The following is a 112393-nucleotide window of genomic DNA, read 5'->3' as shown; positions in this document are numbered from 1 at the left end:
GAAGGTACTCCGTATAACCACAATGCCAGCGTGCATTGGAGCAGTGAAGGCATCATCGGTGGTACCGACCTCGATGTGAACGTATATGCACAGCGCTTCCGCACCATCTACAGCTTCGTGGATTCGTGGCGCGGCGGCGGACAATCGCAGATCAACAGCAAAAAGAGCGGTTTGCGTATTAACCTGAGCAGCCCCATCAGAGCCGGTAAAAACGTAGACCTGCAGGCAGTGTACGGTCTTGATTTCATGAACGATATCACCAACCAGGACCTGGTAGACGGCCGCACCTGGGTTCCTGAAATGGACATGCGTAACTACGCACCTTATGCACAGCTGAAAACCACCTTATACCGCCACTGGGTATTGAAAGCCGGTGCACGTTTCGAGAACATCAACATCGATGTGCCTGACTTCACTACCATCATCAGCAAAAACAATTCAACCGGCGAATACAATGTAGGCGGAGTAGCAGTAAAAGGCGGCTCTCTTAACTACAACGCATTGGTATATAACGCTGGCCTCCGTTACAACGAATGGTCTTATTTCAAACCGTTTGTAAGCTATTCCCAGAGCTTCTCCATTGCCGACCTGGGCCGTACCCTGCGCTCTGCAAAAGAGAACACTCTTTCCCTGCTGAAAACCAAAGCAGTGATTGCCCATAACTACGAAGCAGGTGCTACCAGCACCCTTGGCCCTGTAAATCTCGAAGCCAGCTACTACATCAGCAAATCGGCTCTCGGCTCCGCATATACGGAGATAGATGGGAGGTTTGAAATTGAAAGAAATCCTGAGAAAGTGTACGGCTTCGAATTCGCTGCTGATGCACGCATCCTGAAGAACCTCAGCGCCGGCGGCTCTTATTCTTTCGTGGAAGGTAAGATCGACAAAGACGGTAATGGTAATTATAAAGACGAGAAAGACACCTACATTGGCGGCGACCGTATCTCTCCTACCAAAGTGACTGCCTACGTTAAATACAATCCCATTGAACGCTGGAGCCTGCGCCTGCAAATGCTGCAGGCCCTTTCCCGCGACCGCTTTAAACCCGGCGCCAACGGTAAATACTCTTACGGCCAGGGGCCTGTAAACAGCTTCGCCATCTTCAGCCTGTTCTCCAGCCTGGAGCTTGACAAGCACAGCGGTATTTCCCTCGGGGTAGATAACCTTTTCAATAAAGACTACTATACCGTAACTTCGCAGTGGAACGCCCGTAACGAAAACTATGTGAAGGGGAACGGCGTCCGCCTCAACCTACAGTATACTTATCAGTTTTAATGGCATTAACACAACAGATATTCCGGTGGCACCGGATCACAGGTTTAATAGCAGGGGGCTTCCTCCTGCTATTAAGCTTTACGGGCAGTTTGCTCGTATTCAGCGACGAGATCGATCATGCACTGAACAGCCATCATTTCACCGTGAAACCTGCAGGTGAGCGGCTCCCCCTCAACACCCTTTACAGCGCAGGTACCAAAGCCCTGCCCGGCAACCCTTATTTGACTTTTCAGCGTATGCCCCAATCGCCCGAAGAAAGCATGGTGATGCGGGCGGAGTATAGTGCCGAAAACAAAGTCTACGTTTATTTAAATCCCTACACCGCTGAAGTACTTCATACGCGTGGCAATAAGAACTATTTCACCGGCATGCTCCTTTATCTGCACTTCACCCTGCTGAGCGGGCGCAACGGGTCCATCATCATCCTGTTCATGGCTACGCTCATGCTGGTAGCCATTGCAACCGGGCTTTACGTATACCGTAAACACCTGTTGAAAGTGCTCACCTTCCGTGATAAAATTGAATGGAAAGTACGCCGCCGCAGGTGGAGGAACCTGCACCGCATTGTTGGCGTATGGTCGCTGGTTTTTAATCTCCTCATCGTGATCACCGGCATTCTTATTCAATGGAAAGTAGTGGGTGCACGCGTGGGTAAGAAAGCCCCTTCCGTTGCAGTGGCGCAGGTGATTGACTACGATAACCTCGCGCAGAAAGCGCATTCGGAAATACCCGGTTTCACCCTTATGGGCATCAGGCCTCCGCGGGCGGAAAACGGGCCTGTACTGTTTCTCGGTAACGCAGGCGAGTCATTGATCTTCGGGGAATACGGCACTTCCGTTTCCCTTTCTCCCGACAGTGGCAAAGTGGTGAAGAAAGTTATTTTCAGCCAGGCATCCGCCTCCGAAAAATGGAACGCCGCCGTAAAGCCCCTGCATTTCGGGAACTTCGGCGGCATTCCGCTTAAAGTGCTCTATAGTTTGCTCGGTTTAACACCAGGTGCGCTTGCCCTCTCGGGCATTCTGATCTGGTACCGCCGTAAATGGCTGTCCAGGCAAAAGAAGTTAAAGACCGCCTAACACTCGGTTCACCGCCTGCTCATCTTTCAGATTTACACCAGACTCTTTCAGCTTTTCACTCATAATACCGGAAGCGATTACGTACCGGAAATTATAGAAAGGCATCAGCGTGGTTTCCAGTCCGTCGGGTACCAGCTTACCGGTGGTATTGGCCGTCCAGTAGTAATGGATAGTCAGTGTACCCTGGCGGTATTCGTAAGCGAAGTTATGTACCACATCGGAAGGAGAAGCGGCCTGGAAAGAGAGGGGCAGCGGCATCCAGTTGTGAACGCCTTTCGGGATCATATACACCAGTACCAATCCGTTATCCACCACATCTTTCGTGATTTCCGGTATTTCTTTGGTAATGTATTTGCTGAAATGCAGCTTCACCTGGTTGTTGCCATAATCGAGCGCGTAGTGGCCGGGGTACTTCCAGGTAGATGCCATCGTTGTAAACTTCGCTGCCATTACATTGGCGTTCCCGTCTTTTCCATCTTTACCGGCCGGGCCTGCAGGGCCTTCTTTCCTACAGGCACCTAAAGTGATAATGGCAGATGTCAAAAGCAATACAAACGTATTTTTCATAACTGTACAAGGGTTTATGGGGTGATTTTCTGAACGCAAGCTAGGGAGGAGAAATGGCTGTGGCAGGAGGGAATTAACGGATGGGGGGATTGGGTTTATGGAATTTGGATAAGGATCTACTGCGCATAAAAAAAGGCCGACCTTAACGATCAGCCCGTTTTTCCGTGCAAATTTCGGTAATCAGCGCCGCTTACTTGTACAGGGTGGCTGCGGTGTGCTTATAAGAGTATTCTCCCTGCGCGCCATTTATCTGCCAACCAAAACCGAGCGGAGCGGTATGTTGCCCAGGTTGTAACCAGACTTGCTGATAGGACGTATAATAAGACCCGTCCCAGTTACTTTCATGGACCCAGACGCTAATCTCCAGCGGATGTGGCCAGTTAACCGGAGTAGTAGCAGAAGAGTTGGAATACACTCTCAGCTCAGCCTCCCATTCCCATCCACGCCCTTCAGGAGTAGTTACACGCCTTTTATTCACTTCCACGATATCTACATATGGCGGATTGTAAAGGAGGTTGTACAAATCTATGTCGCCGGCAGAAAGGGAGCTGCTACGGGTATACTCATTCCCGTTTTTATCTGTCCATACCGGTATACTGGTATTTAGTGCGCTGCTGTTTCTGGAACCATACATCATGACAGAGTTAAAATCCATTGTACTGCCAGTTTCGAAACCCTGCAGGCCTCTTTCCAGATATGTCTGGTACTGGGAATGCCAGTCCGGATGAATATTAGCCCAGTTTATATTTACATTGTAATCACGGTCCCTTCTCGATAATTCATGATAAAAACCGATAGCATGGCCGATTTCATGAATTGCGCTGCTAACAGAGCAAGACTGGCCTATGTTCACCACCTGCAACCCTCCTATCATTCCTATATACGACCAGCAGGCATCTTCATCATTTTTAAACTCTATGAAATTGGGCTGATTCGTTCTTTGAACAAATTGCAGATTTGTATTTGCCTGCCAATGCGCAATGGCATTAAGCACAACCTGCGGGTTGGCAAGGTTTGAGTGAAGAGTATAGTATACGGTTCTGCCAGTCCATAGCTGAATGAAACCAGGTATCCCAGCGGTACGGGCATTACTATCAGTTTTAATTTCGCCTTTTAGGATAGCTACTTGTTTATCGCTCAGATAAACATCCGGGTCCAGTTTATACCGGTTGCCGCTCTGGATCAATGTAACTGTATTTCCATCTTTTTTCTTGAAAGTGACGAGCTTCTCGCCAGGTCTGAGGCCTGCCATTTCTCCACAGGATGCGCAATTTGGGGAAGGGGTTGCGCCGGAATCTGATACTTTGTCTTTTTTACTGCAGGCAACGGCCAACAACAGGGTTAATACAGCGAATAATGCTGCCAGTGGGTTTTGCATGGTTACTTGTTTAAAAGGATGAATAGGTTTTTGCACGGAATGAACAAGTTAGAACGAATTGCTGCAATGATGCCGCAGTTATTCTATTCAGTGTCAGGACAAAAAAAGGGCCGGCCAAATGGCCAGCCCTTTCGTTCGCTGATGCGATAATATTACAGATGGCTTTCGAGAGCCGTATCGTATTTCACTTTCCAGCTGGCGGTAGCACCCCAGTTTTCTCCATCTACGATCATGCTGTCGCCCTTTACGGTACCGAGCAGTTCGAAACGTACGGAAGTGGCGCTGGCATCCAGGAGGCCGTGGAGAATAGACTCGAATTTCTCCTTGTCTGCCGGGTTGATGGAAACCACCACGCGGGACTGTGCTTCACCGAAGAGGTAAGCATCCTTACGGAAGTCTTTGTTGGTATGTACATCGAAACCTGCTTTACCTGCCATGGCGCTTTCCAGGAGGGTGATGAACAGGCCGCCCTCGCTCACGTCGTGTGCAGACTGAAGAAGTCCTGCAGCATTGAGTTTGGTGATAGCAGCCTGGAGGCGGTGCTCTTCTTCCAGCTGGAAGTGGGGAGCAGGGCTGAGTTCAACACCTACCAGCTTGTGGAGGTATTCAGAGCTGCTGATATCGTTATAGCTGCGGCCTACGAGGTAAATGAGGTCGCCATTGTTCTTGAAATCAAGGGTAATGCGCTGATCCATGCTGTCGAGCACACCGAGCATACCAATGGTAGGCGTGGGGTACACGGGGCCGTCGGGCGACTGGTTGTAGAAGCTCACGTTACCACCTGTAACAGGGGTATTGAACTTGCGGCAGGCTTCGCCCATACCCTGGATGGCGTGTACAAACTGGTAGTACACTTCCGGATCGTAGGGGTTACCGAAGTTGAGGCAGTTTGTGATAGCAACGGGTTCGCCGCCGGAGCAAACGATGTTACGGGCTGCTTCTGCTACCGCGATCTGGCCACCTTTGTGAGGATCAGCATACACGTAGCGGGAGTTACAATCTGTAGTAACCGCCAGTGCCTTTTTAGAGCCTTTTACCACTACGATGGATGCATCTGAAGGAGCGTTGGTGGATGCGTTGGCAGTGCCCACCATGCTGTCGTATTGCGTGTATACCCAGCGTTTGGAAGCGATGTTGGGCAGTTGCGCAAGTTTCTCGGCTACTTTCTTCGCATCGGCTACGTCAGGAACGTTCTGGATATCGAACTGTTTTACTTTCTCGAAGTACTTAGGTTCTACATAAGCACGGTGATACTGGGGGGCGCCGCCACCGAGTACGAGGCTTTCAGCAGGTACTTCTGCTTCCAGTTCTCCATTCATATAGAAGCGGAGAATGGGTTCTTTGGTTACTTCACCGATCTGAACACAGTGGAGGTCCCATTTCTCGAAAATGTCGAGTACTTCTTTCTCGCGGCCTTTATGTACCACGATGAGCATGCGTTCCTGGCTTTCGGAAAGGAGCATTTCCCAGCCTTTCATGTTCTGCTGGCGGGTAGGCACCTTATCGAGGTGGATGATCATGCCATGTTCGCCTTTGGCAGACATTTCTGCGGTAGAGCAGGTGATGCCCGCCGCGCCCATGTCCTGCATACCAACAAGCGCATTGGTTTTAACTACTTCGAGGCAGGCTTCGAGGAGTTTCTTTTCCTGGAAGGGGTCGCCTACCTGTACAGCCGGGAGATCCTTGGCGGATTCTTCCGTGATGTCTGCCGAAGCGAAGGAAGCACCGCCGATACCGTCTTTCCCGGTAGCGGAGCCTACGATGAATACGGGGTTACCGGCACCGTGGGAGGTGGCGGAAACCATGGTACCAACTTTCAGTACGCCAACGCTCATGGCGTTAACGAGGGGGTTGGTACCGTAGCAGTCTTCAAAATATACTTCACCGCCAACAGTGGGTACGCCGAAGCAGTTGCCGTAATGGCCGATACCGTGTACCACACCTTTCAGGAGGTGCTGGTTCTTTTTATCATTAATATTACCGAACCGGAGGGAGTTGAGTGCCGCGATGGGGCGTGCGCCCATGGTAAAGATATCGCGGTGGATGCCGCCTACGCCAGTGGCTGCGCCCTGGAAAGGCTCAAGGGCGGAGGGGTGGTTATGCGATTCTATCTTGAACACGCAGGCCCAGCCGTCACCAATATCCACGAGGCCGGCGTTTTCCTCACCAGCTTTCACCAGCAGCCTGCTTCCTTCCCTTGGCAGGCTTTTCAGCCATACGATGGAATTCTTATAGCTGCAGTGCTCGCTCCACATTACAGAGTACATGCTCAGTTCGGTGAAGTTGGGGGTGCGGCCCAGGATGGATTTTATGCGTTCAAATTCGTCTGCTGTCAGTCCTAACTGTTCTGCGGTTTCAACTGTGGTCGTTTGCATGAATTGAGAAGGTTTATAAAAGAAGATGCAAAACTACATAGTTTTCTATCAATAGACAAGAAAGGCCTGTAAACGTCTACATACAAATTATGTATTTTTTAATATATCAGTTTTAAGGGTTCGGGTCTTCGAATATTTGGCCAAAAATTAAAAATAAGGTGTTTTTTCAGGCCAAATGCAATTTTTTGGTAACAATTTGACCTTTTGCTTGCATTTTAAACCAAACTGGCGTTTTTTTGTATAAAATTTTTCACATCATGCAATCGTTACGCTTTCAAGCGCTGGAAAATCTGACCGGCGTTGACTTCAAAGTAAAGCCAGAACTGAATGGCAAGATCACCGACGTGTTCGGCAGCAACGTGTTTACCGGCAAAGCAATGCGGGAACACCTCAGCGACGAGGCTTATAAGAGCCTGATGAATTCCATCAAGGGCGGCAATAAGATCGAGCGTAAAATGGCCGAACAGATCGCTTCAGGCCTGAAATCCTGGGCAATGAAGAAAGGCGTAACCCACTATACGCACTGGTTCCAGCCTCTTACCGGTACTACCGCTGAAAAGCACGACTCCTTCTTTACTATTAAAAGCGACGGCTCCTCCATCGAAACTTTCGACGGCGATGCCCTCGTTCAACAGGAGCCTGATGCATCCAGCTTCCCTAACGGTGGTATCCGCGCTACTTTCGAAGCCCGTGGTTACACCGCCTGGGATCCTTCCTCTCCCGCTTTCATTATCGAGCAGGGCACCGGCAAAACCCTTTGCATCCCCACCATCTTCGTAGCTTACACCGGCGAGTCACTGGATTACAAAGCGCCCCTCCTGAAGGCTCTTTCCTCCCTCGACAAAGCTGCAGTTGACGTGTGCAACTACTTCGATAAAAACGTTACCAAAGTTACCGCCACCCTCGGCTGGGAACAGGAATATTTTATGATCGACGAAGGTCTGGCTAACGCCCGTCCCGACCTGCTGCTTACCGGCCGCACTGTAGTAGGCCACGCGCCCGCTAAAGGCCAGCAGCTGGAAGATCACTACTTCGGCGCTATCCCTGAGCGTGTATACGCTTACATGCGTGATTTCGAAGAAGAATCCTACAAACTGGGTATCCCCCTGAGAACCCGTCACAATGAAGTGGCTCCCGCTCAGTTCGAGTGCGCTCCCATCTTCGAAGAAGTAAACATCGCAGTTGACCACAACTCCCTGCTGATGGACGTGATGAGCAAAGTGGCCAAACGCCATAAACTGAAAGTGCTCCTCCACGAGAAACCTTTCGCAGGCATCAACGGTTCAGGTAAACACAACAACTGGTCACTCGCTACCGATACCGGTGTGAACCTGCTGGCTCCCGGCAAAACGCCGAAAACCAACCTGATGTTCCTCACCTTCTTCGTGAACACCATCAAAGCCGTTCATGATTACGCTGACCTGCTGCGTGCTGCCATCGCTACTCCGAGCAACGACTTCCGTCTCGGTGCCAACGAAGCTCCTCCCGCAATCATCTCCGTATTCACCGGTAAATACCTCTACGAAGTTCTGCAGGAAGTTAAATCCCGCGTGAACAATAAATTCGATGAGCAGGACGAGGCTATCCTGAAACTGGACCTCCACCGTCATATTCCTGAGCTGATGCTCGACAATACCGACCGTAACCGTACTTCTCCGTTCGCGTTCACCGGTAACAAGTTCGAGTTCCGCGCTGTAGGCTCTTCCGCCAACTGCGCCTCTGCCATGACTGTTCTGAACACCATTATGGCTAAAACCCTGGTGGATTTCAAGAAAGACGTGGACAGCCTGATCGAAAAAGGCGAGAAAAAAGAAATCGCCATCATGCAAACTCTCCGCAAAAACATCGTAGATTCCGAGAAGATTCTCTTCGAAGGTGACGGTTACAGCGAAGAATGGGCGAAAGAAGCGGAAAAACGTGGTCTTGCCAACGTAAAAACCACCCCGAAAGCACTCGACGCTTTCGTTACGCCTAAAGCGACCAAACTGTTTACTGAAATGGGCGTTTACAACGAGAAAGAACTGCACGCACGTCACGAAATCCTTCTCGAAGATTACGTGAAGAAAGTTCAGATCGAAGCCCGCGTGATCGGCGACCTGGCTACCAACCACATCCTGCCCGCAGCTGTGAAGTACCAGAACGAACTGCTCACAAACATTAAAGGACTGAAAGATGCAGGTTTCGGCGACGACGCTTCCAAAGCTCAACGCCAGATCGCAACAAAGATATCTGAACACATCAATGTCATCAGCGAAAACGTTCAGGCAATGATCGAATCCCGTAAAGTAGCCAACAAACTGGAAGACAGCCGTCAGAAAGCTATCGACTACTGCGAGAAGATCAAAGAACCGTTCTTCGACACCATCCGTTACCACTCCGATAAACTGGAGTTCCTGGTGGATGACAAGATTTGGGGTCTTCCCAAATACAGAGAGCTGCTTTTCTTGCGATAAAAACCGTAAGATTGTTTTGGTGTATGATCACCCCCGGTATTCACCGGGGGTTCTTTTTTTTATAGATAATCCTTTCCGATCTACGAAATATTCGTAGATTATTGTATATTGGATAAAACTTGTACTCCAATGTTCAGAATCCTGCCACTCTTATTGTTATTAAGCAGCCCCCTGTCCGTGTTTTCCCAGCAGTCTGAAAAACCCTTGCATGTTGAAAACCGTAAAGACCCCGCCCCTTTCGGGCCGCTGCATTTCCGGAACGATTCCATCACTATCAAAGGGATTTACAAAAACTACCGGCACGCCCCCGGCAACCTGTTTAAGGTAACATTCATGGACTGGATCTCCAGCAAGATCGTCCACCACACGGCCCCCATTGATCCGGCCGGCCGATTTACCCTCACCTTACCTTTACTGGCCGAAACTGATATGGCGATTGATGATTCCCGCTTCAAAGAAAGAACCATTGCCATCCCCGGTGAAACCATTTACTTCGAAGCAGACCTGAAAGATGCTTCCTTCCGCTATTCCGGCGCCAACGCCCGCCTGCATAACGAACTCCATCAGTTTTCACGGGAGTATGGAAAGCGGAATGCCCCTCCTTATACCTACTCGGAATGGTTCAAACAGTTTAACACACTTCCCGTATTACGCGATACCATGCGGAATGCACTCCGCGATAACCTCCGCTACCTCAGCACCTGGCAGCAGCAGCACCGGCCTGAGCCCCGTACCATGCAATACCTGCGTGCCACTATGATCTACGAGACGGCCATGCCCCTAACGCAATACCTGTATTTCAAAGAAAAAGCAGCCCTCTCCCCAGAGGAAGAAGCAATACATTTTCGTTTCCTGGATTCCATCATTGCATTAAATGGCAACAGCGGCCACCTCTCAGAAAACTTCATCATCGTTCACCGCGATTTTCGCAACTATAGCAATGGTAAGGCACGTACCCTGAACCTCGACAAAGATTCCATATACCAGACGAGGATCCACCACCCGAGAGAGAAAGAGATCACAGAAATATGGTTTGCAGCCCGTTATTTAAAGGAGGGCAGCACCTTAAAGGATAACCAGCTGGCCGAACTCCGTACCAAAGTACAGGACACCGTTCTGCTCAACAACCTCATCCGCCGCAACAATGCACTCAATGCCCTGCTTTCCGACGATCAGATGCTGGCCAGCACCCGCTTCTATGGACAATTTCCTGATCTGAAAACGCCCGAAGATATATTCGCCCACATCACCACGCCCTACCGCGGCAAAGTGATTTACCTCGACCTATGGGGCACCTGGTGCAGTCCCTGCCTCGAAATGATGCAGTATATGCCCGGCATTAAAAAGGAATACGCGGATAAAGACGTTGTCTTCCTTTACCTCGCCATTAAATCCCCTGAAGCAGCGTGGCAGAAAACAATCCGGGAATATAAGATGACCGGCCCCGCCGTAGTGCATTACCGCCTGCCCGACGATATGCAGGATGCTTTTGAAAAAAAATACCGTACTACAGGATATCCCAGTTACTTCCTAATAGACAGGAACGGGAAACTGATATCTGCCAGCGCACCCTGGCCCCGCGACCCTGCCGCACTCCATGCCGCCATTAACAAACTTTTATGACCCCTCCGTTAAACTTCGGATTCCCATGGCCGTCTATTTAAAAAACACAATCGCCATGATGAAACAATTTGTATGGATGGTACTGCTGACCGGAAGCGTTTCCCTGGCTTATGCCCAGGATAAACCGGCCGCTAAACCCGACCTGAAACTGACCGAACAACAGACCACGAAAATCCGTGAGATCAATAAAACGTATATCGACGGACTGAAAGAACTCCGCAAAGATGAAAATCTCACTAAAGAAACGCGTAAGGCCCAAACAGATGCTCTCCAGTCTGCCCGCAAAGAGCAGATGCAAAGCGTACTTGATAAGGATCAATTCTCTAAATGGGAGGATAACCAAAAGCAGCTGGCCGATCGTAAAGGCCGTCACCACGGCAAATATGGTAAAGACGGGAAACTGGCCCGGGACGGTAAACACGAAGGCTTTAAAAGGCACGACCGTAGCGAAGCTGCAGTAAAAGCACTGGGCCTTTCTGAACAGCAGGGCGCTGATCTGAAAGCCATCAACAAGGAATATATGACCAAAGCGATGGCATTGAAAGACGCAGACAAATCCGAACGCAGGGACAAAATGAAATCCCTCCACAATGAACGCCTCGAGAAAGTAAAACTGGCACTGGGCGAAGAGAAGTTCTCCAAATACAACGAATGGCGCCAGCAGGAAAGATTACAACACAGATCCGGCGAGCGTAAGAAAAGAATGATGAAGGAAAAAGCCGCTGCACCAGCAGTTCAACGCTAAGGCGCTTCAAGATACAAACCGTATTAATTTTTCATCGACATACAATCCAACTAAGGTTTTTTTAAGGTTTAATGCAATGGGCCGTCCGCAGGGATGGCCCGTTGCCATTTAAGGCCGCTGCCGTTTAAACCGTACATTTGAGTTACACCCAACCCTCATTTCCATGCAAACTAAAGTTATACCCGTGCTCCGCATTTTCGATGTAACCAAAGCCATAGAGTTCTACATTGACTGGCTGGGGTTCCAGATCGACTGGGAGCACCGCTTCGATGAAAATGCGCCGCTTTATATGCAGGTTTCCCGCGAAGACGTAACGCTGCATCTGTCTGAACATCATGGAGACAGTACACCCGGTGCAAAAGTATTCATAGAAACGGAAGGCGTGCGCGAGTTGCACAGCGCACTCACGGAAAAGCAATACAAATACAATCGTCCGGGACTGGAGGAGGCATTTTATGGTGCCTGGGAGTTAACGCTTCACGATCCTTTTGGCAACCGCCTGCTTTATGTGGAAAGGTTTCCCTGAACAACGGATAATGCAATAATCAACTGACTATCAATGAGTTGAAACGCTACATTAAATGATCGTTTCTCACAATTTACCAGCACTATAAGTTATTCATAATCAATTACATCTACACATCAAGTCCACCTCATCTCCACCTCATCTCCACCTTACGTCCATAGTTCCGGTAGTGTTCCCGTATAGTTGCTGTACAGTTACAGTGAAGTTACAGTATCGTAGCAGCATCGTTACTGTACCCTTACGGTATCTTAATACCTTCTGATAACCTTGTAATAAGGTAGTAATCTCCTTCTAATACTAAACGGAGTCAATAAGTCCTGCTGCTCAAATGGGAGAAGCAGGAGGGAGTAAACTTCGGGGTACTTTAGCGCGGCATGTACTTGTTACTTACGGCTATAGAAGGGCTATACTTCCTTACGGCGTACCCAGCGTACATAGATGAAGAGAAAGATCAGCCAGGGCCAGATCAGGCCCACGTTTACGAATAGGGTACCAACGCTGAAAAAGACAGAGAATTCCAATGGTATAGGTGTTGAATGGGTAAAATAAAGGCCGCTCTTTTCGGAGCGGCCTTTTTGCTATAGTTAGATAATAGCTTATTGCAGTTTGAAGCCTTCAGTGAACTTAGTGGTAAAGTTACCTTTACGGAAGTTCTCGTCCTGCATGAGCTGCTGATGGAAAGGAATGGTGGTTTTCACCCCTTCGATCACGAACTCAGACAGGGCACGCTCCATGGTATTGATAGCTTCTTCGCGTGTTTGCGCGATGGCGATCACTTTAGCAACCATGGAATCGTAGTAAGGAGGGATCACATAACCGGCGTAGATATGGGAGTCTACACGCACACCGTGGCCTCCGGGCGTGTGGAGGACGGTGATTTTACCCGGTGAAGGGCGGAAATCATTATAGGGATCTTCTGCGTTGATGCGGCACTCAATTGCGTGCATCTGTGGTAAGTAGTTCTTTCCGGAAATGGGGATACCGGCAGCGATCTTGATTTGTTCCTTGATGAGGTCGAAATTGATTACTTCTTCGGTAACACCGTGTTCCACCTGAATACGGGTGTTCATTTCCATGAAATAGAAATTGCGGTGCTTGTCTACCAGGAACTCGATGGTACCCACGCTTTCGTAGTTGATAGCAGAAGCAGCCTTGATAGCGGCTTCACCCATCTTTTCACGGAGCTCGGGTGTCATGAAGGGCGAGGGAGATTCTTCCACCAGCTTTTGGTGGCGGCGCTGGATGGAGCAATCGCGTTCGCTGAGGTGGCATACTTTACCGTATTGGTCACCGGCGATCTGAATTTCTATATGGCGGGGCTCTTCCACGAATTTCTCCATGTAGATGCCATCATTACTGAATGCAGCACGGGCTTCGTTTTTAGCCATGTCATAGGCATTTTCCAGCTCGCTTTCTTCCCAAACCACGCGCATACCTTTACCACCACCACCGGCAGTAGCTTTGAGGATGATGGGGAGACCCATTTCCTTTGCCAGTTTCTGGGCTTCTTCCACGCTTTCGAGCAGGCCTTCAGAACCCGGGATAACGGGTACACCGGCTGCGATCATAGTTTCCTTGGCGGTCATTTTATCCCCCATCCTGCGGATCATATCCGGAGTGGGGCCGATAAATTTGATGCCATGTTCACCACAGATCTCTGCGAAGCGGGCATTTTCAGCCAGGAATCCGTAACCGGGGTGGATAGCGTCCGCATTGGTGATCTCAGCGGCAGCCATCAGGTGAGGGATATTCAGGTAAGAATCGCTGCTCTGCGGCTTCCCGATGCACACGGCTTCGTCAGCGAAACGGACATGCAGGCTGTCTTTATCCGCTGTTGAATAAACTGCCACTGTCCTGATCCCCATTTCCTTGCAGGTGCGGATGATGCGCAGGGCAATCTCGCCACGGTTGGCGATCAATATCTTTTTGAACATGTTTAGCAAATAGTGTTATAAAAAACAGCAAAAGGAAAAGGTTGCAAGCAACCTTACAACCTTCAACCGTTATAGAATGTCTTACGGTTCTACAAGGAACAGCGGCTGGTCGTATTCTACGGGTGAAGCATCGTCCACCAGTACTTTCACGATTTTTCCGCTTACTTCGCTTTCGATTTCATTGAACAGTTTCATGGCCTCGATAATGCAAACTACTTTACCCGGAGTCACGTCATCACCAACATTTATGAAGTTCGGTTTGCCGGGGCCTGCGCTGCGGTAGAATGTACCGATCATGGGAGATTTGATGGTGATCAGGTTGCTGGCGGCTGCGGGAGCACCAGCAGCAGGGGCAGCAGGAGCGGCCGCGGCAGGCGCAGTTTGTGCTACGGGCTGAGGGGCTGCTATTGCCGGCTGAACGGTGGTTACCGCCGGAACTGTTACGATCTGCTGTACTTCGTTGTCTTTCTGCTTTATAGTAATCTTAAACTGATCCTGCTCAATGCTCAGTTCGCTGATATTTGATTTGTTGATCATTTTAATCAGCTCCTGAATCTGTTTAAAGTCCATGTAGACAGTTTTTGGTTTAAATAATGTGCTGGTTCGCGAATTGATGGATATGAGAATAGTATATGGCTCTTATTTAACGCGCTCGATGTATTCGCCGGTTTTGGTGTTAACCCGGATCATCTCGCCTTCATTCACGAACAGGGGTACCATGATGGTGGCACCGCCTTCCACGGTGGCAGGTTTAAGCGTGCGGGTAGCAGTGTCTCCCTTCATGCCGGGCTCGGAATAGGTTACTTTCAGCACGATTTTATCGGGAAGTTCCACTCCCATGGGAAGTTCGGTTTCGGTATTGATAGCGATAGAAACCTCGTCGCCGTCTTTCAGGAACTGGGGGGCGTCAATCAATTGCTCGCCTACCACAATCTGTTCGAAGGTTTCTTTATCCATAAAATTGTACCCGCTTTCGTCCTTATACAGGAACTGGTACGCTTTTTTCTCTACACGGACAGGGTAAATGGTATCACCGGAGTTCCAGGTATGCTCGATGGAACGGCTGTTGTCTACTCCCTTCAATTTGGCCCATACCTTGGCTGCTGCACGGGCGGTTTTGTTCTGACCAAACTCTACAACAGAATATAAGCTGTTATCCAGCTTAATGATTAATCCTGTTCTGATATCTGCGGTGGTAGCCATAAAAGGTCTATGATTTAAAGTTAAAAATTTACATTAAGGATTGCAAAAGTAAAAATTTTAGAATATGAACAAACAAATCTTGCCGGATTTCCCACAAAAGCGGTATAGATTTGATGTCGAACCGCTTGCGCGGCTATTTACTTTAACAATAAAACAAATATAATGATGCGTACATGGTTATTAGTGATTTTATGCCTCCCGACGTTGTTAAAAGCCCAATCCGGGCATAATCATGCTCATGAAAAACAATCTTCCGGCTATTTACCACCATTTAAACAGTACACTTTCATCTCTCCTCTTCCCCTGACGGCCTATACCGGTCAGGTCTTTACGAAAAACGACCTGCCCAAGGGCAAGCCTACCATGGTATTCCTCTTCAGTGTGGAATGTGACCATTGCGCTCATATGACGGAAGACATCCTCAAAAATATCGACAAATTTAAAAAAGCCAACATCCTTATGATTACGCCTTTCAAGCTGGACAGGATGAAGGCCTGGTACGATCAGTATAAGATCGCCAATTACCCGAACATCATCATGGCCGCTGAGCCTACCCGGCAGATCGTATCTTATTACGACCTGTCAAATTTCCCCGGTATTTACCTCTATAACAGGAAAGGCCAGCTGGAAGCGAATTACGAAGGTACGGTTAAACTGGACACCGTGTTAAAGCATTTGTAAATTTTCCCCCGGGGCCTCCCAAAGGGGAAATTTTAGCAGTTAACGCCGAAATTACGGTTCCGATATCCTATTTTTGTTACCCAAATAATTCTTCACCTTTTTAAAATATTCAGATACGATGAAAGTAACTGTTGTAGGAGCTGGAAATGTGGGCGCAACTTGCGCTAACGTGCTGGCCCACAGAGATTTCCTGCAGGAAGTAGTTTTGCTTGATATCAAGGAAGGCACTGCGGAAGGAAAGGCACTCGACACCTGGCAGCAAGCCCCGATTGATTACTACAGCACGAAAGTGACCGGCGTTACAAACGACTATGCTAAAACCGCCAACAGCGACGTGGTGGTGATCACCTCCGGCCTCCCCCGTAAACCCGGTATGAGCCGCGACGATTTGATCTCTACCAATGCCAATATCGTTAAATCTGTTACCGAGAATATCACCAAACATTCTCCCAACGCCATCATCATTGTGGTATCCAACCCGCTGGATGTTATGACCTACTGCGCTTTCCTCACCGCGAAGAAAGACAGCTCCAAGGTGTTCGGCATGGCAGGTATCCTCGATACCGCCCGCTACCGCGCTTTCCTGGCAGACGAGATCGGCTGCTCTCCGAAAGACATTCAGGCCATCCTCATGGGCGGCCACGGCGATACCATGGTTCCCCTCCCCCGCTACACAACCGTTGCCGGTATCCCCGTTACGGAACTGGTAGCTGCTGACAAGCTCGACGCAATCATCCAGCGCACTAAAGTTGGTGGCGGCGAAATCGTGAACCTCCTCGGCACCTCCGCCTGGTATGCTCCCGGCGCTGCTGCAGCTCAGATGGTAGAAGCGATCGTGAAAAACGAAAAACGCATCTTCCCTGTTTGCGCATGGCTCACCGGCGAATACGGTCTGAAAGACATTTACCTCGGCGTTCCCGTTGTACTCGGTACAAACGGTATCGAGAAAATCATCGAACTCGACCTGAACGAGAGCGAACAAGCCCTCCTCAATACTTCCGCCAAACACGTGAAAGAAGTAATGGACGTGCTCGACAACATGAAAGCTCCCGCCTGATAAAGGCTCATCATTTTACGGAAAGCACCTGGCAGCAGGTGCTTTCCTTTTTCAATACCCCCGCCGCCCGTTTCATATCATTGATTATCGTACCTTTGGCACGGGCTATATCAACTAAAATCACCACCGGTCCCAAAAACCATATCATGAGCAAGCTACTGTTTGCCATACTGTTATGCTCTTCGTTGGCCTCGATTGCACAAACTCCGGTCTGGAAAGCAGACCGCGAACGGTCGTCCGTGTCATTTTCCGTTACACACCTGGTTATTTCCAAAGTGGAAGGCAGTTTCCGGGAATTCGATGGCGAAATTTCCGCCCCTAAACCTGATTTCACCGATGCCAGTATCCGCTTCCAGGTAGACGCTTTCAGTATCCATACCGGAGATGATAAGCGGGACAGCCACCTTAAATCCGGCGATTTCCTCGCCGCCGAACAATATCCTAAAATAACTTTCCAAAGCACCTCCTTCCGCCGTATCACCGAAGGCAGGTACCAGCTCGAAGGCGACCTCACCATCCGCGATGTGACCCGCCGCCTCAAATTTAATGTCACCTACGGGGGCATTGCCACAGAAGGCAAAAAACAAACCGCGACCTTTAAAGCCACTACCTACATCAACCGGTTCGATTACAACCTGCAATGGGACAAACTCACCGAAGCCGGCGGAATGGTGGTCGATAAAATGGTCAGTATCATGTTAAAACTCGAATTTGTTAAACAGTAACCGGCCGCCCAGGAACCCGTGAACTTTTCCTGATTGCTGCCAATCCGTTAAATTGCAAGATATTATCGCCGCATATGTCCAATATTGAAAAATTGATCTCCATCCGAAATTTCACCAGTGAGCACCATAAAGGTCTTGTAAGCCTCATTTTCGTTGGCAACTGGATAATTGGCAAACACCAGAATTTTTTCAGGGAATACGATATCACCATGCAGCAGTTCAATATCCTGCGCATACTTCGTGGCCAGCATCCCAAATCCGCCAGCATAAACACACTGAAGGAAAGAATGCTCGATAAAATGAGCGATGTATCGCGGCTCGTGGAAAGGCTCCGCAAAGCCGATCTGGTTGAAAGGAAAAGCTGCGAAGCCGACCGCCGCGCAGTAGATGTGAAAATAACCGCCAAAGGCCTCCAGCTGCTGAAGGAAATCGACGAGAAAATATCAGTGCTGGAAGATACCCTGAAGAACTCGCTGAACGAAAAGGAAGTAGCCCAGCTGAATAAACTGCTGGATAAGATCCTTAGCTCATACGACTGATCAATACCAGCCGTTACTCCTCCACATAATCCAGATCTTTCCCAAACGTTTCCTCCATGGAATAGGCAAACCCAAATGCCAGAACGATGCAGATAACCCCGGTAGCCAGCCCGCTTTGCAGGTAGCTTAAACCGGCAGACTGTAAACCGCCAAAAACGAGAGAAATAACCGGCAGCATGCCCCGGGCGTAATTGGGAACTGTAGTTGCCGCTGTAGCCCGCAGGTTGGTCCCGAACTGCTCCGCCGCCACAGTAACGAATATTGCCCAGAAACCTACACTGAAGCCCATAATCCCGCAAATGGTATAGAACAGCCCCACACTGGCACCGTACATGTTGAAATACAGCACCACACTAATGAGGACAAGGGTATAAAAGATATACAACACTTTCTTCCGGCTACGCATCAGTTGGCTCAGATAGCCACTCGCGAGGTCTCCAAAAGTAAGTGCCGCGTAGCATATCATAATGGCCTTCCCTGGGTTAATTGGACCCTGCACTCCCATCTTTTCCGCAAATGCATTTGAAAAAGTCATGAGTATGCCCACCACATACCAGGTTGGCAATCCGATCATTATACATTTCAGGTAACGGAAAAAGCGTTCTTTATTTGTAAAAAACTTGAAGTAGTTCCCCCGGCTCACGCCAGTGTCCCGGATCTGGTTGAACATCCCCGATTCTACTACGCTAATACGAAGGATCAGGAGTGCAAGCCCCAGGCCGCCGCCGATGTAGTAGCAAATTCGCCAGTTGTCTCCGAAGTATTCCGATACAAAATAGGCCGCTACGGCACCGGAGATCCCCACACTTGCCACGATCATGGTTCCCAGGCCACGTTTTTCCTTCGGGAGTACTTCCGCTACCAGCGTTATACCTGCCCCCAGCTCTCCCGCCAGTCCCAGGCCTGCCACAAAGCGCCAAACCATATACCAGAAAATGGCATTCTCCCCTCCTATCATTCCATTTGCCACATTGGCGACGGAGTATAATAGTATAGACCCGAATAAAACAGACAGTCTGCCCTTTTTATCTCCCAAAACGCCCCAGATAATTCCCCCGATCAGCATCCCGATCATCTGGATATTGATGAGCCACATACCCACGGAATCTATTTCCGCTGCAGAAACACCCAGCGAGGTAAGGCTTTTGATCCGGATAATACCGAACAGCAACAGATCATAAATATCGACGAAGTAACCGAGAGAGGCCACAATCACTGCGGCATTAAGCAGCCTTACGGGCTTGTTGGCGGCGGAATTCATAGAGGACTGATTTTTGGTTGATACGGGCTTTCTGTAAAAAGAAAGAGACGCAAATTTATTGCGTCTCTTCAAATATCAAAATTTATTAAGGTTTTATCTGCTCTTTCTCTTTTTCATCTTCCTTTGGCGCCTCGATCGGATTACCAAATTCATCGAAGTGTGAGTGGATAACCGATTTGCCGAAGACCAGCTTATAGAGTACCGGCGCGGTAGTCAGTACTACGATGATGATGATGATCCATTCCAGGTGATCCGTAAGCGTGGGGATGGCTTTTCCGAGGAAGTGGCCGGCCAGCATCAGGGAAAACACCCAGGTGAAGGAACCAATGATATTATAGAACATGAATTTCTTGCGTTCCATTCCCACAATCCCTGCGATGATAGGTGCAAAGGTGCGCACAACAGGGAGGAAACGGGCCACGAAGATGGCGCCTCCGCCATATTTGTCATATACTTCTTTTGCCTGCCAGAGGTGCTTCTTCTTAAACAGCCAGGTATCTTTTCTTTTGAAAAGGATCGGACCCGATTTTCTTCCAAACCAGTATCCTACGATATTACCCAGTACACCCATAATGGCAATAAGGGTCATTGCCACTACGAGGGGCATATTGAAAAAGCTTTCTGCTAAACGTTCTCCGTAAATACCTGCCACAAAAAGCAGTGAATCTCCGGGCAGGAAAAAACCCACGAACAAGCCCGTTTCAGCGAAAATGATCGCCAAAATCAGGTAATAACCTCCGTTCTCAATGATCCACTCGGGGTTGATTAAATGCTTGAAAAATTCAATGATCTGGTCCATGCTGATGTTTATACTCAATAATTTGAGCGGCTAAAAATAAACTTTTATATGTCAAGAGGAAGTTAATATTTCCTGAAATGTCCTTTAGGCCTTGCTTTCAGGAGGAAGATTCTTGAAGTCGACCTCTCCTTCCCATTTCCCGATCACGGCTGTCGCCAAACAGTTGCCTATCACGTTTACCGAAGTGCGGGCCATGTCCATCAGCTCATCAATACCGAGGATGAGGAACACGGGCCATACCGGCAGATGGAAAGAGGCCACCGTACCAAGAATGATAACTAAAGTGGCACGCGGAACGCCGGCCACACCTTTACTTGTAAGCATCAGGGTAAACACCATGAGGATCTGCTGCCCGAAAGTAAGCGGGGTACCAGCTGCCTGGGCAACAAATACGGAGGCCAGGGCAAGATATAGGGTAGACCCGTCAAGATTAAAGCTGTACCCTGTTGGCATCACGAAAGCAATGATCTTACGCGGCACGCCCATCCGTTCCATAGCTTCCATGGCTTTGGGCAGCGCAGATTCGGAACTGGTTGTGGCAAATGCGATAGATACCGGCTCGGAGATCTCCCGGATGAACCTTTTGATGGGAAGACCAATAATTAGGGCTACCGGCACAAACACAACCAGTACAAACACAAGCAGTGCTACGTATAGTGTAATAAGGAGTTTTAACAGGTTCCCCAGCACATCAAGGCCACCGTGCCCCACCGTATAAGCAATGGCAGCCCCTACGCCCACCGGTGCAAAATACATGACGATGTTGGTGAATTTGAACATGGTTTCTGAAAGGCTTCCGCAGAAATCAAGCATAGGCTGACGCTGTTTTTCCTTCACCATCAGCAGGGCGATCCCGAATATCACGCTAAACACTACAATCGGGAGGATCTCTCCGTGATAGATGGACTTCGCTATATTCTCTGGGAATACATGCAGTATGATATCCTGCCAGTTCTGCGGCTTCGTGGCCGGCAGTACTTCATGCCCGGCCGGGGGTTGCGGAACACCTACCCCTGCCTGTGAGATATTTATGGCTGCAAGGCCTATAAACAATGCAATAGTTGTAACAATTTCGAAATAAACCAGTGATTTCCAACCCATCCGGCCCACCTGCTTAATATCGGAGTGCCCTGCAATACCCACCACCAGCGTTGCAAAAAGCAATGGCGCAATGATCGTTTTGATCATTTGCAGGAAAACTTTACTCAGTACCTGGAAGTTCATACCGATAGCAGGCCAGTCGTACCCCAGCTCACCGCCGATCACCATACTTACAAGGATCCAGGTGGTGAGGGACTTTTTGGTGATGGCAAACCAAACAACCGCTGCCACAGCGATCCAGCGGCTAATCAGGAGGAAGTACGGGGGAAATACACCATTGCGGAGAGGCTCGGGATCCGTCGAAAACGGAGCCACACTCCCAAAATTGAAATCAATTACATGCAAAACTGCGACGATCGACAGCACGATAAGGGCGGTGATGCTTGCCTTCCTTTTATTCATCATGAAATAGAGGTGATTTAGGTTTAGACCTGACAAAAATTGCCCAAAAATAAGGTTCTCAGGCGAAATTCCCGCAGATAGGGCATACCGCTCGTATATAAAATAAAATGTGGGTTTTTCCCTGAACGCATTATATTTGGCGATCTGAAAACAAATCTAACCGCTAGTTTCCTAGTATCAACCATCAACTTCTATTCAATTTTATGAGTAACCTTTTTGCCAAGAAACCGATGTCAGTTCTGCTCGGAGAAGCAGCAGACTCAGAGAAGGGTCTGAAACGGACGCTCGGTTCAGGGGCGCTAGTTGCGCTGGGTATCGGCGCCATTATCGGTGCCGGACTTTTTTCGCTTACAGGCATCGCTGCAGCTGAAAACGCTGGTCCAGCAGTAACCATTTCCTTCGTTCTGGCCGCAGTAGGGTGCGGATTTGCCGGTCTTTGCTACGCAGAGTTCGCCTCCATGATCCCTGTTGCCGGTAGCGCCTACACCTACTCCTATGCCACAATGGGCGAATTCATCGCCTGGATTATCGGTTGGGACCTGGTACTGGAATACGCCCTTGGTGCAGCCACCGTGGCCGTAAGCTGGTCAAAATACCTGCTGGAGCTACTGCATAAATTTGGCATTCATATCCCTCACCAGCTGGCCGCCTCCCCCTGGGAAACGGTAAATCTGAGTGATGGAACTGTTATCAGTGGTGGCATTTTCAATCTCCCTGCTGTAATCATCGTTTGCCTGCTGTCTCTGCTGCTGATAAAAGGCACGCGCGAATCTGCAGGTATGAACAACTTCCTGGTAATCCTCAAAGTAACCGTAGTAATTGTGTTCATCGTACTCGGCTGGAGCCATATCGACCCTGCCAATTACGATCCCTATATCCCCGCTAACACCGGTAAATACGAGAACTTCGGCTGGACGGGCATAGCTACCGGGGCCGCAGTGGTATTCTTTGCATTCATCGGTTTCGATGCTGTATCCACCGCTGCCCAGGAAGCCAAAAATCCCCAGAAAGGCATGCCCATCGGCATCCTGGGATCTCTGGTGATATGTACTATTCTTTATGTGCTCTTCGCCCACGTAATGACGGGCCTGCTGAACTATAAACAATTCGCCGGTGATGCCAAACCCGCTGCTACAGCATTTGCTCAAACCGGGTACGATTTCCTCCAAACAGGTCTTATTATTGCCATCCTTGCGGGTTATACTTCCGTAATCCTGGTAATGATGCTGGGTCAGTCCCGCGTGTTCTACTCCATGAGCCGCGACGGCTTGCTGCCTAAATTCTTCAGCGAAGTACATCCCAAATTCCGCACTCCCTGGAAAACGAACATTTTCTTCATGGTGTTCGTAAGCCTTTTCTCCGGACTGGTTCCTGTGAGCGATCTGGGACACATGGTAAGTATCGGCACCCTGTTCGCCTTCTCGCTGGTTTGTATCGGCGTGCTTATCATGCGGAAAAAAATGCCGGAACTTCCCCGTGCATTTAAAACTCCGCTGGTACCATTCGTTCCCATCATGGGCGTAATCGTATGTACTTACCTCATGTATTCCCTGCCCCCTGAAAGCTGGGGCCGCCTCGCTATCTGGCTGGGTCTCGGTCTACTGATCTATTTCACATACAGCCGCCACAATAGCAAATTGGGCAACAACAAACCGTAAAAACATCTGTTTCTATATTAAATCCCGCCGCCTCCGGCGGGATTTTTATTTCCGGCAGAACCCGGATATGCCGGGAATTTAATATTTTTGCACCCACCTTATTGCCCGGCCTGCCGGACCGTAATGTCAAATTCTTTCAAACACTATGGGACGTATATTTGAAGTAAGAAAACATACCATGTTCGCCCGTTGGGACCGCATGGCCAAACAATTTACCCGAATCGGTAAGGAAATAGCCATGGCGGTAAAACAGGGCGGTATGGACCCTGATAACAACCCCGCTCTCCGTCGCTGCATTCAGAACGCCAAAGGCGTTAACATGCCTAAAGACAGGGTAGATGCAGCTATCAAGCGTGCGTTGGGTAAGGACAAGACAGATTATGAGGAAGTTGTATACGAAGGTTATGCACCACATGGCGTAGCTGTAATGGTGGATACTGCTACAGACAACACTACCCGCACCGTGGCCAACGTACGCATGCACTTCAACAAGTGCGGCGGCAGCCTTGGAAACAGCGGCTCTGTAGCATTTATGTTTAACAGGCTGGGCGAGTTCAAAATAAAGAACGGCGGCCAGAATCTGGAAGAGCTGGAACTGGAGCTGATTGATTTCGGCCTGGAAGAAATCGGAGAAGACAGCGAAGGCAATATCATTGTTCGCGCCACATTCACCGAATTCGGCAACATGGCTAAGGCACTGGAGGAAAAAGGCCTCGAAGTAATCGCTTCCGAGTTAAAACGCATCCCCGCTAACACCGTAGAGCTGACCGAAGAACAAGCGAAAGAAGTACTGGAACTGGTAGACCGCCTGGAACAGGATGATGATGTTCAGCAGGTATTCCACAACCTGAAATAACCGCTTAACCGATATAAGCAGAAAGGCCCGCTAATTGCGGGCCTTTCTGCTTATATGATACTCAGCTATTGATCTACCTGCCAATCACATTCTGCGGCGCTCCATTGAGGTAAGCTTGTACATTGTCTACCACCTTATTCAGCAATCTGCCACGTGCTTCACGGGACGCCCAGGCAATATGAGGTGTAATGTAACAATTGCGGGCAGTCAGGAGTGGATTACCTGCCTGTGGAGGCTCCATTGATAACACATCCAGTCCTGCACCGGCAATCACACCTTTATTCAGGGCATCCGCCAGGTCAGTTTCCTGAATAAGCGGTCCGCGGCTGGTGTTGATGAGAAAAGCACTCGGGCGCATCGTAGCCAAAAGTGCCTCATTTACGAAGCCCTTATTTGCCTCGTTTAGCGGGCAATGTAATGACACGACATCTGCTTCACGAAAACAAGCGTCCTGATCAGTAAATGTTACCCCTTCCATCCGATCGCGTTCAGGGTGTTTATGACTCACAATAACGCGCATGCCAAATGCTAATGCTATACGGGCCACTGCCTGCCCGATTTGACCAAAGCCGATAATGGCGAGCGTTTTCCCTTCAAGTTCTGTAAGTTGGATTTTCCAATAGCTAAAATCCGGGCTGTTTACCCAATCTCCCTTCCGCACGCTATCCGCATGAAGCCCCACTGCCTGACAGAGTTCCAGGATAAGTGCAAAAGTTAGTTGGGCTACGGATGCTGTACTGTAGGCCGGAACATTTGTGACAACAATCCCTCTCTCCCGCGCAGCAGCTACATCCACCACATTGTAACCTGTTGCCATGACTCCTATGTATTGAAGATCCGGCAGTTGTTGGATGACAGCAGCAGGGATCAGGGCTTTATTGGTAAGCAGGATGTTAGCCCCGCGTGCACGTTCCAGCACGTCCTCCGGCAACGTTCTATCGTGAACGGTTAAGTCTCCGAGAGCTTCCAGTCTGTTCCAGGATAAATCCCCGGGCTGAAGTGCATATCCGTCCAAAACAACCATCTTCATAAAATAAGAATTAGTGTAGGAATAAAAATAAACATTTCCTCCATCAAGGTGGTATGAATTAAACCGCACAATCCTTATTCTTTCATCGATTTTACCGTGTAAAAACTAAGGGACCGGACAATCCGCCTGTCCGGCGAATCATCCGATCCCTTTAAGCATAAACATCAACATGGAATGAATACTTTATTCATTCTTGAAAGGCCTGTTGACTGCAGGCTGGAAAAACAAAACCCAAACAACGGATATGTTTCATAGCAGATACTTACAAATCTGCCTTCAAGCGAAATCAATGGATAAAACAAAAGAGACTAACTTCCTTATGCGTATTGGAACGCACAGGTAATAAGCTGGTTAACAAAAATGGTGTTACCTGAATACACTTAGGTATATATGTGATTTACTCCAAAAACTGCATCTGATATTCACTGTTTTTCTAACGCTTCATGATAGCGGAGCGGCATGATTCAACGTTGTACTTCGGTAAGCAAGAGCTTTCCTGCTTCCTTTTCAGGATGAAAGTTTGGCTGCTTTCGGGATTGAATCAAAGGATATGTTATGCGTTTGCGGGATGTTGGCAAGCGCCTTAAAAACTCACCGCAATAGTGTCACTTTATGAAACACATTATTGAGCTTATCGATCACGAAATTGCCGTAGATCGACCGGTAAGTACCGTAACAAAGCTTACCTCCCAGTTCCATGTTGTGCTCTTTACCCAAAGGGTGCAAACCCTCGATGAGCCCTATAAAACGCATTCTTTGCAATTGACCGCCGCAACGGCATTTGATCTCAGTAAGCCGCTTGTGTGAATGAACAATGGTGCTGCATCTGATACATCTAGCTTCCATAAGTCAGTTACATTTAAAATTAATTTTGGTTGTTCCCCCTCAAGTTCTAATAGAACGCATATCAAGAAATGGTCAACAAACACATATATGTGCTTTTGTCTAAAGAGGAGAAAAACGATGCAGAGGGTTAAAAAAAAGAAGAAAACCTGGTCTTGTTTTTTCCGGTAGGTTGCCCCGGCAATCAATGGATTATGGTTAAAAGACTTTTTTAAAAACCAAGCCAGGTTCGCAGAGAAATCTTTCAGAGGATATGGACACTATCTTTAAATCCGGTATCGGGAAATTCGTTTAAAAACCGGGTAAACTGAAGAAGGCCGCTCTTTTCAGAACGGCCCCCCATTTTCAGCCTATTTGAACCGTCTAAGCAATTTCATTTTGTTTATGCATGCAATTTATCTATTTCCATTAACCAATAAATAGCAAATGGAAAATGAATAAACATTGAACATTGCCGACGGGTAATGAACAAATAAAAGACTGATAATAAAATAGTTATGAATTAGAATGAATAGCTTTTCCTGAAGAGGAACCACTGTGCCTGTGCTATGGCGGGGTTACGTGGGTCGCTGTTAACAATTAATAAATACCCGGCTAATCTACTCAGCTGCCAGTCTTCCAACATCTCACCACTCTGCCAGCAGTAAATTCTGCGGAAATTCAATGATAACGGCATTTTCAAAGCTGCGCAGGCCTGCATTGCCCGCACCAGCGCATTGTGCATTGCCTCCTCAGTATATCCCAACATTTCCTGCAGCTCACTTGCATAAAATCCAGGCGAAGACTCCTCTTCTGCCTGATGTTGCTGACGCAATATATCTTCCAGATAATCAATTGTTTGTAACATAATTATCCATTTTATGCAGGTTTATTTTTCCCTGTTGGCCAACTTCCTGAAAAGTGCTTTCTCATCTTCAGTCAGTTGCTGCGGCACGGTAATGCGTATCCGAACATAAAAATCGCCCGGTTCACCCGCAGCACCTTCTGGCACAGGTAAGCCTTTACCTTTTAATCTGAATAACCGCCCGCTATCAGAACCTTCCGGGATCGTCAGCTGCACTGCACTCCCCGGTACGGGTACCTGAACCTTTCCACCCAATACAGCAGTATATACGTCTACCGGCACTTCCAGATACACGTCCTTACCTTTTAATTCATATCCTGCACCCGGTAACAAGTTCATTTCTATCAGCAAATCACCTGCTTCTCCGCCATTCAGGCCCGGATTCCCCTTGCCTTTTAAACGAAGCACCTGTCCGTCAGTAGTACCTTTTTTAATCTTCAGATTCAGTTTCTGACCATTCACATTGATTTGCCGCGTTGCCCCACTGTAAACATCCTCAATCCCTATATCCATGGTAGCATGAAGGTCGCCGCCACGTCGGGTACGGGAGCGCCCCTGCTGAGCTCGGCTTCTGAAATTTCCACCAAACAAATGCTCGAAGAAGTCAGAAAACTGCCCACCATCTCCAAACATCTCATCTCCTCCACCATATGACTGTCCGCCAGCCTGCTGTGCCCGCCAACGTCCCCAGTCGAAATCTCCTGACTGCTGCCCTGCCTGCTGCTCGTAATATTTCCAATTTTCACCGAACTCATCATACTTCTTACGTTTCTCCGCATCACCCAGCACTTCATAAGCTTCATTCAGTTCCTTGAACTTTTCCTCGGCAAGCTTATCATCAGGATTTTTATCCGGATGATACTTGACGGCCAGTTTGCGATATGCTTTTTTGATATCGTCTGCACCAGCCTTTCGGTCTACGCCCAGTATTTTATAATAGTCCTTATATTCCATATTTGTTTTTATAACAATTCTTGCGCCGGGCTTGTTGCCTGGGCTTTAGAGAAAAATGTTCCCCGGGGGAATCTGGTATAACAGATGCTAACTGCTGCCGCATTGGCATTTATCCTGTCAAAAAATTACCTGCTATACGCAAAAAAGGCATATACAATGTACATGCCTTTATTTGATTATCAATAAGTTGATTTGCTATTCGCGAATCATTTCCATCACCACTTTCACCACATCTTCCGCATTAGGCTTGGAGAAGTAGTCTCCATCAGATCCATAAGCCGGACGATGCGCCTGGGCAGCCAGGGTACGGGGTGCCACATCAAGCCATCGATAACCGCCCTGCTGTTCCATAACTTGCTGGAACATATAAGCAGTACCACCACCAGGAACGTCTTCATCTACAAACAGAATGCGGTTGGTCTTCTTAAGTGAAGCCAGGATGGAGTGGCCGGTATCGAAAGGCAACAGCGTTTGTACATCGATCAGTTCGCAGGAAACACCCAACCCTGAAAGGGTCTGCATGGCGTCTTCAATGATACGCAGCGTGCTGCCATAGGATACGATAGTAATATCTGATCCTTCGTGCAGTATCTCAGGAACTCCCATCGGAACCGTAAATTCCCCGATATTTTCAGGCATACGTTCTTTCAAACGGTAGCCGTTCAGGGATTCAATAACAATAGCAGGTTCGTGTGCCCGGAGAAGCGTATTGTACATACCGGCAGCCTGAACCATGTTGCGGGGTACGCAAACATGGAAACCACGCAGCGAATTGATGATCATACCCATCGGGCTTCCTGAATGCCAGATGCCCTCGAGCCGGTGACCTCTGGTTCTAACGATGATGGGACAGAACTGGGTTCCACGGGTGCGGTATTGCAAGGAAGCAACATCGTCGCTAAGGGGCTGGAGGCCGTACAACAGGTAATCCAGGTATTGGATTTCAGCGATAGGACGAAGGCCCCGCAGTGCCATACCGATTCCCTGGCCCATGATGGTGAGTTCACGGATACCGGTATCGGAAATCCGGGTTTTGCCATGCCTGGCCTGAAGACCGGCAAATCCCTGGTTTACGTCTCCAATCTTACCCACATCTTCACCAAAAGCAAATACAAGGGGATTATCGGAAAACAGCTGATCGAAGTACTTATTCAGTACTTCATAACCGTTGATTACAGGAGCTTCATCAGCATACTGTGCCGGTACTTCCGGAACATTTAAGGCGGAGTTGGCGCCGGTAGCGTATAAAAGTGAGTTATAATTCTCTTTCTCAGTCACGAGCTGGTTGTCGTAGAACAACTGGAGCTCATTTATTGCAGGAGAGAAGTCGCGCGGGTGACGGAATAGTATGTGCGCAGCAGATTTGAGGACATCCCGGCGAAGTGGTTCGCGGTTAGCGGTAAGTTCCTGGATGGTATGCTGTACAAATTCAACATCGGCCCGGCCCTCTTCAATGATCTGGCGGCAAATGCCTGACAGTTCCTGCACCTGGCTGCGGATGGGAGCAATGTATTTCTCCCAGGCTTTCTTACGGCCTTCGTGGGCAAGCACTTTTGCTTCTGCCTCTATTTCCTGGAGCGTTCCTTCATCGACCAGCGCATTTTCAACGAGCCACTGGCGCATTTTAATGTTGCAGTCGAATTCTTTTTCCCATGCCAGGCGCTCCTTGCTTTTGTAGCGCTCATGGGAGCCTGAAGTGGAGTGCCCCTGCGGCTGGGTGATCTCTTCCACATGAAAGAGAACAGGTACATGGGTTTCACGCGCCTTGCGAATGCCCTCTTCGAACACCTCACATAAACCGGCGTAATCCCAGCCCTTTACATTATATATTTCCAGCCCGTTAGTCTGCTCCCCTTTCCGGAAACCTTCCAGTGCGGCGCTGATAGAGCCTTTAGTAGTTTGATATTTGCGAGGAACGGAAATACCATAACCATCGTCCCAGACGAATATGCAAAGCGGTACCTGCAAAACACCGGCGGCATTCACTGTTTCCCAGAAATGACCTTCGCTGGTGGAAGCGTCGCCAATAGTAGCGAAACATACTTCATTACCGTTGTGCGACAGGTGAGTCAGCCCTTCCAGTTCCGGTACTTCACGGAACAGTTTGGAAGCGAAGGCAAGGCCCAGTGCCCGAGGCATCTGTGCGGCTGTTGGCGCCATGTCTGCAGCAGTGTTCTTTTGCGCAGTAAGTGGCAGCCAGTTACCGTCTGCATCGATATTAGGAGTAGAAAAATGCGAGTTCATCTGACGGCCGGCGGAAAACGGATCGTTTTCCAGGTCCGGATCCGCGTAAAGCTGAGAGAAAAACTGCTCAACATTGGAAACGCCGGTAGCGAAAGCCCACGTTTGATCACGGTAGTAGCCCGACCGAAAATCGCCCGGTTTAAAATACTTGGCCATCGCGATCTGTGCCACTTCCTTACCATCGCCAAATATCCCGAATTTGGCCTTACCGGTCAAAACTTCCCGGCGGCCCAGCAGGCTCACTTCCCTGCTGATACAGGCCAGCCTGAAATCATTTAAAACTTCCCTGCGGAATTCCTCAAATGACAACTGGCTTTGCATATTCATAGCTAATTCGTTGTTTTCGATCATGCCATCCTGGTTAAAGCACAAATGTAGGGGAAATTGATGAATGGGTAAATGACTGGGCGCAACGTGCAAAAATTAAATTTTTAAGAAATTTTTAATATCTTGATATGCACGGTTCAGTTTTTGGCCGTAAATTTGAACTGGAAACTGGTAGAAACGTAAATGTTTAACCAATCGTTTAAAAACCAATGTTATCATGAAAAAATTCGTTGTATCCCTATTTGCAACTTTACTGGTAACCACTTCACTGTGGGCACAGGCACAGAATGGAGGCGGAACGGCCCATGCAGTTGATGCCAAACTGAAATTCAAAAAAGAAACCGTTGATTTCGGTAAAACCAAGCTGAATAAACCCGTTACCGTAACTTTCGAGTTCACTAACATCTCCAAAGAGCCCGTGCTGATCGAAGCGGCTAAACCCAGCTGCGGTTGCACCACGCCTAAATGGACAGTAGAACCTATCCTCCCCGGCAAAACAGGTAATATCACTGCTACCTACAGCGCAAATGCGGTAGGCAAGCCGATGAAAACGATCTACCTGAAGTTAAAGGGAGTTGACCAGGAGAAAGAACTGTTCCTGACCGGTACAGTCGAAAACTAAGAGAAAATCATCACGATAGTATGCCTCCCGATCAAATCGGGAGGCATTTTTGTTTTATAACCAATTATAACAAGCGAGTTGCCTTACCTTTGCCTCGCTAAAACCAACACCAAATGCCGAAAATCAGTCAGCGCGGCCAGATCATGCCGCCCTCTCCGATCCGTAAACTGGTTCCCTATGCAGAAGCAGCTAAAAAGAAAGGAGTTACGGTTTACCATCTCAACATCGGACAACCCGACATCGAAACGCCCAAGCCCGTCCTCGACGCTGTGCGTAATTCCCATTTCCCGATTCTCGAATACAGCCATAGCGCAGGAAACGAATCTTACCGCCGTAAGCTCACCACTTATTACGACAGGTTTGGCATCTCTCTGGATCATAACCAGATCATCGTTACCACCGGTGGCTCCGAAGCGATCATTTTCGGTTTCATGGCATGCCTCGATCCGGGTGATGAAGTAATTATTCCGGAGCCTTTCTACGCTAACTACAATGGTTTTGCCGTGGAAGCAGAAGTAAAGGTTGTTCCGGTTACTTCAGGTATAGAATCCGGCTTCGCCCTGCCTCCTATTGCTGATTTCGAGCAGAAGATCACGCCTAAAACCAAGGCGATCCTCATCTGTAATCCTAACAACCCTACAGGCTACCTCTATAGTACGGAAGAGCTGAACATCCTCCGCGATATCTGTAAAAAACATAACCTCTTCCTCTTTTCGGACGAAGCTTACCGTGAGTTCGCTTACGATGGCACTACATTGTCTGCCCTGCAGGTCGAAGGACTGGAAGACAATGTTGTTGTGTTCGATACTATATCCAAACGTTACAGTGCCTGTGGCGGCCGTATTGGCGCCCTGGTAACACGCAATAAAACGCTGCTTGATTCAGTGATGAAATTCGCGCAGGCACGCCTCAGCCCGCCCAGTTTCGCTCAGATTGCTGCAGAAGCTGCAGTGGACCTCCCCGTGGATTATTTCGACGGAATTAAAGCAGAATATAAAAGCCGCCGGGATCTCCTCGTAAAACGCCTGAATGAAATACCGGGGGTATTTTGCCCTAATCCGGGTGGAGCATTTTACGCTATGGCCAAACTGCCGATCGATGATGCAGATAAATTCTGCCAATGGCTGCTGGAGGATTTCAGCTATGAACAACAAACCGTCATGCTGTCTCCCGGCACCGGATTTTACGCCACAGCTGGATTGGGTAAGCAGGAAGTACGCTTTGCGTATGTTCTCAACCTGGAATCCATCGATAAGGCGATGACTACCCTGTCAAAAGCGCTGGAAGTATATCCCGGGCGAAGCTAAACTGTCAGCAATTCATGTCAGTTTGTGTTAAAAAAACATCAAATTTCAAAAACTGATAAAAATCATGTTTTTGCAAAAGGAGAGCTGGAAGGCCTAGCAGAAGGCATATTTCACATTATATTTAATTCTATATAATGTTTTTCCAGTTATCGTTTTATAATTTTCAAGTTTTATGCTTTGTAATTTGAATTTTATGTCTATTTTTACTGTGTAATCGGGACGCAAAGGTGAAATGATAACAAATTGTAAAATTAATCATACATGTTAGACAAATTTCTAAACCTGCTTAGCAAAAAATTAACTTGTATAATTTTGACAAATGGGAAAATGGCGCGACCTTTGCATTATCAACATTATGTAAAAAATCGGCGACTAACTAAAACGTTTTAGCCAAACAACATATTTTTGTATCAGTTTTTCATAACGTGGAATTTATAAAGGCAAACGGCTCTGATCACAGAGCCGTATTTTTTTTCTCCTATAGTTTCATCCACATCCAACCGATTGCATTTTAAAATCCTCTATTTCAAGAAAACTTAAGCCCCTTTTAAAAGCTGATCTCGCTGAATTTTTCCTATTATTGTCATGTAATGAAAAGACAAGGTGGGTATTGTGCTTAACCGCATAGTACCTTTCGCTAGTTTTCATAACGTGGAATTTTAAAATGCAACGGTCCTGACTCCTCAGGACCGTCTTTATTTAACAACTCCCCTCTCCCCCACATGTAAGTGCACAAAAAAAGGCCCCCTATTCGGAGGCCTCTTCCTATATCTTTCTCAGAAGATGTATACTTATTTAGCGCTATGCTCGCGGATCATCGTAAAGAAATCGTCGAACAGGTAGCGTGAATCATGCGGACCAGGCGTGCTTTCCGGATGGTACTGTACCGAAAATGCAGGCTTATTCTTAATCCGGATACCTTCCACTGAATTATCGTTCAGGTTGATGTGTGTCACTTCCACGTGTTCAGATGCTTCTACCGCTTTTCCATCGATAGCGAAACCGTGATTCTGTGTAGTGATTTCACATTTACCAGTCAGCAGGTTCTTTACCGGATGGTTCAGGCCACGGTGACCGTGGTGCATTTTGTAGGTTGGAATTCCATTTGCCATCGCCAGCAGCTGGTGCCCCAGGCAAATACCAAAGAGGGGACGCTCAGCGGCCAGTACTTTCTTAATCGTATCTACAGCATATGTCAGCGGAGCCGGATCACCAGGACCGTTGGAAATGAAGTAAGCATGCGGCTTAAATTCCTCACACTCTTCAAAAGTGGATTTAGTGGGATGTACTTTCAGATAAGCTCCTTTTTCAGAGAGGCATTTAAGCATGTTGCGCTTAACCCCGTTATCGAGTACCGCAATCCGGATCTCGGCATTCGGGTCTCCTACGAAATAAGGCTCTTTAGTGGATACTTCGGCGCAAAGGGCAAGTCCTTCCATTGAAGGCACTTCCTTCAGGCGATTAGCCAGTTCCTGCTCGTCGAGTATCTCTGAAGATATAATGCAGTTCATGGCGCCCTTATTGCGGATATGGGCTACCAGCGCACGGGTATCTACCTCATGAATAGCTACCAGGTTGTTCTCTTCCAGGAATTGGGCGAGCGACTGGTCAGCCATTTTGCGGGAGTAGTTGGACGCAATGTTTTTGCAGATCAGGCCACTGATTTTCACAGCGCTGGATTCAACGTCCTCCTTTTTAGTGCCGTAGTTGCCTACGTAGCAGTTGTTCATGATCAGCACCTGTCCTTTGTAGGAAGGGTCTGTAAACACCTCCTGATAACCAGTCATCCCGGTATTAAAACAAAGCTCCCCGGAAGCCGTTCCTACTTTACCGAACGCTTTACCGTGAAAAATGGTGCCATCTTCGAGCAACAGCATGGCAGGCTGTGTAGATCTGATAGTCTGCGGCATTTCTTCTTACCCTTTCTTTTTTATGTCCTGTTAGGGACGATTAAAACTTTGCAAAGTTAGGGCATGATTCTGAATTTCACGCAGTTTTTTCAGATCAATTCAAATGAACGGAAGTCATGATTTTGTCAGCCGCCAATTTCCCTGCAGAATCATCGGCAGAATGGGTTACAATCAGCTGTACAGAACTGCCCCCACGAACGAGTACAAGTCTATTGAATGCCATTGGTCCTGCTTCCCTTAGGGCATAGGTCCCCTTCTGCAGGAGTGCTTCTTCTCCGCCAATATTTACAGTATGTGATGTATAGCTGAATCGTGAAATGCCCGGCCTTGTCTCCATCCCCCGTGCAATGTAATGGGCTGCCTCTTCCAGGCTTATACTGGCCTTGGACAGGTAAATAACTTCTTCCATCCGGATAACGATGCCATCCGTCTTTCCCCCTGCCTCAAAGGCTTTCTTACGCATATTGGGAAGATCTTCCTGTGTTTCCGGCTTCAGGGAAAGCGGGCTCTGCATCCGGATGATGTTTCCCCGGAAAGTGCGCCAGCGATCCGCTTCCAGTAATGTTGGTGAAACTTTAGGCTCCCGGAAAAAAGCCATCAGGTAAGGGCCGTACAGCATACTTAGACCCGTGCAGACTAAAAAGCACACAATACCGACTGCCAGCGTCACTTTCCGCCGTCCGCTAAAACCAGATCTACGCTCTTTCCTGCGTTCCCGGGATGCAAATTCTTCTCCGGAGATCCCAAATTCCAATCCATAGCTGTCCAGGTTGCCCTCCGGGTGTTGAATCAGCCAATCTTTATAAATAATGGGATATTTCTTGCCGCAATGGTCGCAGAAGGTGAGGTATTCTGACTTCAGGGCACTGTATTCTCCACAGTGCTGGCAGTTGATGTAGTTCATAGGAATGGGGCGTTAGGTGCCGGCGCCACTAAATTAAGTATTTTTACTATATATACAAAACCAACATATCTCCGTCTGTCACTGCAGACCGAAGCATGCTTACTCCACTATTGCAAAGGCTAACTGCACGGATTGATCAGCAACTATTGTAATGCAGTACGTTTCTTGTCGGAATTCCTATAAATAAAAAAAGGGATAAGGCGGTAGCCTTATCCCTTCGGTATAGTTTGTTGAGAAAACTATTCAGCAGCTTTTTCTTCTGCAGCAGGAGCTTCTGCTTCAGCGCCTTCCGCTTTCTTTTTACCGCCGGCACGACGGGTCTTTTTAGCGGGTGCTTTGTCAGCTTCAGCAGTTTTGCCATAGATTTCGTTGAAATCAACGAGCTCGATCAGTGCAGTTTCGGCGTTGTCACCGATACGTTTGCCAAGCTTGATGATACGTGTGTAACCACCGGGACGGCTGGCGATTTTCTCGCTGATGGTGCCGAACAGTTCCTGGATAGCTTCTTTGTCCTGCAGGTAGGAGAAAACGATACGACGGTTGTGGGTGTCGTCAGTTTTACCGCGGGTCAGCAGGGGCTCAACGTAAACGCGGAGCGCTTTGGCTTTAGCCAGGGTGGTGGTGATACGTTTGTGGCTGATCAGTTCGCAGGCCAGGTTGCTCATCAGGCTTTTGCGGTGAGCGGACGTGCGGCTCAGCTTATTCAATTTCTTTCCGTGACGCATGACTTTTTTTTGTTTGGTTTCCCCCGCACCGTGTCAGGAATTGCGAGGTACTTGTTATAAAATGCAAATCACGCCCTCCTGACGGGGAGCGTGATGTACTAAAAAATTACTATTCTTCGTCGAGTTTCAGTTTGGACAGATCCATACCGAAATGCAGGCCTCTTTCGCCCAGCACTTGTTCGATTTCGCTGAGGGATTTCTGACCGAAGTTGCGGAATTTCATCAGTTCTTCCTGTTCGTACTGAACCAGTTCGCTCAGGGAGTTGATTTTAGCAGCTTTCAGGCAGTTGAATGCACGTACGCTGAGATCCAGATCTTCCAGAGGAGTTTTCAGGATCTTGCGGAGCTGCAGGGTTTGTTCGTCAACCACGTCTTCTTTTTCAGTGTCTTTGGTATCAAAGCTGATGTTTTCATCGGTGATGATCATCAGGTGCTGAATAAGGATACGGGAAGCTTGTTTCACCGCTTCTTCCGGATGGATAGTACCGTCTGTAACCACTTCCATGATCAGTTTCTCGTAGTCGGTCTTTTGTTCCACACGGGTGTTCTCGATGCTGTATTTCACGTTCTTGATGGGCGTGAATACGGAATCGATCGCGATGTAACCAAACACTGCATCTTTGGGTCTGTTTTCCTCAGCCGGAACGTAACCGCGGCCTTTGCCGATGGTCAGTTCGATATCCAGCTTAGCGGAAGGATCCAGGGTGCAGATCAGCAGTTCGGGGTTCATGATCTGGAAAGAGTTGGTTGCTTTCTCGATCATATCTGCCCTGAACTCGGTTTTGCCTTTGATTGAGATCTGGATTTTCTCGCTGCTTACTTCATTCTCAACGATTTTCTTGAAACGAACCTGTTTCAGGTTGAGGATGATTTCAGTAACGTCTTCCGTAATTCCTTTCAGTGTGGCAAACTCGTGATCAGCGCCTTCGATCTTGATACCCACAATGGCATAGCCCTCCAAAGACGACAACAGCACGCGGCGGAGCGCGTTACCAATTGTCACACCATAACCCGGTTCTAACGGACGGAATTCGAATTGAGCTTCAAAGTCGGTAGACTTCTGCAAAACGATCTTGTCAGGCTTTTGGAAATTAAGAATTGCCATTGATATGCTTGATTTATGAGTTTTAAGGTATATTCTACGGCCAACGCCACCCCGGATACCGGGATGGCTGGCACGTTATTACTTGCTGTACAATTCCACGATCAGCTGCTCCTTGATATTCTCAGGAACAGACTCCCTTTCAGGATAAGCGATGAAAGTACCTCTCAGTTCTTTCTCGTTGAAATCGATCCAGTTGAATTTGGGGTTTTTACCACGTACCTGGCTGGTAACTGCGGTGTTACCGGAAGATTTGGCTTCGAGGCCAATGATATCACCGGGTTGCAGCTGGTAAGAAGGTACGTTAACCACTACACCGTTTACAGTGATGTGTTTGTGGGAAACGAGCTGACGGGCAGCGGGGCGGGAAGGAGCGATACCCATGCGGAACACGGTGTTATCCAGACGTGCTTCCAGCAGTTTGATCAATACTTCACCAGTAACGCCTTTACGACGGTTAGCTTCTTCGAAGAGGTTACGGAACTGGCGCTCGAGTACACCGTAAGTGTATTTCGCCTTTTGTTTCTCTCTGAGCTGTTGTGCATACTCACCCAGTTGTTTGCGCTTGCGCTGTGCGCCGTGCTGACCGGGAGGGTTGCTGTTTTTGCCTAAATACTTGCCATTTCCTAAAATGGGCTCTCCAAAAATCCTGGAGATCTTGGTCTTTGGTCCTGTGTACCTTGCCATGTTCTGTAGTGCAGATTTTTAGTTACGGTGCACGCTCATTTAAAAATCTTAAAATCCGATCGTGCACCCACTGGTTAATAATAAATGTAATAAAATATCAATTACGAATACGAATTAACCGGTACAAAAGTTGAATTGTACCGGATAATTCGTATCGGAATATCTCGATGACTATACCCTTCTCTTTTTCGGAGGACGGCAACCGTTGTGCGGCAGCGGCGTAACATCCTTGATCAGGGTAACCTCGATACCGCTGTTCGCGATAGCGCGGATAGCGCTTTCACGGCCGGCGCCGGGACCTTTCACAAACACGTCAGCTCTTTTCAGGCCTGCGTCGATGGCGGTTTTCGCGGCATCGGAAGCAGCCAGCTGAGCAGCATAAGGAGTGTTCTTTTTAGAACCCTTGAAGCCCATCTTACCAGCAGAAGACCAGGAAATAACCTGACCCTGTTTGTTGGTGATGCTTACGATGATGTTGTTGAAACTCGCAGAGATGTGTACATCTCCGAAGTTGTCCACTTTTACTACCCTCTTTTTAGCGGCAGCTTTTGAATTCGTTGCTTTTGCCATAATTCGTTATAATTCCAACTATGAAGTTCCAAACCCGGATGTCTATAAAAACCCTTTATGCCGCCGCCTCCCGGATTTGGACGGAGGACAAGCAGACCAGGGATTCTATCACTATTTCTTTGTCGCCTTCTTTTTACCAGCAACCGTCTTACGCTTACCTTTACGGGTACGGCTGTTAGTACGAGTACGCTGACCTCTAACCGGCAGACCTTTCCTGTGACGGAGACCACGGTAGCAGGCGATATCCAGCAGACGCTTGATGTTCATCTGAACTTCAGAACGAAGCTGACCTTCTACTTTGAATTCCGCATTGATAATGTTACGAATCGCACCCTGCTCATCGTCATTCCAATCCTTTACTTTCTTGTTCAGATCAATTTCCGCTTTGTTAAGGATATATACGGAAGTAGAGTGACCGATTCCGAAGATGTAGGTCAGTCCAATTTCACCCCTTTTGTTTTTAGGAAGATCAATACCGGCTATACGTGCCATATTAATTGTTTAATTTATTAGTCTTTATAATGAGTAACAGATGCGATTATCCCTGACGTTGCTTAAAACGAGGATTCTTTTTGTTGATCACCAGCAATTTACCCTTGCGGCGAACAATCTTGCAGTCTGCACTTCTTTTCTTGATGGAAGCTCTTACTTTCATGAGTCAATAGTTATAAATCTACTAGTGTATTTTTCTTACTTATACCTGAAAATTATACGACCCCTGCTCAAATCATAAGGGCTCATTTCCACCCCAACTTTATCTCCCGGCAGGATGCGAATATAGTGCATCCGCATTTTCCCAGAAATGGTAGCCAAAATCTCATGCCCGTTTTCCAGTTTCACCCGGAACATTGCATTAGATAAGGCTTCGAGAATAATACCATCCTGTTTAATCAGTGCCTGTTTCGCCATAAAAATTTTTAGGAATGCAAAGATACCATAAAAGTTTCTGAATCAGAAAAATTTAGGGCAATTTATATTAATAAATATCCGGTTTGTGGATAAACTCCCCTCCTCCGTTGTGCATAATGAAACAACTGTCTGCTAAACAGGATCTTATATGTATCGTAAATATCGTACCCTTAGTGACTATTATTGCGCCACAGCACCCGCTAACATCGGATTTTGCTGCTCTGCGGCCTCAATTTCCGCGAAAGTAGACAGCACATCAGCCTTCCCCTTCTTCACAGATACGGTATGTTCGTAATGTACCGACACCTTCCGGTCGCGCGTAACAACTGTCCATCCGTCCTCCAGATACTCCACTTCACGTGTGCCCAGATTCACCATCGGCTCAATTGCAATCACAAGTCCATCTTTAAGCACTGCTCCGCTGCCTCTGCGGCCGTAATTAGGCACCTGCGGGTCTTCATGAAGGTTGCGCCCCAAACCATGCCCTACAAGCTCGCGAACGACCCCGTAGCCCCTTTCCTTCTCCAGGTAGTCCTGAATAGCGTAAGCGATATCACCCACACGGTTGCCAACAACCGCTTTCTCGATCCCCTTATTCAGGGCCACCTTTGTAGCGGTCATCAGTTTTTGTATATGTGCAGGCACTTCGCCAATGGCAAAAGTATAGGCACTGTCTCCATGGAAGCCGTTTTTGAAAACGCCCACATCCACAGAAACCAGGTCACCCTCCCGGATCACGTAAGTATTGGGTATACCGTGTACCACCGCTTCATTTACGGAAATACAGCAGGTATTGGGGAAACCCTTATAATTCTTGAAGGAAGGCACCGCGCCATGATCGCGGATGAACTTTTCCGCAATGGCATCGATATCCAGTGTGCTCATGCCGGGCTTCAGCTGCCGGGCTACTTCCGCGAGTGTAGCGCTCACCAGTTGAGCGCTTTCGCGCATCAGCTCAATTTCTTCGGCTGTCTTATAATGAATCATAACATGCAAAATTAACAAAAATTGCCGATACGGCCTTGCCGTAAACTAAACAGCCATCCTGCCGCTTGGTTCAGGATGGCTGCTAAATATGTGTTGCCTGCGATTAAGCGTTGGCGGGAGAAGTTCTGCCTTTGATGCGGCCGGAGCTCATGAGACCGTCGTAGTGACGCATGAGCAGCTGGCTTTCGATCTGCTGCAGGGTATCGAGGATTACACCTACCATGATCAGCAGTGAGGTACCGCCGAAGAAGGTGGAGAAGCCTGTGTTAACACCCAATGCCGCAGCTATGCCGGGCATGATGCCCACAACCGCCAGGAATACAGAGCCCGGGAGGGTGATCCGGTCCATTACTGCACCGATGTAATCGGCGGTAGATTTACCGGGTTTTACGCCAGGGATGAACCCGTTATTGCGTTTCATTTCATCGGCCATCTGGCTGGGATTGAAAATGAGCGCGGTGTAGAAGAACGTGAACACGACAACGAGCACTGCGTAGATCACATTGTACCAGGGGTTGGTGTGATCACTGAAGATGCGGATGAAGCCGGAAGCGTTCTCGCTTTGGGTAGCAAAACCAATCGCCGTGGCCGGGATGAACATAATGGCCTGGGCGAAGATGATGGGCATAACACCTGCAGCATTCACTTTAAGGGGAATGAACTGGCGAACACCACCGTATTGTTTATTACCAACGATTCTTTTGGCGTAGTTCACGGGGATCTTGCGTGTTCCCTGTACCAGGAGGATAAGTCCGATGGTGATGAGGATAAACATGGCAAGTTCCACGAGGAAGATCAGCAGACCGCCGCCACCGCCGGTGCGCAGTGCGAATTCCTGCAGGAGGGATTCGGGAAGGCGGGCGAGGATGCCGGTCATGATGATGATAGAGGTACCGTTACCGATTCCCTTATCCGTGATTTTTTCACCCAGCCACATAACGAACAGCGTACCGGCAGTCAGCACCACGGTGGTAGACAGCCAGAACATGAAGCCGCCGTAAGCGGGGATGAGGGCGCCGCCGGATTGCGTTCTCAGGTACGCAACATATGCGCTGGCCTGGAATGCAGTCACGATTACCGTGAGCAGACGGGTGTATTGGTTGATCTTTTTCCGACCACTGTCTCCTTCTTTCTGTAATTTCTGGAAATAGGGAACAGCGATCGTGAGGAGCTGAATGGCGATAGACGCCGAGATATAGGGCATGATGCCGAGGGCGAAAATGGATGCACGCGAGAAAGACCCGCCGGCAAACATGTTAAACAGCCCAAGGATACCTTGCTGGGAAGACTCGGAGAATTTAGCCAGCTCGTTGGGATCGAGACCGGGAAGGGTGATATAGGAACCAACACGGTATACCAGTACCAGGAGCAGCGTAGTGAGAATGCGGTTACGCAGGTCCTCAATACTCCAGATGTTCTTTATGGTTTCGATAAATTTCTTCACAGGAAGATAAGAGTTTATAACGCGTGTAAAATTCGAAAAGACGCACTACTCCGTAGGCGCCTTCTCTATCGTAATTTCTTAAACCAGTTCCACAGAACCCCCAGCTGCTTCGATCGCTGCCTTGGCTTTCTCGCTGATTGCGTTAACTTTCAGCGTTACTTTGCTCTTCAGTTCACCGTGGCCCAGAACTTTCACCTGGTCGGTTTTGCTGATGAGGCCATTCATGTACAGGTTCTCGAGGCTGAATTCCTGAATGCCGTATTTCTCAATAATGGTATCCAGCTGGCCGAGGTTGAACACTTTATATTCAACACGGCTGATCGGATGGAAACCGCGTTTGGGCAGACGACGTTGGATAGGCATCTGGCCACCTTCGTGACCACGTTTGCTGGAATAGCCGGTGTTGGATTGAGCACCTTTGTTACCTTTCGTAGAAGTACCACCTTTACCGGACGCTTCGCCACGGCCAAGGCGTTTTTCTTTATGTACTGCGCCTTTTGCAGGACGGATTTGATGTAAACTCATTGCTGTAATTGTTTTACTTGCGCGGAAATCAACCGCTCGCTTTTACAATAATAATTCAAAAAAGTAGAAAGCCCAATGTAAAAATAAAAATTTTACATTATGCGTTCACTTGCTCCACTTTTACCAGGTGGTGCACGGCGCGAACCATGCCCAGAATCTGGGGAGTGGCTTCAACCTCAACGGTATTGTTCATTTTCTTCAGTCCGAGAGCCTTCAGGGTCAGTTTCTGACGTTCAGGACGATCGATACCGCTTTTTACCTGGGTGATCTTGATCTTTGCCATTTTACTTTGATATATTTCCTTTAGAGAATTCCGGATTCCGGCGGGCCTGCCCTCCGGTACCGGGATTATATCCGCCCGGGATTATCCGTTGAAAACTTTCTTCATGGACACGTTACGGGTTCTTGCTACCTGAATAGGTTCACGCAGCATGCCGAGTGCCTTGAAGGTGGCTTTCACCACGTTGTGGGGGTTAGCGGAGCCGAGGGACTTCGCCAGTACGTCGGTGATACCCGCGCTTTCCAAAACGGCGCGCATGGAACCTCCGGCGATTACGCCCGTACCATGAGCAGCAGGTTTGATAAGCACTTTAGCAGCACCTTCTTTAGCCAGCTGATCGTGGGGAATAGTACCGTGGTGAATGGGGATTTTGATCAGGTTCTTCTTTGCATCGTCGATACCTTTAGTGATCGCTTCCTGCACTTCCTTGGCTTTACCAAGACCGTGACCTACCACGCCATTTTCATTACCCACTACCACCAGCGCGGAAAAGCTGAAAGTACGACCACCTTTGGTAGTCTTAGTAACCCTGTTGATAGTTACAACTTTCTCTTTCAGTTCCAGATCGCCGGCTTTTACTTTATTGAATAAATTCTTTGCCATTATTATTTAATAAGAATTACGATATCAGTTTTATTAGAATTGCAGACCGCCTTCGCGCGCGCCGTCAGCAGTTGCCTTAACGCGGCCATGGTAGAGATAACCGGAACGGTCAAACACACACTGGGTCAAACCCAGGGCAGTTGCCTTAGCCGCCAGGGCTGCGCCCACCTGCTTGGCTTTCTCGGTTTTAGTACCGGTCACACCTGCCAGCGCTTTATCGCGGGAAGATGCAGATGCCAGGGTAGTACCCGTGGTATCGTCGATCAGCTGGAGATAAATCTCCGAGTTGCTGCGAAATACGGACAGTCTGGGCTTCTGTGCAGTTCCGCTGATCTTCTTACGGATGCGGTAGCGGATATTCTGTCTTCTGTTTGCTTTTGTAATCATTACTTTAAGTATTTGATCTCCCGATGCTGCCGGGACTTTATTTGTAAAGTAAACATCGGAACAGGATTCCCATGTTTACTTCTCAGTTTTGAAAATGACCGGGTTCCCTCCTGCTGTCGGATTACGCCGCGCAGTGCAGGAACCGGAGATTATTTACCGGCTGATTTACCAGCTTTCTTACGTACAACTTCATTGCTGTAACGAACACCTTTACCTTTGTAAGGCTCGGGTTTGCGGAGGCTGCGGATCTTAGCGGCAACCTGGCCAAGGAGCTGGTTGTCGATACCTTCCAGCTGAATCAGCGGGTTCTTACCTTTTTCGGTTACAGTGTTCACCTTCAGTTCCTTAGGAATTTCGAAGATGATGTTGTGAGAATAGCCCAAAGCTAAGTCGATCAGCTGACCGTTGTGCGCAGCCTTGTAACCCACACCTACCAGTTCCAGTTGTTTCTTGAAACCTTCGGTTACGCCGGTCACCATGTTGGCGATCAGAGCGCGGTACAGACCATGCAGGGCGCGGTGACGGATCTGGTCGGTAGGACGGGTAACGATCAGTTCACCTTCTTTCACTTCCACCTTAATATCGCGGTCGATCGCCTTTTTAAGTTCGCCTTTAGGACCTTTTACGGTAATCTCGTTGGTAGCGCTAACGGTAACCGTTACACCACTTGCCAGTTTAATCGGGCTTCTGCCTATACGTGACATGTTTGTCAGTTTATGTTGTTGTGAGCGGCAGATCCGGGTTCAGCCCGTATAGTAGGCTTAATAATCAGATATGCCGTAATCCCGCCCTGGTAAGGGCGGGATTAGAATATGTTTAGTATACGTAGCAAACTACTTCGCCACCTACGTTTTGTGCTTTTGCGTCTTTATCGGTCATCACACCTTTTGAAGTGGAGATGATTGCAATGCCAAGACCATTCTTGATACGTTTGAAGTCTTCAGGTTTGGAATATTGGCGCAGACCGGGACGGGAGATCCTTTGCAGGTCCTGGATAGCAGGAACCTTGGTTGTGGGATCATATTTCAGAGCGATCTTGATGAGGCCCTGCTTGTTGTCTTCCTCGAACTTGTACTTCAGGATGTAACCTTTGTCGTACAGGATCTCGGTAATGCGTTTCTTCAGTTTGGAAGCTGGAATTTCAACGATCCGGTGGTTTGCCATCTGGGCATTACGGATGCGAGTCAGAAAATCTGCTATTGGATCAGTAACCATTGTTAAATAGTTGTAAATGTGTACAATGCGATATCCAATCGATATAGATAGGAATCAAAAAACTTCGGGAGGCTTTCCGGGTATATCTTACCAGGAAGCTTTTCTTACGCCAGGGATTTTACCTGCCAGTGCCATGTCGCGGAACATGTTACGGCAAAGGCCGAATTGACGCATGTAACCTTTAGGGCGACCGGTCAGCTGGCAACGGTTGTGCAGGCGAACGGGAGAAGCGTTTCTGGGCAGTTTGTCGAGTGCTGCATAATCGCCTTCAGCTTTCAGCTGTTCGCGTTTTTCAGCAAAGCGGGCCACCAGGGCTTCTCTCTTTCTTTGTCTGGCTTTTACGGATTCTTTTGCCATGTGTTATTATTGATTATCTTTTTTGATGTTCTTAAACGGCATACCCAGTTCTTTCAGGAGCTCGTAAGCTTCTTCGTTGGTTTGGGCAGTAGTTACGAAAGTGATGTCCATACCAGTGATTTTGGTCACTTTATCGATGTCGATCTCAGGGAAGATGATCTGTTCGGTCACACCCAGGGTATAGTTACCACGGCCATCGAAAGCTTTCTCATTGATACCCTTGAAGTCGCGTACGCGGGGCAGGGATACAGCGATCAGACGATCGAGGAATTCGTACATAGTGATACCACGCAGGGTCACACGCGCACCAATGGGCATGTGCTTACGCAGTTTAAAGTTAGAGATGTCCTTTTTGGACAGTGTAGCGATGGCTTTCTGACCAGCGATGCGGGTCATCTCGTCTACCGCGATGTCTACCAGTTTCTTGTCGCCTACTGCACCGTTGATCCCCTGGTTCAGGCAGATCTTAGTCAGGCGGGGAACCTGCATCACGCTCTTATAGTTGAATTTCTTCTGCAGGGTTGCTACCACTTCGTTGCGGTATTTGGTTTGCAGCCTGGGCTTATATGATGTGTTTGCCATTATTTGATTACCTCCCCTGATTTTTTAGCGATACGAACTACTTTACCATTTTCCCGCTGACGGCTAACACGGGTAGCCTTACCAGCTTTAGCATCCCACAACATTACGTTGGAGAGGGAGATGGGAGCCTCCTGCTTAACGATACCACCTTTGGTATTCTGGGCAGTCGGTTTCGTGTGCTTGGTGATGATGTTCACGCCCTCTACCAGCACTTTCGGGTTGGTTGCGTCAACGATGACTTCCAACACCTTGCGCGCTTTGGTACGGTCCTTATCCTCACCGGATATTACCACAACCAGGTCGCCTTTCTTAATGTTGAACTTAGGCTTAAATCTAGTTTTCATCTGTTTGTTTGTTTATACGCCAAGCAAAACTTGGGTCTCGCTTGATTAAAATATATGTCGTTTTATGAAACGGGCTGCAAAGATATGCAAAGATTTCGGATACTGAATTTAGTTATTCACATAAAGCCTGTCACTATATATAACAACCTTATGCCTAACAACTTAATCCTGTATCCGAAATCCTATGTCGACTCCTTAAAGCACCTCAGGCGCCAGGGAGATGATCTTCATGTATCCTTTATCACGGAGCTCACGGGCCACCGGACCGAAAATACGGGTACCGCGCGGTTCATCCGAGTTATTCAGCAATACTACGGCGTTGTCGTCGAAGCGGATATAAGAACCGTCACGGCGACGGAGCTTTTTCTTCGTTCTTACAATAACAGCTTTGGTTACGGTACCTTTTTTCATACCGCCACCGGGGATAGCGTCTTTCACGGTCACCACAATCTTATCGCCTACACCTGCATAGTCCTGGCCGGAGTTGCCGAGCACGCGGATGCAGAGCACTTCTTTCGCGCCACTGTTATCTGCTACGTTCAGCCTTGATTCTTGTTGTATCATCGTAATGCGTTTGTAATTGTTTTAGCAGAGGCTGCAGGGCCTTACGGTTGCCGGCAGCTTGAAACAAATAAATAATTATTTTACTTTTTCGATCACTTCCACCATGCGCCAGCATTTGTTCTTGCTCATCGGGCGGGTTTCCATGATACGTACAGTGTCACCAATGCTGCACTCGTTCTTATCGTCGTGCGCCATGAATTTGGTGGTTTTCTTTACGAACTTACCGTAGATCGGGTGTTTTACCTTACGTTCAACGTTCACGGTAATGGTCTTATCCATTTTGTTGCTGGATACTACCCCGATCCTGGTTTTCCTTAATTTTCTTTCGGTCGTCATTGTTGAAAGTTTATTTACTTCCTTACCGCCTTCTGGCGGAAATGGTGAATGCTAATAGTTTAGAATCCCTGTTCTCTTCTGCGCAGTTCAGTCTGGATGCGGGCGATCTCTCTTCTCATGAAGCGGATCTGCATGGGATTTTCGATCGGCGTTACCGCGTGGCTGAACGTGATCTTTTTCATGCGCAGGGCTTCTTCAGACAGTTTGTCTTTCAGATCCTGATCGCTCAGGCTTTTAAGATCCAGTTTTGCTTTTGGCATCGTTTATTATTTTGTTTCTGGTTATCAGGTTTGTTTAAGCTCGGCTAAATTCAGCGTCCGGTTATGCAACAAAGTCGCGGCGAACTACGAACTTAACTTTGATCGGAAGCTTCTGTGCGGCCAGTTCCATCGCTTCTTTGGCTACCTGTAAAGGCACGCCGTCTGCTTCGAACAGGATACGACCGGGCTTCACTACTGCCGCCCAATGGTCGGGAGCACCTTTACCTTTACCCATCCTCACTTCCAGCGGTTTTGCCGTAATCGGCTTGTCGGGGAAAATACGGATCCACACGTTACCTTCACGTTTCATGTGCCTGGTCAGCGCCACACGTGCAGCTTCAATCTGACGGTCAGTGATCCACTTAGGTTCCAATGCTTTAAGGCCGAATGAACCGAAAGAAAGCAGCGCACCGCGTTTCGCATTCCCTTTGATGCGGCCTTTTTGCATCTTCCTGTGTTTCGTTCTCTTGGGCTGTAACATCGTTTATGTTGTTAAAAAGTTGTTGTTAATGAAATATCGATCAGCTCAGGTTATTTGCGCGGGCCACGGTCTCCACCGCCTCTTCTCTCGCCGCCGCCGCCACGATTATCCCTTCTGTCGCCGCCACGGCCACCACGATCACCACCACGGTGTTCGCCGCCCGGACGTCCGCCTTCTGCCTTATCGGAGACTGCGTTAGGATTCAAATCACGCTTACCCAGCACTTCACCTTTACAAATCCATACTTTAATACCGATCTTACCGTAAACGGTCAGTGCAAAGAGAGATGCATAATCAATGTCCATGCGGTATGTGTGCAGGGGAACACGACCTTGCTTCATTTCTTCGGAACGGGCAATTTCAGCACCACCGAGGCGGCCGCCTACTTTCACCTTGATACCTTCTGCACCCATGCGCAGTGCGGTAGCAATCGCCATTTTAATAGCGCGTTTATAGTTGATACGGCTTTCGATCTGTTTAGCGATAGTTTCAGCTACGATAGTGGCGTCGATTTCAGGACGACGGATCTCCAGAATGTTGATCTGTACGTCTTCTTTACCGGTAAGCTTTTTCAGCTCTTCCTTGATACGATCCACCTCGTTACCGCCTTTACCTATGATGATACCAGGTTTGGAGGTATGAATGGTAATGATAAGCTTACCCAGGGTACGCTCGATCACTACACGGGAGATACCACCCTTGTTGATACGCGCGTTGAGGTAAGTTCTGATCTTGTTATCTTCGATCAGTTTAGCAGCATAGTCTTTTTTGCTGCCATACCAATTAGAGTCCCATCCTCTGATGATACCTAACCTGTTACCAATAGGATTTGTTTTCTGACCCATGTTCTGGTTTTATTTGTCTATGAGTTTAAATATATTTTTCCTACAGTTTGCTTAACCTTGTTGAACCGGACGGCCATCTACAGCAAGCGTTACGTGGTTGCTGCGTTTGCGGATACGGTACCCTCTTCCCTGGGGAGCAGGACGCATTCTTTTCAGCATACGGCCGCCGTCAACGAAGATCGTTTTAACGTACAGGTTAGCATCTTCTACCCTCGCCCCTTCATTCTTCACTTTCCAGTTAGCTACTGCGGAGAGCAACAGTTTCTCCAGCGGAGTGCTAGGGTGTTTGGGATGGAATTTCAAAATATTCAAAGCTTTCTCTACATCCAGGCCGCGGATCAGGTCTGCAAGCAAACGCATTTTGCGGGTGGAGGTAGGATTATTGTTCAGCTTAGCTACTGCTTCCATTGTTATTTGTTTCTGAGTGATATTAAGTTTCTTGTTTCAGCGTCCGGTACTCTCTGTTTCCTTCGTCCTTTCGTTGTTATCCTTTAACCGGAACCGAAAACGGGAAACCTCAAAACCGGTGACTACATTTTCTTGTTTGCGTGCCCTTTGAAGTTACGGGTAGGAGCGAATTCGCCCAGTTTGTGACCTACCATGAACTCAGTTACGTAAACAGGGATGAACTTATTACCGTTGTGAACAGCAAAAGTGTGACCCACGAAGTCAGGCGTAATAGTAGAACGGCGGCTCCAGGTTTTGATAACCGCGCGCTTCGTGCCTTCGTTCTGCTTGAAAACCTTCTTTTCTAATTTAATGTCTACGTAAGGACCTTTTTTAATGGAACGACCCATGTTGTTAGTTTATTTACCATCCCCGTCCCGGTTTTACCCGGAACGGGAACGCGTTAGACGTTATTAAAGTTTTTTACCGTTTTTGCGGCTGATGATCAGCTTGTCAGAGCTCTTGTGAGACTTCCTCGTTTTCAGACCCTTAGCATATTTGCCGGTTCTGGAACGGGGGTGACCACCGGAGGACTTACCTTCACCACCACCCATCGGGTGATCCACAGGGTTCATCGCTACACCACGGTTGCGGGGCTTGATACCTCTCCAACGGTTCGCACCGGCTTTACCGATGGACTGCAGGGCGTGGTCGGAGTTAGAAACGGTACCTACGGTTGCCATGCAGGTGTTCAGTACCTTGCGCAGTTCACCGGAGGGCATTTTCAACACCGCGTATTTCTCTTCCTTGTTGCTCAGCTGTGCGTAGGCACCGGCGGAACGTGCAATCGCACCACCTTTACCCGGCTGCAGTTCAATGTTGTGAACTACAGTACCCAGCGGCATGTTTTTCAGCGGTAATGCATTACCCACTTCAGGTGCAGCTGCTGCACCGCTTACTACGGTAGCACCCACCTGCAGGCCCTGGGGAGCAATGATGTAACGTTTCTCACCATCAACATAGTTGAGCAGTGCGATAAACGCGGTACGGTTTGGATCGTACTCAATGGTTTTTACAGTTGCGGGAATACCGGTCTTGTCGCGCTTGAAGTCAACGATACGGTATTGTTTCTTGTGCCCGCCGCCGATATAACGCATGGATCTGCGGCCTTGTGCGTTTCTACCGCCGGTTCTGTTTGCCGGAGCCAGAAGGCTCTTTTCAGGCGTGTCGGAGGTCAGTTCTGCGAAAGCATTCCCGATCTTCCAACGGGTACCGGCTGTAATCGGTTTGTATTTTTTCAGTGCCATTTTCTACTTAATTCTAAGATTTAATAGACTATTGTTTAATTGATCTGTATATACATCCAGGTTAACGGCTTACACCGCTAACGGCACTGGTATATTATATGTTAGCATACAGATCGATGGATTCTCCTTCAGCCAGTGTAATCACTGCTTTCTTGTAAGAAGGCTTACGGCCGGAGATAAAACCGGCTTTGGTAAAACGGGTCTTGTTCTTCCCGGGCATTACCATGGTGTTCACTTCTGCTACAGTCACTCCGTAAAAGTCCTGAACAGCTTTCTTGATCTCCAGTTTGTTGGCTTTCTTGTCAACAATGAAGTAGAAACGGTTGAACTTTTCAGTCGCCTTATTCACCTTCTCAGTGATCACCGGTTTAATTAAAACATCAGACAGTTTCATCTGTTTTATTTTTTATAGTTCGCCGGGCTGAAACCGGCCTTGTTGATTGAATTGATTAAGCTTCTACCACAGTCTCGTCTTCGCTGAAGATTTTGGCTGCGCTCTCCGTCAACACCAGGAAGTTGGAGTTCATGATTTCGTAAGTGTTCACGTCGCTCAGTACAGTGGAATCCACAGTAGGCATGTTGCGCAGTGACAGGTATACGTTGTCATTGTACTCAGGCAGAACCACCAGGGTTTTCTTGCCTTCAACATTGATGTTCAGGTTGGCGAGGATGCTCTTGAACTGTTTGGTTTTAGGAGCGTCCAGCTTCAGGTCTTCCACGATAATGATCGCGTTTTCCTTGGCTTTGGAAGACAGGGCGGAGATTTTCGCCAGATCCTTCACCTTACGGTTTAGCTTGATGTCATAAGTGTGGGGCTTGGGTCCGAAGATGGTACCACCACCTTTATACAGCGGGTTACGGATGTTACCTTTACGGGAACCGCCGGTTCCTTTTTGCTTGTGCAGCTTGCGGGAAGCACCTTTCACTTCAGCACGGGTCTTTACCTTGTGGGTACCCTGACGCTGAGCGGCGAGGTACTGCTTAACAGCCAGGTAGATCACGTGATTGTTCGGTTCTACACCAAAGATCTCCTCAGGAAGCTCGATGGTACGACCGGTTTTCTTACCTTCTATATTTAAAATATCGATCTGCATGTTACTTCTGGATTAAAACGATTGAACCAATGTGGCCGGGAACGGAACCACTTACCAGGATATAATTCTTCTCAGGGAAAATCTTAACGATTTTCAGGCCTTTCACTTTCACGCGTTCAGCACCCATCTGGCCTGCCATGCGCATACCTTTGAATACGCGGGAAGGATAAGAAGAACCGCCTACGGAACCCGGAGCGCGCTGACGGTCGTGCTGGCCGTGGGTCTTTTCACCCACACCGGAGAAACCATGACGTCTTACAACGCCCTGGAAACCTTTACCTTTGGAAGTACCTACAACGTCAATTTTCTCACCTTCAGCGAATATCTCGCAGGTGAGCGTTTCTCCGAGGGCTTTAGCCACGGCAGTGTCCGGATTACGGAACTCAGTAACGTAACGTTTAGGGGAAGTTTGTGCTTTCGCGAAGTGATTTTGTTCAGCTTTAGGAGTGTTTTTGGCTTTCTTTTCGCCAAATGCAACCTGAACAGCGTCGTACCCGTCTGTGTCTTGGGATTTCACCTGGGTAACCACGCAGGGGCCAGCTTCGATGATGGTAACGGCGGTTTGTTTGCCGTTGGCCTCGAAGATGCTGGTCATGCCAATCTTTTTACCAATAATACCTTTCATTTTGTTATATAATTTAGCCCAGCGCCTGAGGGATCTCTAGCTATCCTCAGGATGAGCGGTTTAAATGCTATTGGGCGGCTACCCGGAAGGCGTAGCCTGTATTTAATGATGTCGTCATAAAATACCTCAGGCGGGCATACTTGCCCACCCTTGCTGAGGTCCCTCTTCTCTTACGCTTTGATTTCCACTTCAACACCAGAAGGCAGATCCAGCTTGCTCAGCGCATCTACAGTTCTGGAAGAAGATGTGTAAATATCCAACAGGCGCTTGTGGGTGCACAGTTGGAATTGCTCACGCGCTTTCTTGTTCACGTGCGGAGAACGCAGCACCGTAAAGATTTTCTTCTCTGTAGGTAAAGGAATAGGACCTGTTACCACGGCGCCCGTGTTTCGCACGGTTTTAACGATCTTCTCGGCAGATTTGTCTACCAGGTTGTGATCGTAGGACTTCAGCTTGATTCTAATTCTCTGAGACATATGCAATGAACTTCTTCTATTATTACCCCTCAATTTGGGAGGGCAAAGGTAAGTAAGTTTTTTATCCCCACAAATAAATTTTGAGGATATTTTCCCCACATTATTGACTTTTTCACCACCTTTCCATAGTTTTAATGGCCGCCCTCTTATTCCCAGAGCACTTCAACACCAATTTAACCATCTTATACCCAGGCCATTATAACGCTTAATTCCACTTTACCATGCATCTCCGCCTGCTCCTCTTTTTTCTTTTCCTCCCATCCATAATTTTCGCCCAATCAGACACAATTCCCGCTCCCACACGCGAAGATGAACTCAATGCCCTCCAGGCCGATGAACTGCCACAATTCCCCGGAGGCCCCGCAAAGTTAAGCCAATGGATCAACACCAACCTCAAAATTCCTTTCATCTCCCTCCGCAACGACACCTCCGTAGTTGTAAACGTCCATTTCACCGTCCAGACTACCGGTAAACTCACCGATATCACCATCATGGAGCCCGGTTTCAGGAATCTGGACAAAGCTGTTATCGACATGTTCGTTACCATGCCCAACTGGCGCCCGGGCTACCTCAACGAACGCCCGGTTAATATCCGCTTCTCCCTCCCCATCAACCTCCACCTCGGCAACACCCTCTGCAAACCATACGATGTACCTACCCCTGAAGTAAATATGCCTCAGTTCAACGGGGGCGGCAAAGCCCTCGCCTATTTCATCCGTAAAAACCTGAAATATCCCAAAGAAGCCCGCAACGCCGGCATTTCAGGTACTGTAACCGTCGAATTCACCGTACTTTCCAACGGCTTTGTAGCCCACGCTTATACTTCCGGTGACGCTATCGGATATGGACTCGAGGAAGAAGCCATCCGCATAGTGGAAAAAATGCCCAGATGGAAACCCGCTTACCTCGATGGTAAACCTGTTACAGCTAAACACAAACTCCTTATACGGTTCGACCTGCCTAAATAACCCTTACCCACAAAGCAAAAAGGGCCCGCAATAGCTTTCACCATTGCCGGCCCCTCGCGATGGGGTTGAATTATTTCTGTTTTAGTGTATGCCGTTAACGGGCCATCTTCGTTTCCTTGATGGTCTGACGCGCTTTGGCGCTGGGGAGATAGATCTGGAATCCCAGGTTCAGTCCCACATTATGCGCCGTTACTGAACTGCCGAAACCTACTGTAAGGTTATATTTCAGCAATGCCTCCAGTGCGATATTCGGCGTTATGAAATAAGCCAGACCAGGCCCGAAGCCCAAACCAAGACCGTTGGTATTGGTGCTTTCCTGATCCCCGGCTTTGGTATTAATACCATTGAATCCGGCATTTGCTTCCAGGAACCACCGGGTTTTGTTCAGGAGCTCAATCCGCTTGTCTTTGATGTAATAACGGCCAAATGCACCAATACCGTAGTTGAAACGGGTGGAACCATTGCCTGTTAGCAGGCCGAGGTTCACCTCCGGACCAATCGCAATATCGTCTCTGATAAACCATCCCGCTTTGGGTGTAAGATTCAGGCTGAATGTACTGCCACCATCCTGGAAAGTGCCGCCGATGTTGGCCAGGTTCGCTCCCACCAGTATGTTTCCTTTCTGGGTCTGCGCTTGGGCTTGGGACGTGCACAATATGCCCGCCAGGAAAAGGGCCAGGTAACCGATTTTCTTCATAATATGAGGTTTTGATGAAATTGCTTGCTTGCCTTAAAATTTCCAGGTGGGGATAGATAGGATATGCTTGATTATGAATACAATAAACATAAACTTAACATCCCGATTGTGAAAAGGTTGAAATGTGTGATGATTTTTTTTGACTGGCAGGCAATTTGCAGCCTCTTAACCGGTCTTATAAAAAATCAGGTCTATGAAAACAGTCCTTTCAGCCCTCCTGCTGCTCCTTGCCATTTCCATAGGATGTGGCAAAAAAAGCAACCCTAATCCTAACCCCAACCCCGCACCCGAAGATCCTGACTGGCCTACTGATAAGATCCGGACCGTGGTAGCTTCCGGCATTTCAAACCCCTGGGAAATCCTATGGGGCCCCGACAATTTCATCTGGATGACGGAGCGCAACGGCCGTATCAGCCGTGTCAACCCTAAAACCGGAGCAATCTCTCCCCTACTAACGTTACCCGATATCGTACCCAACGGCGAAGGCGGCCTCCTCGGCATGGCACTCCACCCATCCTTTAACACATCTCCGTTTGTGTACATCGTCTACAATTACGGATCGCCATACCGCGAAAAGGTTGTCCGCTACGAATACCGGAACAACACGCTTTCCAGCCCTCAAATACTGCTGGACAATATCCCCGCTTCCGGAATCCACAATGGCTCCCGGCTGCTGTTTGGACCTGATGGTATGCTCTACATCACCACCGGCGACGCCTCCAATGCTGATGCTGCGCAGGACCCTGCATCCCTGTCCGGTAAAGTACTGCGGCTCCGGGCAGACGGCTCCATCCCGGCAGACAACCCCGTTGCCGGGAGCCATCTCTGGAGCCTGGGGCACCGAAACCCACAGGGATTGGTTTTCATCGGTAATACCTTATACGCTTCCGAACATGGCGCCAATACGGAAGACGAAGTGAACATCATTGAGAAAAACAGGAACTTTGGCTGGCCCAATGTACAGGGGCCCTGCAATGGCGGGGAAATAACCTTCTGCAATGCCAACAACGTCAAACCGCCCATCTGGTCTACCGGAGGCAGCACTTTCGCCTTGTGCGGCCTGGATTACTACAACCACGACCGTATTCCCGGCTGGAAGAACTCCCTCCTCGTCCTAAGCCTTAAAAACGCAACGCTTCACCAGCTGAAACTTTCGTCCAACGGGCAAAGCGTTGCTTCAACGGCGAATTGGTTCGCCAACCGTTATGGCCGCCTGCGCGACCTGTGCGTGTCGCCCTACGGCAGGGTTTATATCTGTACAGACGCCAACCCGGGACGCATCATTGAGATCAGCGACCCGAATTAATCAGGGCATCTTACCAGCGGGCAATTCGCCCTCATTCAGCTTACGCCAGGCGCATCCATGCAGGATCAGCGCCAGGTTGGTACGATCCATTGACACACAGATCCAGCCGAGGTAAGGGGTTTCATCCTTCATAAACTGCACACCAATGTATTTGCGGTTAACGCCCAGCCAGTCGCCCGTCCAAACTGTGTCATTAGGCGTGGCGGCGGGGATGAAGGCTTCCACGAGGTAAGATTCCATGCCTTTCCAGTCGCGCGGGTGGGGTGCAACACCTTTCATGACTTCATTTTGCTGCAGGCAAATAGTGGTATCCTTTTTCACCAACACCTTAGTACTGTTGATACCGGCAGCAAAGAACTTGCCACGCATGCCTTCGGCTCCTCCGGTAACGGCCAGCGCGAGGTAAACGTTGTGGGTGCCGTCCAGGTCAAGGTCAAGATGGAAGGATTGGAGGTTTTTCACCTGAACGTCGGCAAGACTGCGATAGGTCAGTGTGCTTTTGGGAACAGGATCGCCTGTATTCCGTTTTTTACAGGCATAAAAGAGGGTCATGGCCGCAACGAAGGCGGCCAGCATGGGGATGTGGCGCATAAAGCGATGGTTTGAGGTGATTACAACAAATACAGCATAGAGCGAACAGCTGTCTGGAGATAAGACGGAGATCAGGGTACTGATGTTACAATGTGGGCTGTTGGCCAAACTGCCGGATTAAGTAGTTTAGCTTAGTTTCATTCCTGTAAAAACACAAAACCTGCTGCACTTACCATATTAAAAATCAACAGATTAATTTAACCCTGTCATTTATTTCACCTACACTCTAAAGTATTTTCAATTCGATAAAGCCCCAACCAATTGAATCTATCCCTGTAAACCTGAACGGGAAAGTATTGGAATACTGTCCACTTCTACCAGGATTTCCAACAATGAGTATAAACTTATTGCAAGTTAGACCCAGTGCAATGACTGGCCGATTAGCGTATGGTTACAGTATGATTACAGTGCGATTAGAGTAAGATTACAGTGCGATTAGAGTAAGATTACAGCGCTATTAGAGTACGATTACAGCGTAATTGCAGCGCTATTGCAGTACTATTACAGCGCGATTGCAGCGCGATTGCAGCGCGATTACAACGCGATTGCAGCGCGATTACAGCGCGATTACAGCGCGATTACAGCGCGATTAGCACGTGTCCATGTCACTTTCAGGTCCTCAGGGCCGATAAATGCCAAAGGCCGGAGGCTACCTCCAGAAAGATTGAGGGTTGCGCCAGCAGCAGAATTCAGAAAAAGCGGGATTTACCAGCAGATTATCTGTGAATATGAAAGTGAAACCTTCCAATTGGACAGGATCGGGGGTATGAAAAAAGCCCCGGCTTACGCCGGGGCCCTTTTTCTTATTTCTATCTATCAACTTGTGGCTGATTAGGCATTCACTTTACCCTTGATCTTAGCAACTACCTCTTCGGCAACGTTGTTAGGAGCTGGGTTATAGTGAGAGAACTCCATGATGGAAGTTGCGCGGCCGGAAGACAGGGAGCGGAGTTGGGTTACATAACCGAACATTTCGCTCAGGGGCACTTTAGCCTTGATTACCTGTGCACCATTGCGGGATTCCATACCTTCCAGCATACCACGGCGGCGGTTAAGGTCACCGGTCACGTCGCCCATGTACTGGTCGGGTGTGGTAACTTCCACTTTCATGATAGGCTCGAGCAGAACTGGTTTCGCTTTACGGCCAGCTTCACGGAAGGCCGATTTGGCGCAAAGCTCGAAGGACATTGCGTCGGAGTCTACCTGGTGGAACGAACCGTCGAACAGGCGAACCTTCAGGGAAGTCAGGGGGAAGTTTGCGAGAACACCATTGTTCATGGATTGCTCGAAACCTTTCTGAATTGCGGGGATGAACTCTTTGGGGATAGAACCACCGAAGATGTCATTCACGAACTGGAAGGATTTGCCTTCGTTTTCTTTCAGCCATTCTGCATCAGCAGGTCCGATCTCGATCTGGATGTCTGCGAATTTACCACGGCCACCGGTTTGTTTCTTGAACACTTCGCGGTGTTCAACTTTCTGGGTGAATGCTTCTTTGTAAGCAACCTGGGGAGCGCCCTGGTTAACTTCCACTTTAAATTCGCGGCGCATACGGTCAACGATGATCTCGAGGTGAAGCTCACCCATACCGCTCAATACGGTTTGGCCGGTTTCTTCATCGGTTTTCGCTTTGAGGGTAGGATCTTCTTCTACCAGCTTGGCGATAGCCATACCCATTTTATCAACATCTACCTGAGTTTTAGGCTCGATAGCGATGTGGATAACGGGTTCAGGGAAGGACATGGATTCCAGTACGATCGGGCTGTTTTCCGCGCACAGGGTGTCTCCAGTTTTGATATCCTTAAAACCTACAGCAGCTCCGATATCACCGGCTTCGATGAAATCGATAGGGTTCTGCTTGTTGGCGTGCATCTGCATGATACGGCTGATACGCTCGTTTTTGCCGGTACGGGTGTTCAGTACGTAAGAACCACCGTCCAGACGGCCGGAATAAACCCGGAAGAATGCGAGGCGGCCTACGAACGGATCGGTAGCGATCTTGAACGCGAGAGCAGCAAAAGGTTCTTTAGCTGAAGGAGCGCGTGTGATTTCTTCACCGGTGTCGGGGTTGGTACCAGTTACGGATTCAACATCCATCGGAGAAGGCAGGTAGCGGCAAACGCCGTCCAGCATTTTCTGAACGCCTTTGTTTTTGAAAGAAGAACCGCACATCATCGGGATGATAGCCATGTCGATAGTGGCTTTGCGGATTGCTTCATGGATTTCAGTTTCAGAGATGGAATTGGGATCTTCGAAGAATTTCTCCATGAGGGTATCGTCGTATTCAGCAACTGCTTCTACGAGTTTAGCTCTCCACTCTTCCGCTTCTTCCTTCATATCAGCGGGGATTTCGATTTCCTGGTAGGTTGCACCTTTACCAGCTTCGTCCCAGATGATACCTTTCATAGTGATCAGGTCCACTACGCCTTTGAAGTGATCTTCAGCGCCGATGGGCAAGGTCAGGGGAACGGGGTTTGCACCCAGCATTTCCTTTACCTGTTTAACCACGTTGAGGAAGTCAGCACCGGAACGGTCCATTTTATTAACGAAACCGATACGGGGAACACGGTACTTGTTCGCCTGACGCCAAACTGTTTCAGATTGGGGCTCAACACCGGATACGGCGCAGAACAGGGCAACCAGACCGTCGAGTACGCGCAGTGAGCGCTCTACTTCCACGGTGAAGTCCACGTGGCCCGGGGTATCGATGATGTTAAATTTAAACTGTTTGGTATCCGGCAAACTCTCACCCTGGTTGGTAGGGAAGTTCCAGAAACAGGTAGTAGCAGCAGATGTGATGGTAATACCTCTCTCCTGCTCCTGAGCCATCCAGTCCATGGTAGCGGCTCCTTCGTGAACCTCTCCGATTTTGTGAGTCTTGCCTGTGTAATACAGGATACGCTCAGTGGTAGTGGTCTTACCGGCATCGATGTGCGCCGCAATACCAAAGTTTCTTTGAAATCTTAAGTCTGCCATAAAAGTAAAATGACTATAAGTAATGCAATTTGGGGGGCAAAGGTAATCAATTTCTATCAATAAATAAAGTAGTCCTGTTTTGCCAAATTGTTAAAAACGTTCTCCTTTCCCGATTCTGCCGCTTATCCGCCTAAAACCGCCAGAAATGAAATGGATTCCGCTTCCCGTTCCCCCCCATGGTTTTTTGGCTAGTTTTACATCGTCGAAAGCTGAAGTGACCCCGTTTCCATTAAAAATGAACCGTTTATACAGTAACCATTGCCCGGGCGCCAAGCCGCTCCGGATAATAGCAGCATGGCATCAATAGGCAGCAAACTGAAGAGACCCCGTCAACCAGATCGCTATTTGCTTCGTTACCGGTATTTCCTGCAGCCATTACCCAGTTTATTCAAAACCATCACATAACCATTGTTTTATGAAGCATTTTTCTACTAAGCACCTGTTACTGGCCATGTTCCTGGCCATCTCATGGATGCCTGCCCGCTCCCAGCTCGTGCTGGTCAGGCAGGTAACCGCATCCTCCGGAGGCTCAGGCATCATCGGTGGCATCCACTTCGATTATACCATCGGGGAAGCCGCCATCTCGCCCCTTTCCGCAGGGCCTATCCTCCTCACCCAGGGATTCCAGCAACCGGAGATCCTCCCCCCACTTGCTCCGGGAGGTAACCCCATTCTGGACTTCTCCCTTTTTCCAAACCCGGCGCTCACAACCTTCAAGATCCAGTTCAGTCTCCTGACTAACGCCACCGTCACCTTCCTGCTGATGAACACCGCAGGACAGGTCATTTACCAGGATGTTCGCAACTATGCCCCAGGCAAAGTCGTCATCCCAACCTCTGTAGATAAACTCGCTGCTGGCATCTATACCGTCATCCTGAAGGTTAACGCGTTCGTGTTCACTGAAAAACTTATTGTTCAATAGCCTAAACTGGTCTACCATGAAGCAACTCAAATGGATCCTCGTGCTTACGGGACTGCTGGCGGTACGTCCGTTGATGGCCCAGAAAAGCGCTCGTCAGCCCCATAATATCGGCGGCTCATTCCTGCTCATCAACCCTGATGCCAGAAGCAGCGCTACCGGTGGAGCCGTTACAGGACTCGAGCCGGACGCCAATGCCATGTTCGCCAACGCTGCCAAACTTCCCTTCGCCGGAGATTGGGGCGCCAGCGTTTCATACTCCCCCTGGATGTGGGACCTGCTCGATAAAAAAACACATATGGCTTACATCTCAGGCTTTAAAACCTGGGGCGAACAGCAAAGCATTGGCGTTGCCGTCAAATATTTCAATTATGGTGATGTCACTTTCCGCGATGATAATGGCATGGTACTTCAGCAGTACAGGCCCAGGGAATATGCCGTAGATCTCGCATACGCCAGAAAGCTGGGGTCTGCATTCGCCCTTGCTGTTACCGCCAGGTACATCAGAAGTGAACTGGGCAACGGCACCTACAACGGACAGCTGCAGAAGCCTGCCTCCGCTGTGGCAGGCGATATCAGCCTCTACTCACAAGGGTATGCCAATCACATCGAAGGGAATAACCGCTACGCCTGGGGCATCAGCTTCACCAACATCGGTACCAAACTGTCTTATACCGACGACAGTAATAAGAAAACGTTCCTCCCCATGAACCTCCGTATCGGTGGCGGATACACGTTTGTGCGTACAGAAGATCACAAGTTCACCCTCGCTGCAGATGTCAACAAACTACTGGTGCCAACACCACCGGTCTACAAACTCGACCCCGATGGTAACCCCACCAGCGAGATTGACCGCGGCAAAGACCCTGACAGGAGTGTGGTGGAATCCATCTTCACTTCCTTCACCGATGCGCCGGATGGCTTCCGCGAAGAGTTCAGCGAGTTTTCCCTCGCGGCGGGAATAGAATATTCCTACCAGAACAACTTCTTCGTGCGTACCGGATACTTCTATGAAGACCCTGCAAAGGGGAACCGTCAGCAGTTCTCGGCTGGCTTCGGTGTAAGGGTACAGGGGTTCCAGCTCGACTTTGCTTACCTCCTCCCCACCGGCGGAAGCTTACGCCAAAGGAAGAGCCTGAACTTTACGCTCATGTACACGCCCTTCAGAGATAAATAATAACGTAACCTTTCCTTATTACAGATAAAGCACTCGTCATGAACAAAACAATTATAACATTGATCCTCCTGTTAACGGCTGCATTTACACAAGTGCGGGCGCAGCAGGCAGACAGGAAGGCCAGCGAAGGTCAGAGCATCCGTCACCGTATGTTCAGTGATTACGACCAGGCTATCGCGAAAATCAGGGCACAGCAGGCAGCAGCACCTAAGGCTAAAGAAGCCACACTGGCTTCCCCTCAGGCGGTGAAACAGCATATTTTCCCCGGAAGCAATGGCATTACGACCAAGGCCGCTACCTCCGGCGCACGCAAGGCAAATACTTCGGCTGCGCAGGGTAACCAGCTCCCATCCACCGTATCTGCTGCGGATGCCGCACAGAAAAACAAAGATGCAGATGCACGAAAAGCTGCAGCCAAACCCTTCGATATCAATGCGCAGGGAACTGAACCTACTGAAAATAAAGCCAAGGCCCCAACTCCTAAAAACTGAGCACCATGAAAAAAATACTATACCTCCTCTTCTTTTTCCTGACGGCCGCCCTTGGAAGCTTTGCGCAAAGCGGGCTTTCCGGTATCAATTACCAGGCGGTGGCGCGTAACAGCAATGGAACAGTACTGGCCAATCAGGCAGTGAGCGTCCGCTTCTCCATTCGTGGCGGCGGGCCAAACGGCGCTGTAGAATATCAGGAAACACATAACACCGCTACTAACAATATCGGTCTCTTCACCCTCCAGCTGGGGCGTGGCACTCCGGTAACCGGAAGCTTCGCTGCAGTACCCTGGGGTAACGCCAATCAGTTCCTCCAGGTGGAAGTGAACACCGGTGGCGGATTCGTTAACCTCGGTACCAGCCAGCTGATGAGTGTGCCTTTCGCACAATTCTCTGCTAATGGCACTCCCGGCCCGCAAGGCCCCGCTGGTCCTGCCGGACCTGTTGGAGCTGCCGGTCCCGTTGGACCTGTAGGACCTGCCGGTGCTGTTGGACCTATTGGTCCCGCCGGCCCCGTAGGAGCAGCAGGTCCCATCGGACCGGTTGGACCTGCCGGTGCTGATGGTGCAACAGGACCTGTTGGCCCTGCCGGACCCGTAGGAGCAGCCGGACCCATAGGACCCGTTGGTCCTGCCGGCGCTGTAGGCCCCGTTGGCCCTGCAGGCCCCGTTGGAGCAGCCGGCCCCATAGGACCCGTTGGTCCTGCCGGCGCGAATGGCGCTGTAGGCCCCGTTGGCCCTGCCGGACCTGTTGGAGCAGCCGGACCCATAGGACCTATCGGTCCTGTTGGGCCTGCCGGTGCTAACGGTGCTGTAGGACCTGTTGGGCCAGCCGGACCTGTTGGACCTGCTGGTGCAGTGGGAGCTATGGGCCCAGCCGGACCTATTGGACCCATCGGGCCTGCCGGTCCTGTAGGACCAGCGGGACCTGCGGGCGACATCAATGGTGTTGCAGCGGGTGGCGATCTCTCCGGAACCTACCCCAATCCATTAATTGCCAATGGCGTTGTAACGCTGGCCAAAATAGCACCCGGAGTAATCCCCACTACGCTCCCTCCTAACGGCCCTGCCGGAGGAGACCTCAGTGGTAATTACCCTAACCCTTCGGTTGCCCGTATTCAAACAATTCCGGTAGCCATTACTGCTCCGGTAGCAGGTCAGGTATTGAAATTTTCAGGAACTGAATGGTCACCCGCTGCGGATAATGCCGGGGGCGGAGGGCTTACACTCCCCTATGCAGCTGTAGAGAACAATCCTGCCACGTTATTTTCCATCACTAACAATGGCGACGGCACATCACTGGAAGGTGTTAATAACACCGCCACCAGCAGCATTGCAGCGGTGCGCGGTATTGTATCAAGTGCCAGCCCGGGAGGTTTCTCTTCCGGAGTTCGCGGTATTAATAGCGGTACAGGCGGATTGGGTGTTGGCGTTTGGGGATCACAGGCAGGATCCGGCTGGGGCGTGTACGGTGTAACACCGAATGGATTGGGTGTATACGGTAACTCTTCCGCTAATGGATTTGGCGTATATGCTAACAGTAATACAGGCACTGGCCTGCAGGCTACCAGCAACAACGGTATACCTGCATCTTTCAGCATCTTCAACAATGCGAACAATAACAATGTGATCGTTGCCAATTCTGTGGGTAACGGAACAGTAGTTAACGTAACGACTACAGGTAACGGTGCGGGTGTATTTTCCTCTACCGGTGCAGGGTTTGCCATTCATGGCATTACCAGTGCCCAAACAAGCGCGGGTGTTATCGGTGACAACAATGGCGCGGGCGAAGCAGTAGTAGGCCGCACCACAAGTGATATAGCCGGTGCAGTTGTAGGCCGTAATGATGGCGGTGGTTATGGTGTGCGCGGATTCGTAGCTACCAATAACTCAGGTAATGCGATAGGTGTACTCGGGCAGATAGGTCTGAATAATAGTACCGGCCGTGCAGGCAGATTTGAAAACTTCAACCAGACCAATACCACAGGCAACGCGCTGGAAGTGGAAACCAATGGTAACGGTAATATCCCTGACAACACACAGGGTAACGCATCATCTTTCCTTGTTGATAATACCAACAGTGTGGCCGCAGCCGTTAGAGCGGAAGTAAAAACAATTTTCGGCAACTTCGGTGCTGCTGGCATCTTTGGCATTTCATCCGGAACGGGTGGTTTCGCAGGCCTGTTCCATGCTTCGAATCCTGCTGGCAATGGTGCTTCATTAGTTGCGATCACTGATGGTAATGGTAATGCGATCACAGCAAATGCAAGTAAGGACGGAAATGGTGTGGAAACCAATATAGATGGTGCAGGCAATGCAATCTATGCATGGGTACCCACCTTTGCTACCGGCCGTGCGGCAAGGTTCCAACATTATAATGAAAACAATACCAGCGATGTAGTTACTGCCAAAACTGTAGGTAATGGTATCGCAGGTAATTTCATGGTAGATAGAGTGACAGGTACATCTCCTGCCGTAAGGGGTGAAGTAAATTCCCAGTTCGCCAACTTTGGAACAGCAGGTATTTATGGTATTTCTTCCGGTACCGGTGGTTTTGCAGGTTTATTCCATGCCAGTAACCCTGCCGGTAATGGTCCTGCGCTGATTGCCATCGCAGATGGTAACGGCAATGGTATTACGGCCAATGCCTCCAATGGCGGCGACGGAGTGGAAGCCACCGCAGACGGTACGGGCAGTGCAATCTTTGGCTGGATACCTAACTTCGGTAACGGGCGTGCTTCCAGATTTGTGAATTTCAACACAGGTAATACTAATCCCGTACTCACAGTTGAGCAACACAGTAATGGTTCTATCGCACTCTTTAAATCCGGCAACCCTGGTACCGTGAATGTAGCGCGGATCAACTCCGCCGGCCGTGGGTTCTTCAACGGTGGTACCCAGAATAGCGGTGCCGACCTTGCAGAGGCATTTGACGTGGAGGGCGCCATGAGTAATTATGAGCCGGGAGATGTAATGGTGATCTCTACTACCAGCGATCGTAAAATGGAGAAATCCTCCGAAGCATATTCTTCACTCGTTGCTGGTGTATATGCCACCAAACCCGGTGTACTGCTAACAGAAACGGAAGGTGTGGAAGACATTACCGACCAGATCCCAATGGGGGTAGTCGGCGTAATCCCCACTAAAGTTTGCGATGAAGGCGGCCCAATCAAACGCGGCGATATTCTCGTAACCGCCAGCAAGCCAGGCTACGCCATGAAAGCAGATATGAAAAAGGTACAACATGGCCAGATCCTCGGGAAAGCCTTGCAGGAACAGCCTTCCGGTACCGGTAAAATCAAGGTACTTGTAAACGTTAAATAATTGCTTTCAACTTAACTGATATAACCGTACTAACATACATTTTTGACGAGAGCAAGGGTATATGTATGGTTTTTGTGTATGGCTGCCTCTTCAGGGGCAGCCTTTTCTTCTCTTTCCACTGGCTCTCAGGCAGATGAAAAAAGTCACCTATTGTTATTTGTTTACATTTTTATATCTTGCAATACAATTAGTGCTTTCACTCTAACGTGAAGCCCTACCCCAAGATCTATTTCCCAGTTTAACCATCGTACTGAAAGACGCGCAAACAGCATACGCTGGGCCATTTGTCGCCATACCTATAAGAAATAATGTTTCGGGAACACACTGTATATCCTATTGGGTAAACCAGTACATTTTTTAAGAACCTATTACACCGTCTTTGCAATAAGCGCATAACCCGTTATCAATTTGCCGATGTATTCATTTTGGATATATACGGCAGATGATTCCTGTATTGCATATCCATCATTTCTCACTTTTCACCTACTGTGTTTAACTATGAAATCAAATTTTACAAAGCACCTGTTACTGGCCATGTTCCTGGCCATCTCATGGATGCCTGCCCGCTCCCAGCTTGTGCTGGTCAGGCAGGTAACCGCATCCTCCGGAGGCTCAGGCATCATCGGGGGCATCCACTTCGATTATACCATCGGGGAAGCTGCCATCTCGCCCCTCTCCGCAGGGCCCATCCTCCTCACCCAGGGATTCCAGCAACCGGAGATCCTCCCCCCACTTGCTCCGGGAGGTAACCCCATTCTGGACTTCTCCCTATTTCCAAACCCGGCGCTCACAACCTTCAAGATCCAGTTCAGTCTCCTGACTAACGCCACCGTCACCTTCCTGCTGATGAACACCGCAGGACAGGTCATCTACCAGGACGTACGTAACTATGCCCCCGGCAAAGTCGTCATTCCCACCTCCGTAGATAAACTGGCTGCTGGCATCTATACCGTCATCCTGAAGGTTAACGCGTTCGTGTTCACTGAAAAACTTATTGTTCAATAGCCTAAACTGGTCTACCATGAAGCAACTCAAATGGATCCTCGTGCTTGCGGGACTGCTGGCGGTACATCCGTTGATGGCCCAGAAAAGCGCTCGTCAGCCCCATAATATCGGCGGCTCATTCCTGCTTATTAACCCAGATGCCAGGAGCAGCGCTACCGGTGGAGCCGTTACAGGACTTGAGCCGGACGCTAATGCCATGTTCGCCAACGCTGCCAAACTTCCCTTCGCAGGGGAATGGGGCGCCAGCGTTTCATACTCCCCCTGGATGTGGGACCTGCTCGATAAAAAAACGCATATGGCTTACATCTCAGGCTTTAAAACCTGGGGCGAACAGCAGAGCCTTGGCGCTGCCGTCAAATATTTCAATTATGGTGACGTCACCTTCCGCGATGATAATGGCATGGTACTTCAGCAGTACAGGCCCAGGGAATATGCCGTAGATCTCGCATACGCCAGAAAGCTGGGTTCCGCATTCGCCCTTGCTGTCACTGCCAGGTACATCAGAAGCGAACTGGGCAACGGCACTTACAACGGACAGCTGCAGAAGCCAGCCTCCGCTGTGGCAGGGGATATCAGCCTCTACTCACAAGAATATGCCAATCATATCGAAGGGAATAACCGGTACGCCTGGGGCATCAGCTTCACCAACATCGGTACCAAACTATCTTACACCGACGACAGTAATAAGAAAACCTTCCTCCCCATGAACCTCCGTATCGGTGGCGGGTACACTTTTGTTCGTACGGAAGATCACAAGTTTACCCTCGCCGCAGATGTCAACAAACTGCTGGTGCCAACGCCTCCGGTATACAAACTCGATCCCGATGGTAACCCCACCAGCGAGATTGACCGCGGTAAGGACCCCGACAGGAGTGTGGTGGAATCCATCTTCACTTCCTTCACCGATGCGCCGGACGGCTTCCGCGAAGAGTTCAGCGAGTTTTCTCTCGCTGCTGGAATAGAATATTCCTACCAAAACAACTTCTTCGTGCGAACCGGATACTTCTATGAAGATCCTGCAAAGGGGAACCGTCAGCAGTTCTCGGCAGGCTTCGGTGTAAGGGTACAGGGCTTCCAGCTCGATTTTGCTTACCTCCTCCCAGTAGGCGGAAGCTTACGCCAAAGGAAGAGTCTCAACTTCACGCTCATGTACACTCCCTTCAGGGATAAATAATAACGTAACCTTTCCTTATTAACATAAAGCACCAATTCCATGTACAAGTTTTTCATTTTCATCCCACTCTTGCTGATGGCCGCATTCTCCGATGCACATTCGCAGGCATCCGCCAAAGCTTCTGAAACCGGAGGCAGCGTCAAGGCCAGCCTCTTCAAGGATGGTATACCGAAACAGTTAACTATCACTGCCCCTAAACCGAAAGAAGCCTTCATCACCAGTAAGGATGCACTACGGCAACATATATTCCCCGGTGGAAACGGCACCGGAGGAGGCGTTCCCCGCAGTTTCAATTCGGGAGCCCGTAAGGCTAAAGCACAGGCGCCTGCTGCTGCAGGACAGCTTCCCAGCACCCAGTCTGCCGCTGAGTCTGCCCAAAAAGCTAAAGCCGGCGAATCAGCAAAAGCAGCGCCCGCTATTATTGACCCGGCAGCACAAGGCAAAGAGCCTTCCCTGCATTATGACAAGCCAAAAGAGAAAACCCCTAAAAACTGATCACCATGAAAAAAACTTTATACTTATTTATACTCTGCCTTGCAATCGCTTCCGGGAGCTATGCCCAGAACGCATTGTCGGGTATCAACTACCAGGCTGTGGCGCGTAACAGCAACGGTACCGTTTTAGCCAATCAGGCACTGAGCGTCCGCTTTTCTGTTCGTGGCGGCGGCCCCAATGGCGCTGTGCAATATCAGGAAACGCATAACACAGCTACCAACGCACTTGGCCTCTTTATACTGCAGGTAGGCCGCGGGACTGCGGTTTCCGGCACTTTCGCAGGAGTTCCCTGGGCCAATGCCAACCAGTTTCTTCAGGTAGAAGTAAATACAGGAGGAGGGTTTGTAACCCTCGGAACACAACAACTGTTGAGTGTTCCGTTTGCGCTGTTCGCGGCTAACGGTAATCCCGGCCCGCAAGGTCCTGCCGGACCTGCAGGACCACAAGGTGCTACCGGTGCCATTGGTCCCGTAGGACCAACCGGAGCCACAGGACCTGCCGGCTCTACTGGGCCTGCCGGTCCTGTAGGTCCTATCGGACCAATTGGTCCAATCGGCCCTGCCGGCGCAATCGGAGCTACTGGCCCTGCCGGGCCGGTAGGAGCAACCGGACCTATGGGCGCAACCGGTGCTGACGGAGCTACCGGCCCAATTGGCCCTGCCGGACCTGCAGGTGCTGCCGGACCTATTGGCCCCATTGGACCGGTTGGACCTGCTGGTGCTAATGGTGCAGTTGGACCACAGGGACCCGCAGGGCCTGTTGGTGCAGCCGGTCCCATAGGCCCAGTTGGACCTGCAGGTGCAGATGGCGCTGTAGGACCACAGGGACCCGCAGGGCCTGTTGGTGCTACAGGTGCAGTTGGCCCCCAGGGACCTGTTGGCGCTACCGGTGCAATGGGTCCTGTTGGAGCAACAGGTGCTGCAGGAGCTGATGGTGCAACCGGTCCCGCTGGTCCGCAAGGACCTATTGGCCCTGTAGGTCCTGCAGGTGCTGTAGGCGCAAAAGGTGCCGATGGAGCAGCCGGACCAGTTGGCCCGCAAGGACCCATTGGTCCTGTAGGTCCTGCAGGTGCTGTAGGTGCAACGGGAGCCGATGGAGCAGCCGGTCCTGCCGGGCCGCAAGGCCCTGCTGGCCCTATTGGTCCTGTAGGCCCCGCTGGTGCGGTAGGTGCAGCAGGTGCCGCAGGTGCTGATGGTGCAACTGGTGCTGTAGGACCTCAAGGCCCGGTTGGGCCTGCAGGTCCTGTAGGTGTTATGGGTCCCGCCGGACCTATTGGCCCGATTGGTCCTTCAGGCCCTGTAGGCCCGCAAGGGCCGGCCGGACCAGCTGGTGACATCAATGGAGTAACAGCAGGCGGGGATCTCTCGGGAACATACCCTAACCCTTCAGTAGCTAAAATCCAGACTATTCCTGTTTCCCTGACAGCACCGGTTGCTGGCCAGGTATTGAAATATTCAGGAACTGAATGGGCGCCTTCGGCAGACAACAATGGAGGCGGAGGGCTTACCCTTCCCTACGCTGCGGTGGAAAACAATGCTGCCACGCTTTTTTCAATTACCAATAATGGAGATGGTGCCTCTCTCGAAGGTGCTAATAATACCACTACATCTAACATTGCAAGCATACGCGGCATTATAACCTCAACAGCACCGGGCGGCTTCTCTTCTGCCGTGCGCGGGATCAACAATGGTACCGGTGGATTAGGGATTGGTGTTTGGGGTTCACAGAATGGCTCCGGATGGGGTGTATATGGCACCACTCCTAACGGCCTTGGTGTGTACGGCAATGCTTCCGCCAATGGCTTTGGTGTGTATGCTAACAGCAATACAGGCACAGGCCTTAACGCAACCAGTAATAACGGTATTGCTGCAAATATTTCAATTGCCAACAATGCAAACAATAATGTTGTACTCTCTACATCTACAGTAGGTAACGGTAATGTGATCAGTGTATCTACTACCGGGAATGGCAAAGGTGTATTTGCTAACACCATCAACGGGTTTGGGGTACAGGGTATGACAAGTAGTCAAACCAGTGCAGGTCTGGTGGGAGACAATACCGGCGGCGGAGAAGCTGTAGTGGGCCGTACTACCAGCAACATCGCCGGTGCGGTAGTAGGCCGCAATGATGGTGGTGGATATGGTGTGCATGGATTTATTGGTACAGACGTTTCCAATTCAGCTATCGCAGTATATGGCCGTGTAGGTGTGGGCGGTAGTACCGGCCGTGCAGGCAGGTTCGAAAACTTCAACCAGACCAATACCGAAGCCAATATCCTTGAAGTTCAATCCAACAGTAATGGTAATATCCCTGATAATACTTTGGGGAATGCTTCCTCATTCGTGCTGGATAATACGAACAGTGTAGGCGCTGCCGTAAGAGCAGAAGTAAATACCATCTTCGGCAACTTCGGTGCTGCGGGTGTATTCGGTATCTCTTCAGGTACAGGTGGCCGCGCAGGGCTTTTCTATGCCTCCAACCCTTCCGGAAACGGTGCTTCACTTATTGCACTGACTGATGGTAATGGTAATGCCATCACTGCCAATGCCGGTAAAGATGGCAATGGTGTGGAAACGAACATTGACGGTGCAGGTACTGCCATGTATGCATGGGTACCCACTTTTGCTACCGGCCGCGCAGGACGGTTCGAACATTTCAATGAAGATAATGACAACCCGGTAGTGACTGCTAAGACAGTAGGTAACGGTAATGCCGGAGAATTCATAGTGGATAATGCGCAAGGTACCTCTGCAGGGGTAGTGGGCGTGGTGAACTCCATCTTCGCCAATTTCGGTACTGCAGGCGTTTATGGCCGTGCAGACGGAACCGGCGGTACCGGAGGTTTGTTCTATGTCTCAAATGCAACCAACCCCCGCCCCGCTTTGATAGCGCTTACGAATGGTACAGGGGAAGGTATTGTTGCCAATGCCAATGACGGTAATGCGGTAGAAGCCAATGCAGACGGTTCCGGTACTGCGATCTATGGCTGGACGCCCAACTTCGGTACCGGCCGTGCAGGTCGTTTCTCCAACTTCAATACTGCCAACGGCCAGACTACTGTGGATATCCGCAACGACGGTACGGGTACTGCATTATTGGTAGATCACCGTGGGGCTTCCGGCAACATTGCAGTGTACAGGAACGTAGGGGCAAACGTGGCAAGGGTAAACAAAGCAGGCCGTGGTTTCTTTAACGGAGGTACACAGAACAGTGGTGCTGACATTGCGGAAGCATTTGATGTTCACGGTACGCTGACTGATTATGAACCGGGCGATGTATTGGTGATTTCCACACATACAGACCGTATGATGGAGAAATCTTCGCAGGCTTATTCCACTCTTGTGGCAGGTGTTTACGCAACTAAACCGGGTGTACTGCTGACAGAACAGGAAGGGACGGACGACATCGAAGGGCAGGTACCCATGGGTGTGGTAGGTGTTATACCTACAAAGGTTTGTGACGAAGGTGGTGCAATTGCCCGTGGCGACCTTCTCGTAACTTCCAGCACACCAGGATATGCGATGAAAGCGGATCCGGACAAGGTAAAAACCGGCCAGGTACTTGGAAAAGCGCTCCAGGAGCTGCCTTCCGGCAAAGGCCTGATCAAAGTACTGGTGAACGTGAAGTAAGATTTTCTATTACGATAAAAAGCCGCCTCTTAACGAGGCGGCTTTTTATCGTAATAGAAGCTGCTTTAGTGACTTCTACACAGAATTAGGAGCTACTAAAAACGCATCAGGCTGCCGGATAACCGACAGCCTGATGCGTTTATGCTGGTAAAATTAGTTCTTATCGAGGTAACAGCTTTTTGTCAGGAAACCCTACCTTTCGTCGTATATCTTCAGCGGTCTTCAGCTTCTTCACAAAAAACTCGTCTTTGCTAAAATCTATTTTAGTATTCCACTCACCAACTTCAACTAATTTGATTTCTTTTTCCAGTTTTTCCTTTGATAATCTTAAACTATTAAAGCCATATGTGAAATCGAGGTTAGGCAACGAATGGGTTGGCAAGCGTAGGTTTCTGATTCCATGTCTCCTTATTAAAACATGAAAAAGATGAAGTATTAGTCGAAAGGGGTTAAGTTATCATTCAGTGAGATAATTGGAAATGCCACAAAACATGAAGGCTGATCCGGGGAAACCGGACCAGCCTTTGATATGTTTACAAACCGTCTTAAAAACGGGATGGTTATACCTTGAAGTGGGAGAAAGCCTTGTTGGCTTCAGCCATACGGTGGGTATCTTCTTTCTTTTTGAAAGCAGCACCTTCACCTTTGCTGGCAGCAACGATTTCGTTCGCCAGTTTCTCAGCCATGCTCTTACCATTTCTTTCACCAGCGTAGCGAACCAGCCATTTGATGCTCAAAGACACCTTACGGTCAGCACGAACTTCAGCAGGGATCTGGAAGGTAGCACCACCTATACGGCGGCTGCGTACTTCTACGGCAGGCGTAACGTTGGTCAGGGCTTTTTTCCAAATTTCGTAGCCGTTTTCGTTAGTGATCTGGCTAACACGGTCTACAGCATCGTAGAAAATACGGTAGGCAATGCTTTTCTTTCCTTGCTCCATGATGTTATTCACGAATCGGGTAACCAGTTTATCCTGGAACCTTGGATCGGGAGCGAGGGGTAATTTTTTCGCAGCTTGCTTTCTCATTTATTGAAAGATTTCAACTATTTATTACAAATTATTTTTTAGCCTTTTCCTTCTTAGTACCATACTTGGAACGGCTTTGCTTCCTGTCTTTCACACCAGCAGTATCGAGGGAACCGCGAACGATGTGGTAACGAACACCCGGAAGGTCTTTCACCCTGCCACCACGGATCAGTACGATTGAGTGCTCTTGCAGGTTATGGCCTTCACCCGGAATGTAAGCGATCACTTCCACCTTGTTTGTAAGCTTTACTTTCGCAACCTTACGCAACGCGGAGTTCGGTTTCTTAGGGGTGGTAGTGTATACACGGGTGCATACGCCACGACGCTGCGGACAAGCATCCAACGCTCTGGATTTGGACTTGGCCCGGATAATTTCTCTTCCTTTTCTTACTAATTGTTGTATTGTAGGCATTCTTACCTAGTTTATATTTTACTGCTGATTTACAATGAAAACCAATTTCCCTTAGGGGAATTTGGGAGGGCAAAGGTATCACTTCCCTATTACATTACAAAATTGTAAGGAAGTTTTTTCCGAAAATCGGTCAATTATCAGGGATTCTCCAACAAGAGCGCTCCCGTTAACTGATCCCACTCCTCCTCCAACGTGCCACGAAACACAGGCTTCCCTGCCCTCGCATACCAATACGCCGCATTACCCGCATCCCCCTCCTTCCGGTGAAGATATGCATGTACCCACGACCCTGAACGGGAATGATCCTCCTGCGCAATGTCGTGGCTCCGGTCCCAATCCCCCTTTCCATCCCACCACATCGCCAACTGTGCCGGCGTTAAGCCAGCGGGCGGCAGTGCAGACTGCAGGGTTTGTTTGAAAGCCGGAAGCGTCATAAGGCCGCAAAGATAATACGATTCATCTTTCCGGACAAGCACCCCGCCCCCACTCCTTATGTATTCAGGCCTGCAATCTCCATTTTCACCGGTCATTTTCAGGCACATATTATTAATAACAGGACTCAGCCCTCTTGGCAGGAGGCGCTTCCAACTTAAAATGATATTGATTTACAACAGTTTGGCGGGGGAATGATATAAAAAAAGCCGGATTATGTCTCCATAACCCGGCTTAACGCTATAAACAACTTGTTAATTAGTCGATCTTGAAATTCCAGCCGCGCTCATCGGCAGCTTTGCCCGTCCGGATTGCATCCAGCCGCTCGATCACTTCCCGGCCCACTTCATATTTACTGGTATCAAGGCTGATCTTGTGCTCTTTGTAATCCAGCTGCTCCACATAGGCCACACTGGCTGCAGTACCCGTACCGAACACCTCGCGCAGGGTACCATTTTGCCAGGCTGCCACCACTTCTTCTATAGATACCGGGCGTTCTTCCACTTCCAGGCCCATATCGGTCAGCACGTCAATCACACTGGCCCGGGTTACCCCCGCCAGGATCGTTCCGTTCGTAAGATCCGGCGTAAGCGCACGGTTCCCGATGATAACGAATACGTTCATCGTACCACACTCCTGCAGCCATTTGTACTCAGCCCCGTCTACCCACAGTATCTGGTCGTACCCGTCTTTCCGGGCCTGCATAGTAGGATACATAGCCCCGCCATAGTTACCCGCAGCCTTGGCATAGCCAACACCGCCGGGGAAAGCACGGATGTATTTATCCTGCACCAGCAGGTGGATGGGTTTGTTGAAGTAAGGGCCCGAGGGACTGTTAATCACCGCAAAGCGGTAAGTATCCGAAGGGCGGACGCCGATGAATTCATCCATGGCGATCATAAAAGGCCGGAGGTACAGCGAGCAGCCTTCGTTGGAGGGTACCCACTCCCGGTCGAGGTCTATCAGCATAGCCATCCCGCCTACAAACAGCCATTCCGGTACATCGGGCATCCCCATGCGCTCGGCGCTTTTATTGAAGCGGGCATAGTTATCGTAAGGACGGAAGATCATGGGATGCCCCTGCTGATCGTTATACGCCTTGATACCTTCAAAGATCGCCTGCCCGTAATGCCAGGCGGCATTGGAAGGACTTACGGTAAAGGGCTGAAATGGTACGATTTCCGCATTGGACCATTCTTTACCATCAAAATCGGCCACCAGCATGTGGTCTGCATATTTTTTACCAAATACCAGGTGCTCAAAGTCTACCTCCGGAAGGCTGCTCCGGGAGGTTTTCGTTACCTTAATCCTCCGCTTCGCTTCTTCCATCACGGTAGATTTAGCGGTGGGATATTCTACTGCCATCATGGTTAATCAATTTTATCTCAATATTTTTACACGCTTATTTGCATGTTTCCGTTCCACCGAACGATCCGCAAATAAACGTTTTTTCCCACACATGGGATTATCACTTGAAGCATTAATATAATATTTATGAGCCTTGAGCGATTGCAGCTGGACCCGTTTCTGTTGGCGCAAATGTACCACCAGCCTATCATTCCGGAGGAAATTACAGCCGTTCGCGCGGAACCGAAAGCCGTGCCTGAAGTCAAATATTTAGGCGAAAATCAAAAAAACATCCTGCTGCTGATACAAAATGAAAAGGAAGCTTATTTGAGCGAGGAAACGTTCAATTTGCTCACTAATATCTTAAATGCATGTAAGCTAGGGATGCAGGATGTTGCATTGATAAATACGGCAAATTACCCCGGCATCCGGTTGCAGGATTTCCTGTCTAAAGTACCCGCCCGGCAGGTGATCTACTTCGCCATTTCACCGGAAGCACTGGGCCTTCCTCCTATGGAAACATACCGGATTGGCACCTATCAGGGCATCTCCGTACTGATGTCTGACGACCTGCAACTCATTGCAACTGACAAAACGCTCAAAGGCCGCCTCTGGATGTGCCTCAAACAATTATTCGGCATTTAAATGATCATATGGAACTTGTTTTTGCGACTAACAACGACAATAAGGTAAAAGAGATCCGCTCCCTGCTGGGCAATCAATTCTCTATCGTCACCCTCCGGCAAGCCGGAATTGACATCGACATCCCCGAGCCGCACCCTACCCTCGAAGAAAACGCCAGGGAGAAGTCGCTCACTATTTATAACATGACCGGTAAAGATTCCTTCTCGGAAGATACCGGCCTTGAGATCGACGCGCTCAACGGTGAGCCCGGCGTGCTCTCTGCCCGGTATGCCGGCGAAGCCAAAAGTGCCGACGATAACATCGAGAAAGTGCTCCGCTTACTCGAAGGGAATGCACAACGCACCGCCCGCTTCCGCACTGTTATCAGCCTCTTCCTCAACGGAGAGGAGCACCAGTTCGAAGGCGTTGCCGAAGGGGAGATCCTCCCAGGCAGATCGGGCGGTAAGGGATTTGGGTACGACCCCATCTTCCGCCCCACGGGTGGCGACCGCTCCTTTGCAGAAATGGAGCTCAGCGAAAAGAACCAGTTCAGTCACCGGGCCAAAGCTTTCAAAAAGCTGATCGCCTTCCTGCAGGATAACAATGGCAAGAGTTAAAATAGATATGCCGGAAACCTTCCGGTTCATTACCCAGCTGCCCGTCCGCATTACGGATATCAACTATGGCGGCCACCTCGGGAACGATGCCGTGGTGTCTATTCTCCAGGAAGCACGTATGCGCTACCTCGCTTCATTCGGCGCTACTGAGCTGAAAGCCCTTGGCACAGCACTCATCATGGCCGATGCCGCCATCGTCTATAAAGGTGAGGGTTTTTACGGCGACCAGCTTACAGTTGAAGTAACGGCAGACGAGTTCTCCTCCGTTGGCTTCGACCTTTTCTACCGCGTATCAACCTTCCGTGGCGGACAGCTCACCCTCATCGCGGAAGCTAAAACCGGAATGGTATGCTTCGATTATGAAGCCCGCAAAGTAGCGCGCCTTCCGGAAGCATTAAAAGAACAACTCAGTAAAACCAACGCATGACAAACAATATACAGGACATCATCCTTTACCGCCGCACGGTAAAACCGACGGCTATGAACAGCAAGAAGATCGACGACGAAACCATTCGTGAATTGCTCCAGCTGGCCGATTGGGCACCTACCCACGGCCTCACAGAGCCCTGGTATTTTGTAGTGTACAGTGGCGACAAAGTGCAGCAGTTCTGTACCGACCACGCCGAATTGTACAAGCAATACACCCCTGCTGCCCAGTATATCCCGGGCAATTACGACAAGCTGAAATCGCAGGGCGACCTCGCTTCCCATGTAATTGCCGTGGTAATGCGGCGCGGCGCCAATCCGAAAATCCCTGAGATCGAGGAAGTAGCGGCTACTGCCTGTGCGGTTGAAAACCTCTGGCTCGCGGCTACCGCTAAGAACATCGCGGTGTATTGGGGTTCTGGCGGAATGACGTATTCTCCCGCCATGCAGGATTATTTCGGACTGCGGGATGAAGACAAGGTGATGGGATTCCTTTATCTGGGTTATACAGAAGAGGCTCCACGCACCGGGCGGCGCGTAAAGCCTCTTGAAGATAAAGTGAAGTGGATGTAATTTTTATCAGCTAAGCCGGTACGTTTTAGCCAGATGCTGGAAATCACGTACCTGCTTTGCTTCCCATTCTCCGTTTTTGCCCGTTTCGGCAGCCATGATCCTGGCTACTTCAGGCGCTATGCGCAGGGCTTCTTCGGCATCGAGAAACAGGGCACGGGTGCGGCGGGCCAGGATGTCTTCCACGGTTTGCGCCATTTCAGAACGGATTCCCCAGAGTACCTGTGCACTGATGATACCCAGCGACTCGCTCAGTACTTTCTCACCATTATTCAGGCTTTTTACCGTAGCGGCATCGGCACCATAGAAATATAAGGGGTCGCTGTCGTTGAGTTTTACGGCTGCTCCATGTACCGGGAGGTTACGGGTAACGGAGGCAGTAGCCTGCCAGCCTTTTATTTTCTCCAGCCTGTCTACCACATCTTCCCCCATTTTACGGTAGGTGGTCCATTTACCACCAAGGATGGTGACCATGCCCGAGGGCGTTACCATGATCTTGTGGTTACGGGATATCTCTTTTGTTTTCTCACTCTTTTCAGGCTTGGCCAGCGGGCGGAGGCCTGCCCAAACGCTTTTCACATCGCTGCGCTGTGGGGTTTTCTCCAGGTACTGGCCTGCAGTTTCCAGGATAAACTGAATTTCTTTTTCCATGGCAACGGGGTCGAGACTGATCTCGTTTACGGGATTATCCGTTGTACCCACTACTATTTTATTATGCCAGGGCACGGCAAAGAGCACGCGGCCGTCGGATGTTTTCGGGATCATAAGGGCATTATCGCCGGGAAGGAACGAACGGTCGAGCACGAGGTGTACCCCCTGGCTGGCTACGATCTTACGCTTGATGGTGGGATCGTCCATTTCAAGGATATCATCTACGAACACGCCGGTGCAATTGATAATGCCTTTGGTGTTGAAGCGGTAGGATTTGCCGGATTCGGTGTCGCTGGCTTTTACCACAGCAAGCTGTCCTTTCCCGTCTTTTTCCAGACCGGTTACTTTCATATAGTTGAGTGCCACGCCGCCTTTGTCGTAGATGGTTTGCATGAGGTTTACCGCGAGGCGGGCATCATCAAACTGGCCGTCGTGATAGAGGATTCCAGCCGTGAGGTGGTCTTCTTTGAGGCCGGGCAGCAGGTTCAGTGTCTTTTTACGGGAGATGTGTTTAGAGGAACCGAGGCTGAGGCGGCCGGCCATCCAGTCATACATTTTAAGGCCAACGGTGTAAAAAATGCCTTCCCACCAGCTATAGGCGGGGATGACGAAGGAAAGGTTCTGGGAAAGGTGTTGTGCGTTTTTCAGTAACAGCCCTCTTTCTATACTGGCTTCGCGAACCAAGGCAACATCGCCCTGCGCCAGGTAACGGACGCCGCCGTGAAGGAGTTTGGTAGCTTTGCTTGACGTGGATTTGGCAAAATCAGATTGTTCAAGGAGAAGGGTTCTGTATCCGCGGGTTACAGCTTCGAGCGCGGCACCGAGGCCCGTGGCGCCTCCGCCGATCACTATTACATCCCACTCGCTGGTTTCCCCGATTTTTTGCAGTTGTTCTAAACGGTTCATTTGTCGCTATTGGATTCAAGGCATTATTATACAATATACATCGCATTCCGATACTGGCAAAATTAATCGTTTTTACCCGCTATTTCCGGGAAATCTCAGTTTCTGCCAGGAATAATGTTCTGATCATTGCATGTCAGGGGTTTATGATATTAACGCGGCAAGGGGGGATTTGTTCCCTTGTCTTATATATGCGGTAAATCGTCTGTACCCCGTCCGCCGGCCAGAGCAGCCGCGCGGAACCATGCGGTTAGAAGTCCCAGTTCTTGACCCTTGCCACGGCTTTCTGCCACCGCTCCCGGAGGGCGGGGCCCGGCTGCTGCGCAGGTTCAAAAACACGTTGGATGGTATATTGCTCCCGGATCTCCTCCAGGGTCCAGAATCCGGTGGCGAGGCCTGCGAGGTAAGCTGCCCCGGTAGCACTGGCCGGCATAACTGCCGGGCGCATCACGGGGTACTGCAGGATGTCGGTCTGCATCTGCATGAAAAAATCGTAGGTAGCGGAAGTACCATCTACCCGAAGTTCACGGATGGCACGGCCGCTGTCTTTTTCCATGGCATCGAGCGCATCGGCTATGCCGAGTGCCACCCCTTCGAGGGCAGCCCGGGCAATATGACCGGAGGAGGTGCCACGGGTAATGCCGATGATCATGCCACGGGCATAAGGGTCCCAATGCGGGGTACCCAAACCGGAAAGCGCCGGTACGAACATTACGCCGCCGTTATCCGGCTCCGTTTGTGCGAGGGCTTCTATCTCCGCGGTGGATTCAATCAGGCCGAGACCGTCGCGGATCCAGCGGAAAACGGAGCTGCCGCCGAACACGCTGCCTTCGAGTGCATAGGTCACATCCTCTCCTATTTTCCATGCAATGGTGGTGAGCAGGTGATTATCGGAAGTAACGGGTTTGCTGCCGGTGTTCATCAGTGCGAAGCACCCACTGCCGTATGTATTTTTAACCATACCCGGCTCCAGGCACATCTGCCCGAAAAGAGCCGCCTGCTGATCGCCCGCTACCCCGGCAATGGGGATCACGGCATCCAGCAATCCGGATTGGGTATGCCCGATGATCTCGCTGTTGGAGCAGATGGAAGGTAATAACTGATGGGGAATATTAAATAACCGCAGCAGCTCCTCGTCCCATTCCAAAGTATGGATGTTGAAGAGCATGGTGCGGGAAGCGTTCGTTAAGTCGGTTACATGTACTTTACCGCCTGTGAGTTTCCAGATGAGCCAGGCATCGATGGTACCGAAGGCCAGTTTACCCTGCTCAGCGCGGAGCCGGGCATCGGGAATGTGATCGATGATCCAGGAGATTTTGCTGGCAGAGAAATAAGCGTCGAGGATGAGGCCGGTTTTACGTTGCACCAGTCCGGAAAAGCCCTGGTAACGGAATTCGTCTACCAGTTTGGAAGTGCGCCGGTCCTGCCAGGCAATGGCATTGTATACAGGCTCTCCTTTTTCACGGTCCCATATCACGGTGGTTTCGCGCTGGTTGGCGATGCCGATACCGGCAATATCTGCGGCCTGGATGCCTGCGGTAGCGATCAGTTCTTCCACTACAGACAGCATGGTGTACCAGATCTCATTCGGATCTACTTCTATCCAGCCGGGTTGCGGATAATACTTTTCGTATTCTTTCTGCAAATGCATCACTACCTGCCCCTCGCGTGAAAAGAGCACTGCCCCGGCAGCGCTGGAGCCGAGATCGAGAGAGAGGATATATTTCTTTTCGCCGTTCATCTGCCGGATATTTTTTAGACTTGCTTCAGGTCGGTAATGGCCTGCATCAGTTCGCCAAGGTACTGATACATGGTTTCGAGATATTCGTTGCCGAGATCGGTGATCTGGTAATATTTGCGGGGTACGCCCTCATCCATTTCCACCCATCTCGATTCTACCAGTTTTTCTTTCTTAAGGCGGCTCAGCAGGGGATAAATAGTGCCTTCGGCGATATCCATATCCGCCAGTTTTTTAATCTCGCTGATGAGCTCATACCCGTACCGCTCCTTTTTTTGCAGCAGCAGCATAATGATGTATTCGAACAATCCCTTTTTTATCTGGGACTGCCACCGTGTAATAAAATATGCGTTTGCATCAGGCTTGCGCTCCATATTCGGGGGTCGGTACGTGAATAACTAAATGTAAATCAATTATTGCAGTAAATGCGGGCGTTCGGTGTATACTTTCCAGATAAACTCTCCGAAAATAGTATTGGCCCATGCAAACCACGAACGGGTGAATTTGGAAGGATCATCTTTGTGGAAAGACTCATGCATAAACCCTTTCCCTGCGTGGCAGGATTTCAGGATGCGGAGGCATTCGCGGATCTCCGATTCGTTCTTGCTCGTAAGCCCCTGCATCACCAGGCTGATGGGCCAGATGCGGTCCATTCCCGTATGCGGACTGCCAATCCCTTTCCCTGCTTTTCCGGAGAAATGGAAAGGGTTTTCGGAAGACAGGATCATCTTCCGCGTATTAGCATAAATGGGATCGTTCGGAGCTACGGCGCCGAGGTAAGGCAGTGATAGCAGGCTTGGCACGTTGGCATCATCCATCAGGTGGTAGCTGCCGAAACCGTTTACCTCGAATGCATATACTTTACCGAACTGCGGATGCGTGGTTACTGCATATTTCTTCAGTGCGCTTTCCACTTCAGTAGCCAGTGCACGGCATTCTGCAGCCAGTGCTGCATCCATCTTCTGCGCGGTGAGTATCTCGGCCGCCTGGCGGAGGCTTACAACGGCGAAGAAGTTGGACGGTACGAGGAATTGAAATACCGTGGCATCGTCACTGGGGCGGAAAGTGCTGCAGATAAGGCCCACCGGTTTTACGGGATAGCCGTAACCAGCCAGGGGCACCCCGTCGGTAGCCCAGGAAGTATTGCGCTGGAAGGTGTATGGACCCGGACCGTTTTTGCGTTGCTGTTCGCGGAACGTTTTCACGGTGAGGGAAATGGAAGTTTGCCAGGCCTCATCGAAGGGCGAGGTGTCTCCCGTTTTTTTCCAGTAGAGATAAGCGAGGCGGATGGGGTAGCAAAGCGAATCGATTTCCCATTTGCGCTCATGGATACCGGGCTTCATATCGGTGATGTCGCTGGCCCATTCTCCGCGTTTGTTCTCGTCTTTATAGAACGCGTTGGCGTAAGGATCTTTGTGAATACATTTCACCTGGTGGTTGATCACCCCGGCAATGAGGTGCTGCAGGTCTTTATCTTTCGATACCAGCTGCAGGTAGGGCGATACCTGTGCGGTACTGTCGCGCAGCCACATGGCGTCAATATCACCAGTGATCACATAGGTGTCCGGCCGGCCATTGATGGTGGTGTATTCCACCGTGGTATCGAGGGTGTTAGGAAAACAGTTGTTGAACAGCCAGGCCATCTCGGGATCTTTCACACCTTTCTGTACGGCGGCTATGGCGTCTTCCACGGCTTTGCTGCGAAACTTGCGCTGCGCTTCCGGCACTCTTACAACGGGGAACGGATCGGCCGTAGCCCAGGAGAGAGCGGGGCGCAGGAGTGCTGCGGAGGAAAGTATGGCGGACTGACGGAGAAAATTTCTTCTGCTCATAACTTATATCATTGAACCTGAAAAATAGAAAATCCGGGCAAGAAATACACATCTTACCCCATAAAAATACCGCAGTTTCTATTACTTGCGGGTCAGTAAAGCAATCAGTTGTGCATGTTGCGGGAACCTTGCGCCAAGATCGGCACGGGTAGCCAGTTCAAAGTCAGCGAAATCGAAACCGGGCGCAACGGTGCACCCTGCGAGGCAGTAGCCTCCTGTTTCTTCCACGCTGGATGCAAACCAGCTGCCTGCGGGGATAAGTACCTGCAGCTGTTCACCTTTGCGGAGATTCCTGCCCAGAAGGTGTACATGCAAAGTACCATCGGGCCTGATCTCATAAATATGCAGGGAGGTGCCATCGTAAAAATGCCACATCTCGTCGGATGCGATGCGGTGGAAAGCGGAGAAATCACCGTCTTCCAGCAGAAAATAAATGGCTGTAGAAACGCTTCTGGGTCCGGCAAAACCCTCCGGCTGAATGGCCAGTGGTGCCCGGTAAGTTTCTCGGAAAGAGCCGCCTTCGATGTGTTGTGTCAGTTGTAGTGTATCCCGCCAGTAGGCAGCTGTATTTTTCATTCGCTAAACTTACAGCATTTTTTGGCAGGAAAGGGGAAGAGTTTAAGAGAACGCAGGCTGAACGGCCTTATCCTTCTTTGGTACAGACCTCTTCGCTCTCTTCTTTCTGCCCATCCAGATGCAGAATCCGGTAATGGGTAAGCTGGCGCAGATAAGGCTGGCAAAGAACATGAGCAGCTTGCCCGCGAATCCCCACACGGCTCCTGTATGCAGGTCGTAATTCATGCGGCGGAGCTTATCGCCTACGCCTGCTTTTTCATATTTTCCTGCGTACGGGCCTGATGCTTCCAGGGGCTTCAGCGTATATTGATCGAAGAGATACGTATCGGTTTTGTAGTAAGTACCCGGCCGGTGGTTTATCGTAACGCTGATGGGTGCTGTGTTTCCTGATGCAAAATACAGGGATACGCCTGCACCTTTCGGCCTGCCGGCATATACTTTTTCCCAGGCGATATCTGTATTCTGCGCCAGCGAATGCCCGGGCGTAAGCAGAGCAGTGTCTGACACGGGGTACTTCGCATCACTGAGCGATTTACCGCCGGTAGTGGCATAGTACAAGCCATTGCTCCACCATTCAAAACCCCATACCAGCCCGGTTATCACGAGCACTACTGCGATGCTCATCACATAAAACCCGAGTACGTTATGCAGGTCGTAGTTTTTGCGTTTCCACTTCGCATCCATCTTCACGGAGAAGCGTTGCTTACGGGCGGCTTTGTTACGCGGCCACCAGAGCACCAGCCCGGTGATCAGCATCACTAAAAATATAAGGGTTGAGATTGCGACGATGGGCTGGCCAATATGATGGGGTAACCAAAGGTAGAAATGCCCTTCCAGCACTATGCGGAAGAAATCGTCCTTCGCGTCCCACACTTTCAGTACCTGGCCGTTGTAGGGGTTCAGGAACACCTGCTGGTAATAGTCTTCATCCCCCCTGCCGTAAAACTGGACAACAGAGCTGTAATCTTTCCCGCCGTATATAACACCCTGTGCCTTTTTACCGCCGCCCAATGCTTTTTCACCGATGGTACTGAGGGCCGACGGTGCAAGTGGAGCCACCTGCGCAGATTGGGCAGGTGCATCGAGATGAAACCAATCTTTACTGAAAATGCTGCGAAGCTCCCACTCAAAAACAAGCAGGCATCCGGTGACGCTGATAACGAATACTACCAACCCGGAAGCCAGTCCCAGCCAGAGGTGAAATTTCCCTACTAATTTTCTCATGTGGAGCTATAATAGAATGTAAAAATGCGACAGTCCGGGTGTGCCAATTGATCATATCGGGAAAAAGAATTGCGCGATCGGGAAAATCGCTGTTCACATTTCTGTTTTTTGTACTATATTTAGGATGCTTTGCGTTCCTTTCTGGCCATATGTCTTCTGGCGCTTGTCAGCGTTCACTTCGGAATCCGGGTATCCGGGTACATGAAGTGTATGGTGCGCGCCTACGTGATCGACCACCGCGACTTTGCGGAGGACTGCGGTTGCGCGAAGATTATGGCCGCCGCTTTCGGGAACGCCTTGTCGGACGAGCAGCAGATGCAGTCCGCCCCTATTACGCTGAAGCTGCAGGATATTGTTCTGCTGGCAGACAGCCCCCGTCCGGAAGTGTCCGCCGATCTGGCGAAACCATTTACCGGCTGGGTAACGGACCGTTATCTCTCTCCCACCGCAGGCGCAATCTTCCACCCGCCCTGCTGATTCGTTCTGTATTACAATCCTTTTCAATTATTTATTAATTCTCACCGGACGGTTGGGTAAACCTTTACTCCTACCAGTTTCCAAGACCCAGGCGTTCGGCAACCGGCCGCCGGTGGGGACCATCCGATATACAGGCATGCGATCGCTGCATGCGTATCTTATTATTTTCCGACAGGCCATACCGGCCCGCGAACCGGTTGGCCGAAGGGCCGGTTTTACCAGCCCGCATTCCGCGACAGCCCGGTCGCGCTGCAGCCGATAGTGCTGTTGCGGGGTGTAGCCAGAATTTATACGACGCGCTGCCTGACGGCCGAAAGCTGCAGGGAACGCCAAAGCATAAAAGGGTGACCATTAAGTAAAACCTTACTTACCTGGTCGCCCTTTCTTTTTGCATCCTCCCCCTTACAACTTTTACTGCCTGTTAATAGTTGATGAATAAGGTTTGTCAATTTCTGCCTGAAATTAATTACATGGTTTTCAGGAAATTAAAAGTTTTAAACCCATCCTGTTCCAAAATTCATTTTTAAAGTAAGCGATCGCTCACTTATCTTTGTAGCATGGTTCGACCAAGGGATGAAAACAAAGTATGCCTGCTACATAAAAAGGCGATCGAAATGATCGTTAAAGAAGGGCTGGACGGATTTGGGGTGAATAAACTTGCCAGGGCGGCAGGTGTATCGCCCGCCACCATTTACATCTATTACAAGGACCGGGAAGATCTCATTATTCAGACTACCATCCGCGTGGCTGATACCATGTTACGGGAAAGCCTTCACGACTTTGATCCTGACATGCATTTCGCGGACGGGCTTCGCAAGCAGTGGCAGAACCGTGCCAATCACTTTATGCAGCACCCGCTGGATGTGGAGTTCATCGAAAAAATGCGGTATTCCCACCTCTACGATAAGGTATCTGGTCAGATCTATCTCACCTTCAAAGATGTAATGGGAAAGTTCGTTCATAATGCCATTGCGCGGAAAGAGCTGATCGAATTGCCTTTTGAGGTGTACTGGTCGCTGGCATTCGCGCCTTTGTATCAGCTCATCAAGTTCCATACACAGAAAAAAACCTTTGGCCATCAACCTTTCGTACTTACTGAAGAAGCCATGGAGCAGACCCTGCAGCTGGTGCTCAAAGCCCTGAAGCCTGATCCGATTCCTTCCTAACCATTTAACCATCAAAACCCATCATCATGAACCAGGCTTATGCAACCGCACCCGAAATGGAGGTGCTCGTATTCCGGACCAACCTGCGTTTCAAGAAAGACTTACAGCAGGTGGCCCCCGCGCTCGAGGGAACGCCGGGACTTCACAAATGGACGGTAGACCGGGAAGATGCCGATAAAGTGCTCCGCATCGAAACCCGCAATCCTGATCCATCACCAATTATAGAACGGATACAGTCGTGCGGCTACCTCTGTGAAGAACTGCCCGACTGATTTTTATTCAGACACACACTACGATTTTCAACGCTTCAATGGAAACACACGCTCCTAAACAACCGATTTTTACCCGATACCAGGTACTGATGATCGTGCTATTGTCACTCATGCAGTTTACCGTGGTACTTGATTTTATGGTGCTGAACCCGCTGGGAGAAATCCTTCTCCACGATTTCACCACTCAGCAGTTTGGCTTTGTAGTAGCCGCTTATCCTTTCAGTGCCTGTATTTCCGCCATTGTGGCGGCAGGCTTCGCCGATAAGTTCGACCGGAAGAAGATGCTCATGTTATTTTACACCGGCTTCATCCTCGGCACCTATTTCTGCGCATTGGCCAACGATTACCCCACGCTTCTGGCTGCCCGTATTGTAACGGGGCTTTTTGGCGGGGTGATCAGCTCCATCGGCATGGCTATTATAGTCGACCTCTTCCGCCCGGAAACGCGCGGCAGGGTGATGGGCTACACCCAGATGGCGCTGGCATTGAGCCAGATCCTTGGCGTGCCCATAGGCTGGGAACTGGCAATCCGGTTCAACTGGCACTTCCCCTTCTGGATGATTGCCGCCTTTGGTACCCTTCTAGGTGCCGCCATCGGCTACTACATGCAGCCTATTACAGGCCACCTTGGCAAGAACACCGAGAAAAATGCTTTCCGCCACCTTAGCAGTACGGTTAAAAACCCGCGCTACCGGCTGGCTTTCCTCACCACCGTGCTCATTGCCACGGGCGGTTACATGCTCATGCCCTTTGGCAACGCATTTTCCCAACACAACATGGGCATTGCCAAGCACGATGTAACACTGCTGTTTATGGCATCCGGACTGGCCAACCTCATAGCCTCCCCGCTCATCGGGCGCCTGTCTGACAAAGCGGGCCGCGCCAATGTGTTTTACGCCGCCAGTACCGTAACCCTCATCATGGTGATCATTTACACCAACCGCGGCCTAACACCGTTTTACCTTGCCATGCTTATTAACGTGGTGATGATGGTGGCCGTTTTTGCCCGGATCATTCCCATGCAGGCTACCATGACCTCGTTGCCCACTTTGCAGGACCGGGGCTCCTTTATGAGTGTGAATGCCGCGGTGCAACAGTTATCCGGCGGTATTGCTGCCGTGGCTGCCAGCCGCATCGTGCATTCCACAGAAACGGGTTACCTGGAACATTATCCTGTACTGGGGTATGTGATAGCCGTGGCATTAACGGTTACGATGATCATGATGTATTTCCTCAACCGCCAGGTAATGGCGGAAGCGGCTGCGGTGAAACAACAGCCGGAACCCGGTAAGATGGCTGCGGCATCCTGATATTTTCAGCTTTATAACCATAAAAAAGGGCGCTTTCCACAGCGCCCTTTTTGTATTATTTCACTTTGAACAAGGGGTTGTAAATCAACCCGATGATATTGCCCCAGGGGTCGGTTACCGTAGCAGTTTCGATAGGCCCGCCCACATTCCGCGGTGCTTCGTGGCTGGTGGCGCCAAGGGAAAGGAGGTAATTGTAAGCTTCATGGATATCTTCCACACCCCAGTAGGTTTCCACGGCGCCTGTGCCGGGATGGGCTTCGCCGGGGGCGAGGGGATGCACGCCCAGCTCGTAGCCGCCTATCTCGAAGCCAACGTAAAAAGGCTCATCGAAGTAGGGGTCCGTGCTAAAGGCTTTGCGGTACCACTCCTTCCCTGCCTGAATGTCCGGTACGCGGTAGATGACGGTGCGCAATCCGGCGAATCTGTTTTCCATGTTTTACGGGTTTAGTGTTTCAAGTTACTATACTTTCCCTTCCCGGCCTTTTGGAAAAAATTAACATTTTACCTCAAACGCCTGACGGGCAAGGATTTGCAGCTATTCTCCAAAATATTTTCCACATCAGTTGATGCGCGTATTGCATGGCGGCTTAATTTTGCATCATAACCCGTTCCTCCCCCTTCGATTCATTTTCTTAAACAAAAAGAAACATGGAAAAACAATCCATTCGCGATGCGTACAAACGCTATTGGCTCGAAAACGGCCAGGCGCCTGTTTCCGTATTCGCACTCTGCAAAATCCTCGATGTGCCGGAGGCGGACTTTTACCAGCACTACAGCCATTTCGACAGCCTTGAAGCCGACATCTGGCTGGAATACTTCCAGCAAACGGTTGACCAGCTGAAAGATGATGAAACTTACCGGCAGTATACCTCCCGGGAAAAACTCCTCGCTTTCTACTTCCTCTGGGTTCAAAAACTGAAAGAAGACAGGAGCTACATCCTGCAACAGTACCGCCGCTCCCATCTCCCGCTCAGCCAGCTGGGGCAGCTTTCTACTTTCAAGCGCGCATTTTACGATTACGCTTCCGGGCTGATTAAGGAAGGTTACCTCACTTCCGAGATCAGGGAAAGGAAATACATTTCCGACCAATACGTACACGGATTCTGGGTACAGGCGTTGTTTGTCCTCAAATACTGGATCGGCGACAGAAGTGAACAATTCGAGCTTACGGATGCAGCCATTGAAAAGGCTGTTAACCTGAGCTTTGAGCTGATTCACAGTAACACGATCGACAGTCTGATCGATTTCGGTAAATTCATGTTCACCCGGAAATAGCGACCATTATGAAAGAACAACAACACCTCCCCACCGGCAAAGTGGAGCGGGCCGGCCGCTTCGTGACTACCGGGCTGAAAGTAGGCACCAACTATATCAAACATTACACCCGCAAGCTCATGGACCCATCCGTGTCTAAAGAGCAGCTTCACCAGGATAATGCGGAAGATATTTACGACACCCTCAGCCACCTGAAAGGCAGCGCCCTCAAAGTTGCGCAGATGCTCAGTATGGACCGTGGCATGCTTCCCAAAGCATATACCGCCAAATTCGCCATGAGCCAGTACAGCGCACCACCGTTATCAGGCCCACTGGTTGTCAACACCTTCATCAAAACACTTGGCCAATCCCCTACCCGGCTGTTCGACCAGTTCGATATGAAAGCGAGCAATGCCGCTTCCATCGGCCAGGTACACAAAGCGGAAAAAGACGGTCACCCGCTGGCCGTGAAGATCCAATACCCCGGTGTGGCCAGCAGTGTTAAATCCGACCTCCGCATCGTAAAGCCCTTTGCCGTAAGGATCGTGGGCATGAACGAAGTGGATATGGATAAGTATTTCGAAGAAATTGAAACCAAGCTGCTGGAAGAAACCGATTACAAACTGGAGCTCCGCCGCTCGCAGGAACTGAGTGCCAGCTGCGCACATATCCCCAATCTGGTGTTTCCCCGGTACTACCCGGAGCTTTCGTCTGACAGGATTATTACCATGGACTGGCTGGATGGCCAGCACCTGAAAGAATTCCTCGAAACGAACCCCACGCAGGAAGTGCGGAATAAGATCGGCCAGGCCCTGTGGGACTTCTACCAGTTCCAGGTGCATCACCTCCGTAAAGTACACGCAGACCCTCACCCCGGTAACTTTTTGCTGCGGGAAGACGGTACGGTGGGCATCTTCGATTTCGGTTGTGTGAAAGAGATCCCCGAAGATTTTTACGTCAATTATTTCCACCTCACCGATAAGGAGGTGCTGGCAGATGAAGCCCGCCGCCGCGAGATCTATACGCAGCTGGAAATGATACACCCCAGTGATACCGAGAAAGACATCGTGTTCTTCTCCGGGCTGTTCCAGGAAATGATCCGGATGCTAACACTGCCCTTCACCGTGCAGGATTTCGATTTCGGTGACGAAGCCTATTTCAACGAGATTTATGCCTACATGGATTATCTCTACAACCTGAAGGAAGTCCGCGAATCGAAGGTGGCCCGTGGCAGCCGGCATTCGCTGTACATCAATCGTACCTACTTTGGGCTGTATTCCCTGCTGAGCGATCTGCGTGCGCAGGTAAACACCAGCCGTGAAAGAATCGAAGAACTGGGCAAAACGCCCCCCGTAGCCTGATAAACACAGCTACATGATATTTACAGCAAAGCCCCGGAGAATCTCCGGGGCTTTGCTTTTATTGTAGCTTCTTCCGTAGCAACTGATGCTGCAACAGCAATACCTGGTTGTAGGCTGGGCACCGGTAATAGTAACTGATAAGATGATAGCCGGAGAACATGCGCTTGTAGGGATTCGGTAATAATGAATTGAACCCTGCAACAAAGAACACGAAGCTGCCATTGGTGTTGATACCCGTCAAATCGAGTTCAGGCGCCTTTTCCCCCAGCCAAAGCAACGCGGTAGACAGGATTACTTTATCCATATCATCTTCCGAAGCAGCCATGAGCAGCCTTGCATCTTCCGCCAGCTGCGCTTTATGCTGTACCAGTTCCGGAATGGGGAAGCGGCCTATAAGGCGTGCAAAGTGATAGATCAATACGGGAGAGCGGGCGTAATGCGGGGAAATATAAGCGGGATGCGAGATGTACTCACGGTTGCGGATGAACGCTTCCAACAATTGAACGGAAGCACTATCGGCCCGGCCGTCTGCCATATTATACACATGCATGAAATACAGCGTGTTGGCCAATACACAGGCATCAAAATCTATAGGCATACTTTTCCCGAACCAGGTGGAGTACGCCGGGATATCTCTGTACTTTTTAAACGTATTGCGCACGCCATAGCTTACCGTATTGGCATGCTGTGCCATGAGCGCCTTTGCCGCACGAGCAGTGGCAGAATCTGCTTCCATCGCCATCAGGAGGATGGATGTATCGTCGATATCATCGGGCAGTGAGTGCCATTTTACGAATAGGTTTAGAAAACGGGAGTTGGGAAATACCGTTCGGGGATTGGTTTTCCAGAAGTTATACGTACTGCGGCCTGAGCGGTGGCGGAAGTATGGGAACGAAGTGCGGGCACGGGAGCGGATCTGCTGGCAAAGGATACTGTCGGCCCCGGAAAGATCCTGCTGCAATTCGCCTAATGTCATGGCGATGAGCCCGGTGAAAAACACGTTGTTATCGTGCTCCATTTTCCCGCCCGGACTGCCGTAATAGCGCATACTGGGGAACATTCCTGTGAAGTAGAAGCTGTCTGCCATGACCTGTTGCGCTGCGATTTCGCGGAGTAGCCTGGCCGTGAGGGTATCGCGCTGCGCCGGGGAAGGCAATGCATATAAAAGGATGAAAAGTAAGCAGGCTATTTTCCGGAAGGTCATGCAGGGAGGGGTTTAGCGGCAGAGATCATGCGGCTGCCGGCAAGGCATTGTTGCCAGGTGAAGCGCATGCAATGCCAGATGTTGGCGGGTTTTTCCATATCGATAATAAGTGCTTTCCGGGGTAGCGTGCCCAGCTCAGGCAGCAGGGGCGCATCGCCCTGGAGGTTGCGCAGCTGGCGGATAGCCATATCACCGAAAGAGCAGATCGCCATCATGCGAAGCAGGAACGGGCGTTTTCGGGCTTCCGGCACAGGAAGGGCGGCCACGGCAGCCATCATATCGCTGGTGAGCCCGGAAAAGAATTCCCCGAAGGCACGTGCATCACGCATGCGGGTAGGCAGCGTTTGCATGCCTGCCTGCAGATCTTTCCAGGTATCGAATAAATCATTGGTAAGCTGGATAATCCCCCCGATGCGGTACCAGCAGGTACGCTCCGCTTCCGAAGCGTCGTGATTCAGGTAGAAGTGGCACAGCAGCACGGCATATCCGCCTTTCTCCTGTGTGATGCGGAGCAATTCATCTTCCGGTACGGGTGTGGATAATGATTGTTTAGCGGAATCTACCTGTGCACGGAAGAGGCCGCGGGCCGCCTGGTCGTACGCCTGTTGGTCGCGCACGTAATTCCTTAAAGCAAGGTGGCAATGTAAAAACAGCTGCTCTTCTATACGGCGGGGCTGGAATTTCTCCGGCTGAAAAGAGATAAGATCGAGATCCTCGGCACTCAGTTCGTTACGGTCAATAAAATCGTCGAAGGCGCCGCTGCAGATAAAATACAGGATGAGGCGTTCTTTCTCCTCCTCAGTGGAGGCGCGGCCACGGAGGGCCGTAAACGCATCAATGATCATGGGCTGGTAAATACTATAGCTCACAATCACCTTGCGGCGTGCTTCTTCGGGAAGGCGTCCGCCAAATTGTGCCTCCAGCTTCGAAAGAAGCGCCTCCGCGCGGGGGGCCTCCTTCTTCCGCTCAGACATTACCCGCAGCACGGTAGACACAACACTACTCCCGAATTGAAATATATTCATTGACCGGTTTTCAGAGAATCATGAACTGGATAAATAACATGGATAATATACCGGTGAGCATCACCAGCTTGATATATGTACTGAGCTGATGGTAATCTTTCCCGCCCCGGGCGCCGAATACTTTCCGGAGTATCCATGCCAGCGGAAGCATGACCAGACAAATGGAATACAGCGACAGCATAGGCGTAGCGCCCTCACGTGCCCAAAGGAAGGGTTGCAGCGCCGCAATAACACCGATCACACAGGAAAGGCTGCCTGCTACAATCCAATGTGCGGTACGTGCCCCCAATACAATGGGCATGGTGCGGCCGCCATACTGACGGTCGCCCTCCACATCTTCCAGATCTTTTACCAGCTCGCGTGCAAAAGAAATAATGAATGCAAAGCCGGTATAGATGAAAGTATAAAGGGTGATATAACGTAAGGTTTCGGGGAACAGTCCGTTTGCCCCTGCTTCAGAAAGGGACAGTACCGGCATGGCCGAAGCAGAAATACCCGCAACGAGGATGTTACCGATGAGGAACCGTTTTTTAAAGAAAGCAGAATATCCGAACAGCAGCACCACGCAGCCCAGGATACAATACAAAGGTGCCCAGCTTTGCAGGGAACGGCTGACAAATGCAGCCAGCACCATGGCAGCAATATTCATCGCGCCATATGCTCCCAATGCTCCGCCCCTGCTGATGCCCCGGGTGATAAATACCTTATCGGGCTTATTCACCGTATCAATATTCAAATCAAAATAATCGTTGATGACATACCCCGCGGCTGCTACCAGCATATACGCCATTGAAATCATGATAAATTCTGAGAGGCCTACCTGTGGCTGAAGACCGGCTTCCAGTAATAATGGACGGATCACACAGTATTGAAAAAGCCACTGCGTAAGAAAAATAATAATCAGGTTCGGCCACCGGATCAACTTAAGGAATAATACACACGTTTTCATGCAAGGATAATGTTGTAGGTATGGATCTGGCTGATACTCATTGGAAATTTCTGATGCTAACTATTGGAACATTCACAGGTGATACATTCACATCAGCCCGAAAATTACTCAATCCCTCTCATCTATACAACACGTTCACCGCAGTGGAGTTTTATCCGGAGAGAATTATTTGGTGAAATGAAGAAAATAGTCTTTGTTTGTGTCAAAATAACGCAAACGGAAAATGCCTGCATTTCATACATATAAAAATCCGGCGCTGGCCACCGACCTGGTGGTTTTCGGTTACCAGGATAAGGCTTTGTCAGTACTCCTGCTTAACCGGAAAGAGGCCCCGTTTAAAAATGGCTGGACCCTCCCCGGAGCGTTTGTAGGGCTGGAAGAAACACTGGCAGAAGCCTGCCGCAGGATACTGGATACCAAGCTGGGTCTACGTTCCATCTATCTCGAACAGCTGTATACTTTCGATACACCCAACCGCGATCCCCGGGGCCGGGTGATATCAGTAGCGCATTTTGCACTGGTAAGCCAGGGTAAGTTAACAGCTGTGGCAGGAAAAATGGCTAACGACGTACGTTGGTTCCCGGTAACGGATATTCCTGTACTGGGCTTCGACCACCGGCAGATACTCTCTGCTGCACAAGAACGCCTCCGTGCCAAAATCCTCTATCAGCCCGTTGGCTTCGAACTGCTGGATGAAAATTTTACCATGCCCGAGCTGCAGGATCTTTATGAATGCATTCTCGGTCATTCTATTGACCGCCGCAATTTCCGCCGTAAAATCCTCGATGCCGGTTTTGTAGAACTCACCGGCGAAAAAAAGGAAGGCCTCCAAAACAGGCCTGCAGATTATTATAATTTCAACAAAAAGCTGTTACCGCAGCATTTTCATTTAAACCTTTAGTTATGAACATCGCTCCAATCCTCCTCAAAGACGGCTACAAAGTGGGCCACAAATTCCAGTACCCGGAAGGCACCACCCTTGTATATTCCAACCTAACCCCACGCAAATCCCGCGATGCCGACATACGCGAAATGGTTTTCTTCGGACTGCAGTATTTCATGAAGGAGTACCTCATCCGTCAGTTCAACGAGCAATTCTTCCGACTGCCTAAAGATGAAGTACTGGCGCAATACGCCCGCCGTATGGATAACTACCTCGGGAAAGACAGTATCCCCTATCAGCACATTGCCGACCTGCACGACCTCGGATACCTGCCTCTTGAGATCAAGGCATTGCCTGAAGGGAGCCTGGTACCCATGCGCGTACCGTTTTTCACCATCCGCAATACCAAACCGGAATTCTTCTGGCTCACCAATATGCTGGAAACACTCCTGAGCGCCGTGCTCTGGAAGCCATCCACTTCCGCCACCACCGCATTCCGTTATCTTAAAACCTTTACCCGCTATGCAGATGAAACAGTGGGTGAAGACAAGAGCTTCATTCCCTGGCAGGGGCACGACTTCTCTTTCCGCGGCATGAGTGGAATTGAAGACGCTCTTATGAGCGGGGCCGGTCACCTGCTGAGCTTTGCCGGAACCGATACCATTCCTGCCATCGACTTCCTGGAACAGTATTACGGGGCTGATGCCACCAAAGAGCTGGTAGGCGGCTCTGTTCCAGCCACAGAGCACAGTGTAATGTGTATGGGCACGGAAGATGGTGAGATTGCCACTTTCGAAAGGCTCATCACCAAAGTATACCCGGCAGGTATCGTATCCATTGTGAGTGATACCTGGGACTTCTGGCAGGTGATCACCGACTTCCTCCCGCAACTGAAAGAGAAAATACTGGCGCGTGATGGGAAAGTGGTGATTCGTCCGGATAGTGGCGACCCGGTAAAAATCATTGCCGGAGATCCTGACGCTCCTGTTGGCACACCTGAATTTAAAGGCGCTATCGAATGCATGTGGGAGATATTCGGCGGCACTATTACCCCGCGCGGCTTTAAACTGCTGGATGGTCACATCGGCCTTATTTATGGAGACAGTATTACCACCGAGCGCCAGGAAGCCATACTGGAACGCCTGAAAGAAAAAGGCTTCGCCAGCTACAACGTAGTGCTGGGTATCGGTTCCTTTACTTACGAATACGTAACCCGCGACACCTTCGGCTTCGCCATGAAAGCAACCTATGGCGAAATCAACGGTGTAGGCCGCAACATCTTCAAAGCTCCCAAAACAGACGATGGCACCAAGAATTCCGCCAAAGGACTGTTACAGGTATACATCAATCCCGAAACCGGCAAGCTGGAAATGAAAGACGAGTGCACCTGGGAAGAAGAAGCCCGGGGAGAACTGCAGACTGTTTTCCGCGACGGCACAATTACCGTAGAATATACCCTCGCCGATATCCGCGCCCGCATCCAGGCCAACCTGGAACTGGAACTAAAACCACGGGCCGCTGAAATATTGGCTTAAACCCAAAAGAAAATGTCTTCCGACCCACATAAACATAACAGTAAATTCCTCAGTCTCATCCTGCGCCACCAGCCAGAAAAGATAGGCCTGCAGCTTGATCCGCAGGGATGGGCATCCATAACTGAACTGCTGGATAAGTGCGCTGCCGCAGGTAAAAAGATCTCACGTGAAGAACTGCTGGAGATCGTACGCACCAACGACAAACAACGCTTTGCACTCAATGCCGACCAGTCGGCCATCCGGGCCTCGCAGGGGCATTCGGTGGAAGTATCGCTGGACCTCCCGGCGGTAGAACCGCCCGATATCCTGTACCACGGTACGGTGCAGAGGTTCATGGAACCCATCCTTACCGGCGGGCTTCAAAAAATGGACCGCATGCACGTACACCTCAGTGCAGACCTCCATACCGCCACACAGGTAGGTTCACGCAGAGGCAAACCGGTAATCCTGCTGGTCCGCAGTGGCGACATGCACAGGCAGGGACATGTTTTTCATCTGAGCGACAATGGCGTTTGGCTTACTGATGCCGTGCCACCGCAATTTCTCGAACCCTTTAATGCAACACCATGCTGACGCTTCACCTCATACACCCTGATAAATCGGATATACCGGTAGAAACGATGCGCTTCCCCGACGGGCAGCCGCATCTTAAAATCAATGCTTCCGCTATTGCGGATCAGGACAGGCAGACGCCGGTACGCATCCTTACCCGGTTAAATGATGGTAACGATCTGCTGCTGCTCCTGTTTGCACAACAGGCCCTTTCTCACCTGGAGTTTTCCGACATCCGGGCAGATATTACTTATCTCACCGCAGCACGAATGGACCGGGTGATGCGCCCGGGAGAACCCTTTTCCCTGAAAGTGATTGCAGCTGTATTGAACCAGGCGCAGTTCCGGAAAGTACGCATCTTTGACCCGCACTCCGAAGTAACCACTGCGTTGGTAGACCGTGCTTATGCCGTAGAGAACCACCGTTTTATGAAAGATGTGCTGGATCACTATCAGCAACAGCGGCCCGGGGAACAAATAACCCTCGTATCCCCCGACGGCGGTGCATTGAAAAAGATCTATTCCCTCGCCAAATATGTTGGCACTACAGATATCGTGGAATGTATGAAGGAGCGGGATGTGCATACAGGCGCCTTATCCGGATTTAAAACCAACGCCACCACATTGAATGGAAAAACCTGCATCATTGCGGATGATATCTGTGACGGGGGCGGCACTTTTGCCGGTACGGCCAAACTACTGAAAGAAAAAGGAGCTGCGCGCGTAATACTCGCAGTGAGTCATGGCATTTTTAGTAAAGGCACTACCATCGAAAATGTAGATGAAATTTACACAACCGATTCCTTCCGCGAAGTACCTGATGTTCATTGCTTTCCGGTGGAACGGTATTTCTCCTGACGTATCTTTGCGTTATGCACAACGAACCTGATTTTACCCTGCTCGATAACCCTGCCTGGCATGCCCTCAACAGTGTGCAGCGCCACCTGGCAGGGAAATCGGGAAATGCAGCCAGGTACTTCCCGGAAGTGGTACCGTTTGCAGCCTTGGCGCAACCCGATGCAGCCAGTGGTAAGGAACTGAATGAACTGCTGACTGCAGGTGAATCCTTTTTCCTGATCGGCAGCCTCCCTCCTTTGCAGGATAACTGGGAAGTCCGTAAAGAACTGGTGTGCCTTCAGATGGTGAGTGAATCTCCGCTGGATGCGCCAGATCCTTCCTTCTCCATCCAACAGCTTACGCCGGAAGATGCCGGTGAGATGTATGCGCTGGTGCAATTGGTACAACCGGGCTATTTCATGCCCGAAACCTACAGGATGGGCCGTTATACGGGCATCCGGCAAAACGGACAGCTGGTGGCTATTGCAGGGGAACGCATGCGGTTAAACGGATTGTCTGAGCTAAGCGCCATCTGTACCCATCCTGATTTTACCGGGCGGGGATATGCCGGCCAGCTGATAGCAGGACTGGTGAACCGACAGCGCGAAGAAGGAATTACGCCCTTCCTGCATGTGGCCGGGCATAATACAGGAGCCATCAGGCTGTATGAGAAACTGGGTTTCCGAACAAGGCGGGAAATATCTTTCCATCTGCTTTTTAAAAAGTAACCACATAAAAAAGGCGCCGCATGTAACATGCGGCGCCTTTCTCTTTCAACTTCTTTAAACAGGGTTATGGAAGAAAGCTGAATTCGTAGAACACACCTCTGGCAGTCCAGGCATACAACTTACCATCAATCACAACCGTGTGCCGGATAAGTGGGCTTATCTGATCCTCTATCACCATACGCCAGGCGTTACGTGCCGGGTCGTACTCCCATACTCTCTTATTGATCACATAATATACTTTCCCATTGAGGGCAAAAGCAGGCATCCTTTGAGATGGTACCTGACCCCCATCCGGAATGTTAGCCACCTGGGTTAATTGTGGAGTAGTGTTATTAATGCTGAATTTATACACAGCCTCCCTCACATTCATCATCGCTTTCAGCGCTCTGCCTACTATCACTTCATTCTCCAGGACCACAACATTACCACCATCTATCTGTGCATAGGGATCGTCCACAACTTTGGTCCAGGTACCGTTATTAGCAGGATTGAAAGCATAAATATCCTTATCTCCCAATCCGCTGCCTGCATACATAACACCTTTAAAAGTAAAGGCAATGCCCATGGAAGCCTGCGCCGCAGGGAACCGGGTTACAGGTTCGAGCACTTTTGTGAGGAGATTAAATGACCACCATTTACTATTCTCTGGCACGGGAATCCCGTTTCCGATATACATCTTATCTCCCAGTACACTTACGGATGTACTTTGCAGACCTTCCGGAAGGCCGTTTACTGAAAAGAATTGCCATCCTTTGCCACGGTCAGCAGGGTCGAACACGCCATAGCTTATATCCTTACCACCGGTCAACTTTGCAGAAAAACCCCAGTATACTTTCTTATTATGAACAAATGCATTGCCATGCGGGAAGTAGTTGGTAGTGGGTGCATTGCCAACAGGTGGTAGTTCAGTCCATTTGGCATATTTACCGGGAGCAGTAACGGTGAATTCCTGGGCAGACTCGTAATTCTTACCATCACCCTCTACTTTGATCTTATGCTTGGTAAGGCCGGTATTGTAAGGGATTTTGAATTTGATCTGCTGTGAGCTCCAGGATACACGCGGGGCAATTACCCCGTTGATGGTTACTATCGGATCAGCGGGAAATTCTCTTCCGGAAATGGTAACCTCGGTATCGAAAGGCCCTTCCAGCGGGTCAATGGTGGAGATACCTACAGGAATCGGATCTACCGTAAAATTAGTGGTAGTAGTAAATGTTTTGTTGTTGATGGTGATGCTCAGCTTACCGGTAGTAGCGGCAAATGGCACATCAAAAGTAAGGGTTGTGGCAGTGGCCGTTTTTACCCACATCCGTTCATTATTCAGCCGCAGTTCATTTTCCGGGATATTGGTAGAAAAGTTTTTACCGGTTACGGTAACTGTTGTGCCCGGCACGGCATGCCCGGGGGTGAATCCTGTGATTTCAGGGGTTTTGGCATTGTTGAGGTCAATTTCTACCTTGTCCTTCTTTTTACAGGACAGTACTGTGGTTAACATCATACAGATGATCACTAGCAGATGGTTTCGCTTCATGTTAGGCATTTTTGGGTTTGGGGCACTCTTCAGCTTTGACAGCATCAAAAAAAAATAGCAATCCCTTCAGTGAGGAACTGCTATGCTGCGGTGCAAAATTAATGTTTTAAACGGGCTTCCCTGTAAATTGTTACAACCGGTTATATAAAATGACGGATAAAGTGACTCAACTGCACTATTTATTCAATTCTGCAAGTGCCATGGCGCCAACGGCCAGATCAATATCGGCCTTCATATTATCTTCCAGGAACCAAACGGCAGACAGGCCTGCCCATGCCAGCACCCATTCCAGCAGGCGGTGTCGGTTAATGCCTGCGGTGGTACTGATATACTGTAGGCGCTCGAGGAAAATGCCAGTGTCTCCGGCGATAGCCTGATCCGGATTACAAAAGATATTGGCGTAATCAAATGCACGGTCGCCATAAAGCTTCTTAGGGTCAATGGCCAGCCAGCCTTTCTCTCCAAAATCGAGCACATTATCATGATGCAGATCGCCATGTAGCACGCACTTCTCCACTTCTTCCACTACCAGCCTGCGTGCCAGCCGCAAACCTTCTGCAATAACGCCTCCATATTTTTCCCCGTGCAGGAACAAATCCCGGAACCACCGTTCCATCGGTATCATACCATCCGGCGGTGGCTGATCTATACTGTGAAGGCGCTTTGCAGTAGCACAAAGTATCTCTACGGCCACATCATCGTTCCCTGAGCGGGACATTCCCGAGAGAGATCCTGTGCCGGTAGCCCGCTCCATGAGCAGCGCTTCTTCATCGTGCCGTAATACATGCGCAGCCCCGTTTCCATTCCACCATACCATCACTTCATTACCGAGCTTTTCATCGTTCTCCACAGCCACTTTCAACATGGCTTGTCTGCCTTCATAAAGCACCGGTAATAAGTGGCTGCTATGGGTAGTCAATAATTCCCCATCGCGTTGTAATCCCCAAACTGTCAGATATTTTTCCAAATCCATACGTATAAAATTGAGCTGTGTTTGTACAATAATGTAATTTGCCGCCATAAACCCAAACGAATGGAAGATCAGCAAATGCCACAGGTGCCCCTGCTGCTGTATTATCTCAGCGAAGTAACGGGCGATGAAACTGCAGAAACCGTACAGGCATTGCCAGTAGACGCATCGAAAGGACTTTACCGCATCGCCGGCATTCCGTTATATGCACCCGGCCTCGCAAAAGGAGACATTGTGCAGGCCACGGCGGAAAGGCCGGATGCCGTACTCGTATTCAGGCGTATGCTCGCCCCCTCGGGCAATTCAACCATCCAGGTATTTGTGATGGACCATGCAAATGATGCGCCTACCCTCCATGAAATATTCCAGGATCTGGGTTGTGAAACTGCCACTACAGGATCTGGATATTTTGTAATGGACGTGCCCGTGCATGTCGATTACAACAAGGTAAAGCGCCAGCTGGATGATTATGCTTTTGGCAATATCCTCGATTATGCCGAGCCCTGCCTTTCGGCACAACATCAATACTGATTGCTGAAAAATACGTAATGATACGCAGATTGTGCGTGGTGATTAGTGCTTAGACAGTAATTCCTTCAGCACAACAGCCTGGTTATGTTGCTCATCGCGGGCACCATACAGCAGCGTTACCACTTTATGCTTACGGATCTCCGCAAGGAGGGCATCTACGGCAGCAGAGGCCTTCAGCTCAGCACGGTAGCGCTTTTCGAACTCCTCCCAATGGCCTGCATCGTGATGAAACCATTGGCGCAGCTCCGTGGAAGGCGCCACCTCTTTAGCCCATAAATCAATCCGGGCCGTTTCTTTCTTAATACCGCGCGGCCAGAGGCGGTCTACCAGTATCCGGAAACCATCCTCAGGCGCCGGAGGCTCATAAATACGTTTTGTTCTGATCATCTTTTGAAAACATGCGGGAAAGGGAAAAGTTTTTATTAAATTAATTCTTTATTCCTACCCTATGCCTGCCGATAAACGCTTAGCCCGTCAACAGCAAATCGCCATCCGCCTTCGCTCGCTTGGTATCTTAAACGATACCTTCCGTTACAACCCGGACTATTCCCCGGAAAACTACCGCAGCCCCCTCGATGCAGGGCGCCGCCTCATTATTCTTTATGGTATTGCATATGCAGCCACCCATCCGGGAGAACGTACCCATACCCGCGATTGGTTTCTGCGGGAAGGGTTATGGAACGATGTATCGCCATCGGAGAAAGCGTACCTCGTAGCACCGGAAGCCGGTGAAAATGAGAGCATTCGATTATCGTGGCGGATAGAAGCTGCCATTACACTCGGCTGGGCACTCCGTGTTATTGACGGGTTGTATGAAATAGACGGGGAAGATGCTGACCATGTTGTTGAAAAATTCGTAGATACCATGCCGGATATTTACGACAGTACGGATTGGTTCCTGAAAGATCTGCAATTCCGGAACCTGGCGGTAGTGTATGATGAAAACATGGTGAATGAATACGTTACCGCTTACCTGCGCGAATGCTATGTACTCAACCTTGAACCAGGGACCACCATAGATGTGAATATGAGTTATGAAAGGCACTACGTATTAAACTGGCTCCGGCAATTCAACGGTTTTAGAGGATGGGATGATACAAGTACTGCCACTTGACAAAATGCGTCTTACCTTTAGGGTATGAGTCCTGGTACCATACTGCACAGCACCGGATTACTGGACGGATCCGTTTTTGAAAAAACCGTCATTTACATTGCCGAGCACAATGAGAAAGGGGCCATGGGCTTCGTGGTGAACCAGCCTTTTCCGCGGAGGCTCAATGAGCTGGAAGAGTTCAGGCACGGCAAAGCATTCCCCCTGCACCTGGGAGGCCCGGTAGACCGGGAGCATCTTTACTTCCTGCACCGCAGGGCAGACCTTATCCCCGATGGCGCGGAAGCAGGCGGAGGTAACTTTCTTGGCGGTGATTTCAAAACCACCATACGGCTGATCAACAACGGTACCCTTACGGAACAGGACCTTAAAATCTTCATCGGGTATTGCGGCTGGGATTTCGGGGAGCTGGAAGCAGAGATAGCAGAAGGCAGCTGGCAGATACTGGAAGCAGCTACCCTGTTTTAATGCACAACAGGATGGAAAGTCCACTCCTTCCCCGCTTCATTCTTCAGCCGGAATGCACCAATCCCTTCCGCTTCTTCATCCAGCACCGTTAACCGGTACGTTTCTTCCCGCGCATAGTTAAACCCCACATGCAGGATGTTCGTACCCTCACGCGCTTCTATCTGCCATTCCCCGTTCTTCTCCCACCCGTCTCCTTCCCAGATGAACTGATTGCCCTGCGCAGCAGGAAACAACCGGATCCGTTGAGCGCTTACCGTATCATAGTATTCGGTATGTGCAAATTTCAACAACATCAGGACCATTTTTAAATGCATAATAATTTACAAAATATCTGAAAATCAATAGCTAAGCGTCCATAGTTTTACGGCACCCAGACAATAGCCGGAGGCAGTACCGCGTTTATAAGAGGCAGTGTAACCATATCAGCTTCATAACCCAAATCTTTTACCATGCGGCTTTTCCTGTTGTTAACCGTCCTGTCTGCCATGTTGTTATCGGCCTGTGGCGGTGGTTTCCGGAGCGCATTTGAGCGTAAGGAGCGTGTATACCAGCCTCCGAGGATGGGTGCGGAATCGAGGTTCGAAGACGGGCTCCGGCGGGAGAAGCATCCGCAAAACCTCTGGAGTAAGAAGGAAAGGAAGGATATGGAGAAGATGGGAAAATATACCACCAAGGAAACATCGGCCCCTGCAACCCGTATTACCGCCATGCAGGCCGATAGTTTGCTGACCGGCAAAACACGCGACACCACCCAGGTGGCGGCCCCTTCCATACTACCGGCAGACAGCACCCGTAAAGAGCCCGAAAAACAGCCATAATTCCCCTTGATTCCTACCCCCGTTTATCGTATACTTGTTACAATCCCTTGTACCAAAGCTTATGACAGTCTTTCTTATCATTTTAGGCGCCCTGTTCGTATTACTGCTTTCTTTCGCGGGCTATCGTTATCTGAAGGTATATGCATATCACCGGAAAATGGTGAAACTGCGGTACGACAGAATTGCTGTGCTGCACGAACAACTCAAAAACGGGAAGGAGTTAGACTCACATGATGTACTTCCTTACGCCGCCAATAAGATGACCCGTATTATGGCGTACGAACTGCTGCATAGTTATGACCGGAAGCACCTGTTCCCGCAACAATACCTGACACGGGTACTGGCCGCAGAAAGTCATCTCGCCAACTGGCTGGAGTTCCCTACCGAGCTGGATGCCATCCCCGATGAAATGGAGCACCTGCAAACGGTGACCATCGATTTCGACGGAAAGAATGAGCATTTTGTGCATTATGAAGTGTTCCGCTTTAAAGCCCATGCCCCAAACCGGGCCTCCAAATTTGGCTGGATGCTGGGCGTTGCCGGGCCCTACTTCGATGAAAGCGAGCCGTACGACAATGCCAGCGACACTTTCAGCCGGATGATCTCCCAAACGGACGACATCTCTCCCGAGCAGGAAGCCATCTGGGTTCATGAAAACATTTCTAAAAGAAGGCGTTGATCACTCCATCAGGGAAGCTGGAGATACAGCCTGTCATTCACCTGTTGCAGTGCGTACACAGGAATACCTGCTTTAGCCGGACCGGCCTTTACTTTCCCTGATTCCACATCGAACTGCGAGCCATGCCATGGGCATTGTACCGTACCGCAGATCATGGTACCACCTGCAAGGGAGCCGCCTCTGTGCGGACAATGATCATCAAAAGCCGCAAAGCCATGTTCCGTTTTAGCCACTACGATTCTTTTACCATCCACATGCACCAGCATCATCTGATCGGTTTTCAATACCTGGTGCCCGGTTATTTCCACACGCCCATTTTCTGATGTGAAGTGAAACTCCATCCACTTCCCTGCGTTGGCAAAGCGGTGATCGATACCAATCTGGTTACGGCTCACCAGGGTACCACCCATCCACCCCGCTATCAACAACAATCCGGCTCCTGCCACTTCCAGCAATAAGATGATGGCCGTATTGGGAGTATCGCAATGCATACGGTACCACAGCGCAATGCCGAACAGCAGTAATACGCCTACATTCGCCAGCCCGTGCTTAATACCCCGCTGCTTCGCGGAGCTCTTTGGGGGAACGGTATGCATCAGGTCGATCACTCCCGGAATGGCAGCGCCCAATGCAGTGATAAGCCCTGCAATAGTGAGAACCGGGGCAATTTCGGTGTAGAAAGTTTTACCCGTAGCCCAGCCCAGCAGGTCGAAAACGAGTGTGCCGGTGAAAAAGGCAATGGGGAAAGAGACCAGCATGGGATGCAGCGAATGGCCGTTGATACTTGCTTTGCTTCTCATATGCGGAGTTTTGATATGGTTGTTAACATTAATAGTGTTCCTGCAGACGGCGGAATACTACCGGTTGAGGATCAAATCGCATTCCAACACCCTCCCTCCTCCCGCCACGGATATTTGGTTTACTGCTGTTAATCACTTTACTTTGCACTACAAAGTGAATTAAGTGCTTTGGCTACAATTAAAGATTACCTATGCAATTCCGTTTCAGCCGTTTTTACTTTTTCCTTACTGTATTGATTTTTTTGGTGGAGGTATTGATAGCCCTGTATGTTCATGATGATTTCGTGCGGCCTTACGTGGGAGACTTCCTGGTGGTGGTATTGATATATTGTTTTGTGAGGAGCTTTCTGCAGGCGGGCGTGGTGCCTGTGGCAACGGGGGTATTGATATTCTCTTATCTCGTGGAAACTGCGCAGTATTTCAATATCGTGAAGCTGCTGGGGCTGGCACATTCGCGCGCTGCCAACATCATCATCGGTAATTACTTTGCCTGGGAGGATATTATTGCCTATACGCTGGGGATTATAGCAACTGTGGGAGTGGAAATGTTTTTCCGCAGGAAAAAGGCACCGGCAGCGGCTCCGCCACCGGTGGGTAAATAAATCAGTCTATGGGACAGCCATTGGCATGAACGATGACCCCGTCAGGCGTATTGGGGCACTCATCATAATCGTTGTGTACACCATCGCCATCCAGATCTTCCGGGCTTCCGGTGCCGGGGTTACCACCTCCGGGAATGGTGCAGCCAATACTGTTTACCGTAGCACCAACAGGCGTTCCCGGGCATTGATCCAGTTCATTCGGTACGCCATCTCCATCAAGATCTCCGGGGCCGCCCTGGCCGGAAATGGGGCAACCGTTTGGACCCACTAATACACCGGCAGCAGTATTGGGGCATCTGTCCTGCGCATCGGCCACTCCATCTCCATCAGAATCGATGCGTGCAGCCTGCGCTGTTAATTGTCTGGCAGAATGGGATTTTCCTGTAACAAAATAACCAAGGGTCAGCAGGCATATTGCCGGCAGGAGGATTTTTGACATGTGCATAGTGATAGTATTAAGGGTGTATAAAAATCAGGGATTCCGGGTTTACTAAACGCACAGGTTACAAACGGGCATCCGTTTGATGCATGTATTGGAAGATACAAAAAATACCAGCTATGTTAACTTAATATTACGCCGGTAACATTCGAAATACCGACACGTTTCATGGATATTAAACTTCCCTTCTCCCATGAAAAGAATTTTACTCCTCACGATCTTATCAGCAATCGCACTGGCCACCCGGGCGCAGATCCGTTTTGGTATTAAAGCCGGTTACAATCATACCAGTGTTAAAATGGAAACCGGTTATTACCAGCAAGGCCTTAGCTATAGTTCCGTAAACGGTATCCATGCCGGCGTTGTGATGGACGCGGCAATTGGGGAATACTTCTCCCTTCAGCCCGCTTTGTTATATTCCAGCCGTGGGTTTAATGCGGATGGATATGTGCCCGGTCCGGCCGATGGCCCTTTGGATGCCCACATCAAAACGCGGTATCACTATGTAGATTTGCCGCTTAATTTCCTGTTTAAATACCCCCTCGGTGCCGGGAAGCTCTTTGCAGGTGTGGGGCCTGTAGTATCATATGGTATAAAAGGCCGGGTGAATGGAACTTATGTGAATTACACAGCTCCGGAGGAAAAGGTGATTTTCCTTGATAAGCAGCGGGATTACGATGCCGCCATCAAACACAAACAATACCTCCGGCCCTTCAATGCTGCAGCCGGGTTTACATTAGGTTATGAACTGCATGCAGGGGTAATTATCAGCGGCAGTTACCACCTCGGATTGACGGATGTGGAGCCGCATCCCTGGTTGTCTCAGAAAAGCAGGATATGGGGCGTTAGTGTGGGGTATTTATTTGGGGGAGAAATAAATTAAGGTTCCTAAGTATAAAAACTCCGCAAAGGATATGGCCATTCCAGGCAGGTCCGGGGAATATATCCTCCTGACTCATTTACTACCATAGTAAAAATACCCGATCTCTTTCGTTGAAGTCCAGTTCTTTTTTTGCAATCCATCCAGCTTCAGCTTTTCAAATAGCTTCTTGCTACCGGCAATCTCCATGGTAAATTGATCCTGATTATTTGAATTCTTTTCATTCAGCGCATAACTGATACTATATTCATTCTCACTAACAATCTTTTGGATAATCGGGGTCAAATATTCGCTAATCGCTTTAGGACTGGAGAATTTTTTGTTTCTGGGGAACTGTATTTCAAAGCTGCCTTCGTATTCAAACATTGGGCTATCAGAATACAGGAAATTACTACCTGCTTTTTGCCTGGCTAAAAATTGATTGTATTCTTTTGGAGAAGAAAAGGTTATACTTTCCCTTCTGAACTTAGCAGGATATTTCTTCGAGAGTTTTTCCAGCTTCCTTAGATCGAATTTATAAGTATGCCCGTCATAAGAAGCACAATTCAAAGATGGGTGAATCATCCAGGCCATAACATCTTTATTATCCTGAACAAGAACCACGTGAAATGATTTTATCTCGAACATATTTGTTACCTCTGGCCCAACCACAAGCTCATTTAATGCCTGCCTTATTGCTGCAGGGTCATCTATGAGAAAACTCCACTGCTCATATTTCCTGTTCTGAAAATCAGAATAAATCCCAACCAGTTTTGTCTTTTCGTCAATTTTAACTGCTTTGAACATTTGCTTATCCTGCGCTGAAAGATTGAAGGATAAAGACAAAAGGATAAGTACAAGGATATTTTTCATTGTCGGTATATTCTGCCAGAAATTATACAAATCATTCTAACTAACCTACTTCACAACTTTCTACATCAAATAACATCTGGGGTTTGTCCCATTAAGCCCGGGTGAATCAGGTTACTCCACTATCTATTCGGCAAATCACTCACGATAAAATCAATCCATTCACTTTCAGGAAGCCTCACCGGTACATCCGGCGCAAAACCAGTTTGATCAATTGGCCTGGTATCCGTCCAGCTGGATTTAGCGATAGGAATTGTAAGAATAAATTTACTATAAGGTAACGCGGTTGGATTCGACATGCCTTCATAATCCATCATGCCGATGGTGTTTGCACCATAAGTGGTTACCTTTTTACTTTGGCGAAGCATGGAAATGAAATATTCGGTGGAGCTGCCGCAAAAGCCATCAATTATCACTGCTACTTTAACAGGTTGTTTGGTTATACTATCCAGCGGAAATGTAACTGCCGGTATGGGATAGAATTGTTCTTTGGTAACGGGCAGTTCCGCATACGCCTTCTTGTAGGTGTTCAGCACCTCATCCGGGAAATACTTTTTATACGCGGCGTCGATAGGGTTCTTCACAAAATATTCCAGTTCCGGCAGTTTATGTTGAACATTGGCGGGAGTTACACGGAGCAAAGCCAATGGCTGAACGATGGGATTCGTCATAATATAGGGGAGTAAGTTAACCCAACCCGTATTCCCGCCGCCATTACCTCTCAGGTCTATGATCAGGTATCTGGTACTTCTGATGGCAGCGTCTGCGGAAGCTACCAGTTGCTGGATCCTGCTGTCGTTATTATAAAAACTCGGCACCTTCAGGTAGCTTACATCGCTGTTTATTTTTTTGAAAGCGAGTCCGTTGTTATTATTCTTCCAGGTAGCGAGTTCTGCAGATTCTGCTGCCGTCATTTGTTTTGGAAAAACCTTCCCCCACACTGCATGGTTCCATATCCGCAGCAGGTTCCCGGTTTGTTTGGCGGGAAAATCGGTGCTCACAAATGCATCATACTTCTTCACTACATATTGGCTCCCTTTGGGTGTTAATGTAAAATAAACAAAGCCTTTAGGGAAGTTATCGGCAGATGATTCATACTTGACTGCTTCAAATGTGCCGTTGGCCGATTTCTGAATAGCGATTTTGGTGGAACTATCGGCACTCATCCAAATCCCTTCAATTGGCAATACAGGTTTTCCGGAGTACGGGGTCACAACGCTATCGAAGTCTTTCGGATTGGAGTAAGAAATGATAAAGTGTTTATCCCTGAAGAATTTCACATACTCCCGAATGAGATAGAAGCATTTTTTAGGCTCAGCAACCGAGGCGGCTTTTGATTGCAGGGTGGTAACCAGCTGCTTGTAAGTGGCATTCACTTTTGCGGGATAACCTGCGTAATTGGCTTCGGTTTCCCGGATGGTTTTATTCAGATTCTCCGTACAGTTACAGCTATCGGACTGGGCTTTTGTTGCCATGGCCGTTAACAGTAAGGTAAACACTACGGCCAGATGGGTTAAAATGACTTTTTTCATAAACATTATAATACGGTGGATGTTGGCACTATGGCTATTTCCTGGTTGCTGAAAGTAAAATAGTGGAATATCTACAAAGATGCAAGTAGAGCCTTATTGAGGGGTTAATGGGAACATAAAAAAGGGATATTCAATGCAGTTACAAGCTAGTATCCAGATATTAACTCCGTATTACCTACGTAGTAACTATTAAGTAAATGAGTCGATAAGGTGGACTTGATGCGGAGGTGATGTGCAGGTGATGTGGATTTGTGTTGCAGGTGAGGTATAGCATGTAGCAGGCATATAAAGTGAGGATTGGGCGCCTGCTGCCCATAGGTAAGGCTGGCGAAGGAAGGGCCTGCCGCTTAGATTGGGGTTCCGTATTGTTTGATAATGAGCTTCTTACAACAAAATATTCAGTAATGGCGCTACGCTATTCCCGTTGGATGACCGTTTTCTGGTTTTGAGAAGAAGCGGCTTTGCGGGTAGCCTTCGCAGGTACTGCGGATAATTTCTTTTGAGGTTGGGCTTGGGGAAGGGATAATTCGGGTTGCTGATCTTCTACAACCGCCAGGATATCGGCGGCAAACCACTTCCGGTCACCGACAGCACCATTTTCTCCAATCAGCCTTACCTGTACCACTACCAGCAGTGTTCCTTTCCCGGGTACTTCTATCGACATATCTGCACCGTTGAAAGGCTGCTCCAGGTCGATGGTCATCACTACTGCATTGGTACCGGTAATGCTGCGGGTTGCAAAGTCGATGCGGGAGGCAATCAGTTTTACCTCCATCTGCGTTGCAATACTATTGCCATTTTTATACGCCTTCAACCGCTGCGCCCGGATGCGCATAGTGCCATTTTTAGAGAATACAGGCGGCTGCGGGAAGAACTTTTCCAGCCCGGCGTAGCCATTGAACCGGAAATCCTTCAGGCCGGCATGGTTATTCCTCCCTGCCTTCATAATGTAGCTGTTCAGCCGGTTCACGAGGTAGCTGTCGGGATAAATGTCCAGCTCGGGAGTGATGGCACTCCGGATAAGGGCACCCTTGCGGCTTACAGCGCCAAACCACTTTGCAGCGCGGCGCGTGTTATCAGTTTGCCTGACATTTTCAGGCACACTACGCAAACAGTGTTTACCGTTGCGCTTGTAAGAGATCATATTACCGATTTTACCGGTAAATGGAATCATGGAATCTAAAATTGCCATTACTAAAAAATTTTGTTGTCGTTGAATATACGTAAGACGTACAAATGGGGTTCAGGGGTGGATTGGAGGATATTTAATGCTGATTTACTACGAATTAACTATTGTCAAATAGCAATGGAAGTGGTATTGGATAATTTCGAAGGCAGATTCTACTGGAGTTAGAGGATTTCGAAAGTTGGGGTATATGGGGATTTCATCTTTATCCCCCTGTATCTGCGATTGACAATTTTAATTTCTGCAATGATAATTTACCAGGCCTGTTGGCTTGCCCTTTTGTGTCGGGCACATTAATGGAAAAATACTAAGCTATGAAACACATGGGAATTATCTCCAGCCCCGTATGCAGGAGATAATTCCCATGTGTGAAATCTAAAGTAAAGAAGAAAGGGTTATTGCAATGCACTTATAATATCAGGATGCTCCCGTTCGGTTGCCAGCGATAGCGCTGTGTGCCCGTGGGCTGCAACATCCTTATTCGCTCCATTCTTCAATAATATTTGCAGTACTTCGAGGTGCCCCATTTCAGCCGCCCTGTGAAGGGAGGTGAAACCACGGTTATCAGTAGCGTTGGGATTGGCGCCTTCATGCAGCAACAGGTTTAAGTGTGCGACGCGGTTGTATTGCACGGCATTCATGAGCGGTGTAGCACCTTCTGCAGATGGAGCATCGGGGTTTGCACCCAACGTCAGGAGTTTTTCCAGCACCAGCGTTTCTTCAACCGCAATAGCCCAATGCAAAGGCGTGAGGCCGTCGTTAGCCAGCAGATGTAAAGGAAGTCCGTTTTTAACCTGATTTTCAATTTCTTCAAAATCCCCTCTGGCCACTGCGATATGCAGGAGTGAGTGAGAGCGCAACGGTTGCTCCACAGGTGGGTCGAAACTTTCATCAAAAACACCTACCTCAGCCATATCCCCATAGGTAGAAAACGCCCACAGGGCTGCATCATTCGGTGAATCAGCCAATTCGGGCGGTAAGGGAGCGGGCACCACCTGTTCAATGCAGTAGCTTATCAACAAATACTTCACCAGCCTTCGTGTAAACGCGGCGCTTTCATTATTAATACTGCCTTTTATCGATGTAATTACAAGGGCATTATCCACTTGAGCTGTTTGGGCGGTAATGTATACCTGTCTTTGCCAGCTCCTTACAAAAATCAAGGTGTTCTGGTAGTAATATATTGCCCATTTATGCTCCATGGTTTGTGGATTGAATAATACGCCGGGAGCCAACATAGTATCGATGGGAATGGTAATGTTGCATGAAATTTCAGTGCTGTCTTCCGGTTGCATGCCAATAAAAGTTAATCCATCCTCGGCCTGGTAAGAAACAGCATTTGTAGCGCACTGAGGGTCGGTGGAGGTGGCCAGCATATTCTTTGTTATGGGCCGCAGATCCAGTAGCTGTATACCCCAGGGATTTTGTGTAGGTGCTATCCAGTTTAATGCTGGCTCCTGTGGCTCATCTTTCTTTTCTTTGCCGAACCATTTTTTTAAAAAGTTCATAGGGTGAATTTTGCGAAGGTAAAATAAGTAAATCCTGATTAACTAAATGTGGCGTGTGCCTGCAGCGTTTTTAAAAGACTCCAAATAAGGGTTGCTACCAACTGCATCTAATTCATTAAGAAATCTTTTCCACGTTGATTCATGATGGATAAAATTACTAAAACAAAAAAGCTCCCTGGCGTACTAAAAGTTTTCTGATTGAAGTGAGGAGGAAAGCTTCTTTTAACAATTTTTAGGATTGGCGGCGTCTTGAAAAAGGTGATTGACACTTTACTCCATTCAATATAAAGTATTCATAACTTACATTTATATAATTCAACTCTACAACAATGGAACTTCAAGAAATGATCTTAAATATCAGATATGAAGCACCTAATGAGGTTTGGGATAAAGTACCGTTAATCTATGCGCGACTTGAAAATTGGCTTGGGTACGGGACAGGTGGCGAAAATGGCGAACGAGGTATTCCGTATTGGTTTAGTTTCAATGAAAATGAAAAGCATATTACTGCATCTGTTGAACCTGGAGGGCTTCACTTTACCGCACTTATGGACACTAAAGAATGGGAAGTTTGGGTTAAATCGATAAAAGAAATTGCAACCAGGGAATTGGGATATAAGGTTGGGGAAATTGAATTAGGGGAAGTAGATTTCTAAAGATTAAACTTTCATCTAAATATAAAAAATAGTAACCAGACAACAAATTGATGATCAATTATTATCGGGTTATTTAGAGAGAGAGCTTGTTTGAACACTTGGGGATTTGACGGACATTATCTTTGCCATCATTTAAGCATTGTTAACTTACTTAAATATGAACCTATCCGAATTCCTTTTGCATTATAAAAAGGGGCAACGCCATTTCATTGAATTGGATCTGGACGATCATGAGTTTCATGAATTGGATTTGTCAAACGCTGTTTTTGAGAAATGTTATTTCCATAGCACCTCTTGGGTTAGAAGTTATCTTCAAAATACCCGATTCCAAAATTGTAGTTTGAAGTGTGCTGACTTCAGAAATACAGACTTAACAAATGCTGCTATACAAGATTGCTTAGTAGACAGAATTGCATTTAAAGGCGCATCTATCAAAAATTTCGTCTTCATCGGAAACGACTTTTATGGAGTTACAGTGGGCCAGAACGATTTTGACGACAATTTCAAAGATGAGGACTGGAAATAAAAAAACCCGACAACAAATTGATGATCAATTGTTATCGGGTTGTGTAGCGGAAAAGGAAGAAATGTTGAACCTTACTTACAAAGACTTTTTCAATTTTGTATCAGTGCTGACAATTTCTTAGAGGTTAAATAGAAAATGAAGTCTACAATAGAGCTGTTAAATCCAAGTTTTGCTTTTTAATCTCACGACACTATAACAAAAACTGTGTAAACATAGAAAATCGGAGTTCGTAAGAGCTCCGATTTTTTTACTTTTAAACTTTACACAGAATAATGAAAGCAGAGGATTTTTTATCAGACGATTTTTTGAAGCA

121 protein-coding genes (1 of these 121 cut by a window edge) are annotated in these 112393 nt (G+C 49.3%); 49 read left to right on the top strand and 72 right to left on the bottom strand.

Going from position 1 to position 112393, the window contains the following annotated elements:
* Together DEV76_RS12785 and DEV76_RS12780 are read left to right on the top strand one after the other, a co-directional pair.
* Positions 1 to 1275, top strand: partial view of a TonB-dependent receptor gene (locus tag DEV76_RS12785; RefSeq protein ID WP_157962869.1) — the 3' portion only. Its footprint begins 1068 nt before the window's first position; 1275 of the gene's 2343 nt are visible here — the last part of the coding sequence; its start codon lies beyond the left edge, outside the window; it ends in the stop codon at positions 1273 to 1275.
* Positions 1275 to 2351, top strand: coding sequence for a PepSY-associated TM helix domain-containing protein (locus DEV76_RS12780; RefSeq protein WP_109698310.1), 1077 nt, complete (start codon positions 1275 to 1277; stop codon positions 2349 to 2351). The genes DEV76_RS12785 and DEV76_RS12780 overlap by 1 nt, the downstream gene beginning before the upstream one ends.
* Here DEV76_RS12780 and DEV76_RS12775 read toward each other — a convergent pair.
* The 3 genes from DEV76_RS12775 to purL all read right to left on the bottom strand — a co-directional run bounded on the left by DEV76_RS12775 (position 2337) and on the right by purL (position 6671).
* Positions 2337 to 2918 carry a hypothetical protein gene (locus DEV76_RS12775; RefSeq protein WP_109698309.1) on the bottom strand — a complete coding sequence of 194 codons (582 nt, stop codon included), beginning with the start codon at positions 2916 to 2918 and terminating at the stop codon, positions 2337 to 2339. The two genes, DEV76_RS12780 and DEV76_RS12775, sit on opposite strands and share 15 nt — an antisense overlap.
* A gap of 190 nt (positions 2919 to 3108) precedes the next feature.
* Entirely contained in the window at positions 3109 to 4332 is a 1224-nt protein-coding gene (locus DEV76_RS12770; protein WP_157962868.1) for a M12 family metallopeptidase, read from the bottom strand.
* A gap of 116 nt (positions 4333 to 4448) precedes the next feature.
* On the bottom strand, positions 4449 to 6671 hold the full coding sequence (gene purL, locus DEV76_RS12765) for a phosphoribosylformylglycinamidine synthase subunit PurL (RefSeq protein WP_109698307.1): 2223 nt from the start codon (positions 6669 to 6671) through the stop codon (positions 4449 to 4451).
* 257 nt (positions 6672 to 6928) lie between these two features.
* On the opposite strand from purL, the gene DEV76_RS12760 reads away from it, so the two are divergent.
* The 4 genes from DEV76_RS12760 to DEV76_RS12745 all read left to right on the top strand — a co-directional run bounded on the left by DEV76_RS12760 (position 6929) and on the right by DEV76_RS12745 (position 12018).
* Positions 6929 to 9124 carry a glutamine synthetase III family protein gene (locus tag DEV76_RS12760; RefSeq protein WP_109698634.1) on the top strand — a complete coding sequence of 732 codons (2196 nt, stop codon included), beginning with the start codon at positions 6929 to 6931 and terminating at the stop codon, positions 9122 to 9124.
* A gap of 129 nt (positions 9125 to 9253) precedes the next feature.
* On the top strand, positions 9254 to 10747 hold the full coding sequence (locus DEV76_RS12755) for a TlpA family protein disulfide reductase (RefSeq protein WP_109698306.1): 1494 nt from the start codon (positions 9254 to 9256) through the stop codon (positions 10745 to 10747).
* A gap of 55 nt (positions 10748 to 10802) precedes the next feature.
* Positions 10803 to 11492, top strand: coding sequence for a hypothetical protein (locus DEV76_RS12750; protein ID WP_157962867.1), 690 nt, complete (start codon positions 10803 to 10805; stop codon positions 11490 to 11492).
* Between the two features lie 163 nt (positions 11493 to 11655).
* The gene (locus tag DEV76_RS12745; RefSeq protein WP_109698304.1) at positions 11656 to 12018 is read left to right on the top strand and encodes a glyoxalase superfamily protein; all 363 of its coding nucleotides are present in this window, start codon (positions 11656 to 11658) and stop codon (positions 12016 to 12018) included.
* Positions 12019 to 12614: 596 nt separating this feature from the next.
* Here the strand turns inward: DEV76_RS12745 and accC are convergent.
* From accC to efp, 3 genes are all read right to left on the bottom strand, one after another.
* Positions 12615 to 13952: an acetyl-CoA carboxylase biotin carboxylase subunit gene (accC, locus tag DEV76_RS12740; protein WP_109698303.1), complete on the bottom strand. Its 1338-nt coding sequence runs from the start codon at positions 13950 to 13952 to the stop codon at positions 12615 to 12617.
* A gap of 81 nt (positions 13953 to 14033) precedes the next feature.
* Positions 14034 to 14522: an acetyl-CoA carboxylase biotin carboxyl carrier protein gene (gene accB / locus DEV76_RS12735; protein ID WP_109698302.1), complete on the bottom strand. Its 489-nt coding sequence runs from the start codon at positions 14520 to 14522 to the stop codon at positions 14034 to 14036.
* A gap of 69 nt (positions 14523 to 14591) precedes the next feature.
* A complete protein-coding gene (gene efp / locus DEV76_RS12730; RefSeq protein WP_109698301.1) occupies positions 14592 to 15155 on the bottom strand; it encodes an elongation factor P in 564 nt (187 codons plus the stop codon).
* Positions 15156 to 15317: 162 nt separating this feature from the next.
* Between efp and DEV76_RS12725 the strand changes: the two genes are divergently transcribed.
* The 4 genes from DEV76_RS12725 (at position 15318) to DEV76_RS12710 (ending at position 18157) form a co-directional block, all read left to right on the top strand.
* Entirely contained in the window at positions 15318 to 15836 is a 519-nt protein-coding gene (locus DEV76_RS12725) for a peroxiredoxin family protein (protein ID WP_109698300.1), read from the top strand.
* Positions 15837 to 15954: 118 nt separating this feature from the next.
* Entirely contained in the window at positions 15955 to 16893 is a 939-nt protein-coding gene (gene mdh, locus DEV76_RS12720) for a malate dehydrogenase (RefSeq protein ID WP_109698299.1), read from the top strand.
* Between the two features lie 146 nt (positions 16894 to 17039).
* Positions 17040 to 17618: a YceI family protein gene (locus DEV76_RS12715; RefSeq protein ID WP_109698633.1), complete on the top strand. Its 579-nt coding sequence runs from the start codon at positions 17040 to 17042 to the stop codon at positions 17616 to 17618.
* Between the two features lie 74 nt (positions 17619 to 17692).
* Entirely contained in the window at positions 17693 to 18157 is a 465-nt protein-coding gene (locus DEV76_RS12710; RefSeq protein WP_109698298.1) for a MarR family winged helix-turn-helix transcriptional regulator, read from the top strand.
* Positions 18158 to 18170: 13 nt separating this feature from the next.
* Here DEV76_RS12710 and DEV76_RS12705 read toward each other — a convergent pair whose 3' ends face one another.
* From DEV76_RS12705 to DEV76_RS12695, 3 genes are all read right to left on the bottom strand, one after another.
* Positions 18171 to 19418, bottom strand: coding sequence for an MFS transporter (locus DEV76_RS12705; RefSeq protein WP_109698297.1), 1248 nt, complete (start codon positions 19416 to 19418; stop codon positions 18171 to 18173).
* Between the two features lie 85 nt (positions 19419 to 19503).
* Positions 19504 to 20217 carry a DedA family protein gene (locus DEV76_RS12700; RefSeq protein WP_109698296.1) on the bottom strand — a complete coding sequence of 238 codons (714 nt, stop codon included), beginning with the start codon at positions 20215 to 20217 and terminating at the stop codon, positions 19504 to 19506.
* A gap of 84 nt (positions 20218 to 20301) precedes the next feature.
* Positions 20302 to 21723 (bottom strand): dicarboxylate/amino acid:cation symporter, encoded by a 1422-nt coding sequence (locus DEV76_RS12695; RefSeq protein WP_232826938.1) that lies wholly within the window; start codon positions 21721 to 21723, stop codon positions 20302 to 20304.
* 200 nt (positions 21724 to 21923) lie between these two features.
* Between DEV76_RS12695 and DEV76_RS12690 the strand changes: the two genes are divergently transcribed.
* Together DEV76_RS12690 and DEV76_RS12685 are read left to right on the top strand one after the other, a co-directional pair.
* Complete coding sequence (locus DEV76_RS12690) at positions 21924 to 23378, top strand: amino acid permease (RefSeq protein ID WP_109698295.1); 1455 nt, start codon at positions 21924 to 21926, stop codon at positions 23376 to 23378.
* Between the two features lie 145 nt (positions 23379 to 23523).
* The gene (locus DEV76_RS12685) at positions 23524 to 24234 is read left to right on the top strand and encodes a YebC/PmpR family DNA-binding transcriptional regulator (RefSeq protein ID WP_109698294.1); all 711 of its coding nucleotides are present in this window, start codon (positions 23524 to 23526) and stop codon (positions 24232 to 24234) included.
* Positions 24235 to 24307: 73 nt separating this feature from the next.
* Here the strand turns inward: DEV76_RS12685 and DEV76_RS12680 are convergent, their stop codons facing one another.
* Entirely contained in the window at positions 24308 to 25264 is a 957-nt protein-coding gene (locus DEV76_RS12680) for a D-2-hydroxyacid dehydrogenase (RefSeq protein WP_109698293.1), read from the bottom strand.
* 612 nt (positions 25265 to 25876) lie between these two features.
* On the opposite strand from DEV76_RS12680, the gene DEV76_RS25925 reads away from it, so the two are divergent.
* On the top strand, positions 25877 to 26071 hold the full coding sequence (locus DEV76_RS25925; RefSeq protein ID WP_157962866.1) for a hypothetical protein: 195 nt from the start codon (positions 25877 to 25879) through the stop codon (positions 26069 to 26071).
* Between the two features lie 538 nt (positions 26072 to 26609).
* Here DEV76_RS25925 and DEV76_RS12670 read toward each other — a convergent pair.
* From DEV76_RS12670 to DEV76_RS12660, 3 genes are all read right to left on the bottom strand, one after another.
* On the bottom strand, positions 26610 to 26954 hold the full coding sequence (locus DEV76_RS12670; RefSeq protein ID WP_109698291.1) for a hypothetical protein: 345 nt from the start codon (positions 26952 to 26954) through the stop codon (positions 26610 to 26612).
* A 21-nt stretch (positions 26955 to 26975) separates the two neighbouring features.
* Complete coding sequence (locus tag DEV76_RS12665) at positions 26976 to 27905, bottom strand: DnaJ C-terminal domain-containing protein (protein WP_109698290.1); 930 nt, start codon at positions 27903 to 27905, stop codon at positions 26976 to 26978.
* Between the two features lie 195 nt (positions 27906 to 28100).
* Positions 28101 to 30500, bottom strand: a complete 2400-nt coding sequence (locus DEV76_RS12660; RefSeq protein ID WP_109698289.1) for an alpha-ketoacid dehydrogenase subunit alpha/beta — start codon at positions 30498 to 30500, stop codon at positions 28101 to 28103.
* A 193-nt stretch (positions 30501 to 30693) separates the two neighbouring features.
* Here DEV76_RS12660 and DEV76_RS12655 point away from each other — a divergent pair, with 193 nt between their 5' ends.
* Together DEV76_RS12655 and DEV76_RS12650 are read left to right on the top strand one after the other, a co-directional pair.
* Positions 30694 to 31098, top strand: coding sequence for a DUF1573 domain-containing protein (locus DEV76_RS12655; protein WP_109698288.1), 405 nt, complete (start codon positions 30694 to 30696; stop codon positions 31096 to 31098).
* Positions 31099 to 31211: 113 nt separating this feature from the next.
* Positions 31212 to 32405 (top strand): pyridoxal phosphate-dependent aminotransferase, encoded by a 1194-nt coding sequence (locus DEV76_RS12650; RefSeq protein WP_109698287.1) that lies wholly within the window; start codon positions 31212 to 31214, stop codon positions 32403 to 32405.
* A 791-nt stretch (positions 32406 to 33196) separates the two neighbouring features.
* Here the strand turns inward: DEV76_RS12650 and carA are convergent.
* The 32 genes from carA to rpsJ all read right to left on the bottom strand — a co-directional run bounded on the left by carA (position 33197) and on the right by rpsJ (position 52311).
* Positions 33197 to 34315 carry a glutamine-hydrolyzing carbamoyl-phosphate synthase small subunit gene (carA, locus tag DEV76_RS12645; protein WP_109698286.1) on the bottom strand — a complete coding sequence of 373 codons (1119 nt, stop codon included), beginning with the start codon at positions 34313 to 34315 and terminating at the stop codon, positions 33197 to 33199.
* 94 nt (positions 34316 to 34409) lie between these two features.
* Positions 34410 to 35219 carry a hypothetical protein gene (locus tag DEV76_RS12640; RefSeq protein ID WP_109698285.1) on the bottom strand — a complete coding sequence of 270 codons (810 nt, stop codon included), beginning with the start codon at positions 35217 to 35219 and terminating at the stop codon, positions 34410 to 34412.
* A 239-nt stretch (positions 35220 to 35458) separates the two neighbouring features.
* The gene (gene rplQ / locus DEV76_RS12635; protein WP_109698284.1) at positions 35459 to 35944 is read right to left on the bottom strand and encodes a 50S ribosomal protein L17; all 486 of its coding nucleotides are present in this window, start codon (positions 35942 to 35944) and stop codon (positions 35459 to 35461) included.
* A gap of 109 nt (positions 35945 to 36053) precedes the next feature.
* Positions 36054 to 37049, bottom strand: a complete 996-nt coding sequence (locus DEV76_RS12630) for a DNA-directed RNA polymerase subunit alpha (RefSeq protein ID WP_109698283.1) — start codon at positions 37047 to 37049, stop codon at positions 36054 to 36056.
* 78 nt (positions 37050 to 37127) lie between these two features.
* A complete protein-coding gene (gene rpsD, locus DEV76_RS12625; protein ID WP_109698282.1) occupies positions 37128 to 37733 on the bottom strand; it encodes a 30S ribosomal protein S4 in 606 nt (201 codons plus the stop codon).
* Positions 37734 to 37904: 171 nt separating this feature from the next.
* Positions 37905 to 38303, bottom strand: a complete 399-nt coding sequence (gene rpsK / locus DEV76_RS12620; protein ID WP_109698281.1) for a 30S ribosomal protein S11 — start codon at positions 38301 to 38303, stop codon at positions 37905 to 37907.
* A 111-nt stretch (positions 38304 to 38414) separates the two neighbouring features.
* Positions 38415 to 38795, bottom strand: a complete 381-nt coding sequence (gene rpsM / locus DEV76_RS12615; protein WP_109698280.1) for a 30S ribosomal protein S13 — start codon at positions 38793 to 38795, stop codon at positions 38415 to 38417.
* A gap of 46 nt (positions 38796 to 38841) precedes the next feature.
* Positions 38842 to 38958, bottom strand: a complete 117-nt coding sequence (rpmJ, locus tag DEV76_RS12610) for a 50S ribosomal protein L36 (RefSeq protein WP_072360626.1) — start codon at positions 38956 to 38958, stop codon at positions 38842 to 38844.
* Between the two features lie 35 nt (positions 38959 to 38993).
* Positions 38994 to 39212, bottom strand: coding sequence for a translation initiation factor IF-1 (gene infA, locus DEV76_RS12605; protein ID WP_012789309.1), 219 nt, complete (start codon positions 39210 to 39212; stop codon positions 38994 to 38996).
* 180 nt (positions 39213 to 39392) lie between these two features.
* Positions 39393 to 40199, bottom strand: coding sequence for a type I methionyl aminopeptidase (map, locus tag DEV76_RS12600; RefSeq protein ID WP_109698279.1), 807 nt, complete (start codon positions 40197 to 40199; stop codon positions 39393 to 39395).
* A gap of 103 nt (positions 40200 to 40302) precedes the next feature.
* The gene (gene secY, locus DEV76_RS12595) at positions 40303 to 41643 is read right to left on the bottom strand and encodes a preprotein translocase subunit SecY (RefSeq protein WP_109698278.1); all 1341 of its coding nucleotides are present in this window, start codon (positions 41641 to 41643) and stop codon (positions 40303 to 40305) included.
* A gap of 78 nt (positions 41644 to 41721) precedes the next feature.
* On the bottom strand, positions 41722 to 42168 hold the full coding sequence (rplO, locus tag DEV76_RS12590) for a 50S ribosomal protein L15 (RefSeq protein ID WP_109698277.1): 447 nt from the start codon (positions 42166 to 42168) through the stop codon (positions 41722 to 41724).
* A 97-nt stretch (positions 42169 to 42265) separates the two neighbouring features.
* Positions 42266 to 42451: a 50S ribosomal protein L30 gene (gene rpmD, locus DEV76_RS12585; RefSeq protein ID WP_109698276.1), complete on the bottom strand. Its 186-nt coding sequence runs from the start codon at positions 42449 to 42451 to the stop codon at positions 42266 to 42268.
* A gap of 81 nt (positions 42452 to 42532) precedes the next feature.
* Positions 42533 to 43051 (bottom strand): 30S ribosomal protein S5, encoded by a 519-nt coding sequence (gene rpsE, locus DEV76_RS12580; RefSeq protein WP_109698275.1) that lies wholly within the window; start codon positions 43049 to 43051, stop codon positions 42533 to 42535.
* A gap of 33 nt (positions 43052 to 43084) precedes the next feature.
* Positions 43085 to 43438, bottom strand: coding sequence for a 50S ribosomal protein L18 (rplR, locus tag DEV76_RS12575; RefSeq protein WP_109698274.1), 354 nt, complete (start codon positions 43436 to 43438; stop codon positions 43085 to 43087).
* A 149-nt stretch (positions 43439 to 43587) separates the two neighbouring features.
* Positions 43588 to 44142, bottom strand: coding sequence for a 50S ribosomal protein L6 (gene rplF / locus DEV76_RS12570; protein ID WP_109698273.1), 555 nt, complete (start codon positions 44140 to 44142; stop codon positions 43588 to 43590).
* A gap of 112 nt (positions 44143 to 44254) precedes the next feature.
* A complete protein-coding gene (rpsH, locus tag DEV76_RS12565; RefSeq protein ID WP_109698272.1) occupies positions 44255 to 44653 on the bottom strand; it encodes a 30S ribosomal protein S8 in 399 nt (132 codons plus the stop codon).
* A gap of 87 nt (positions 44654 to 44740) precedes the next feature.
* Positions 44741 to 45010: a 30S ribosomal protein S14 gene (gene rpsN / locus DEV76_RS12560; RefSeq protein ID WP_109698271.1), complete on the bottom strand. Its 270-nt coding sequence runs from the start codon at positions 45008 to 45010 to the stop codon at positions 44741 to 44743.
* A 6-nt stretch (positions 45011 to 45016) separates the two neighbouring features.
* Complete coding sequence (gene rplE / locus DEV76_RS12555) at positions 45017 to 45592, bottom strand: 50S ribosomal protein L5 (protein ID WP_109698270.1); 576 nt, start codon at positions 45590 to 45592, stop codon at positions 45017 to 45019.
* Positions 45592 to 45936, bottom strand: coding sequence for a 50S ribosomal protein L24 (gene rplX / locus DEV76_RS12550; protein WP_109698269.1), 345 nt, complete (start codon positions 45934 to 45936; stop codon positions 45592 to 45594). Before rplX ends, rplE begins: the two co-directional genes overlap by 1 nt.
* Positions 45937 to 46131: 195 nt before the next feature.
* Complete coding sequence (gene rplN / locus DEV76_RS12545; RefSeq protein WP_109698268.1) at positions 46132 to 46500, bottom strand: 50S ribosomal protein L14; 369 nt, start codon at positions 46498 to 46500, stop codon at positions 46132 to 46134.
* A 75-nt stretch (positions 46501 to 46575) separates the two neighbouring features.
* Positions 46576 to 46836 (bottom strand): 30S ribosomal protein S17, encoded by a 261-nt coding sequence (gene rpsQ / locus DEV76_RS12540; protein WP_109698267.1) that lies wholly within the window; start codon positions 46834 to 46836, stop codon positions 46576 to 46578.
* A 59-nt stretch (positions 46837 to 46895) separates the two neighbouring features.
* Complete coding sequence (gene rpmC, locus DEV76_RS12535; protein ID WP_109698266.1) at positions 46896 to 47096, bottom strand: 50S ribosomal protein L29; 201 nt, start codon at positions 47094 to 47096, stop codon at positions 46896 to 46898.
* A gap of 61 nt (positions 47097 to 47157) precedes the next feature.
* A complete protein-coding gene (rplP, locus tag DEV76_RS12530; RefSeq protein WP_109698265.1) occupies positions 47158 to 47577 on the bottom strand; it encodes a 50S ribosomal protein L16 in 420 nt (139 codons plus the stop codon).
* A 50-nt stretch (positions 47578 to 47627) separates the two neighbouring features.
* The gene (gene rpsC, locus DEV76_RS12525; protein ID WP_109698264.1) at positions 47628 to 48422 is read right to left on the bottom strand and encodes a 30S ribosomal protein S3; all 795 of its coding nucleotides are present in this window, start codon (positions 48420 to 48422) and stop codon (positions 47628 to 47630) included.
* 51 nt (positions 48423 to 48473) lie between these two features.
* Positions 48474 to 48830 carry a 50S ribosomal protein L22 gene (rplV, locus tag DEV76_RS12520; RefSeq protein WP_109698263.1) on the bottom strand — a complete coding sequence of 119 codons (357 nt, stop codon included), beginning with the start codon at positions 48828 to 48830 and terminating at the stop codon, positions 48474 to 48476.
* A 122-nt stretch (positions 48831 to 48952) separates the two neighbouring features.
* Positions 48953 to 49219, bottom strand: coding sequence for a 30S ribosomal protein S19 (gene rpsS / locus DEV76_RS12515; RefSeq protein WP_109698262.1), 267 nt, complete (start codon positions 49217 to 49219; stop codon positions 48953 to 48955).
* Between the two features lie 63 nt (positions 49220 to 49282).
* Positions 49283 to 50116 (bottom strand): 50S ribosomal protein L2, encoded by an 834-nt coding sequence (rplB, locus tag DEV76_RS12510; RefSeq protein ID WP_109698261.1) that lies wholly within the window; start codon positions 50114 to 50116, stop codon positions 49283 to 49285.
* A gap of 94 nt (positions 50117 to 50210) precedes the next feature.
* The gene (gene rplW, locus DEV76_RS12505) at positions 50211 to 50510 is read right to left on the bottom strand and encodes a 50S ribosomal protein L23 (RefSeq protein ID WP_109698260.1); all 300 of its coding nucleotides are present in this window, start codon (positions 50508 to 50510) and stop codon (positions 50211 to 50213) included.
* A gap of 55 nt (positions 50511 to 50565) precedes the next feature.
* A complete protein-coding gene (gene rplD / locus DEV76_RS12500; RefSeq protein ID WP_109698259.1) occupies positions 50566 to 51210 on the bottom strand; it encodes a 50S ribosomal protein L4 in 645 nt (214 codons plus the stop codon).
* 1 nt (position 51211) lies between these two features.
* Positions 51212 to 51835, bottom strand: a complete 624-nt coding sequence (rplC, locus tag DEV76_RS12495; RefSeq protein WP_109698258.1) for a 50S ribosomal protein L3 — start codon at positions 51833 to 51835, stop codon at positions 51212 to 51214.
* 170 nt (positions 51836 to 52005) lie between these two features.
* Positions 52006 to 52311: a 30S ribosomal protein S10 gene (gene rpsJ / locus DEV76_RS12490; protein WP_012789286.1), complete on the bottom strand. Its 306-nt coding sequence runs from the start codon at positions 52309 to 52311 to the stop codon at positions 52006 to 52008.
* A 221-nt stretch (positions 52312 to 52532) separates the two neighbouring features.
* On the opposite strand from rpsJ, the gene DEV76_RS12485 reads away from it, so the two are divergent.
* Positions 52533 to 53279 carry an energy transducer TonB gene (locus DEV76_RS12485; protein WP_109698257.1) on the top strand — a complete coding sequence of 249 codons (747 nt, stop codon included), beginning with the start codon at positions 52533 to 52535 and terminating at the stop codon, positions 53277 to 53279.
* A gap of 94 nt (positions 53280 to 53373) precedes the next feature.
* On the opposite strand, the gene DEV76_RS12480 is transcribed toward DEV76_RS12485, so the two are convergent.
* Positions 53374 to 53976: an outer membrane beta-barrel protein gene (locus DEV76_RS12480; RefSeq protein ID WP_109698256.1), complete on the bottom strand. Its 603-nt coding sequence runs from the start codon at positions 53974 to 53976 to the stop codon at positions 53374 to 53376.
* A 193-nt stretch (positions 53977 to 54169) separates the two neighbouring features.
* On the opposite strand from DEV76_RS12480, the gene DEV76_RS12475 reads away from it, so the two are divergent.
* Positions 54170 to 55282, top strand: coding sequence for a PQQ-dependent sugar dehydrogenase (locus DEV76_RS12475; RefSeq protein WP_109698255.1), 1113 nt, complete (start codon positions 54170 to 54172; stop codon positions 55280 to 55282).
* Here the strand turns inward: DEV76_RS12475 and DEV76_RS12470 are convergent, their stop codons facing one another.
* Positions 55283 to 55873 (bottom strand): hypothetical protein, encoded by a 591-nt coding sequence (locus DEV76_RS12470; protein WP_109698254.1) that lies wholly within the window; start codon positions 55871 to 55873, stop codon positions 55283 to 55285. It abuts the gene before it with no gap.
* Positions 55874 to 56704: 831 nt separating this feature from the next.
* Positions 56705 to 58849 (bottom strand): elongation factor G, encoded by a 2145-nt coding sequence (gene fusA, locus DEV76_RS12460; RefSeq protein WP_109698252.1) that lies wholly within the window; start codon positions 58847 to 58849, stop codon positions 56705 to 56707.
* A gap of 415 nt (positions 58850 to 59264) precedes the next feature.
* On the opposite strand from fusA, the gene DEV76_RS12455 reads away from it, so the two are divergent.
* The 8 genes from DEV76_RS12455 (at position 59265) to DEV76_RS12420 (ending at position 71062) form a co-directional block, all read left to right on the top strand.
* Positions 59265 to 59771, top strand: coding sequence for a T9SS type A sorting domain-containing protein (locus DEV76_RS12455; protein WP_109698251.1), 507 nt, complete (start codon positions 59265 to 59267; stop codon positions 59769 to 59771).
* Positions 59772 to 59787: 16 nt separating this feature from the next.
* Positions 59788 to 60945 carry a type IX secretion system outer membrane channel protein PorV gene (gene porV / locus DEV76_RS12450; protein ID WP_109698250.1) on the top strand — a complete coding sequence of 386 codons (1158 nt, stop codon included), beginning with the start codon at positions 59788 to 59790 and terminating at the stop codon, positions 60943 to 60945.
* Between the two features lie 38 nt (positions 60946 to 60983).
* A complete protein-coding gene (locus tag DEV76_RS12445; protein ID WP_109698249.1) occupies positions 60984 to 61436 on the top strand; it encodes a hypothetical protein in 453 nt (150 codons plus the stop codon).
* A gap of 5 nt (positions 61437 to 61441) precedes the next feature.
* Entirely contained in the window at positions 61442 to 64759 is a 3318-nt protein-coding gene (locus tag DEV76_RS12440) for a collagen-like protein (protein ID WP_157962865.1), read from the top strand.
* Positions 64760 to 65257: 498 nt separating this feature from the next.
* Complete coding sequence (locus DEV76_RS12435) at positions 65258 to 65764, top strand: T9SS type A sorting domain-containing protein (RefSeq protein ID WP_157962864.1); 507 nt, start codon at positions 65258 to 65260, stop codon at positions 65762 to 65764.
* A 16-nt stretch (positions 65765 to 65780) separates the two neighbouring features.
* Positions 65781 to 66938, top strand: a complete 1158-nt coding sequence (gene porV, locus DEV76_RS12430; RefSeq protein WP_109698247.1) for a type IX secretion system outer membrane channel protein PorV — start codon at positions 65781 to 65783, stop codon at positions 66936 to 66938.
* Between the two features lie 39 nt (positions 66939 to 66977).
* Positions 66978 to 67433 carry a hypothetical protein gene (locus DEV76_RS12425; protein ID WP_109698246.1) on the top strand — a complete coding sequence of 152 codons (456 nt, stop codon included), beginning with the start codon at positions 66978 to 66980 and terminating at the stop codon, positions 67431 to 67433.
* A gap of 5 nt (positions 67434 to 67438) precedes the next feature.
* A complete protein-coding gene (locus tag DEV76_RS12420; RefSeq protein ID WP_109698245.1) occupies positions 67439 to 71062 on the top strand; it encodes a collagen-like domain-containing protein in 3624 nt (1207 codons plus the stop codon).
* A 560-nt stretch (positions 71063 to 71622) separates the two neighbouring features.
* Here the strand turns inward: DEV76_RS12420 and rpsG are convergent.
* The 4 genes from rpsG to DEV76_RS12395 all read right to left on the bottom strand — a co-directional run bounded on the left by rpsG (position 71623) and on the right by DEV76_RS12395 (position 74302).
* The gene (gene rpsG / locus DEV76_RS12410; protein WP_109698243.1) at positions 71623 to 72090 is read right to left on the bottom strand and encodes a 30S ribosomal protein S7; all 468 of its coding nucleotides are present in this window, start codon (positions 72088 to 72090) and stop codon (positions 71623 to 71625) included.
* Positions 72091 to 72121: 31 nt separating this feature from the next.
* On the bottom strand, positions 72122 to 72502 hold the full coding sequence (gene rpsL / locus DEV76_RS12405; RefSeq protein WP_109698242.1) for a 30S ribosomal protein S12: 381 nt from the start codon (positions 72500 to 72502) through the stop codon (positions 72122 to 72124).
* A 137-nt stretch (positions 72503 to 72639) separates the two neighbouring features.
* Positions 72640 to 72936: a hypothetical protein gene (locus tag DEV76_RS12400; RefSeq protein ID WP_109698630.1), complete on the bottom strand. Its 297-nt coding sequence runs from the start codon at positions 72934 to 72936 to the stop codon at positions 72640 to 72642.
* A 256-nt stretch (positions 72937 to 73192) separates the two neighbouring features.
* Positions 73193 to 74302 (bottom strand): branched-chain amino acid aminotransferase, encoded by a 1110-nt coding sequence (locus tag DEV76_RS12395; RefSeq protein WP_232826937.1) that lies wholly within the window; start codon positions 74300 to 74302, stop codon positions 73193 to 73195.
* A 126-nt stretch (positions 74303 to 74428) separates the two neighbouring features.
* Here DEV76_RS12395 and DEV76_RS12390 point away from each other — a divergent pair, with 126 nt between their 5' ends.
* The 4 genes from DEV76_RS12390 to DEV76_RS12375 are packed head-to-tail and all read left to right on the top strand — an operon-like array spanning position 74429 to position 76521.
* Positions 74429 to 74926 carry a hypothetical protein gene (locus DEV76_RS12390; protein ID WP_157962863.1) on the top strand — a complete coding sequence of 166 codons (498 nt, stop codon included), beginning with the start codon at positions 74429 to 74431 and terminating at the stop codon, positions 74924 to 74926.
* An 8-nt stretch (positions 74927 to 74934) separates the two neighbouring features.
* On the top strand, positions 74935 to 75522 hold the full coding sequence (rdgB, locus tag DEV76_RS12385) for an RdgB/HAM1 family non-canonical purine NTP pyrophosphatase (protein WP_109698240.1): 588 nt from the start codon (positions 74935 to 74937) through the stop codon (positions 75520 to 75522).
* Positions 75509 to 75949 (top strand): acyl-CoA thioesterase, encoded by a 441-nt coding sequence (locus DEV76_RS12380; protein ID WP_109698239.1) that lies wholly within the window; start codon positions 75509 to 75511, stop codon positions 75947 to 75949. Before rdgB ends, DEV76_RS12380 begins: the two co-directional genes overlap by 14 nt.
* On the top strand, positions 75946 to 76521 hold the full coding sequence (locus DEV76_RS12375) for a nitroreductase family protein (RefSeq protein ID WP_109698238.1): 576 nt from the start codon (positions 75946 to 75948) through the stop codon (positions 76519 to 76521). The genes DEV76_RS12380 and DEV76_RS12375 overlap by 4 nt, the downstream gene beginning before the upstream one ends.
* A 6-nt stretch (positions 76522 to 76527) precedes the next feature.
* On the opposite strand, the gene DEV76_RS12370 is transcribed toward DEV76_RS12375, so the two are convergent.
* The 6 genes from DEV76_RS12370 to DEV76_RS12345 form a co-directional block, all read right to left on the bottom strand.
* Positions 76528 to 78075 (bottom strand): glycerol-3-phosphate dehydrogenase/oxidase, encoded by a 1548-nt coding sequence (locus DEV76_RS12370; RefSeq protein ID WP_109698237.1) that lies wholly within the window; start codon positions 78073 to 78075, stop codon positions 76528 to 76530.
* 247 nt (positions 78076 to 78322) lie between these two features.
* Complete coding sequence (gene glpK / locus DEV76_RS12365) at positions 78323 to 79813, bottom strand: glycerol kinase GlpK (RefSeq protein WP_198652054.1); 1491 nt, start codon at positions 79811 to 79813, stop codon at positions 78323 to 78325.
* A 14-nt stretch (positions 79814 to 79827) separates the two neighbouring features.
* Positions 79828 to 80100, bottom strand: coding sequence for a PadR family transcriptional regulator (locus tag DEV76_RS12360; protein WP_172622344.1), 273 nt, complete (start codon positions 80098 to 80100; stop codon positions 79828 to 79830).
* Positions 80101 to 80223: 123 nt separating this feature from the next.
* Complete coding sequence (locus DEV76_RS12355) at positions 80224 to 81642, bottom strand: glycoside hydrolase family 125 protein (protein ID WP_109698234.1); 1419 nt, start codon at positions 81640 to 81642, stop codon at positions 80224 to 80226.
* 81 nt (positions 81643 to 81723) lie between these two features.
* On the bottom strand, positions 81724 to 82218 hold the full coding sequence (locus DEV76_RS12350) for a cupin domain-containing protein (protein WP_109698233.1): 495 nt from the start codon (positions 82216 to 82218) through the stop codon (positions 81724 to 81726).
* Between the two features lie 42 nt (positions 82219 to 82260).
* Positions 82261 to 83442, bottom strand: coding sequence for a PepSY-associated TM helix domain-containing protein (locus tag DEV76_RS12345; RefSeq protein ID WP_109698232.1), 1182 nt, complete (start codon positions 83440 to 83442; stop codon positions 82261 to 82263).
* 201 nt (positions 83443 to 83643) lie between these two features.
* On the opposite strand from DEV76_RS12345, the gene DEV76_RS12340 reads away from it, so the two are divergent.
* The 4 genes from DEV76_RS12340 to DEV76_RS12325 all read left to right on the top strand — a co-directional run bounded on the left by DEV76_RS12340 (position 83644) and on the right by DEV76_RS12325 (position 86667).
* The gene (locus DEV76_RS12340) at positions 83644 to 83919 is read left to right on the top strand and encodes a hypothetical protein (RefSeq protein WP_157962862.1); all 276 of its coding nucleotides are present in this window, start codon (positions 83644 to 83646) and stop codon (positions 83917 to 83919) included.
* Between the two features lie 557 nt (positions 83920 to 84476).
* Positions 84477 to 85085, top strand: a complete 609-nt coding sequence (locus DEV76_RS12335; protein WP_109698230.1) for a TetR/AcrR family transcriptional regulator — start codon at positions 84477 to 84479, stop codon at positions 85083 to 85085.
* A 26-nt stretch (positions 85086 to 85111) separates the two neighbouring features.
* The gene (locus DEV76_RS12330) at positions 85112 to 85357 is read left to right on the top strand and encodes a hypothetical protein (RefSeq protein WP_109698229.1); all 246 of its coding nucleotides are present in this window, start codon (positions 85112 to 85114) and stop codon (positions 85355 to 85357) included.
* Between the two features lie 89 nt (positions 85358 to 85446).
* Positions 85447 to 86667, top strand: a complete 1221-nt coding sequence (locus DEV76_RS12325; RefSeq protein WP_198652053.1) for an MFS transporter — start codon at positions 85447 to 85449, stop codon at positions 86665 to 86667.
* A gap of 55 nt (positions 86668 to 86722) precedes the next feature.
* Here the strand turns inward: DEV76_RS12325 and DEV76_RS12320 are convergent, their stop codons facing one another.
* Entirely contained in the window at positions 86723 to 87100 is a 378-nt protein-coding gene (locus tag DEV76_RS12320) for a VOC family protein (RefSeq protein ID WP_109698227.1), read from the bottom strand.
* A gap of 215 nt (positions 87101 to 87315) precedes the next feature.
* Here DEV76_RS12320 and DEV76_RS12315 point away from each other — a divergent pair, with 215 nt between their 5' ends.
* Entirely contained in the window at positions 87316 to 87942 is a 627-nt protein-coding gene (locus tag DEV76_RS12315) for a TetR/AcrR family transcriptional regulator (protein WP_109698226.1), read from the top strand.
* Between the two features lie 8 nt (positions 87943 to 87950).
* The gene (locus tag DEV76_RS12310; RefSeq protein WP_109698225.1) at positions 87951 to 89282 is read left to right on the top strand and encodes an ABC1 kinase family protein; all 1332 of its coding nucleotides are present in this window, start codon (positions 87951 to 87953) and stop codon (positions 89280 to 89282) included.
* Positions 89283 to 89340: 58 nt separating this feature from the next.
* On the opposite strand, the gene DEV76_RS12305 is transcribed toward DEV76_RS12310, so the two are convergent.
* The 3 genes from DEV76_RS12305 to DEV76_RS12295 are packed head-to-tail and all read right to left on the bottom strand — an operon-like array spanning position 89341 to position 92373.
* On the bottom strand, positions 89341 to 90486 hold the full coding sequence (locus DEV76_RS12305; protein WP_109698224.1) for a hypothetical protein: 1146 nt from the start codon (positions 90484 to 90486) through the stop codon (positions 89341 to 89343).
* Positions 90483 to 91511: an isoprenoid biosynthesis enzyme family protein gene (locus DEV76_RS12300; RefSeq protein WP_109698223.1), complete on the bottom strand. Its 1029-nt coding sequence runs from the start codon at positions 91509 to 91511 to the stop codon at positions 90483 to 90485. The genes DEV76_RS12305 and DEV76_RS12300 overlap by 4 nt, the downstream gene beginning before the upstream one ends.
* Before the next feature lie 10 nt (positions 91512 to 91521).
* Positions 91522 to 92373 carry a geranylgeranylglycerol-phosphate geranylgeranyltransferase gene (locus DEV76_RS12295; protein WP_157962861.1) on the bottom strand — a complete coding sequence of 284 codons (852 nt, stop codon included), beginning with the start codon at positions 92371 to 92373 and terminating at the stop codon, positions 91522 to 91524.
* A 310-nt stretch (positions 92374 to 92683) separates the two neighbouring features.
* Here DEV76_RS12295 and DEV76_RS12290 point away from each other — a divergent pair, with 310 nt between their 5' ends.
* From DEV76_RS12290 to DEV76_RS12270, 5 genes are read left to right on the top strand one after another with little or no spacing between them, the layout of a single operon-like run.
* Entirely contained in the window at positions 92684 to 93361 is a 678-nt protein-coding gene (locus tag DEV76_RS12290) for an NUDIX hydrolase (RefSeq protein ID WP_109698221.1), read from the top strand.
* Positions 93362 to 93363: 2 nt separating this feature from the next.
* Positions 93364 to 94878 carry a nicotinate phosphoribosyltransferase gene (locus tag DEV76_RS12285; protein WP_109698220.1) on the top strand — a complete coding sequence of 505 codons (1515 nt, stop codon included), beginning with the start codon at positions 93364 to 93366 and terminating at the stop codon, positions 94876 to 94878.
* Between the two features lie 12 nt (positions 94879 to 94890).
* On the top strand, positions 94891 to 95451 hold the full coding sequence (locus DEV76_RS12280) for an RNA 2'-phosphotransferase (RefSeq protein WP_109698219.1): 561 nt from the start codon (positions 94891 to 94893) through the stop codon (positions 95449 to 95451).
* Positions 95445 to 96287, top strand: a complete 843-nt coding sequence (prs, locus tag DEV76_RS12275) for a ribose-phosphate diphosphokinase (RefSeq protein WP_109698218.1) — start codon at positions 95445 to 95447, stop codon at positions 96285 to 96287. Before DEV76_RS12280 ends, prs begins: the two co-directional genes overlap by 7 nt.
* Positions 96288 to 96301: 14 nt before the next feature.
* Positions 96302 to 96994 (top strand): GNAT family N-acetyltransferase, encoded by a 693-nt coding sequence (locus DEV76_RS12270; protein ID WP_109698217.1) that lies wholly within the window; start codon positions 96302 to 96304, stop codon positions 96992 to 96994.
* 64 nt (positions 96995 to 97058) lie between these two features.
* Here the strand turns inward: DEV76_RS12270 and DEV76_RS12265 are convergent, their stop codons facing one another.
* Positions 97059 to 98525 (bottom strand): IPT/TIG domain-containing protein, encoded by a 1467-nt coding sequence (locus tag DEV76_RS12265; RefSeq protein ID WP_198652052.1) that lies wholly within the window; start codon positions 98523 to 98525, stop codon positions 97059 to 97061.
* A gap of 175 nt (positions 98526 to 98700) precedes the next feature.
* Entirely contained in the window at positions 98701 to 99498 is a 798-nt protein-coding gene (locus DEV76_RS12260) for an aminoglycoside phosphotransferase family protein (protein ID WP_109698628.1), read from the bottom strand.
* A gap of 60 nt (positions 99499 to 99558) precedes the next feature.
* Here DEV76_RS12260 and DEV76_RS12255 point away from each other — a divergent pair, with 60 nt between their 5' ends.
* A complete protein-coding gene (locus DEV76_RS12255) occupies positions 99559 to 100026 on the top strand; it encodes a DUF4265 domain-containing protein (RefSeq protein ID WP_109698215.1) in 468 nt (155 codons plus the stop codon).
* Between the two features lie 42 nt (positions 100027 to 100068).
* Here the strand turns inward: DEV76_RS12255 and DEV76_RS12250 are convergent, their stop codons facing one another.
* Positions 100069 to 100413, bottom strand: coding sequence for a DUF488 domain-containing protein (locus DEV76_RS12250; RefSeq protein ID WP_109698214.1), 345 nt, complete (start codon positions 100411 to 100413; stop codon positions 100069 to 100071).
* Positions 100414 to 100474: 61 nt separating this feature from the next.
* On the opposite strand from DEV76_RS12250, the gene DEV76_RS12245 reads away from it, so the two are divergent.
* Together DEV76_RS12245 and DEV76_RS12240 are read left to right on the top strand one after the other, a co-directional pair.
* Positions 100475 to 101140: a DUF4272 domain-containing protein gene (locus DEV76_RS12245; protein ID WP_109698213.1), complete on the top strand. Its 666-nt coding sequence runs from the start codon at positions 100475 to 100477 to the stop codon at positions 101138 to 101140.
* Positions 101141 to 101164: 24 nt separating this feature from the next.
* A complete protein-coding gene (locus DEV76_RS12240; RefSeq protein ID WP_109698212.1) occupies positions 101165 to 101605 on the top strand; it encodes a YqgE/AlgH family protein in 441 nt (146 codons plus the stop codon).
* On the opposite strand, the gene DEV76_RS12235 is transcribed toward DEV76_RS12240, so the two are convergent.
* Positions 101602 to 101898: a hypothetical protein gene (locus tag DEV76_RS12235; protein ID WP_157962860.1), complete on the bottom strand. Its 297-nt coding sequence runs from the start codon at positions 101896 to 101898 to the stop codon at positions 101602 to 101604. The genes DEV76_RS12240 and DEV76_RS12235 overlap by 4 nt on opposite strands.
* A 156-nt stretch (positions 101899 to 102054) precedes the next feature.
* On the opposite strand from DEV76_RS12235, the gene DEV76_RS12230 reads away from it, so the two are divergent.
* On the top strand, positions 102055 to 102423 hold the full coding sequence (locus DEV76_RS12230; RefSeq protein WP_157962859.1) for a hypothetical protein: 369 nt from the start codon (positions 102055 to 102057) through the stop codon (positions 102421 to 102423).
* Positions 102424 to 102484: 61 nt separating this feature from the next.
* Complete coding sequence (locus tag DEV76_RS12225) at positions 102485 to 103102, top strand: hypothetical protein (RefSeq protein ID WP_109698209.1); 618 nt, start codon at positions 102485 to 102487, stop codon at positions 103100 to 103102.
* An 8-nt stretch (positions 103103 to 103110) separates the two neighbouring features.
* Here the strand turns inward: DEV76_RS12225 and DEV76_RS12220 are convergent, their stop codons facing one another.
* Positions 103111 to 103902 carry a DUF2231 domain-containing protein gene (locus DEV76_RS12220; RefSeq protein ID WP_109698208.1) on the bottom strand — a complete coding sequence of 264 codons (792 nt, stop codon included), beginning with the start codon at positions 103900 to 103902 and terminating at the stop codon, positions 103111 to 103113.
* A gap of 191 nt (positions 103903 to 104093) precedes the next feature.
* Between DEV76_RS12220 and DEV76_RS12215 the strand changes: the two genes are divergently transcribed.
* Entirely contained in the window at positions 104094 to 104504 is a 411-nt protein-coding gene (locus tag DEV76_RS12215; RefSeq protein WP_109698207.1) for a ribosomal maturation YjgA family protein, read from the top strand.
* Position 104505: 1 nt separating this feature from the next.
* Here DEV76_RS12215 and DEV76_RS12210 read toward each other — a convergent pair whose 3' ends face one another.
* The gene (locus DEV76_RS12210) at positions 104506 to 104943 is read right to left on the bottom strand and encodes a thrombospondin type 3 repeat-containing protein (RefSeq protein ID WP_198652051.1); all 438 of its coding nucleotides are present in this window, start codon (positions 104941 to 104943) and stop codon (positions 104506 to 104508) included.
* A gap of 193 nt (positions 104944 to 105136) precedes the next feature.
* On the opposite strand from DEV76_RS12210, the gene DEV76_RS12205 reads away from it, so the two are divergent.
* The gene (locus DEV76_RS12205) at positions 105137 to 105826 is read left to right on the top strand and encodes a porin family protein (protein ID WP_109698205.1); all 690 of its coding nucleotides are present in this window, start codon (positions 105137 to 105139) and stop codon (positions 105824 to 105826) included.
* A gap of 72 nt (positions 105827 to 105898) precedes the next feature.
* Here DEV76_RS12205 and DEV76_RS12200 read toward each other — a convergent pair whose 3' ends face one another.
* The 4 genes from DEV76_RS12200 to DEV76_RS12185 all read right to left on the bottom strand — a co-directional run bounded on the left by DEV76_RS12200 (position 105899) and on the right by DEV76_RS12185 (position 110898).
* A complete protein-coding gene (locus DEV76_RS12200) occupies positions 105899 to 106675 on the bottom strand; it encodes a hypothetical protein (protein ID WP_109698204.1) in 777 nt (258 codons plus the stop codon).
* 119 nt (positions 106676 to 106794) lie between these two features.
* Positions 106795 to 108204, bottom strand: a complete 1410-nt coding sequence (locus DEV76_RS12195) for a S41 family peptidase (protein WP_157962858.1) — start codon at positions 108202 to 108204, stop codon at positions 106795 to 106797.
* 415 nt (positions 108205 to 108619) lie between these two features.
* Positions 108620 to 109396 carry a hypothetical protein gene (locus tag DEV76_RS12190; protein ID WP_109698202.1) on the bottom strand — a complete coding sequence of 259 codons (777 nt, stop codon included), beginning with the start codon at positions 109394 to 109396 and terminating at the stop codon, positions 108620 to 108622.
* Between the two features lie 389 nt (positions 109397 to 109785).
* The gene (locus DEV76_RS12185) at positions 109786 to 110898 is read right to left on the bottom strand and encodes an ankyrin repeat domain-containing protein (protein WP_109698201.1); all 1113 of its coding nucleotides are present in this window, start codon (positions 110896 to 110898) and stop codon (positions 109786 to 109788) included.
* A 329-nt stretch (positions 110899 to 111227) separates the two neighbouring features.
* On the opposite strand from DEV76_RS12185, the gene DEV76_RS12180 reads away from it, so the two are divergent.
* Complete coding sequence (locus DEV76_RS12180) at positions 111228 to 111554, top strand: hypothetical protein (RefSeq protein ID WP_109698200.1); 327 nt, start codon at positions 111228 to 111230, stop codon at positions 111552 to 111554.
* Between the two features lie 157 nt (positions 111555 to 111711).
* On the top strand, positions 111712 to 112080 hold the full coding sequence (locus tag DEV76_RS12175; RefSeq protein ID WP_109698199.1) for a pentapeptide repeat-containing protein: 369 nt from the start codon (positions 111712 to 111714) through the stop codon (positions 112078 to 112080).
* Positions 112081 to 112393 lie beyond the last annotated feature (313 nt).

The organism is Chitinophaga deserti (genome assembly GCF_003149455.1).
Lineage (GTDB): Bacteria > Bacteroidota > Bacteroidia > Chitinophagales > Chitinophagaceae > Chitinophaga > Chitinophaga deserti.
This window is presented reverse-complemented; position numbering and strand designations above follow the sequence as displayed.

What these genes read in the sequence shown, in the direction of transcription:
- rplN (WP_109698268.1), bottom strand. Translation starts at nt 46,500, where the DNA reads ATGATACAACAAGAATCAAGGCTGAACGTAGCAGATAACAGTGGCGCG.
- DEV76_RS12255 (WP_109698215.1), top strand. Translation starts at nt 99,559, where the DNA reads ATGGAAGATCAGCAAATGCCACAGGTGCCCCTGCTGCTGTATTATCTC.
- DEV76_RS12235 (WP_157962860.1), bottom strand. Translation starts at nt 101,898, where the DNA reads ATGTTGTTGAAATTTGCACATACCGAATACTATGATACGGTAAGCGCT.
- DEV76_RS12755 (WP_109698306.1), top strand. Translation starts at nt 9,254, where the DNA reads ATGTTCAGAATCCTGCCACTCTTATTGTTATTAAGCAGCCCCCTGTCC.
- DEV76_RS12470 (WP_109698254.1), bottom strand. Translation starts at nt 55,873, where the DNA reads ATGCGCCACATCCCCATGCTGGCCGCCTTCGTTGCGGCCATGACCCTC.
- rpsD (WP_109698282.1), bottom strand. Translation starts at nt 37,733, where the DNA reads ATGGCAAGGTACACAGGACCAAAGACCAAGATCTCCAGGATTTTTGGA.
- DEV76_RS12350 (WP_109698233.1), bottom strand. Translation starts at nt 82,218, where the DNA reads ATGAAAAATACAGCTGCCTACTGGCGGGATACACTACAACTGACACAA.
- glpK (WP_198652054.1), bottom strand. Translation starts at nt 79,813, where the DNA reads ATGAACGGCGAAAAGAAATATATCCTCTCTCTCGATCTCGGCTCCAGC.
- rdgB (WP_109698240.1), top strand. Translation starts at nt 74,935, where the DNA reads ATGGAACTTGTTTTTGCGACTAACAACGACAATAAGGTAAAAGAGATC.
- DEV76_RS12345 (WP_109698232.1), bottom strand. Translation starts at nt 83,442, where the DNA reads ATGAGAAAATTAGTAGGGAAATTTCACCTCTGGCTGGGACTGGCTTCC.
- DEV76_RS12355 (WP_109698234.1), bottom strand. Translation starts at nt 81,642, where the DNA reads ATGAGCAGAAGAAATTTTCTCCGTCAGTCCGCCATACTTTCCTCCGCA.
- DEV76_RS12435 (WP_157962864.1), top strand. Translation starts at nt 65,258, where the DNA reads ATGAAATCAAATTTTACAAAGCACCTGTTACTGGCCATGTTCCTGGCC.
- DEV76_RS12650 (WP_109698287.1), top strand. Translation starts at nt 31,212, where the DNA reads ATGCCGAAAATCAGTCAGCGCGGCCAGATCATGCCGCCCTCTCCGATC.
- DEV76_RS12175 (WP_109698199.1), top strand. Translation starts at nt 111,712, where the DNA reads ATGAACCTATCCGAATTCCTTTTGCATTATAAAAAGGGGCAACGCCAT.
- rpsL (WP_109698242.1), bottom strand. Translation starts at nt 72,502, where the DNA reads ATGCCTACAATACAACAATTAGTAAGAAAAGGAAGAGAAATTATCCGG.
- DEV76_RS12670 (WP_109698291.1), bottom strand. Translation starts at nt 26,954, where the DNA reads ATGTTACAAACAATTGATTATCTGGAAGATATATTGCGTCAGCAACAT.
- DEV76_RS12270 (WP_109698217.1), top strand. Translation starts at nt 96,302, where the DNA reads ATGCACAACGAACCTGATTTTACCCTGCTCGATAACCCTGCCTGGCAT.
- DEV76_RS12760 (WP_109698634.1), top strand. Translation starts at nt 6,929, where the DNA reads ATGCAATCGTTACGCTTTCAAGCGCTGGAAAATCTGACCGGCGTTGAC.
- DEV76_RS12375 (WP_109698238.1), top strand. Translation starts at nt 75,946, where the DNA reads ATGACAAACAATATACAGGACATCATCCTTTACCGCCGCACGGTAAAA.
- rpsM (WP_109698280.1), bottom strand. Translation starts at nt 38,795, where the DNA reads ATGGCACGTATAGCCGGTATTGATCTTCCTAAAAACAAAAGGGGTGAA.
- DEV76_RS12475 (WP_109698255.1), top strand. Translation starts at nt 54,170, where the DNA reads ATGAAAACAGTCCTTTCAGCCCTCCTGCTGCTCCTTGCCATTTCCATA.
- DEV76_RS12440 (WP_157962865.1), top strand. Translation starts at nt 61,442, where the DNA reads ATGAAAAAAATACTATACCTCCTCTTCTTTTTCCTGACGGCCGCCCTT.
- rpsS (WP_109698262.1), bottom strand. Translation starts at nt 49,219, where the DNA reads ATGGGTCGTTCCATTAAAAAAGGTCCTTACGTAGACATTAAATTAGAA.
- DEV76_RS12260 (WP_109698628.1), bottom strand. Translation starts at nt 99,498, where the DNA reads ATGGATTTGGAAAAATATCTGACAGTTTGGGGATTACAACGCGATGGG.
- DEV76_RS12290 (WP_109698221.1), top strand. Translation starts at nt 92,684, where the DNA reads ATGCCTGCATTTCATACATATAAAAATCCGGCGCTGGCCACCGACCTG.
- DEV76_RS12335 (WP_109698230.1), top strand. Translation starts at nt 84,477, where the DNA reads ATGGTTCGACCAAGGGATGAAAACAAAGTATGCCTGCTACATAAAAAG.
- rplD (WP_109698259.1), bottom strand. Translation starts at nt 51,210, where the DNA reads ATGCAGATCGATATTTTAAATATAGAAGGTAAGAAAACCGGTCGTACC.
- rpsH (WP_109698272.1), bottom strand. Translation starts at nt 44,653, where the DNA reads ATGGTTACTGATCCAATAGCAGATTTTCTGACTCGCATCCGTAATGCC.
- DEV76_RS12310 (WP_109698225.1), top strand. Translation starts at nt 87,951, where the DNA reads ATGAAAGAACAACAACACCTCCCCACCGGCAAAGTGGAGCGGGCCGGC.
- rplV (WP_109698263.1), bottom strand. Translation starts at nt 48,830, where the DNA reads ATGGAAGCAGTAGCTAAGCTGAACAATAATCCTACCTCCACCCGCAAA.
- DEV76_RS12775 (WP_109698309.1), bottom strand. Translation starts at nt 2,918, where the DNA reads ATGAAAAATACGTTTGTATTGCTTTTGACATCTGCCATTATCACTTTA.
- rplF (WP_109698273.1), bottom strand. Translation starts at nt 44,142, where the DNA reads ATGTCACGTATAGGCAGAAGCCCGATTAAACTGGCAAGTGGTGTAACG.
- rpsE (WP_109698275.1), bottom strand. Translation starts at nt 43,051, where the DNA reads ATGGCAAAGAATTTATTCAATAAAGTAAAAGCCGGCGATCTGGAACTG.
- rpsQ (WP_109698267.1), bottom strand. Translation starts at nt 46,836, where the DNA reads ATGACGACCGAAAGAAAATTAAGGAAAACCAGGATCGGGGTAGTATCC.
- porV (WP_109698250.1), top strand. Translation starts at nt 59,788, where the DNA reads ATGAAGCAACTCAAATGGATCCTCGTGCTTACGGGACTGCTGGCGGTA.
- DEV76_RS12315 (WP_109698226.1), top strand. Translation starts at nt 87,316, where the DNA reads ATGGAAAAACAATCCATTCGCGATGCGTACAAACGCTATTGGCTCGAA.
- DEV76_RS12725 (WP_109698300.1), top strand. Translation starts at nt 15,318, where the DNA reads ATGATGCGTACATGGTTATTAGTGATTTTATGCCTCCCGACGTTGTTA.
- DEV76_RS12485 (WP_109698257.1), top strand. Translation starts at nt 52,533, where the DNA reads ATGCATCTCCGCCTGCTCCTCTTTTTTCTTTTCCTCCCATCCATAATT.
- DEV76_RS12695 (WP_232826938.1), bottom strand. Translation starts at nt 21,723, where the DNA reads ATGATGAATAAAAGGAAGGCAAGCATCACCGCCCTTATCGTGCTGTCG.
- DEV76_RS12700 (WP_109698296.1), bottom strand. Translation starts at nt 20,217, where the DNA reads ATGGACCAGATCATTGAATTTTTCAAGCATTTAATCAACCCCGAGTGG.
- rplQ (WP_109698284.1), bottom strand. Translation starts at nt 35,944, where the DNA reads ATGCGTCACGGAAAGAAATTGAATAAGCTGAGCCGCACGTCCGCTCAC.
- DEV76_RS12225 (WP_109698209.1), top strand. Translation starts at nt 102,485, where the DNA reads ATGACAGTCTTTCTTATCATTTTAGGCGCCCTGTTCGTATTACTGCTT.
- rplE (WP_109698270.1), bottom strand. Translation starts at nt 45,592, where the DNA reads ATGGCAAACACATCATATAAGCCCAGGCTGCAAACCAAATACCGCAAC.
- fusA (WP_109698252.1), bottom strand. Translation starts at nt 58,849, where the DNA reads ATGGCAGACTTAAGATTTCAAAGAAACTTTGGTATTGCGGCGCACATC.
- DEV76_RS12680 (WP_109698293.1), bottom strand. Translation starts at nt 25,264, where the DNA reads ATGAAGATGGTTGTTTTGGACGGATATGCACTTCAGCCCGGGGATTTA.
- rplP (WP_109698265.1), bottom strand. Translation starts at nt 47,577, where the DNA reads ATGTTACAGCCCAAGAGAACGAAACACAGGAAGATGCAAAAAGGCCGC.
- purL (WP_109698307.1), bottom strand. Translation starts at nt 6,671, where the DNA reads ATGCAAACGACCACAGTTGAAACCGCAGAACAGTTAGGACTGACAGCA.
- DEV76_RS12340 (WP_157962862.1), top strand. Translation starts at nt 83,644, where the DNA reads ATGAAGTGTATGGTGCGCGCCTACGTGATCGACCACCGCGACTTTGCG.
- porV (WP_109698247.1), top strand. Translation starts at nt 65,781, where the DNA reads ATGAAGCAACTCAAATGGATCCTCGTGCTTGCGGGACTGCTGGCGGTA.
- rplR (WP_109698274.1), bottom strand. Translation starts at nt 43,438, where the DNA reads ATGATTACAAAAGCAAACAGAAGACAGAATATCCGCTACCGCATCCGT.
- DEV76_RS12280 (WP_109698219.1), top strand. Translation starts at nt 94,891, where the DNA reads ATGTCTTCCGACCCACATAAACATAACAGTAAATTCCTCAGTCTCATC.
- DEV76_RS12400 (WP_109698630.1), bottom strand. Translation starts at nt 72,936, where the DNA reads ATGACGCTTCCGGCTTTCAAACAAACCCTGCAGTCTGCACTGCCGCCC.
- DEV76_RS12360 (WP_172622344.1), bottom strand. Translation starts at nt 80,100, where the DNA reads ATGCTGCTGCTGCAAAAAAAGGAGCGGTACGGGTATGAGCTCATCAGC.
- DEV76_RS12480 (WP_109698256.1), bottom strand. Translation starts at nt 53,976, where the DNA reads ATGAAGAAAATCGGTTACCTGGCCCTTTTCCTGGCGGGCATATTGTGC.
- prs (WP_109698218.1), top strand. Translation starts at nt 95,445, where the DNA reads ATGCTGACGCTTCACCTCATACACCCTGATAAATCGGATATACCGGTA.
- DEV76_RS12230 (WP_157962859.1), top strand. Translation starts at nt 102,055, where the DNA reads ATGCGGCTTTTCCTGTTGTTAACCGTCCTGTCTGCCATGTTGTTATCG.
- DEV76_RS12685 (WP_109698294.1), top strand. Translation starts at nt 23,524, where the DNA reads ATGGGACGTATATTTGAAGTAAGAAAACATACCATGTTCGCCCGTTGG.
- DEV76_RS12420 (WP_109698245.1), top strand. Translation starts at nt 67,439, where the DNA reads ATGAAAAAAACTTTATACTTATTTATACTCTGCCTTGCAATCGCTTCC.
- DEV76_RS12665 (WP_109698290.1), bottom strand. Translation starts at nt 27,905, where the DNA reads ATGGAATATAAGGACTATTATAAAATACTGGGCGTAGACCGAAAGGCT.
- DEV76_RS25925 (WP_157962866.1), top strand. Translation starts at nt 25,877, where the DNA reads ATGAAACACATTATTGAGCTTATCGATCACGAAATTGCCGTAGATCGA.
- rpsK (WP_109698281.1), bottom strand. Translation starts at nt 38,303, where the DNA reads ATGGCAAAAGCAACGAATTCAAAAGCTGCCGCTAAAAAGAGGGTAGTA.
- mdh (WP_109698299.1), top strand. Translation starts at nt 15,955, where the DNA reads ATGAAAGTAACTGTTGTAGGAGCTGGAAATGTGGGCGCAACTTGCGCT.
- DEV76_RS12200 (WP_109698204.1), bottom strand. Translation starts at nt 106,675, where the DNA reads ATGAAAAATATCCTTGTACTTATCCTTTTGTCTTTATCCTTCAATCTT.
- DEV76_RS12180 (WP_109698200.1), top strand. Translation starts at nt 111,228, where the DNA reads ATGGAACTTCAAGAAATGATCTTAAATATCAGATATGAAGCACCTAAT.
- rpsC (WP_109698264.1), bottom strand. Translation starts at nt 48,422, where the DNA reads ATGGGTCAGAAAACAAATCCTATTGGTAACAGGTTAGGTATCATCAGA.
- DEV76_RS12240 (WP_109698212.1), top strand. Translation starts at nt 101,165, where the DNA reads ATGAGTCCTGGTACCATACTGCACAGCACCGGATTACTGGACGGATCC.
- rplC (WP_109698258.1), bottom strand. Translation starts at nt 51,835, where the DNA reads ATGAAAGGTATTATTGGTAAAAAGATTGGCATGACCAGCATCTTCGAG.
- DEV76_RS12750 (WP_157962867.1), top strand. Translation starts at nt 10,803, where the DNA reads ATGATGAAACAATTTGTATGGATGGTACTGCTGACCGGAAGCGTTTCC.
- DEV76_RS12325 (WP_198652053.1), top strand. Translation starts at nt 85,447, where the DNA reads ATGATCGTGCTATTGTCACTCATGCAGTTTACCGTGGTACTTGATTTT.
- DEV76_RS12305 (WP_109698224.1), bottom strand. Translation starts at nt 90,486, where the DNA reads ATGACCTTCCGGAAAATAGCCTGCTTACTTTTCATCCTTTTATATGCA.
- rpsG (WP_109698243.1), bottom strand. Translation starts at nt 72,090, where the DNA reads ATGAGAAAGCAAGCTGCGAAAAAATTACCCCTCGCTCCCGATCCAAGG.
- DEV76_RS12215 (WP_109698207.1), top strand. Translation starts at nt 104,094, where the DNA reads ATGCAATTCCGTTTCAGCCGTTTTTACTTTTTCCTTACTGTATTGATT.
- DEV76_RS12640 (WP_109698285.1), bottom strand. Translation starts at nt 35,219, where the DNA reads ATGAACTACATCAACTGCCAGCACTGTGGAGAATACAGTGCCCTGAAG.
- DEV76_RS12390 (WP_157962863.1), top strand. Translation starts at nt 74,429, where the DNA reads ATGAGCCTTGAGCGATTGCAGCTGGACCCGTTTCTGTTGGCGCAAATG.
- rplW (WP_109698260.1), bottom strand. Translation starts at nt 50,510, where the DNA reads ATGAAACTGTCTGATGTTTTAATTAAACCGGTGATCACTGAGAAGGTG.
- DEV76_RS12715 (WP_109698633.1), top strand. Translation starts at nt 17,040, where the DNA reads ATGAGCAAGCTACTGTTTGCCATACTGTTATGCTCTTCGTTGGCCTCG.
- DEV76_RS12190 (WP_109698202.1), bottom strand. Translation starts at nt 109,396, where the DNA reads ATGGCAATTTTAGATTCCATGATTCCATTTACCGGTAAAATCGGTAAT.
- DEV76_RS12210 (WP_198652051.1), bottom strand. Translation starts at nt 104,943, where the DNA reads ATGTCAAAAATCCTCCTGCCGGCAATATGCCTGCTGACCCTTGGTTAT.
- rpmD (WP_109698276.1), bottom strand. Translation starts at nt 42,451, where the DNA reads ATGGCAAAGATCAAGATCACCCAGGTAAAAAGCGGTATCGATCGTCCT.
- rplB (WP_109698261.1), bottom strand. Translation starts at nt 50,116, where the DNA reads ATGGCACTGAAAAAATACAAACCGATTACAGCCGGTACCCGTTGGAAG.
- DEV76_RS12380 (WP_109698239.1), top strand. Translation starts at nt 75,509, where the DNA reads ATGGCAAGAGTTAAAATAGATATGCCGGAAACCTTCCGGTTCATTACC.
- efp (WP_109698301.1), bottom strand. Translation starts at nt 15,155, where the DNA reads ATGGCTACCACCGCAGATATCAGAACAGGATTAATCATTAAGCTGGAT.
- DEV76_RS12250 (WP_109698214.1), bottom strand. Translation starts at nt 100,413, where the DNA reads ATGATCAGAACAAAACGTATTTATGAGCCTCCGGCGCCTGAGGATGGT.
- DEV76_RS12780 (WP_109698310.1), top strand. Translation starts at nt 1,275, where the DNA reads ATGGCATTAACACAACAGATATTCCGGTGGCACCGGATCACAGGTTTA.
- DEV76_RS12195 (WP_157962858.1), bottom strand. Translation starts at nt 108,204, where the DNA reads ATGAAAAAAGTCATTTTAACCCATCTGGCCGTAGTGTTTACCTTACTG.
- DEV76_RS12395 (WP_232826937.1), bottom strand. Translation starts at nt 74,302, where the DNA reads ATGATGGCAGTAGAATATCCCACCGCTAAATCTACCGTGATGGAAGAA.
- rpsJ (WP_012789286.1), bottom strand. Translation starts at nt 52,311, where the DNA reads ATGTCTCAGAGAATTAGAATCAAGCTGAAGTCCTACGATCACAACCTG.
- DEV76_RS12220 (WP_109698208.1), bottom strand. Translation starts at nt 103,902, where the DNA reads ATGAGAAGCAAAGCAAGTATCAACGGCCATTCGCTGCATCCCATGCTG.
- map (WP_109698279.1), bottom strand. Translation starts at nt 40,199, where the DNA reads ATGATTCATTATAAGACAGCCGAAGAAATTGAGCTGATGCGCGAAAGC.
- DEV76_RS12425 (WP_109698246.1), top strand. Translation starts at nt 66,978, where the DNA reads ATGTACAAGTTTTTCATTTTCATCCCACTCTTGCTGATGGCCGCATTC.
- infA (WP_012789309.1), bottom strand. Translation starts at nt 39,212, where the DNA reads ATGGCGAAACAGGCACTGATTAAACAGGATGGTATTATTCTCGAAGCC.
- accB (WP_109698302.1), bottom strand. Translation starts at nt 14,522, where the DNA reads ATGGACTTTAAACAGATTCAGGAGCTGATTAAAATGATCAACAAATCA.
- rplO (WP_109698277.1), bottom strand. Translation starts at nt 42,168, where the DNA reads ATGAGTTTACATCAAATCCGTCCTGCAAAAGGCGCAGTACATAAAGAA.
- DEV76_RS12690 (WP_109698295.1), top strand. Translation starts at nt 21,924, where the DNA reads ATGAGTAACCTTTTTGCCAAGAAACCGATGTCAGTTCTGCTCGGAGAA.
- DEV76_RS12320 (WP_109698227.1), bottom strand. Translation starts at nt 87,100, where the DNA reads ATGGAAAACAGATTCGCCGGATTGCGCACCGTCATCTACCGCGTACCG.
- DEV76_RS12245 (WP_109698213.1), top strand. Translation starts at nt 100,475, where the DNA reads ATGCCTGCCGATAAACGCTTAGCCCGTCAACAGCAAATCGCCATCCGC.
- DEV76_RS12710 (WP_109698298.1), top strand. Translation starts at nt 17,693, where the DNA reads ATGTCCAATATTGAAAAATTGATCTCCATCCGAAATTTCACCAGTGAG.
- DEV76_RS12185 (WP_109698201.1), bottom strand. Translation starts at nt 110,898, where the DNA reads ATGAACTTTTTAAAAAAATGGTTCGGCAAAGAAAAGAAAGATGAGCCA.
- carA (WP_109698286.1), bottom strand. Translation starts at nt 34,315, where the DNA reads ATGCCGCAGACTATCAGATCTACACAGCCTGCCATGCTGTTGCTCGAA.
- DEV76_RS12455 (WP_109698251.1), top strand. Translation starts at nt 59,265, where the DNA reads ATGAAGCATTTTTCTACTAAGCACCTGTTACTGGCCATGTTCCTGGCC.
- DEV76_RS12705 (WP_109698297.1), bottom strand. Translation starts at nt 19,418, where the DNA reads ATGAATTCCGCCGCCAACAAGCCCGTAAGGCTGCTTAATGCCGCAGTG.
- DEV76_RS12660 (WP_109698289.1), bottom strand. Translation starts at nt 30,500, where the DNA reads ATGATCGAAAACAACGAATTAGCTATGAATATGCAAAGCCAGTTGTCA.
- accC (WP_109698303.1), bottom strand. Translation starts at nt 13,952, where the DNA reads ATGTTCAAAAAGATATTGATCGCCAACCGTGGCGAGATTGCCCTGCGC.
- DEV76_RS12300 (WP_109698223.1), bottom strand. Translation starts at nt 91,511, where the DNA reads ATGAATATATTTCAATTCGGGAGTAGTGTTGTGTCTACCGTGCTGCGG.
- DEV76_RS12655 (WP_109698288.1), top strand. Translation starts at nt 30,694, where the DNA reads ATGAAAAAATTCGTTGTATCCCTATTTGCAACTTTACTGGTAACCACT.
- DEV76_RS12630 (WP_109698283.1), bottom strand. Translation starts at nt 37,049, where the DNA reads ATGGCAATTCTTAATTTCCAAAAGCCTGACAAGATCGTTTTGCAGAAG.
- DEV76_RS12445 (WP_109698249.1), top strand. Translation starts at nt 60,984, where the DNA reads ATGAACAAAACAATTATAACATTGATCCTCCTGTTAACGGCTGCATTT.
- rpsN (WP_109698271.1), bottom strand. Translation starts at nt 45,010, where the DNA reads ATGGCAAAAGAATCCGTAAAAGCCAGACAAAGAAAGAGAGAAGCCCTG.
- rplX (WP_109698269.1), bottom strand. Translation starts at nt 45,936, where the DNA reads ATGAAAACTAGATTTAAGCCTAAGTTCAACATTAAGAAAGGCGACCTG.
- DEV76_RS12330 (WP_109698229.1), top strand. Translation starts at nt 85,112, where the DNA reads ATGAACCAGGCTTATGCAACCGCACCCGAAATGGAGGTGCTCGTATTC.
- rpmJ (WP_072360626.1), bottom strand. Translation starts at nt 38,958, where the DNA reads ATGAAAGTAAGAGCTTCCATCAAGAAAAGAAGTGCAGACTGCAAGATT.
- DEV76_RS12285 (WP_109698220.1), top strand. Translation starts at nt 93,364, where the DNA reads ATGAACATCGCTCCAATCCTCCTCAAAGACGGCTACAAAGTGGGCCAC.
- DEV76_RS12745 (WP_109698304.1), top strand. Translation starts at nt 11,656, where the DNA reads ATGCAAACTAAAGTTATACCCGTGCTCCGCATTTTCGATGTAACCAAA.
- DEV76_RS12370 (WP_109698237.1), bottom strand. Translation starts at nt 78,075, where the DNA reads ATGAACCGTTTAGAACAACTGCAAAAAATCGGGGAAACCAGCGAGTGG.
- DEV76_RS12205 (WP_109698205.1), top strand. Translation starts at nt 105,137, where the DNA reads ATGAAAAGAATTTTACTCCTCACGATCTTATCAGCAATCGCACTGGCC.
- rpmC (WP_109698266.1), bottom strand. Translation starts at nt 47,096, where the DNA reads ATGCCAAAAGCAAAACTGGATCTTAAAAGCCTGAGCGATCAGGATCTG.
- DEV76_RS12265 (WP_198652052.1), bottom strand. Translation starts at nt 98,525, where the DNA reads ATGAAGCGAAACCATCTGCTAGTGATCATCTGTATGATGTTAACCACA.